Source organism: Bradyrhizobium diazoefficiens, from assembly GCF_016612535.1.
Lineage (GTDB): Bacteria > Pseudomonadota > Alphaproteobacteria > Rhizobiales > Xanthobacteraceae > Bradyrhizobium > Bradyrhizobium diazoefficiens_C.
In genome coordinates this window covers 1,235,792-1,322,500 of sequence record NZ_JAENXS010000001.1, presented here as the reverse complement: position 1 = coordinate 1,322,500, position 86,709 = coordinate 1,235,792, and the positions used below count along the sequence as shown (strand labels likewise).

Sequence of the window (86,709 nt, the reverse complement as noted above, 5' to 3'; positions counted from 1 at the left end):
CGCCAAGGTGATTGCCCAGCTCGACGGCGTCGCCAAGAAGCATGGCTTCGCCAGCTATGACGACTACAACAACGTCGTCGACAATATCAGCCTGGTGCTCGGCGGCTTCGATCCCACGACCAAGAAATACGTCGGCAATGACGCCGTCATCAAGTCGCAGATCGCCCAGGTCGAAGCCGACAAGAAGATGCCGGCCAAGGACAAAAAAGAAGCGCTCGACGAGCTCAACCAGGCCCTCAAGACGCCAGCGCCCGCGGTCGAGAACAAGGGCAACATCGATCTCGTCGGCAAGTACTACGACAAGCTGGTCGCAGCGCTCGGTGACGACCAGAACTGACCGAGCGCGATTCCCGTAGCAACCATTAAGTATGGCGTCCCGATAGCCTTGAGGCTGACGCCGCGCGCCGCGGCCGTCAAGGCGTGGCCTGGCGGCAGTTGATGTGAGGTGAGACGCGCGCGACGGCCATCCTTGACGGCCGCGGTGCGCGGCGTCGTCTTGACGGCAGGTCGGGACGAAGAAACGGTCGCCTGGTCGAACCAAGAAACGCGATCAGGTGACGGACACACTCACGGTTTTGGGCGGTTCAGCGACCCACGGTGTTCCGCGGGCGACGACGGCGTTGATGATGACGATCAGCTTTCTGGCACAGGCGACGAGCGCGCGCTTGTGGCCCTTGCCGGCGGCGATCAGCCGGCTGTACAGGGCCATGAGCTGCGGGTTCCAGCGGAAGGAGGCCGGAAGAGCTGCGGTGTAGAGTGCCTGACGCAAGCGCTGGCGTCCGCCGTCAATTCGACGGGCGCCGATATGCTTGCCGCTGTCGTCATCGTAAGGCGCAAGTCCGGTGAGGGCTGCGGCTTGCTCGCGGGTGATCCGACCGATCTCGGGCATCCTGATCAAGATGGCAACCGCGGTCGGCAAGCCGCTGCCGCCAACGCTGTAGATCAGATCGAGACGTGCGGCGAGATCGCGATGCTTGCGGATCGCTGCCACCAAGGCCTTGAACTCGGCTCGTCTGTGCTTGGCCAACAGAGCAATCTGCTCCTTCCAGAACTTCTGGATACGCTCGTCACGGCAGCTCTCCAGCCGATTTTTGAGCTTTGCGATGTCCTCCTTGATCTGGTCGATCATCGTCAGATGCACGGCAAAGGGCTGCAGCCGGGGGTCTGGAGCGGGATGGATGTTCTTGACCGCGGCGGTGCAGGCCGCAATCAACGCAGCATCGATCTTGTCGTTCTTGGCCCGTTGCAAATGGAACGTGGCATAGGCACGGACCTGGATCGGCTGAAATACGATGACGACAAACCGCTTGCGTCGCAGTTCGGCAACCGCCGCCTGCTCATAACCACCGCTCGCCTCGATCCCAACCCTCTTGACCTTGTGGCGCTTCAGCCACTCCACCAACTCCTGGTGACCTTCCGCCGTGTTCTTGACCTGCAGCTCCTCCGAACTGCCATCGAGCGCCACGTCGAGCTTGTCTTTGCTAGTATCGATTCCGGCACAGATCGTGTTACGTTTGGCCATCTTCCTCGACCCTCCCTTGTGATGCGAACCTGAAGTTCGTTCAACCATGCGGGTCCCGATGAAGTGCCGACCGCGATCTTGCTACGAAACGCAGCTCTCAGGGGCTTCGGTGGGCATCGATCCGATCGATCGGCGGCCCAGCCCGGGTGGCCACCCGGGCTGGGCCATTCCTCACGGAACCAGCCCATCATAGCCCGGCCCGCCAATACAAGGGTGGGCAAAGGCGCAACGCGCCGTGCCCACCATCGCTCGGCGGATCGCGATGGACAATGGTGGGCACGCTGCGCTTTGCCCACCCTACGAGACCCGACAAAAAAGCCCCGGAGACATCTCCGGGGCTTTCGTCGTTTGATCGTGCGCGTAGCGCCGCAACTACGTCCTCGTGCGCATTCGCATCATGAAACCGCCGAAGCTCAGCTCCGCCACCTGCATCCATGCGAGCGATTCGTTGCGATAGGCGGCGAGGCTTGCATGCCTCTTGCCGAATGCGGGTAGGTCTTGGCGAGATCGGCGTAGACGATGCGGGGCGGAGTGTGCCCTGTTGCGGTGCAGAATCCGCTGCTGCCAGTGACGGCACGCGATGAGCGACACGCGATGAGCGAGGAGGCCGAGACCCAAATTGAAAAATTCCAACGCTCGGGGCATCTTGATCCCATGATTTCGATTTTCATTGTTGTCGCGGCGATCGCCGCCATTGCGCTGACGGAACGTAGCGTTGAACATCTTCCGCTTGCGGTCGCGGCCCTTCTCTTCAATGCTGCTTTGCTGCTGATGTTTCTGGCCGATGTCGAGCGAGCGATCCTGCTGTCCGGCATGCTGGCCGTAGCGATCGCCGGCATATCGTCAGTCAAATTCAACCATAGCGCGCTCAAACTGACCGTTTCCGATTTGCCTCTGGCGTTTGCGGGTACGGTGCCATTTCTTGTGCTGCAATATCCGCGCATGATGCTGGGTGTTCTGGCAGGAAGCACGCTCTTCGCCTTCGCTTCGATCGGGGTTCTGCTCTATGGGGCCGGATCTCCCATTCCGATCGCGTTCCGAATTCCCTTGTTCGTTCTGGCGCTGATCGGCTTTGCAAAGGCTTACGCGTCAGAGGGCGCCACGCCTTTGCGACACAGTCTGACGCAAGGGCGGTGTTTCTATTCGACCTTCGTGGCCTCGCTGCTTGACCCCGCTTCCTGGCGCCAGTTCGGCGGGCTGGCTCTGAGCGATATCGCAAATGAACCGTTGCCCCTGAGGGAGGCCACGCCTGCGCGTTCCTTCTGTTCTCCCGACATTATCGTCATCCAGCACGAGTCTGTCTTCGACCCGCGCATTTTCGGGCTGCCGGTCGAGCCGGCCGTCGAAGCCTTCCTGTCCCCGTCAGAGGGCGAATATGGGCGCCTGAACGTCGACATCTTCGGCGGAGGTTCGTGGCAATCCGAATTCAGCCTGCTGACCGGTCTTTCAAGTGCCAGCTTCGGTTCGAGCGCCTACTACCTCTTCAAGAAGGGCGCCGGCCGTTTTCACAGCAGCCTGCCACGTTCGTTGGCCTCGCTCCGTTACAAGACGACGCTCATATCCAGCTGCCGCCGCGGGTTTCTCAGTTACGATAAATTCTACAGTTCAATCGGCATCGACGAGCGCATCTTCGTCGACGAACTTCCGCCGCCGTTCGATGTCCGGCGTTTCGAGGCGACGAATTCTGACGCGATGTTCCTCGATGCGGTTATCGACGCGCATATCAGGAGGATCGCTGACGACCCGACACCGAGATTTCTTTATGCGCTGACCAACTTCAATCACGGTCCGCATCATCGGCGGCTCGTGCCATCAGGTCAGTTCGAGAGGGAGCGCGCCTTTGCCATGGCCAGCTTCCCCGATGCCGGATACGTCGAGTACTACACGCGACTGGCAGAGACCGCCTCTGCCTGGCGGAAGCTCAGGGCCAAGCTGGCAAACAGCTTCCCTGGACGGCCAGTTCTCATCGTGCACTACGGAGATCATCAACCCGTGTTGACGAAACAGATCGATCGACAGTTAAAAGCGCCGGGAGATGGGCGGCGCCCGTTTGGTACGTTCTATGCGATCGAAGCTTTGAATATCCCCCACTTCACCCCGGGAAAGGCCGCCGACCTCGACATCGCCTTTCTCGGAACTGTTGCCCTGCAACGGGCGGGCATTGCGCTTGACCCGGTATTTGCCACGCGCGCGAGCTTGCTTGATGATTGCGGAGAAGCCTACTTCGCGTCAGCTTCCGAACGGAAGCGTCGTTTCCATCGCACGCTCGTGGATCTGGGCTTGATAGACCTGATGCCCAACGTCAGGCCGGCTCGCTAGCTCGGCGCGCTCTGCCGCGACACGGACTCCTTTCAATCCATGCCGCTTGCATATGCGCATTCAAGGCAAGACGGATTCGTTTTGCTCAATGGGAGTCGTTCCGAGTATGACCCATTTCTGACGTTCCCGAGAAAGCAGCGATAGTCCTCCGGCCAGAGAAAGTTAGCGGCGGGTTGGAGTCATCAAGGTCAGGCTAGGCCAACAATGCGTTCAACTCCCTCAACCACGAGCTTTGCCTCGTTGCGTGTTACCGGTCGACCCGTATGCACCGCATCGTTCCTCAGTTTTGTCCATTCGGACGGGTCATCATCGACTAAATCAACCAAGCCCTGCTCTTTTGCGAGGCCCAAAAGCTGGCGCATCGACATCGGTCTACGCACCGTATCGCGCGGGGCCTTGTTTAACCGCTGGCGCAGGTCTGTTTCGAGCAGCGTCATCGCCGATATAACCGCCGCGCGATATTCTTTAGCGACAAGAAGTCGGCGCGGCTCCAAGCGTTGAGCAAACCCCATTTCGTCTCCCAGGCGCTGAAGGTGCCGAGCGACTTCCCCAACAAAATTACTGTCTTCCGATAGGACCGCAGGGCGCTCGACAAAGTGCCATAGCTCGATCGGGACGATCGGAATTTGCGCAAATTCTGTCACCACTATAATTTCCAGTCGTCGGCGATTGGGGCGGATTTCTGTTTCCTGCGCGCGTGAGATCGCCAATCCCAGTTCAAGCTGCGTATTTCGCGAGGTGGCGTCTACGACTATCACGGCAGCACGATCGATAAGCGTATCAATCTTCGCGCTAGTGCTGTCGCCGAGGTTTACTACGTCGGCAGCAGTGACCGGAACGAAGCCGGCGGCCTCCGCGAGCGGAAAAATGTTCTCCCGATAGAAAGGCAGAACATCAAGCGGCGTAGTAAATAGACAAAGCCGTGTCATGGCATCACGAGGGAGCAAGAACTGCTCCAGCGGTTTTTCTTCCGTTGCCTTTAGCGTCGGGCCTGCATGCTCTCGGCGGTATTCGCGCAGTTCGGCGAAAGCTTCGGCAAGCACGGCTCCATAACGCTCGCGCGTGCCCGGCAAGTTGACGACCTTGACGCCGCGGCGTTCAAAGCGAGCAATGTCGCCTAGTTTGGCGCCCACCATGATGGCGTAAGCCATGCGGCGGGCTTTACCTAGGCGGCTGGTAACCACATGCCAGATTTGACGAAAATCGGGATCATCGAGGCTGTACCCGATGAACACCGCCGTTTTGGTGATGAGCAGGTTGGAGAGATAGGTTGCAATCAGCGGGTAGTTAGTAAGAAAGCCATCGTAATCGGCCTCAGTCACCACGAGCCGCTTAGGATGCCGGACATCCCCGTGCAATTTGAGCAGCAGCGTGCCCGTTGCTCCGACGTTGATGGATAGCTGATCTTCATCCACTACGGGATGAACAGTGCGGTTGTCTTGCCGTTCCAGGTCGTATTGCTTTTCGAGCAGGAAATCGAAGTTAGTCGTGCAGACAATGTCGAACGGAAGGCTACAGAACTCCTTGTGCGCCGGGCCTGGCTCAACTCGATCAAGATGCAATAATTCGGCGAGCCGTTCGATAAGCCGGGCTCTGCCGAACTCGTGTTCATAGGCGGAGATACCGTCAAGGACGCTCGTTGGCGAATAGTCCTGAAGTTCGTCAGCGAAGGTCTTGCCCAAGTCGTGCCACAGCGGCATTTTGGCAGGCGGCGGCAGCTTGGCGTTCAGCGACATGCCGGCTCCAACGACGGGCAGCCAACGGCCGTTCACCAAGTCTTCCAGGAGAGGCTTAGGGAAATGCGAGAGATATTTGGGCGCCACTTATAGCTCAGGGTTTATTTCTTTAAGAAGGTATCCCATAAAGCGATAAAGTCAGGTTCCAATCAAGGGCATCGAAGGCTCCTTTCTTGCCGCAGCTGTGCATTCGCAGTGGCGACGTCCGCAAATGGCCCGGTGCGGAGATCCAACGAGGTTCGCTTTGGCCTCGCTTTTGTGGATATAACCGACCTCAAACTTGGCCGATCCGCAGCGCCCCGAATAGTGGTGCCCGATCGCTCTTACGCGAACGCCGCTTCCATCGCCTTCCTTGTGCTGATCGTCTCGTTGCCCGCGTCGAACTCCACATCGCTCCAGCGCACAATCTCGCCATGGGCCACGTCGTGCTTCAGCTTGAGGCGATGCGCCAGCCCGATCGGCAGGGCGCCGGCCTTCAGGCTCGCGGCCGCCGGCACCAGCTTGCCCCACACCGTGTAGCCGCCTTCGCCGTCCAGCATCTCGCCGGCGCGCAAATTGCGCTTGGCCACGGCGGCGACGTCACCGCGGAAGCCGTACGGTTGTCCTGTCGGCTCACCCCGCAGCGCGGCCGACAGCACCGAGATGTTCAGCTCGAGCCCGATCAGATGATAGGGCTTGTACATCGCCGCATATCGGCCGCTGGAATCGGTCTTGAGGCCATATTGCTTGAAGCAGTCGGCGGCATAATCGTTCGGCGCTTCCAGCACAACATAGACGCCCCAGCGCAGATCGCGAAACACCGGCCGGCCGTCGCGCTCGAGCGAGGAAACGACCTCGACCACGCCGGAGCGCTCCAGCACGCCGCCGTGCGAGCGCGGCCGCATGATGTGCGGGAGATCATCGACGCCGCAGGGCGGAAACAGTAGTCCCTCCGTCGGCACGTCGAGCCCGCAGGCGTTCGCGATCGCCGCCATTTCGATTGCCGATTTCGTACCGTCGAGGAAGGAGTTGAACATCTGCGGATTCATGCCGGCGGACTGCGCTTCACCGGCGGTGAGACCATAATGCTGCCAGACACCGTCAGGCGTCACGTCGTGATAGGCCGGCAGATATTTTGTCCCCTTGCCGGCGGCGACGACGCGAAAGCCGGTGGCGCGGGCCCAGTCGACCATCTCCGCCGTCAGCGCCGGCTGGTCGCCATAGGCGAGCGAGTAGACGACGCCCGCTTTGCGCGCTTCCTCGGCGAGCAGGGGGCCGGCGAGCACGTCGGCCTCGACATTGACCATCACGATATGCTTGCCCGCCGCGATCGCGGCGCCCGCGTGCCTGATGCCGACGGCCGGATTGCCGGTCGCCTCCACCACCACGTCCATCGCGCCGCCCGCGATGGCGCGTGCGCCATCATCGGTGAACACGGTCGCGGCGATCCGCTCGGCGCTCCAGCCGACGGTGCGGCAGGCCTCGCGCGCCCGGTCGCGATCGATGTCGATGATGACAGGCACCTCCAGCCCCGGCGTATGCGGCACCTGCGCCAGAAACATCGAGCCGAATTTGCCGGCGCCGATCAGGGCAACGCGTACGGGTTTGCCGGCGGAGGCACGGGCCTGGAGGAGGCGGAAGAGGTTCATGGGAAATTCCTGCGAAATTATCGTGTCCCGGACGAGGTGCAGCGTGCAACGCTGCTCCGCAGAGCCGGGACCCAGAGAGAGAAATGCGTGTGGCGTGGGCCCCGGCTCTGCAGCGCATCGTCGAAGAGACGCTGCGCTGCGTCCGGGGCACGAGGGTTTCCTACTCCGCCGCCTGCCGCGGCGCACGGGCGAGCCGCACCAGCGCGTCGTCGTCCACCGTCTTGATCGGCGCAAAATCGCGATGCGCGATGTATTCGGGGCGCGTCGGCGTGCGGATGTAGTTCGAAACCGCGTTCAACGTCAGGTACACGATCTTGCGCGGATAGGGCGTGATGTTGCCGCTCGAGCCGTGCACGAGATTGCCGTGGAACATCAGCATGCCGCCGGGTTTGCCGGTCGGCGCCACGATGCCGCCCTGCTTGACGAGGCGCGTGACGGTCTCCTCGTCCAGCGTCCACAGCGGATAGGACGTGGTGGCGAGGTCATGCGAGGCTTTGAGATCGCCGGCAGTCTGGCTCTGCGGTACCAGCATCAGCGGGCCGTTGATCGGCATCACCTCGTCGAGGAAGATCGCGATGTTCATCGCGCGCGGCTCCGGCATGCCGTCGTCGCGCTTCCAGGTGCCGTAATCCTGGTGCCACTGCCAGACATCGCCGGTGAAGGCCGATTTCGCGTTGATCTTGAACTGGTGCATGTAAACGGGTTCGCCGAACAATTGCTCGACAGGGTCGATCATGCGCGGATGCGCGCCCAAAATGCCGAAGGCCTCGTTGTAAAGATGCGCGGCAAAGGCCGTGCGCGGCGCGCCGCTCTTCTCGCGCCAGACCTCGGGCCGGTCGGTGTCGTAAATGCCGACCGCCTCGCGCGCGAGCAAATCGACCTCCTCCTGGCTGAACAGCTCGGGCAGGAACAGCCAGCCCTCGCGGTGGAAGAACTCCAATTGCTCTTGCGACAGTTTCATGGGTCGTCCTCCTTGGTTCGTTTTGTTTTTCTCGTCGTGGCCGCCGCGCGTGTCGCTACGCCGCCACCTCGTCCGTCGCCCTCAATCTCTCCTCGGTCATCCGTCCGGCCGTCTGCGCATGCGCCAGCGCCGCGAGCTCGGCCGCATTCGCGTCGCCTGCGAGAATGTGTTTGGCGATATCGGCATGCTCGGCCCAGGCGCTGCCACGATAATCGAGCTCGGACAGCACCGTCGCCATCGAGCGGCGCATATGCGGCCATTGCGGCGCGATCGTCTCCTCGATCACGGGATTGCCGGCGAGCTGATAGATGCCACGATGAAATTCGACGTCGAGCGCGATCAGCTCCGCGAGCGCCGTCTTGCGATCGATGCGGCGTCCCGCGGCAAGTGCTGCGTCGAGCCGCGCACGTGCGGCCGCATCGGTTGCGGCACGCTGAGCTGCAAGTCGTGCGGCGAGCGCGTCGATCGCGCCGCGCACCTCGTAGAGCTGGCGAATGCGCGCGGGATCGAGCTGGGTCACTTCAAAGCCGCGTCGGCCGCTCTCTGCGACGAGGCCCTGCCGGTGCAACAGATGCAGCGCATGTGACACCGGCTGGCGCGACACGCCGAGCTTGTCGGCAAGCTCGTTCTGCCGGATGCGTTGACCGGGCTGCAGCGTGCGATCGGAAATCGCCTCCAGGATCCGGGCATAGACCTGGTCGATCAGGTTCGGCAGCGGGTCGAGAGGGATCACGCCGGCAGCTCCGAAAAGGGAATACGGAATTCCGTATTCGAAGGTATCGTGGGAGGGGGAGGCCGTCAAGCGGCCCTGCGCGCCGTCATGTTTGAGCCGGATAAGCCCTTGGTTTTATTGAGGCGTTCTACTGTGCATGGGGTTGTTTTCGCGGGGTGAGGCTGGCGCCTACTCCGCCAGGAACCTGTCCACGGCTTCGCCGAACTCCAGCGGCGCCTGCTCGAACATCCAGTGACCGGCGTTCGCAATCACCGCCGTCTGCGCGCCCGCGATGTGGGCGGCCAGCACCCGCCACATCACCGACAGGCTGCCGGTCGTCGCGCCGCCGCCGATCAGCAGCGTCGGGGTCCTGATCGCCTGCGCGTCCGCAAGCGTGTAGGCCCGGCGCTGCTCGTTGATCTGGCCGAGGAAGGTGAGCGCGTTGTCGCGCAGCTGCTGCTTTGCGGCCGCCGGCACGCGCCGCCACGAGCCTTCGCCCTCGATGCCTTCGTAGAAATTCTGCAGCGCGCCCTCGATGTCGCCGGCGCGGATCATCTCGACCGAGCGCGCCGTCTTTGCCGCCAGCGGCGGATGCGCCGGCGTGCCTTCCGGCACCGGCAGGCTGGCGTCGAGATCGCCGCCCGGTTCCGCCAGCACCAGCTTTCGCAACAGATCAGGCCGCGCCTGCGCGACCCGAAACGCGATGTGGCCGCCGCGCGAATGCCCCATCAGGTCGACCGGCGCAGGTGTGATCTGCTCGATGAAGGCGATCATGTCGGCGACATGCTGGGCCATCTTGTAGTCGTCGCCGACGGCGTCCCAGTGCTCGGGAAGGAAATGCCGCAGGCTGACCGAGATCACCCGATGGTTCTTCGACAGCGGGCCGAGCACCGAATACCAGGTGCGGAAGTCGCCGAGCGTGCCGTGCACGCAGACCAGCGGATGGCCTCGTCCCACTTCGAGATAGGCCATGTCGTAGCCGTTGACGCGAAAGCTCTGCATGATCAGCTCGCCAGAAAATCCAGCACCACTTCGGAATATTTTTGTGGCGCCTGCTCGAACATCGGATGCGTCGCGTTCGGGATGATCGCCGTCTTGGAATAGGGCACATGCGCGGCCAGCGCATGCAGCACGTTCAGCAGCAGCCCCTTGGTCCGCGCGCCCAGGATGAACAGCGTCGGCATCTTAATCGCCTCCGCATCCGCCTTCGAGAACGGCGGCCGGTTGTCGCGGACCTGGCCGATCAGGGTGAAGGCGTTGTCGCGTAAATTCTGCTTCACCATCGCCGGCAGCCGCGGCCAGGTGCCGGGTCCTTCCAGCGTGTCGACGAACACGGCGAGCCCGCCATCGACATCGCCGGCCGCGATCTTCTCGGCCGAGGCCGTGAACCGCGCCAGCAGCGGCGAGGGACCGCCGGCATAATCGGGATCGAGGCTCGCATCGAGCTCGCCGCCGGGCTCGGCCAGGATCAGCCGCCGCAGGAGAGCGGGGCGCGCCTGCGCGACGCGAAAACAGATGTGGCCGCCGCGGGAGTGGCCCATCAGATCGACCGGGCCGAGGTCGAGCGTCTCGATGAAGGCGATGACATCGCTGACATGCTGGGCGATCGAATAGGTATTGCCGACACCGTCCCAGCGGTCGGGGAAGAAGTGCCGAAGGCTGACGGCGATCAGCCGGTGCCGCTGTGTCAGTGGGCCGAGCACGCAGCCCCAGACGCGAAAGTCGTTGAGCGATCCATGCACGCAGACCAGCGGCGGTCGGTCCCTGTCCTCGCCCACGTCGAGATAGGGCATGTCGTATCCGTTGACGTGCAGGCTCTGCATTCGGGGCTCGCGGACAGGTGTGCGGAACTCCTGTGCAAGATTCCCGGAAACCGGGTGGATCGCAACTATTTCCAAGCCTAGATTTAGCCGGAGATCACGATGGGGCATGCGACAAGGACGCAAGCCAGGAACCACGCCATGACTGACCAGCATTTTGCCCTGTTCGACACCAGGATCGGCCTTTGCGCCATCGCCTGGGGCCCGCGCGGCATCAACGGCACCCAGCTGCCGATGGGCGGCGAGCAGAAGATCCGCACCCGCATCAGCCAGCGCCATGCCGACGCCACCGAAGCCGAGCCCACGGCCGAGGTGCAGCAGGTGATCGACCGTATCGTCAAGCTGCTTGCGGGCGAGCCCGACGACCTCACCGACGTCCCGCTCGATCTCGACGGCGTGCCCGACTTCAACCGTGGCGTCTACGCGATCGCCCGCGCCATCCCGCCTGGCAAGACCATCACCTATGGCGACATTGCCAAGCGCCTTGGCGGCGTCCAGCTGTCGCGCGACGTCGGCCAGGCGCTCGGGCACAACCCGTGCCCGATCGTCGTGCCCTGCCACCGCGTGCTCGCGGCCGGCAACAAGCCCGGCGGCTTTTCCGCGAATGGCGGGGTGGTGACCAAGCTGAAGATGCTCGAGATCGAAGGCGCGCTGGTGAACCACACGCCGAGCTTGTTTGATTGAGGCGGCGCGAGCACCGAATGGTAGGGTGGGTTAGCCGAAGGCGTAACCCACCATTTTGGTGCTGCACGAGAAGAGGTGGATTACGCTTCGCTATTCCATCCTACGAAACCATCTAGATCTTTGCCACCGTCTTCGGCCAGTATTTATCCCGCAAATGGCGCTTCACCAGTTTGCCGGTGGGCGTCCGCGGCAGCTCGGCTTCGAAATCGATCGAGCGCGGGCACTTGATGGCGGAGAGGCGCGTCTTGCAGTAGGCGATCAGGTCGGCTTCCAGCTCCTTGCCTGCACGCTTCATGTCGTGCGGCTGCACCACGGCCTTCACCTCCTCACCCATCTCCTCGTTCGGCACGCCGAACACGGCGACGTCGGCGATTTCCGGGTGCGTGATCAGCACGTCCTCGGTCTCCTGCGGGTAGATGTTCACCCCGCCCGAAATGATCATGTAGGACTTGCGGTCGGTAAGGAACAGGAAGCCGTCCTCGTCGAGATAGCCGACGTCGCCGAGCGTCGACCAGCCCTTGGCATTGTAGGCCTTCTTCGTCTTCTCGGGATCGTTATGATAGGTGAAAACAGGCGCATCGGCGAAATAGACCGTGCCGGATTCGCCCACCGGCTGCTCTTCGTCGTTCTCGTCAAGAATTTTGATCTTGCCGACCACGGCGCGGCCGACGCTGCCGCGATGCTCCAGCCATTGCTGCGAGTTGCAGACGGTGACGCCGTTGCCTTCCGAGCCTGCGTAATATTCCATCAGGATCGGTCCCCACCATTCGATCATCTTTGCCTTGACGTCGACCGGGCAGGGCGCGGCGGCGTGGATCGCGCCTTTGAGCGTCGAGACGTTGTAACGGTTGCGGACCTCGTCGGGAAGTTTCAGCATGCGCACGAACATGGTCGGCACCAGCTGGGATTGCGTGACTTTGTATTTCTCGACCAGCTTCAGGAATTCTTCTGCGTCGAAATGCTCCATGATGATGGAGGTGCCGCCAAGCACGATCGCCATCATGTTGAAGCGCAGCGGCGCCGCGTGATAGAGCGGCGCCGGCGAGAGATAAGTGCTCTCCGCGTTCATGCCGCACATGTCGGCGCAGAGTACGCGCAGGAAGGCGTTCGGCACGTCGATCTTGTTGCCTTCGAAGGCTTTCTTGATGCCCTTCGGGCGACCGGTGGTGCCCGACGAATACAGCATGTCATAGCCGGCCACCTCGTCCGCGATCGGCGTGACCGGTTGCGCGGCGGCTTCCGTGTCGTAAGAACGGAAGCCAGATTGCGGTTCGTCGACCATGTAGAAGATCGGTTCGTCCGCCGTGCCCTTGATCAGGCCTTTGATCTGGTCGACGCATGTCGGCGAGGTGATCACGACCTTGGCGCCGCAATCGGCGATGATGTAGTCGATCTCGTCCTGCTTCAGATAGCGGCTGATCGCCGTGTAATAGAGCCCGCTGCGTTGCGCCGCCCAGCAGATCTCCATGAAGGCGAGGCGGTTTTCCATCACCAGCGCGATGTGGTCGCCGGCCTTCAGGCCGAGCGCGCGGAACAGGTTTGCGCCCTGGTTCGAGAGCTCGTCGAGCTCGCGATAGGTGATGGCCTTGCCGGTCCCTGCCATCTGGTAGGCGATCTTGTTCGGCGTGGTGTGAGCGTGGATGGAGGGATGGGTCATGAGTGAAGGTCTCGCGGCAAGCTAAGCTGTCGTCCCGACCTAGTGCGCAATTGCGCACGGGGGCCGGGACCCATAACCACAAATCATAGTTGTTGAAATAAGCTGCCGCCCCAGCCCGGCACAACCACGCACAACTGTGGTTATGGATCCCGGCCTTCGCCGGGACGACACCTTCAATGTGGCAACGCTCTACCGACGTCTCGGCCTACAGCCGCTCGACGATCGTCACGTTGGCCATGCCGCCGCCTTCGCACATGGTCTGGAGGCCGTAGCGCTTGCCGCGCTGGTGCAGGGCGTGGACCAGCGTGGTCATCAGCTTGGTGCCGGAGCCGCCGAGGGGATGGCCGAGCGCGATGGCGCCGCCGTTGACGTTGAGACGCTCCGGATCGGCGCCGGTGGTTTTCAGCCACGCGGTCGGCACCGAGGCGAAGGCTTCGTTGACCTCGAACAGGTCGATGTCGTCGATCGTCATGCCGGCTTTCTCCAGCGCGCGCTTGGTGGCGTGCAGCGGAGCGTCCAGCATGATCACGGGATCGCCGCCCATCATGGTCATGTGATGAATGCGCGCCAAAGGCTTCACACCAAGCTGCTTCAAGCCGCGCTCGTTGACCACCATGGCGCCGGAGGCGCCGTCGCAGATCTGGCTGGCGCTGGCCGCGGAGAGCTTGCCGTTCTCGACGATCAGCTTGACACCCTTGATGCCGTCCAACGTGGCGTCGAAGCGAATGCCTTCGTCGATGTGGTGAGTGTCCTTGGAGCCGTCGGCGCGGGTAATCTCGAGCGGCACGATCTCTGTCTTGAAGTGACCGGCCTGCGTCGCTGCGATCGCGCGCTGATGACTGTTGTAGGAGTACTCGTCGAGGTCATTCTTCGACAGGCCGTACTTCTCCGCCATCATCTCGGCGCCGGTGAACTGGCTGAACACGATGTTGGGATAGCGGTGCTCGATGCCGGGGCTCTTGTAATTGCCAAAGCCGTTCTTGGCCGGAAGCTGCGAGGACAGGCCCATCGGCACGCGCGTCATCGATTCCACGCCGGCGGCGATCACCACGTCCATCGCGCCCGACATCACGGCTTGAGCGGCGAAATGCAGCGCCTGCTGCGAGGAGCCGCACTGGCGGTCGATCGAGGTGCCCGGCACGCTGTCCGGCAGTTTCGAGGCCATGATCGCGTTGCGCGCAACGTTGTTGGACTGCTCGCCGACCTGCATGACGCAGCCCATGATCACGTCCTCGACGAGCGCGGGATCGACCTTGGTGCGGTCGACCAGTTCGTCCAGCACTTTTGCGGCGAGATCGGCCGGATGCCAGCCGGCGAGGCGGCCCCCCTTGCGCCCGCCGGCGGTACGCGCAGCGGCGACGATGTAAGCCTCGGCCATTTCGGTCTCTCCCTGGATTGTTCTGTATCGCGTTGGGTTGTCGGGGCGGATTTAAGGGACGAGACATCGTTTAGTCAATCGATCAATTAACTCTTGTGGGGAGGCGCTGCTTCGGCTTATCTGCGACCGCTCATGCGATGAGGACAGGGATCTCCGTGACTACCAGCGTACCGAACAGGCTCCCCAGCGGAAAGAATTCCACGGCAGAGAAATTGCTCGTGGCCGCCAGCGAGCTGATGATCGAACGCTCCTCGATCGAGATATCGCTCTCAGACATCGCCCAGAAATCCGGCGCCAACGCCGCGCTGGTCAAATACCATTTCGGCAACAAGGATGGCCTGCTGCTGGCGCTGCTCGAGCGCGACGCGGGGACGGAGCTCTCCAATCTCGGATATCTGCTGGCCCAGCCGATCACGCCGACCGCGAAGCTGAAGCTGCATATCGGCGGCATCATTCGCGCCTACTATCGGTTCCCCTATATGAACCGGCTGATCCATTACCTTTTACATGAAACCAACGCAGGCTCCGCCGACGAAGTCTCGAAATTCTTCGTCGCGCCGCTGCTCGATTTTCACCGGCGCCTGCTCACTGAGGGCGTCAGCCGCGGTGAGTTTCGCCAGACCGATCCGGTGCTGTTCTACACCAGCCTGATCGGTGCGTGCGATCACCTGTTCTTCGGCCGGCACGCGATGTCTCGCGCGACCGGCGTCGGCCCGGTCACCGACGAAGTCTGCCGGCAATACATCAAGCACATGGAAACGCTGATCTGCGGCGGCATCCTCACGCAAGTCGAGGAAGCTGCCGCGGCCGGATAATCCGGCCGAAGCTCTCAAGTCTAGAGAAGAAACGCCCAAGGAAAAGGTAGAGGAAAGGTACAAACGATGCAGTTGAAAGACGTAGCCGTTCTCATCACCGGTGGCGGTTCGGGCCTCGGTGCCGCGACCGCCCGCGCCATGGCTGCCAAGGGCGCCAAGATCGGCGTGATCGACCAGAGCAAGGACAACGCCGAGAAGGTCGCCGCCGAAGTGAAGGGGATCGCGCTTCACGCTGACGTCACCGACGAGGACGGCATCAAGGCTGCGATTGCCAAGGCGGAAGCCGCTCACGGCATCGCGCGGGTGCTGATGAACTGTGCCGGCATCGGCGGCTCGCAGCGCATCGTCGGCCGCGACGGCGTCTATCCGCTGGCGAAGTTCGCGCGCATCATCAACGTCAACCTGATCGGCACCTTCAACTGCCTGCGGCTGTTCGCGGAGCGCCTCGTTACCGCAGAGCCGATCGGCGAAGAGCGCGGCGTTATCATCAACACGGCCTCCGTTGCCGCCTATGAAGGCCAGATCGGCCAGATCGCCTATGCCGCTTCGAAGGGCGGTGTCGTCGGTCTAACGCTGCCGGCGGCGCGCGACCTCGCGAGCCAAAAAATCCGCGTCAACACCATCGCGCCTGGCCTGTTCATGACGCCGCTGCTGATGGGCCTGAACGAAGAGGCCCGCAAGAGCCTGGGCGCCCAGGTGCCGCATCCCTCGCGCCTTGGCGACGCCAACGAATACGGCGCGCTTGCCGTGCACATGGTCGAGAACGCGATGCTCAACGGCGAGACCATCCGCCTCGACGGCGCCATCCGGATGGCGCCCAGGTAGTCCCCTCTTCCCTTCTCCCTTTGTGGGAGAAGGTGGCGCGAAGCGCCGGATGGGGGTTCTCTCCGCGGAGACAGACCCCTCACCCAAGCGGATTCCTGGCGAACGACGTACAAGCCCTCTCCCACAAGGGGAGAGGGCGCAGCAATCGGCTCGCAATCTGCGGCGAGCAGGAGTGCTTACTCTCAACCGCTGCTGATCGAGCAGAACGACGCGTCGGCCTTCCTTGAGAAGCGAAAGCCTGTCTATATCAGGCGCTGAACGAGAATGATCCGCAAAGGACAACAATTCCGGGAGACGCAAAATGAGTGGGCATGCGGCGGCGGTGATGGCGAAGCCCGCCTTTCGCAAGGTCGAGTGGCTGGCGCGCGACATCCACGTCGAGCGCCGCGCCGACGGCACGGTGGTGCTGAAGTCGCGCATTCCCTTGCAGGCTTACGAGAAGCACCTTCCGGCTTCGCTGGCGAAATGGGCAAAGCAAGCGCCCGAGCGCATCTGGCTCGCGCAGCGCGGCGGTCCGAACCGCGAATGGCGAAAAGTCTCCTACGGCGAAGCCAAGCGCACCGTGGATGCGCTGACGCAGGCGCTGCTCAATCTCAAGCTCGAGGGACGTCCGGTCGCGATCCTCTCCGGCAATTCGATCGAGCACGCGCTGATGACGCAGGCCGCGATGCAGGCTCGGCTGCCGGCCGCTCCGGTGTCGCCGGCCTATTCGTTGATGAGCCACGATCACGTCAAGCTGAAGTACCTGTTCGACCTGATCAAGCCGGCCGTGGTGATGGTGCAGGACGGCCCGATCTTCGAGAAAGCGCTCAGGGCGATCGACCTTACCGGCGTCACTGTCGTTCACGTGGCGCGGCCTTGCGAAGGCATCAAGAGTGTCGGTTTTGCCGAGCTCGCGGCAACGCCAGTGACCGCCGATGTCGAAGCGTCGATTGCAAAAATCACGCCCGACACTGTCGGCAAGCTGCTGTTCACCTCCGGTTCGACCGGCATGCCAAAAGCCGTCATCAACACGCAAGAGATGATGTGCGCCAATGCGGCGATGATGATGCAGGTGCGGCCGCGCACCGCCGGTGGACCGCTGGCCACGGTGCTCGACTGGATGCCGTGGAATCATACCATGGGCGGCAATGCCGCGTTTCATCCGGTTCTGGTCGATGGCGGTACGCTCTACATCGACGATGGCCGGCCGATGCCGGGGCAGCTCGAAGAAACCATCAGGAACCTGCGCGAGATCTCGCCGACCTATTACGCCAATGTGCCGGCCGGCTACGCTGCGCTCGCGGCTGCGATGGAGAAGGACGACGCGCTCTGCCGCTCGTTCTTCAAGAATCTGTCGATCATGGCCTATGGCGGCGCGCGGCTGCCCGACGATCTCTACGACCGCATGCAGGCGCTCGCCGTGAAGACCACCGGCGAGCGCATCGTGTTCTACACCGGCTGGGGCTCGACCGAGACCGCGCCGACCTCGACCGGCACCTATTGGGACACCGAGCGCGTCGGTCTGATCGGCCTGCCATTCCCCGGCGTCGAATTGAAGATGGTGCCGTGCGGCTCGAAATACGAGCTGCGCCTGCGCGGCGTCAACGTCACACCCGGCTATTTCGGCCAGCCGGATCTGACGAAGAAGATGTTCGATGAGGAAGGTTTTTACTGTATCGGCGACGCCGGTGTCTTCGTCGACGATGCCGATCCGGTGAAGGGCATCATCTTCGCCGGCCGCGTGGTGGAGGACTTCAAGCTCACCACGGGCACCTTCGTGCATGTCGGTTCGCTCCGCACCGACGCGATCGCGGCGGCGACGCCCGTCGTGCATGACGCACTGGTCGCGGGACAGGATCGCGCCTTCATCGGCCTGCTCGCATGGCCGAACCTGCACGCTTGCCGTCAGCTCGTCGGCAATCCCGATTTGAGTTTTGAGGATGCGGTGAAGCATCCTGAGGTGATCGCCTGCTTCCGGCGCGGGCTGGAAGCCCACAACAGGGAGTGCGAAGGCGCGAGCAGCCGCATCATCGTCCGCGCCATGCTGATGGCCGAACCTCCCTCGATCGATGGCAACGAGCTCACCGACAAGGGCTACATCAACCAGCGCGCCAGCCTGGAACGCCGCGCTACGCTGGTGGAGCGGCTTTATGCCGATCAGCCGGACCAGGACGTCATCGTTCTCAAGTAATCGACATCATCAACACGGACACGCGCCATGAACTTCGATTTCTCTGACGATCAGAAGCAACTCCGCGATCAAGCGCGCAAATTCCTCGCCGAGAAATGCTCGCCGAAAGCGGTGCGCGTCGTGCTCGACGGCAAGGCGCCTTATGACAAGGAGCTCTGGAAGGGTCTTGCCGAGATGGGCTTCCTCGGTGTCGCGATCCCGGAAGAATTCGGCGGTGCGGGCGCCGGCCATCTCGAGCTGTGTGTGATCGCGGAAGAGATGGGCCGGACCAATGCGCCGGTGCCGTTCTCTTCGACCGTCTATCTCGCGGCCGAAGCGCTGCTGATCGCGGGCAGTGACGCACAAAAGAAGAAGTGGCTGCCTGCCATCGCCTCGGGCGAGGCGATCGGCACGCTGGCGCTGTTTGAGGGCAAGGGCAATCCGTCGCCGAAGAACGTCAAGCTGACGGCCGCCAATGGCGTGCTCAACGGTGTCAAGAAGCCGGTCGCTGATGGCGCGATCGCCAATTTTGCGGTGGTCGCCGCACGCACGGGATCGGGCGGACGCGACGGCGATATCTCGTTGTTCCTGGTCGACCTCAAGGCCGGCGGCGTTGAGGTGAAAAGCCTCACCAATCTCGATCCGACCCGTGGGCAGGCCGAGATCACTTTTAAGGATTGCAGGGCCGAGCCGCTGGGACCTGCCGGCGAAGGCTGGAGCATCCTCACCCAGGTGCTCGACCGTGCCGCCGTGCTCTGCGCCTTCGAGCAGGTCGGCGGTTCCGATCGGGCGCTTGAGATGGGCCGCGACTACGCGCTCGACCGTATCGCCTTCGGCCGGCAGATCGGTTCGTTCCAGGCGGTCAAGCATATGTTGGCCGACATGTATGTGTCGGCGACGCTGGCGCGGTCCAACAGCTATTACGGCGCCTGGGCACTCTCCACCAATGCGGGCGAGCTGCCTGAAGCGGCAGCCGCTGCGCGCATTAGCGCGACGCAGGCGTTCCAGCACTGCGCCAAGAACAACATCCAGGTTCACGGCGGCATGGGCTTCACCTGGGAGTTCGACTGCCACATGTACTACCGCCGTGCCAATGCGATGGCGCTCGGGCTCGGCAGCCTGTCCTATTGGGAAGACCAGCTGATCGACCGCATGCGCAAGAAGAACGCGGCGTAATCCGTAGGGTGGGTTAGCGCAGCGTAACCCACCATCGCCAGTCACGAGCATGAACAGAATTGGTGGGTTACGCCTTCGGCTAACCCACCCTACGGAAGACGAGAGAGCCTGATGAACTTCGACGACACTCCGCAGGAAGCCGAATTCCGCGCAACCGCCCGCGCCTGGATCGCGGCGAATGCGCCCAAGCAGTATGAGGAGGAGCTGCGCAAATCCTCGCTCGGCCGCACCCAGCTCAAGAATGCCAACATTCTGGACGTGGCAAAGGCCTGGCAGAAGAAGAAGGCGGATGCCGGCTGGGCCTGCCTGCACTGGCCGATGGAGTACGGCGGCCGCGGCGCCTCGCCGATCGAGCGCGTGATCTGGCAGCAGGAGGAGGGCGCGTTCGGCAAGCTCTCGCACATGTTCATCATCGGCCACGGCATGTGCGGGCCGACCATGATGGCGTTCGCACGCGAGGAGCATAAGCGCAGCTATCTGCCGCCGCTCGCGTCGGGCGAAAAGGTCTGGTGTCAGCTGTTCTCCGAACCGGCCGGCGGCTCCGACGTCGCGGGCCTGCGCACGCGCGCGGAGAAGGACGGCAACGACTGGGTGATCAACGGCCAGAAGATCTGGACCTCGGGCGCGCATTATTCCGACTACGGCATTTTGCTCACCCGCACCGATCCGTCCGTGCCCAAGCACAAGGGCCTCACCATGTTCTTCCTGGACATGAAGAGCCCGGGCGTCGAGGTGCGGCCGATCAAGCAGGCGAGCGGTGCCTCCGACTTCAACGAGGTCTATTTCACCAATGTCCGTATCCCCGACCACCAGCGCCTTGGCGAGGTCAATGACGGCTGGAACGTCTCGCTGACGACGCTGATGAACGAGCGCAGCGCGATAGGTGCGGGCGTCTCGACCGGTTTCCCGGAGCTGTTCGACTATTGCTCGAACTTGATGCTCGAGGATGGCCCGGCGATCGAGAATCGCGCGGTGCGCTCGAAACTGGCGAACTGGGCGGTGAAGGCGAGCGGGCTGCGCTACACCAGCATGCGCGCGATCTCCGCGCTGTCGAAGGGCGATCGCCCGGGGCCGGAAAATTCAATCGGCAAGCTGGTCGCGGGCTCCATGATCCAGGACATCGCAAGCTACGCGCTGGATCTGCAAGGCGGCGCCGGCGTGGTCAGCGGCGCTGAAGATGCCGAGCTCGCCGGCCGTTTCCAGGCGATGTTGCTGCGCGCGCCCGGTACGCGCGTCGAAGGCGGTACCGACGAGATCATGCGCAACATCATCGCCGAGCGGGTGCTGGGCCTGCCCGGCGATATCCGTGTCGACAAGGACGTGCCGTTCAACAAGATCCCGACCAAGGGAAGAGGTTAGAGGTCCGCCATGAATTTCGATGACACCCCGCAGGAAGCCGCATTCCGCGAGACCGCGCGCAAATGGGTCGCCGCCAACGCGCCGAAGGAGTTCGAGCAGGAGCTGTCGAAATCCTCGCTCGGTCGCATCAGGCTTGCCAAGCATGACATGGTCGAGGTCGGCAAGGCCTGGCAGAAGAAGAAGGCGGAGGGCGGTTGGGCCTGCCTGCACTGGCCCAAGGAATATGGTGGCCGCGGCGCTACGCCGATCGAGCGCGTGATCTGGCAGCAGGAAGAAGGCGTCTACGGCAAGCTGACGCAGCCGTTCCAGATCGGCGAGGGAATGTGCGGCCCGACCGTGATGGCCTGGGGCAGCGAGGATGCCAAGCGCCGCTATTTGCCGAAGCTCGCTTCTGGCGAGGAGATTTGGTGCCAGCTGTTCTCCGAGCCGTCGGCCGGCTCCGACGTGGCGGGCCTGCGCACGCGCGCGGAGAAGAAGGACGACAACTGGATCATCAACGGCCAGAAGATCTGGACTTCGGGCGCGCATTATTCCGATTTCGGCCTGCTGATCGCGCGCACCGATCCCAACGTGCCCAAGCACAAGGGCCTCACCATGTTCTTCCTGGACATGAAGAGCCTCGGCGTCGAGGTCCGCCCGATCAAGCAGGCCAACGGCATGCAGGAATTCAATGAGGTCTATTTCACCGACGTCGTGATCCCGGACAGCCAGCGTCTCGGCGCCGTCGGCGAAGGCTGGAGCGTCTCCCTGACCACGCTGATGAATGAGCGTATGTCGATCGGCTCGCGGCTTGCGACCGGCGTCCCTGAACTGTTCGAATTCTGCTCGAACCTGATGCTGGAGGACGGTCTCGCTATCGACGATCCCGCCGTGCGCTCCAAACTCGCGAGTTGGGCCGTGAAGTCGAGCGGGCTGAAATACACCAGCTACCGCGCGATCTCGGCGCTGTCGAAAGGCGAGCGGCCGGGGCCGGAGAATTCGATCGGCAAGCTGGTGTCGGGCATGATGCTCCAGGACATCGCGACTTACGCCATGGACCTCCAGGGCGCGGCCGGCGTTCTCACCGGGGCGGACGAGGAGACCGTGCACGGCCAGTTCCAGCAGATGCTGCTGTCCTCGCCCTCAATGCGCATCGCCGGCGGCACCGACGAAATTTTGCGCAACATCATCGCCGAGCGCGTGCTGGGATTGCCGGGCGACATCCGCGTCGACAAGGACGTGCCGTATAACAAGATTCCGACCAAGGGGCGGTGATCTCGAAGCGTAGGACCGTAGGTGGGTTAGCGAAGCGTAACCCACCGCTGTTCGTCAAACCCGTTGGCAGAAGAGGTGGGTTACGCCGTCGGCTAACCCACCCTAGGAAGAAAAGAAGCGCGAGCTAATTCATGGATGCAAAAGTGAGCCAGAACCAAGACCGCATCGGTGTGCTCGAAGAGCTCCTCAACGAGCGCTACTCCGTGCGCGCTTTCCTGCCCAAGGACGTCGACCGCGCGACCATCGAGCATGTGTTGACGACGGCGCAACGCACTGCGTCCTGGTGCAACAGCCAGCCCTGGCAGGTCGTCATCGCCAGCGGCGGGGCCAAGGAGCGCTTCCGCCAGCTGATCTACAAGGAGGCCTCTGGCGGCCTCGGCGACGATTACGATTTTATGCCGCCACGTGAATATGCCGGCGTCTATCTCGAACGCCGCCGCGAGAGCGGTTTCCAGCTCTACAACACGCTCGGCATCGCGCGCGGCGACAGAAGCGCCTACGCAAAACAGGCGCTGGAGAATTATAATTTCTTCGGCGCGCCGCATGTGGCGATCATTCACACCAATGAGCCGCTCGGCATCTACGGTGCGATCGATTGCGGGGCTTATGTCAGCAATTTCATGCTCGCGGCCCAAGCGCTCGGGCTCGGCACGATTCCGCAGGCCGCGCTGGCGCGCCATTCCGGCCTGATCCGCCGCCACTTCAACCTGCCGGACGATCGCCGCGTCGTCTGCGGCATCTCGTTCGGCTATGCCGACAATGCGCACAAGATTAACAGCTACCGCACCTCGCGTGCGACTGTCGCCGACACGGTGACGTTCGTCGAGAAGTAATCGAGCGAAAATCAGCGGCCCACGCGCGCGCAAAGACGGCCGCGCAAACGGCCGCCTTCACAGCTGTCGCCTTAAGTCGATTGACGCGCTATCCGCCGCTGCCGCCGATCACGGCGCGCACGGTCTCGTCGGGTCCGAAGTCTTCGGCACCGTCGACATAGAGCAGCGCGGCGAGCTTCGAGCGCGCGCGGTTGACGCGGCTCTTGATGGTGCCGACCGCACAGCCGCAGATCGAGGCCGCATCCTCATAGGAGAAGCCGGAGGCGCCGACCAGGATCAAGGCTTCGCGCTGGTCCTGCGGAAGCTTTTCGAGCGCGCCGCGAAACTCCTCGAATTCGAGATGGGCGTTCTGCGAGGGCTGAGTCTTCAGGGTCTTGGCGTAGTTGCCCTCGGCATCCTCGACCTCCCGCCGCCGCTTGCGATAGTCGGAGCGGAACAGGTTGCGCAGGATCGTGAACAGCCAGGCCGGCAGGTTGGAGCCGGGCTGGAACGAGTCGATGTTGGCGAGCGCCCGCAACAGCGTCTCTTGCACCAGATCGTCGGCGCGGTCCGCATTGCCGCTGAGTGAGATCGCGAACGCGCGAAGGCTCGGCACGGCCGCGAGGATGTCGTCACGCAGGGAGTTCGTGAGAGGCATTAGTCCCTCCCATTGTTGTCGTTGGAGCCCCCAGCCCCATTCTCGCTCTGAGACCCGCCTCCCGGCGAATCAAGCTTCTTGATCAGTTCCGCGAACCGGTCCGGAACCCCCTGTCGCACGACGTCGTCGTACATCGCGCGCAGTTGATGCCCAATCCGGGATTGTATCTCCGGAGTAAGGCCTCCTTTGCCGGGGGTCGTGCTTTTGCTGGCTTGAGACTTGAGATCTTTCATGACCTGTTCCACGTTTCCCCGAGTTAAGTAACTGCAAAATCGAGAAGTTTTCTCAACCGGGAGCCGTTCCCTGGACGAGTTCAATTCCAGGTAAGACAAAAAGTTCCGCCGTCCTGGGAACTTTTTGTATCCTGAGGCGTCATTAGCCGAGCAGGGGAACCCGGGCCTCCCCTCGTGACGCCTGGTTCTTCAAGTTTGGCCCAAAGACGAATGGAGTGGGGATGTCCCGTTCACAGCTTGTTGCTGAGCACTTGCCGTTGTTGCGCCGGTATGCGCGCGCCCTGACGGGCAACCAGGCCTCCGGCGACGCCTATGTCGCCGCCATGTTGGAAGCCATGCTCGGAGATCCGTCGGTCCTCGACGAGAGCCACGGGCCGCGTGCCGGCCTGTTCCGGCTGTTCACGCAGATCTGGAATTCGGTGTCCGTCAATGACGATGCCGAGGTGGCGACGCTGCCGATGCCGCCGGAGAGGCGGCTGTCCAACATCACGCCGCTGCCGCGGCAGGCCTTCCTGCTGCTCTCGCTCGAAGGATTTTCGGAGGAGGAAGTCGCCTTCGTGCTCGGCACCGACGTCGCCGAGACGCGCCGGCTGGCCGACAGCGCCGGCCGCGAGATGGCGGCCGAGATCGCGACCGATGTGCTGATCATCGAAGACGAGACCTTCATCGCCATGGACCTCGAGAGCCTGGTGAAGAATCTCGGCCACAACGTCGTCGGCGTCGCGCGCACCCATGCCGATGCGGTGGCGCTGGCCAAGAACAGGCGGCCGGGCCTGATCCTCGCCGACATCCAGCTCGCCGACGGCTCGTCGGGCCTGGATGCCGTCAACGAATTGCTCCGCACCTTCGAGGTGCCGGTGGTGTTCATCACCGCCTATCCGGAGCGCTTCCTCACCGGCGAGCGGCCTGAGCCGGCGTTCCTGATCTCAAAGCCGTTCCAGCCCGCGATGGTGTCGGCGGTGGCGAGCCAGGCGCTGTTCTTCCAGCGCAACTCGCGCAACCGCGCGCCCAAGGCGCCCGCGGCTTGAGGAAGCCACCGCCGGCTTAACTTAAAGGGGCCGCGCCGTCTGGCACGATGACGATCCAATCCGGCGTGCTGCAAGGCACGCCGGATTTTTCGTGCCTGTTTGAGCCGCTTGACGGGCGTCGCGTTCGCCGCTCATACCTCGCGCATCGCCCCAATTGGAGACGCGTCCATGGACCAGCAACTGCTCGATCGCCTCGCTATCCGCGACCTCGTCGAGAACTGGGCGATCTGGCGCGACGCCGGCGATTGGGAGCGCTTTGCCACCGTCTGGCACGAAGAGGGCTGGATGTCCGCGACCTGGTTTCAGGGGCCGGCGCGGGATTTCATGCGGGTCAGCCAGGAGGGCTTCGCCAAGGGCGTGCGCATCCTGCATTTCCTCGGTGGCACCAGCGTCGACCTCGCCGCTGACCGGGCCATTGCACAGACCAAGATGACCATCTCGCAGCGTGCCTTGGTGCACGACGTGATCTGCGACGTCGTCTGCACCGGGCGCTTCTACGATTTCCTGGAGAAGCGGAAAGGCCGATGGGGCATCGTCCGCCGCCAGCCGATCTACGAGAAGGACCGGATCGACCCGGTCGATCCCGCAGCGACCCTCCGCCTCGACCAGCAGGCGCTGGCCGCGCTGCCCGAAGGCTACCGCCACCTCGCCTACATGCAGGAATTGATCGGCTACAAGGTCAAACGCGACATGCCGGGCCTGGACGGTGGCGAGGTCGAGAAGCTTTATGGCGAGGGGCGGGATTGGCTGGCGGGGAAGGCCAAATAATTCGAAGCAAAGGTGAGCTGCAGACAAAAGTAAGGCGCGACTGGCATCACCACAGTCGCGCCCTACATCGCCGGCTTATGGGGCAGGGGGGAATAGCCGGCTGTTGAGAGGACTCCTTGGCGCGAGAGTCGTTCCAGGCGGTTGCAAATTTTTCGCGGGACACCCCAGCCTTTTCACACACGGTTAAGTGATCTTAACCTCTGGGAAACTCCGGTCCTCTCCTCGCGTTGTTCCCGCGATCGCCATGGGGCGAGGGACCGACAGACATGTCACAGATTCACAAAGCATTTTTGGGTGCGGCCGCGATCACATTCGCGCTCGGCGCTGCGCAGCTGGCTTCCGGCCATGACCTTTCCGACCGCTGGGAGGCGGTCGCCGACCAGCCGGGTCCCAGTGTCGCAAGCCACAATGTCAATCGCACCAGCAAGTCTGACCGGCTCGCCGACCTGAAGCCGACGGCGGTTCCGACCCGCACCGTCTCGATGCGACTGAACGATCTTGCCGATACGTCCGTGCTGCTCCGGGTCCCCGCGGTCGAGACCGGTAACGCCAAGCCGGCCCCCTTCCTGCTGAAGCCGGACCGCAAGCCGACGATCGCCTGCGAGTCCATGGTCAGCTCCCTGACCGAGGTCGCAAAACTGCTGCAGCCCGGCCGCTGCGTGACCTGATCCGCGTCGGCGATCCCGGAAAATCGCCCTCTCGCCACGAGGGCGATTTCGTATGTGCACTTGATCCCCTGTCCCATCGCGTTATATCCCGGCTTTCTCCATCTCCGATTGACCGGGTAAATGCATGACGATGTCCGATACGGCTACGCATACGCAGCCTTTCCAGGCCGAAGTTTCCGAGCTTCTGCATCTGATGGTGCATTCGGTCTATTCGGAGACCGACATCTTTCTGCGTGAGCTCATCTCCAACGCCTCGGATGCCTGCGACAAGTTGCGCTATGAGGCGATCGCCAACCCGGCGCTGCTGGGCGAGGGCGACGCGCTCAAGATCCGCATCAGCCCGAACAAGGCGGCCGGAACGCTGACGATCGCCGACAACGGCATCGGTATGGAGCGGCAGGAGCTGATCGACCATCTCGGCACCATCGCCCGTTCCGGCACCAAGGCCTTCGTGTCGAAGCTGAAGGAGGCCAAGGACGGCCTCGGCCTGATCGGCCAGTTCGGGGTCGGCTTCTATTCCGCCTTCATGGTCGCCGACAAGATCGTGGTCGTCAGCCGCCGTGCCGGCGAGAGCGACGTCTGGACCTGGACGTCCTCCGGAGGCTCCGGCTTCGAGATCGCGCGCGCGAGCGAGGACGATGCTGCCCGCGTGGCGCGCGGCACCGAGATCGTTCTGCACCTCAAGGATGACGCCAAGAAATATCTCGAAACTTACGAGATCGAGCGCGTTGTCGGCGCTTATTCGGACAACATCCTGTTCCCGATCGAGCTCGCGCCGGAAGAGGGCGAGCCGCGCCAGATCAATTCGGCGAGCGCGCTGTGGCAGCGATCGAAATCCGAGCTCTCGGCGGAAGACTACAAGAAGGCTTATCATCAGATCGCGTCCGCGTTCGACGATCCCGCCATGACGCTGCACTACCGCGCCGAGGGCCGCTACTCCTACGCCGTGCTGCTGTTCGCGCCGTCGACAAAGCCGTTCGACCTCTTTGAACCCTCCCGAAAAGGCCGCGTAAAACTCTATGTCCGTCGCGTCTTCATCACTGATGATGCCGATCTGTTGCCGGGCTATCTGCGCTTCATCCGCGGCGTTGTCGACAGCGAGGATCTTCCGCTCAACATCTCGCGCGAGATGCTCCAGAACAACCCGCAGCTGGCGCAGATCCGCAAAGCCGTGGCGACCCGCGTCATTAACGAGCTCGAAAGCCTCGCCGACAAGGACGCCGAAAACTTCGCAAAAATCTGGGATGCCTTCGGTGCGGTGCTGAAAGAGGGCATCTACGAGGATTTCGAGCGGCGTGAAAAGCTGCTGGCGCTGGCGCGCTTCACCACCACGACGGGTGAGAAGCGTGCGCTCAAGGACGTCGTCGCCGCTTTCAAGCCGAACCAGACCGAGATCTACTATCTCGTCGGCGACAGCATCGAGCGGCTGAAGTCCAGTCCGCGGCTCGAAGCTGCGACCGCGCGCGGCATCGAGGTGCTGCTGCTGTCCGATCCGGTCGACGCCTTCTGGACCTCGATGCCGACGGAGTTCGAGGGCAAACCGCTGAAGTCGCTGAGCCAGGGCGACCTCAACCTCGATTTGATCCCGCGGGTCGACGACAAGAACGAGGCGAAGCAGGACGAACCCGAGGCGGATGAAGCCGCCACCATCGCGGTGATCAAGGCCGCACTCGGCGAGCGCGTCAGCGACGTCAAGGCTTCGACGCGCCTCACCAGCTCGGCGTCGTGCCTCGTCGCCGACAGCCAGGGCCCCAGCCGGGAGCTCGAACGCATCCTGGCACAGCAGAACCGCGGCATGCGCACCAAGCCGATTCTCGAAATCAACTTGCGCCACGCGATGGTCACGGCGATCACCAGGGCGCAGGCCGGCTCGACGACGGTCGACGACCTCAGCCTGCTCCTGCTCGAACAGGCGCAGATCCTGGACGGCGAGCTGCCGGAAGATCCGGCCGCGTTTGCCGCACGGCTGAACCGGTTGGTGTTGCAGGGACTCGGCGGGTAGTCCGAGCATGGGCCCCACGCTTCGCGGCGCTCACTCCGCCGCGTGATCCTTGTGCTCGTCGCGCGCTGCGGCGGCCGGCGGCTTCTTCTCCATCCAGCGTGAGAGCAGGTCGGAGAAGCGGTCGAGGTAGAGATAGACGACCGGGGTCGTGAACAGCGTCAGTGCCTGGCTCACAAGAAGGCCGCCGACCATGGCATAGCCGAGCGGCTGGCGGATTTCGGCGCCGGTGCCGTTTCCGAGCATCAGCGGCACGCCGCCGAGCAGGGCGGCCATCGTCGTCATCATGATCGGGCGAAAGCGCAGCAACGCCGCTTGGCGGATCGACTGCTCCGGGGTGAGATGCTGCTCGCGTTCGGCCGCGATGGCGAAATCGACCATCATGATGCCGTTCTTCTTGACGATGCCGATCAGGAGAATGACACCGATCAACGCAATGAGGCTGAAGTCGAAGCCGAAGATCATCAGGATCGCGACGGCGCCAACGCCGGCCGAGGGCAGTGTGGACAGAATGGTCAGGGGGTGGATGTAGCTCTCGTAGAGCACGCCCAGGATCAGGTAGACCACGACCAGTGCGGCGAGGATCAGTAACGGCACGGTGCCGAGCGATTGCTGGAATGCCTGCGCGGTGCCCTGAAAACTCGTCGCCAGCGCCGGCGGCGCGCGCATCTCGCCGACCGCGTGCAGTACCGCGTCGGTCGCCTGTCCCAGCGCCACGCCCTCGGCGAGATTGAAGCTGATCGTCACCGACGGGAATTGGCCCTGATGCGAGATCGCAAGCGGTCGCACAGGCACATTGGTCCAGCTGCAGAACACCGAGAGCGGCACCTCGTCGCCGGTCAGCGGCGACTTGAGATAGAGCTTGTCGAGCGTGCCGAGCTGGCCTTGCAGGTCCGGCGTGATCTCCAGGACGACGTGATAGCTGTTGGTCTGGGTGAAGTATTGCGCGACCTGGCGCTGCCCGAACGCGTCATAGAGCGTATCGTCGATCAGCTGCGGCTGGATGCCGTAGCGTGCGGCGGTGTCGCGATTGATCTTGAGCTGAACCGTCGTGCCGTCGGTCTGCTGGTCGGTCGCGACGTCGCGCAGTTGCGGTAGTGTTTTCATCGCGTCGAGGATTTTCGGCGCCCATTCGTTCAGTTCGGCGAGATTGGCGTCCTGGAGCGTGAATTCGAACTGGGTGCGGGTGGCGCGGCCGCCGAGGCGAACGTCCTGCGAGGCCTGCATGTAGAGCTTGGCGCCCTCGACCTTGGCGATCTTGGGCCGCAGCCGCGCGATGATCTGCTGCGCGCCAGCGTCACGCTGCTCCAGCGGTTTCAAGGTGATGTACATGCGTCCCGAGTTCAGTGCGGTGCCGCCGCCGCCGATGAACATCGCTATCGAATCGACGGCGGGGTCGGCCTGCACGATGGTGTTGAGCTCCACCTGGCGCCGCTTCATCTCCGTGAAGGAGATGTCCTGGGGCATCTCGGACACGGCCGTGAGGAAGCCATTGTCCTGCTGCGGAAAGAAACCCTTCGGGATCAGGATGAAGAGGTAGACCGAGAGCGCGACGGTTGCGAAGAAGATGCAAAGCGTCACGAAACTGTGGCGCAGCGCGACGTCGAGCCCGCGCTCATAGGCGCCGAGCAGCCTTTCGAACATCCGCTCGCTCCATTGATAGAAGCGACCGTGCCGGGCCTCGTGATTGGCGCGCAGGAAGCGCGAGGCCATCATCGGCGTCAGCGTCAGCGAAACAACGAGAGAGACGAGGATCGCCATCGCCAGCGTGACTGCGAATTCGCGGAACAGCCGGCCGATGATGCCGCCCATCAGCAATAACGGGATCAGCACCGCAATCAGCGAGATGCTGATCGAGACGATGGTGAAGCCGATTTCGGCCGCGCCCTTGTAGGCCGCAGCTAGCGGCTTCTCGCCATGCTCGACGTAGCGGGTGATGTTCTCCAGCATCACGATGGCATCGTCCACCACGAATCCGACCGCGATCGTCAGCGCCATCAGGGAGAGATTGTCCAGCGAATAGCCGAATGCCCAGATCAGCGAGCAGGCTCCCAGCAGCGCCAGCGGCACGGTGATGCTCGGGATGATCGTGGCCCAGAAGCTGCGCAGGAAGATGAAGATTACCATCACCACGAGTGCGATGGTGGTCATCAGCGTGATTTGCACGTCCTCGACCGCGGCGCGGATGGTGATGGTGCGGTCGCTGATGATCTTGATTGCGATCGCGGGCGGGATCGCCGCGATCAGCCGCGGCAATTGCGCCTTGATGCGGTCGACGGTCTCGATGACGTTGGCGCCGGGCTGCTTGAAAATGACAAGGAACACGCCGCGCTTGCCGTCGGCCCATGCCGCCGTCTTCATGTCCTCCGGCCCTGCCACGGCCTGGCCGATGTCACGGATCCGCAGCGGTGCGCCGTTGCGATAGGCGACGATGACGTCCTGCCAGTGCTGAGCCTGGGTGAGCTGGTCGTTGGCGTAGATCGTGTAGGCGCGCCTGGCACCGTCGATATTGCCCTTCGGGCTGTCGGTGGTCGCGGCCGCGACCTGGCTTCGCACGTCCTCCAGCGACAGGCCCTTGGCCACGAGCTTGGCCGGATCGACCTGTATGCGCACCGAGGGTTTCTGCTGCCCGCCGACGAACACTTGCGCGACACCGGATATCTGGCTGATCTGCTGCGCGAGTTGGGCATCGGTGCGGTCGCTGACCACGGTCAGCGGCAGCGTGTCCGACGTCGCAGACAGGATCATGACCGGCGAATCTGCCGGGTTGACCTTGCGATAGGTGGGTGGCGAGGGCAGGTTTTTCGGCAACTGGCCGCTTGCCGCATTGATTGCGGCCTGCACGTCGTTCGCAGCGGCGTCGATCTTGCGGTTGAGGTCGAACTGGATGGTGATCGACGCCGAGCCCAGCGAACTGGTCGATGTCATCTGCGCGATGCCAGGGATCTGCGCGAGCTGGCGTTCAAGCGGCTGAGCCACCGAAGAGGCCATCGTTTCCGGGCTGCCGCCGGGGAGCGACGCCGAGAGCTGAATGGTCGGAAAGTCGACCTGCGGCAGTGGCGCGACCGGCAGCAGCGGATAGGCCACGAGGCCCACGAACAGGATGCCCGCCATCAGCAGCGAGGTGCCGATCGGATAGCGGATGAACGGAGACGAGAAGCTCTCTTGCATGCCCTGACACCATCGACTGGCCAGCGCATCTACTCGCGCAAAGCGGAGCTGCGCCCGAGAGAGCTCGAGCGCGAATCTGCGTTTCCTTCAGCCATTCGCTTGTTGATGCTCCAGAACTTCGAGGGTCCTGGGCCAGCGTTATCGGACTGAAGACTAGTCCCTTCGACGAGGCTTGCGAGAGGAATCCTGCGCCGAACGCTTGCGACCTTTGTCGAAGGATGCACGCAGCGAGATATGCGTTCTATGCAGGCCGTAAGGGGCGCTCTTTTTCCTTTGCCGCGAACCGGGCGCCGTTTCTCGCCTTTTTCGAGCGCGCGTCACAAGCAGGAGAGGTATGGTGAGGAACGATCGCTACTTTCGCGCTGTTGTGCCATATCGAAATGTCATAACAGCCTGCTGTGCCACCGATTCGAGGAAATGTTCGATGCGCCTCCCTCTCCTGACCCTCACCGCGATTGTCACGCTGTTCGTCGCGGCAGATGCCAGCGCCCAGACCTATGATCCGCGCTATCCTGTGTGCATGCACGTGTTTACCACCGGCGGTTTTGGCGGTGGCGGCGACTTTTTCGATTGCTCCTTCACCTCGCTGCCGCAGTGCCGGGTCTCGGCCTCGGGCCGCTCCGCGAGCTGCGACCTCAATCCCTATTACGCCTTCGACGAACCGCCGCCGCCACCGCCGCGCAAGCGTCACAAGAAGGTTTACTGAAGGTCTGCGATGCGGTTTGGGCCGGATATCTTGATTCGTGGCGCGTTCCGCCCGATCGTGACGGTCGGCGCATTGCTCGCGGCGGCGCCGTCGCAGGCCCAGACCTTCGACCCGCGCTATCCCGTCTGCATGCACGTCTATTCCGGCTCAAGCGGTGGTGGCGGAGAGTGGTATGATTGCTCCTTCACCTCGCTGCCGCAGTGCCGTGCCACGACCGCAGGCCGCGCCGCGACCTGTGATCTCAATCCGTATTATCCGCTGAGCGCGCCGCCGCGCCCGCGCCACAGGAGAACTGGCTAGCGCCGGCCGCTATTCCTTCTTGATTCCCGATAGCTCCACCACCTTGCGCCAGCGGTCGGTTTCGGCCGTCAGCATGCCGCCGAACTCACCGGCGCTGCCGTGTAGCGGGATCGCGCCGAGCTCGGCAATGCGGGCCTTGATCTCTGCGTTAGAGAGCACCGTGTCGATTTCGCGATTGAGCAGGTCGACGATCTCGCGCGGCGTGTCATGGGGCGCGCCGACCCCGTAGAACGAGGACGTCTCGTAGCCAGGAAGCGTGTCCGCGATCGGCGGCACATCGGGCAGGATCTCTGAGCGCTCGCGCGTGGTGACGCCGAGCGCGCGCAGCTTGCCGGCGCACACCAGCTCGAAGGACGAGGTGACGTTGTCGAACATGCCCTGGATCTGACCGCTCATCACGTCGGTCAGGCCCGGCGCCGAGCCGCGATACGGGACGTGAGTGAACTGCACCCCGGCGGTCGACTTGAACAGCTCGCCGGAGAGATGCAGCGAGGTGCCGATCCCGGAGGAGGCGATCGACATCTTGCCGGGATTGGCCTTGGCGTAGGCGATGAAATCGGCGACGTTCCTCACCGGCAGATCGTTGTTGACGACCAGCACCAGCGGAATGCGCGCGACGCCGGCAATCGGCGCGATGCTCTTGGCGAAATTGTATGGCAGCGCAGGATCGAACGAGGCGTTGATCGCGTTCGCGGTCGAGGTCAGCAGCAGCGTGTATCCGTCCGGCGCGGAGGTGATCACAGCCTGCGTGCCGATATTGCTGCCGGCGCCGGGCTTGTTCTCGACGACGAAGGTCTGCCCGAACCGCTCGGACAGACGCTGGCAGATCAGCCGCGACAGCACGTCGGTCGCCCCGCCCGGAGCATACGGCACCACCCATTTCACGCTACGCGAGGGGTAGGGCGGGTTGCCGACCGCAAAGGCACGAGGCGCCGCGAGCGTAGCCGCGGCACAAGCGGCGGTCTGCAGGAACTGTCGCTTGGTGATCATCCTGGCCTCCAGTTCATCTCGATCGGTGCGATGGGATCCGCGCAGCACGCCCCAATGACTGGATTTGCTATCGCAAGAATCGCGCCAGGCCGCACGCCGTTCCCGTCGGCTTGGTAAAGGATGATCGCAGTTAATCGAGAGCTAACCGAGGTTTACCTTGTCTCTTAACACCTGGGCAGGGCGCGCGGGCTAAGCTTGAGGGAACAAGCAGATACTGCCCGAAAGAATGAACGGCATGACCACCGGCGTCATCGAGCAAGCCAAAGCCGCGCGCGCACCTTCGGCCTCAAAGATCTGGCTGAAGGCGATCGAGCTGACGGCGCGGATCGAGACGCTGCCGGGGCGGTTGTTCGCCGACGTCGTTGACGATTGGGCGCGGCGCCAGCCCGATCGTGTTGCGCTGGCCACGGACCAGGCAAGCCTCGACTACGACGGCCTGTCGCGGCGCATCAATCGCTATGCGCGTTGGGCGCGCTCGGTTGGCGTCGCCAAGGGAGACACGATCGGCCTGATCATGCCGAACGGCGTCGATTATGTCGCGGCCTGGCTCGGCATCAGCCGCGTCGGCGGCGTGGTAGCGTTGATCAACACAAAGCTCGTTGGGCAGTCGCTCGCGCATTGCGTCGACGTGGCAAAGCCCTCGCACATCATCGTCGCGCATGAGCTTACGGAGATCCTGGGAAGCGCCGCGCCGCATCTGAAGACCGAAGCCAAAATCTGGACCCATGGCGATGCCCGCAGCGAGCGTGCGATCGATGTCGCGCTCGCCGCACTCGACGACGGCCCACTCTCGCCGGAAGAACATGGCAACGTCACCATCGATGACCGCGCGCTGCTGATCTACACCTCCGGAACGACAGGCCTGCCGAAGGCCGCCAGCATCAGCCACCGCCGCATCCTCAACTGGGGCTTCTGGTTCGCCGGCCTCACCGGCGCCACCCCGCAAGATCGGCTCTATGACTGTCTGCCGCTGTTCCACTCGGTCGGCGGCATCGTCGCGCCCTGCAGCATGCTCGCCGCTGGCGGCTCGGTGGTGATCGCCGAGAAATTTTCGACCTCGAACTTCTGGCCCGACATTGTCCGGCACGACTGCACGATGTTCCAGTATATCGGCGAGCTCTGCCGCTATCTGCTCAAAGCGCCGCCGTCGGAATACGAAAACCGGCACCGCCTGCGGCTCGTCTGCGGCAATGGCCTGCGCGGAGATATCTGGGAGGATTTCCGGAACCGCTTCGCCATTCCGCGCATTCTCGAATTTTATGCCGCGACGGAAGGTAATTTCTCACTGTTCAACGTCGAGGGACAGCCAGGCGCGATCGGCCGCATCCCGCCGCTGCTTGCACATCGCTTTCCGGCAAGCCTCGTCAGGCTCGATCCCGACAGCGGTGCGCCGTTGCGCAATGACGATGGCTTTTGCATCGCCTGTGCCCGTGGTGAGGCCGGCGAGGCCATCGGTCGCATCGGCAAGGCCGACGAGGGCGGGGGTCGTTTCGAGGGCTACACCGACGCCGGCGAGACCGAGAGGAAGATTCTTCGCGACGTCTTTGCCAAGGGCGATGCCTGGTTCCGGACCGGCGATCTCATGCGGCTCGACGACAGGGGTTTCTTCCATTTCGTCGACCGCATCGGCGACACCTTCCGCTGGAAGGGCGAGAACGTCGCGACCTCCGAGGTCAACGACGCCGTGCGCGATTTCACCGGCGTGGTCGATGCCACCACCTATGGCGTCAGCATTCCAGGCGCCGACGGCCGGGCCGGCATGAGCGCGATTGTCGTGAACGAGGGCTTTGATATTGCGGCTTTGCCTGTCCACCTCGCGCAGCGCCTGCCGGCCTATGCCCGCCCGGTCTTCGTCCGCATCTCGCGCGAGCTCGATGCGACCGAGACGTTCAAGCAGAAGAAGGGCGAACTCGCCCGCGAGGGCTTTGATCCGACCGCGACGGCCGATCCATTGTTCATGTTCGAGCTGAAATCCGGCGCCTATGTCGCGCTCGATTCCGAGACATTTGCGCACATTGCGGACGGCACGATCCGACTGTAGCGGAGCCAAAATCGGGAGATAGGTCCAATTTTATCTGAATTGTCCAAGAGCCCATTTACTTCTGTCCGGTAAACACACGGACATGGGAGGCGGTCGTCAAGAGCCGCCGCAACAAACACGATCAATTAACTAAGTATGAGGCGAGCAAGCCATGTCGGTGAGATCCAAGGTTATCGAAGCGATCCAGCAGATCGCCAAAGAGCAGCACGTCGCGCTCCCCGCCCTCTCGGACGATTTGTCTCTGCACGAGACGGGCTTCGACTCGCTCGCCTTTGCAATCCTGGTCGCGCGTCTCGAGGACGAGACCGGCGTCGACCCCTTCACCATTTCCGAGGACGCAGCGTTCCCCGCCACCGTGGGCGATTTCGTGCGGGCCTACGAAAATGTCCCTGCGTAAGACCTTTGCGCTCCGCGACCACCTCGGCGCGGAGCTGACGGGCCGTACCCTGTCGGACGCGCATGATGTCGTGTCGCTGACCGACATCCTGCCGCAGACCGTCCTCGGCGGCCGCCTGCGCGAGCTGTCCGGCCGCGCCGTCTTGCTGAAATTGTCGGACCAGCTTCGGTCGGGCCTTGCCATGATCGAGCTCGACGGAGTTGCCCGTCGCATGCTGCTGTGCCCACCGGACCTCAACCCCGCGCGTCTCGACGCACTGATCGCGGATGCCGGGATCGACGCCGTCGTCACCGATGAGCCCGATCGCTGGGCTGCGACCGGCGTGTTGCTGGTTGTCACCGCACAATTGCCGCTTCAAGTCACGGCGCCTGCGCGGACCGAACGCGCCACCGAATGGCTGATGCTCACCTCGGGCACATCAGGTGTACCGAAGATCGTCGGCCATACGCTGGAAGCTCTCACCGGCGCCATCGTCGCCGAAGGCCCTGCGAAGGGGCCCGCGCCGGTCTGGGCCACGTTCTACGACATCCGCCGTTATGGCGGCCTGCAGATCTTCCTCCGCGCTATCCTCTCCGGCGGCTCGATGGTGCTGTCGGACCCGTACGAGGCGCTCGCCGATCACGTCGCGCGCCTGAACGCGCGCGCCGTCTCGCATATTTCCGGCACGCCCTCGCACTGGCGCAAGCTCCTGATGAGCGGCTCGGCCGTGCAGTTCGCGCCCGGCTATGTCCGCCTTTCCGGCGAGATCGCCGACCAGGCCGTGCTCGATGGCCTCAAGGCGGCATTCCCAAACTCTTCTGTCGGCCATGCCTATGCCTCGACCGAGGCCGGCGTCGGCTTCGCCGTCAATGACGGGCTCGAAGGTTTTCCGGCCGATTATCTCGGCAATCGTAATGGCGTCGAGATGAAGGTCGTCGACGGCTCGCTGCGCATCCGCTCGACGCGCACGGCCCACGCCTATATCGGCCGCAATGCTGCGGCGCTCGCAGATGGCGATGGTTTTGTCGACAGCGGCGACATCGTCGAATTGCGCGGCGACCGTTACTATTTCGTCGGCCGCCGTGGCGGCATCATCAATATCGGCGGGCTGAAAGTTCACCCCGAGGAGATCGAAGCCGCCATCAACCGTCATCCCGACGTGCGGATGTCGCGGGCGAAGTCGCGGCGCAGTCCGATCACCGGCGGCATCGTCGTCGCCGACGTGATCCTGGCCGACGGTACCGATCAGGCCCGGGTGAAGGAAATTCGCGACCAGATCCTGGGTCAGTGCCGGGCGCAGCTTGCCTCGCACAAGGTGCCTGCCGTGATTCGCTTCGTCGAAGCGCTCGACGTTACCCCTGCCGGAAAACTGGCGCGCACCGATGCATAATGTCCTCGTCACCGGCGGCAGCCGCGGCATTGGCCTTGCGATCGGCAAGCGCCTGGCTGGCGCCGGCTACAACGTCATTGCGGCCGCACGGCGCGAGGGCGACGAACTCAAGGCCGCGATCGCTGCCTCCGAGGGCCGCCTGCATTTCCGCGCCTGCGATCTCTCCGTAATCGATGCGATCCCGGCTTTCGCCAAGCTCGTGCGTGACGAGTTCGGCCCGACCTACGGCCTCGTCAACAATGCCGGCCTCGGCACCGAGGGCCTGCTCGCGACCATGCACAATTCGGAGATCGAGGCGCTGGTGCAACTCAACGTGCTGTCGCCGATCATCCTCACCAAATATGTCGCACGGCAGATGATGGCGGATGGTGCCGGCCGCATCATCAACATCTCATCGATCATCGCAACCACGGGCTACAACGGCCTCTCGGTCTATGGCGCGACCAAGGCCGCCGCCACCGGCTTTACCCGTTCACTCGCGCGCGAGGTCGGCAAGCTCGGCATCACCGTGAATGCAATCGCGCCTGGCTTCATCGATACCGAGCTCACGCATAATCTCTCCGACGAAAGCCGCAAGCGCATCGCCGGCCGCAGCGCGCTGCGCCGCCTGCCGCAGACAGGCGACGTCGCGCATATGGTGGAATATCTGCTCGGCGAGGGCGGTCGCAACGTCACCGGCACCGTGTTCACGATTGACGCGGGGAACACGGCCTAAGGCGGAACTCTGCCGTCACAATCTGGTTGATCCCGCGCAATGACATCAAGCCGGATTTGGTCGTAAGATGCCTTGTGATCGATTGGGTTACGTCAATCGAACTGCCCTAAACAAGAAGGAGCAGTCCATGGCCACGCCAAACATGAGCACTGCGAGTGACGGCCGGACTCCTGCGGAACCATCGATCGCTAAATTGGACGATGCCCGCTGCTCGCCGATGTCGCATCAAAATTCCGGCAGCCACGGCCACGAAATGCATCCGCAGCAATTCGTGCGGCTGATCGGCTGTCACGATAAGCCGGCGCCCGCGCTGCGCAAGCGTCAGGACGAGAAGCTGCATTAGCGCATGTCCTGGGATATTGCAGACGAATGCTGAGCGAGGCTGGGCCTCGCGGGTATCTTGTTGTCATCCCCATTTCGGTCAATGATACGCCGTCGTTCGTGTGAGCCGGCAGGTGAACCCGGATCGATCCCGCCTCGTATCTGTCCTCGTGCAAGATCTGACCGGCCCTGCGATGGCAGCCTCATCCTTTTACGGCAGCATCCCCGTTTTCCGCGGCTTCACCAGCCTGATGGAGCCCAAGCTCTATTCGCCGCTCCCCGAGGACTGGAGCATCGGCGTTGCCGACATCGTCGATTCCACCAAGGCGATCGCGGCGCAGCGTTATAAGGCGGTCAACATGGCCGGGGCCGCGGTGATCGCAGCCGTGACGAATGCGCTGGAGGGACGCGAATTTCCCTTCGTGTTCGGTGGCGACGGGGCAAGTTTTGCGGTCGCGCCGTCCGATCTCGACGCTGCTCGTGAAGCTTTGGCCGCGACCGCGACCTGGGTGCGGGAGGATCTCGAACTGAAAATGCGCGTCGCGCTGGTGCCGGTGAGCGCCATCCGCGCGCAGGGACTGGACGTGCGCGTCGCACGCTTCGGTCCGTCGGCCAATCTGTCCTATGCGATGTTCTCCGGCGGCGGGCTCGCCTGGGCCGACGCCGCGATGAAGCGTGGTGAGTTCGCGGTCACGGAAGCGCCCGCGGGCACGCAGCCCGATCTCTCCGGCCTGTCCTGCCGTTTCGAGGTGATTCCAGCTTCGCGCGGACTGATCCTATCGGTGCTGGTGATGCCGGCGGGCGGCGCCGACCCGCTGGCCTTCCGCAAGGTGATCGAGGACATCATCCATCTCGTCGAGCGCAGTCCGGATGCCGGCCGTCCCGTGCCGCCGCAGGGACCGCCGTTGAAATGGCCGCCGCAGGGCCTGGACTACGAGGCGCGGGCGATCCGCGGAGGATCGTTGTTCAAGCGCCGCGCCAGCCTGCTCGCCTATACGTTTTTCGCATACGTCCTGATGCGCTTCGACATCAAGATCGGCGGCTTCCTGCCAAAAGTCTATAAGCGCCAGGTGGTCGAGAATTCCGACTTCCGCAAATACGACGACGGCCTGCGCATGATCCTCGACTGCACGCCGGAACTTGAGCGCGCTCTGAGCGATCGTCTCGCGGCGGCTGCGCGCGACGGCGTCGTTCGCTACGGCCTCTATCAGCAGGATGCCGCGATGATGACCTGCTTCACGCCCTCGGCGCTGCGCAGCGACCACGTGCATTTCATCGATGGTGCCCGCGGCGGCTACGCCTCTGCAGCAACGGCGCTCAAGGCGATGATGGCGGCCGCGACTTAGCGGCCCGCGCGCGTCCAGGTCTCGCCGCCGCAGAGCGCGCCGACGCAGCCTTCGACGCGCAACGTCTCTGCGCCCATCACGGTGACGCTACTGGCATAATTGCTGCCGTCGTCGGCATTGTAAATCTGGCCCGACCATTTGTTCGGCCCCGACGGTTGCATGCCGGAGAACAGCGGCAGTCCGATCATCGGACGCCTGGCAAGCGCGGGATTGGGGTTCTTGCTGTCGGTGGCGGGCTGGCCGGTCGCGGTGTCGTAAGGTTCGCGCAGCCAGGCGATGATTCCGCAAATGCCGCCACCGCATTTGCTGATTTTGACGCGGGCATCACCCGCCTGGGTCAGCCAGATCCCGCTTGCGTCAGCACTCTGCGCATTGGCGGCGGTCGCGCCGGACAGAGCGGCCAGGAGGACGGTGAGAGCGGCAAATCTGCGGGACATGGAAGGGCCTCGGAATGGAGGCGCCTCCAATAGCAGCATATTCGGATAGTGCAACGCCTGATGGAATCACATCCCTGCGCTCATTTGCCCCAGTGAAATTCTCACCAGGGCAGGCCGCAGAGATCGATGGTGCCGAGCGTTGGCGCGCGGACGATGTCGAACACGTAAGGCGCCATGTGGTCGAAGCGGATTCGCCCCTCCGGCTGCTCGCAATAGACCTCGCCCTTGAAGGCTTGCCATTTGCGGGCCTCGTAGAACGCGACATTGTGCGGCTCGCAGAACAGCAACGCGAAGCGGACCGCCTCGTTGGCGCGCATGGTATGCACCGCCGCGTCGATCGCCATGGTCGCATAGCCGCGGTTGCGGCGATCCTCGCGCGTGCAGACCCCGCCGATGCCGCCGATATGCACTTTCTGTCCATTCCAGGTGGCTGTGCGGAAATAGATGCCGACATGACAGACGAGGCCGTCCTCGGGCGTCTCGATCAGCACGCGCAAATCGGCATTGGCCCATTTGACGTGCCCCCAGGGCAGCTTCTCGACGATCTGTGGTCCCCACACCGCCTGATGCAGCGGCTTCGCGATCGCCCACGAGGCGTCGCCGTTCAGGATGTCGATTTCGATGCTCATGGCTCTGCCTTGTGCGTCCCGGGCTGCGTGATGCATTCGTTCTGTCATAAGCGCTTCAAAGGCAATGATATTTTGCAGGGCGCGTACCCAACACTCGGGTGAACATCCAACTGCCGGCGGCGAAGTTGTGCAATCGGTCCACGCGATCGCATCATGGCTTTTCGCAAATTGGCGGTATTTAACGGCGCAGGAACCTTCTATAAGGGGTGACCGTTAGAACGTTCCCCACCAGTTGCGGACAAGAACCCATGACATTCACGCTGCCCCCACTCCCTTACGCCTATGACGCCCTCGGCCAGTTCATGTCGAAGGAGACGCTGGAATTCCACCACGACAAGCATCATCAGGCCTACGTCACCAACGGCAACAACGCGCTCAAGGGCACCGAATGGGAAGGCAAGTCCCTTGAGGAGATCGTCAAGGGCTCGTTCGGCAAGAACCCCGCGGTGTTCAACAATGCCGGACAGCACTACAACCACATCCACTTCTGGAGCTGGATGAAGCCCAATGGCGGCGGCACCAAGCTGCCGGGCAAGCTCGAGACGAAGATCAAAGAAGATCTCGGCGGCTTCGAGAAGTTCAAGACCGACTTCCAGGCGGCCGGCGTTGGCCAGTTCGGCTCCGGCTGGTGCTGGCTCCAGGTCAAGAACGGCAAGCTCGAAATTGCCAAGACCCCGAACGGCGAGAATCCGCTGGTGCACGGCGCCACCCCGATCCTCGGCTGCGACGTCTGGGAGCACTCCTACTACATCGATTATCGCAACCGCCGCCCCGACTATCTCAAGGCGTTCGTCGAGAACCTCGTGAACTGGGAATACGTCGAGTCCCTGTTCGAAAAGGCATAAGTCGCCGCCCTCGGACTGACGAAATCGGGAAAGGCGGCCGCATGCGCGGCCGCCTTTTTGCTGTGCGGAATTCGCCGAACCAGCCCTGCGCGGCGCGCGCACGGGTCTGTCATTGTTCCGTTTGCACCACCTCGGCGGCGCCCTTAATCAGAAGGGCATCCCCTCCGGTCGACCCAGGCCGTTGGCAGAAACCTTCCGTGTCCGCCGCCCTCGCGATGGTGATCGGGCAAGCCCTGAGCCCGGCGTGGACAGGGGCAATGTTATATTATAACATCCTTGGCATGGTTCCCGCCGCGTCCAAGCCCTATCACCACGACCAAGCGCATGGCCATTCCCATGAGCATTCCCACGCCCACGGGCATTCGCACGGCCACGACCACAGCCACGCCCATGTCCACGATGCGGCCTCGCCGCATCCGGCCCAAGACGCGCCCTGGTCGATCCTGCGCATGACCCTGGCTGGCCGCCTCGCGGCTGCACTGGCCGTCTGCGTCGTGCTCTGGGGCGTGGTCTTCCTGGCGATGAGGTGACAATGGCGGCCGTGCACTTCCACAACGTCACGCTCGGCTATGACCGCCATCCGGCCGTGCACCACCTCGACGGCGAGGTCGCTTCCGGTGCGCTCGTCGCCGTGATCGGTCCGAATGGCGCCGGCAAGTCGACGCTGCTGCGCGGCATCGTCGGCATCCTCAAGCCGCTGGACGGCAGCATCCATCTCGGCGGGCTTGATGCCAGGGACATCGCCTATCTGCCGCAGAGCGCGGAGATCGATCGCACCTTCCCGATTTCGGTGTTCGATTTTGTCAGCACCGGGCTGTGGCGCGGGACCGGCCTGTTCGGCGGCATTGGCAGGGTCGCGCGCGAAAAAATCCTGCGCGCGATTGCGTCCGTGGGCCTCAATGGCTTCGAGAACCGTCCGATCGGCACGCTCTCCGGCGGACAGATGCAGCGCGTGCTGTTCGCGCGCGTGCTGCTCCAGGACGCGCGGCTGATCGTGCTCGACGAGCCCTTCAACGCCATCGACAGCAAGACCACGGTCGATCTGCTGGCGCTGGTGAAACACTGGCACGGCGAGGGCCGTACCGTGCTCGCCGCGCTGCACGACATGGAGATGGTGCGCGCCCACTTCGCCGAGACCTTGGTGCTGGCGCGCGGCCCCGTGGCCTGGGGACCGACGGCGGAGGTGCTGACACCGGAAAACCTGCTGGTCGCGATGCGTATGTGCGAGGCGTTCGACGACAGCGCGGCTGCCTGTGCAGCCGACGATGCTCGCTCGCGGGCGGCGTAATAACAGATGGTCTATGACGCGCTGATCGGTCCGTTCACCGAATTCGAGTTCATGCGACGCGCGCTCGCCGCCGTGATCGCGCTGTCGCTGGCCGGTGCGCCGATCGGCGTGTTCCTGATGTTGCGGCGAATGAGTCTCGTCGGCGACGCCATGGCGCATGCGATCCTGCCGGGGGCGGCGGTCGGCTTCCTGCTCTCCGGCCTCAATTTGTTCGCGATGGCCGCAGGCGGTCTGATCGCAGGTTTTGCGGTCGCGATCCTCGCCGGCGTCGTCGCGCGCTCGACCGGGCTGAAGGAGGACGCTTCACTCGCGACCTTCTATCTGGCCTCGCTGGCGCTGGGCGTCACTATCGTCTCGATTAAGGGCACCAATATCGACCTGCTGCACGTGCTGTTCGGCAACATCCTCGCGATGGATGATCAGACGCTGCTGGTGGTGGCCTTCAACGCCACGGTCACGCTGCTGGTGCTTGCGGTGATCTATCGCCCCCTGGTGATCGAGAGTGTCGATCCCCTGTTCCTGCGCACCGTCAGCCGCGCCGGCGGGCCTGCGCATCTCGCCTTCCTCGCGTTGGTCGTGATCAATCTGGTCAACGGCTTTCAGGCGCTCGGCACGTTGCTGGCCGTAGGCCTGATGATCCTGCCAGCGGGCATTGCGCGGTTCTGGTCGCGCGATCTCACCGCCATGATCTGCATTGCGGTCGTTGCCGCCGCCGTCTCGGGCTATGCCGGGCTGGTGCTGTCGTTCCAGACCCGCGTGCCGTCGGGGCCTGCGATCATTCTGGTGGCGACGATGCTCTACATCGTTTCCGTCCTGTTCGGTCGTGTCGGCGGGATCGTCCGGCAGCTTTTTCCCGGCCGGCATCTGGAAGCGTGACGATGCAGCGTCTCCTGCTTTGCGTGCTCCTGCTGATTGGCTCGCCGCTGCACGCCGCCGAGCGGCTGAACGTCGTCGCGAGCTTCACGATCCTCGGCGATTTCGTCCGCACCATCGGCGGCGACCGGGTCAAGGTCACGACGCTGGTCGGCCCCGACAGCGACGTCCACGTCTACACGCCGGCCCCATCAGATGCGAAGCGGATCGCGGACGCAAAACTCGTCATCGTCAACGGGCTCGGGCTGGAGGGCTGGCTGCCGCGTCTCGTACAGTCCTCCGGCAGCAAGGCAACGGTCGTGACCGCGAGCACCGAGATCGCGCCGCTCAAGCTCGGCTCGGCCGCCGATCCCCACGCCTGGCAGTCCGTCCCTAACGCGAAAATCTATGTGACTGATATCGCCAACGCGCTGGCCGCGGCTGACCCCGACGATGCCGAGCTCTTCCGCGCCCAGGCCAAGGCCTATCTGGAAAAGCTCGAGGCGCTCGACCGCGAGGTCCGCGAGGCCGTGGCCAAGATCCCGCCCGAACGGCGCAAGGTGATCTCCACCCATGATGCCTTCGGCTATTTCGCCGCCGAATACGGAATCCAGTTCATCGCTCCCCTGGGCGTCTCCACCGAAACCGAGCCCAGCGCGCGGGACATCGCTGGTATCATCGGCCAGATCAAGGCCCAGAAAATCCCGGCCGTTTTCCTGGAAAATATCAGCGATGACCGCCTGATCCGGCGGATCGCGGCCGAGACCGGCGCCAAGGTCGGCGGGACCCTGATTTCGGACGGTTTGACCGGCGAAAAGGGGCCTGCACCCACTTACATTGATATGGTCAGGCACAATATAAAGGCCCTGACCAGTGCGCTTGACCATTAGGGCAGGGGCCACCCCGCCTTGCGTCGCGCGACCAGCCGACCCCGGAGTTCCTATGTCTGAAGCGACCGCCTCCAAAATTCCCGTGACCGTCCTGACCGGCTATCTCGGTGCCGGCAAGACCACGCTGTTGAACCGCATCCTGTCGGAGAACCACGGCAAGAAATACGCTGTCATCGTCAACGAATTCGGCGAGATCGGCATCGACAACGACCTCATCATCGGCGCCGATGAGGAAGTGTTCGAGATGAACAACGGCTGCATCTGCTGCACCGTGCGTGGCGACCTCGTCCGCATCCTGGACGGGTTGATGAAGCGCAAGGGCAAGTTCGACGCCATCATCGTCGAAACCACCGGCCTTGCGGATCCGGCGCCGGTCGCCCAGACCTTCTTCGTCGACGAGGACGTGCAAAAGAATGCGCGGCTCGATGCGGTGGTCACGGTCGCTGACGCCAAATGGCTGTCTGACCGGCTCAAGGACGCGCCCGAAGCCAAGAACCAGATCGCGTTTGCCGACGTCATCGTGCTGAACAAGACCGATCTCGTCACCAAGCCGGAGCTTGCCGAGGTCGAGGCCCGTATCCGCGGCATCAACCCCTATGCGAAACTGCACCGCACCGAGCGCTGCTCGGTCGCGCTGGCCGACGTGCTCGACCGCGGTGCGTTCGATCTCGACCGCATCCTCGACATCGAGCCGGACTTTCTGGAGGTCGACGATCATGACCACGACCATGATCATCACCACAATCACGGGCACGATCATGATCACGGCCACGGCCTGAAGCACTATCACGACGAGGACATGCAGTCGCTGTCGCTCAAGACCGACAAGCCGCTCGATCCGAACGTGTTCATGCCCTGGCTGCAGAACCTGGTTCAGGTTGAGGGCGGCAAGATCCTGCGCTCCAAGGGCATTCTTGCCTTCCACGACGACGACGACCGCTACGTTTTCCAGGGCGTCCACATGATGCTGGAGGGCAACCATCAGCGGAAATGGAAGGACGACGAGCCGCGCGAGAGCCGTCTGGTCTTCATCGGCCGCGAGTTGCCGGAAGAGCTCATTCGCACGGGCTTCGAGAGCTGCATCGTCTCGCGATGAAAGAGTTTACGCCCGCTCCCGATTCCGCCTCGATCGTCTCCGTCACCGACCGCGTCAAGCCGCTCACGCTTGGCATGGGCGTGACCTCGGTGCATTTCCTTGGGCCCCGCGCCGCCTTCGTCGGCGGTGAGGAGAATGTCGCGTTCGTCGACGCCAACTCTGCCGACAACAAGGGTGAGATCAGCACTGTCGCCGTGCACAGCGGTGGCATTCTCTCCACCGCCTCCGACGGCAAGCGCCTCATCATGGGCGGCGACGACGGCAAGGTCGTGTCGCTCGACGCCAAGGGCGAGGTGACGCTGCTCGCCACCGACCCGAAGCGCCGCTGGATCGACGCGGTGGCGCTGCATCCGGACGGCGCCTTCGCCTGGTCGGCCGGCAAGACGGCGACCGTCAGGAGCGGCAAGACCGAGGAGAAATCGCTTGAGGTGCCCTCGACCGTCGGCGGACTTGCGTTTGCGCCAAAGGGCCTGCGGCTCGCGATCGCCCACTACAACGGCGCCACGCTGTGGTTTCCGAACATGGAGGGATCGGCCGAATTCCTGCCCTGGGCCGGATCGCATCTCGGCGTCACCTTCAGCCCGGACAATAAATTCCTTGTCACCACCATGCACGAATCGGCCCTGCACGGCTGGCGGCTCGCCGACAACCGGCACATGCGCATGACCGGCTATCCCGGCCGCGTCCGTTCGATGTCCTGGAGCGCGGGCGGCAAGGGGCTGGCGACCTCGGGCGCCGACACCGTCATCATATGGCCGTTCGCCAGCAAAGACGGTCCGATGGGCAAGGAGCCCGCGATGCTCGCGCCGCTGCAGGCACGCGTGGCGGTCGTCGCCTGCCACCCCAAGAACGACATCTTCGCCGCCGGCTACAGCGACGGCACCGTGCTGATGGTGCGGCTGGAGGACGGCGCGGAGATTTTGGTCCGCCGCAACGGCACGCCGCCGGTGGCTGCGCTCGCCTGGAACGCCAAGGGCACGCTGCTGGCATTCGCCGACGAAAATGGGGACGGCGGGCTGCTGGAGCTTTGATCTGTCATCGTTCTGGCCCTAGATGGGGCCATGCGGTTTCTGACGACCTTCCAACTCGCTGATTTCGCCGACACGCTGGTCAGCCTGTTCACGGCCTTCGTGCTGGGCACGCTGATCGGCGCCGAGCGGCAGTATCGCCAACGCACTGCGGGCCTGCGCACCAACGTGCTGGTCGCAGTCGGGGCTGCCGCCTTCGTCGATCTGGCCATGCACCTGACCGGCGCCGACGGCGCGGTGCGGGTGATCTCCTACGTCGTCTCCGGCATCGGCTTTCTCGGCGCCGGCGTCATCATGAAGCAGGGCATGGACGTGCGCGGACTCAACACCGCCGCGACGCTGTGGGCCTCGGCCGCGGTCGGCTCCTGCGCCGGGGCCGACATGGTTGCCCAGGCAGCTGCCCTCACCGTGTTCGTCATCGCCGGCAACACGCTGCTGCGCCCGCTGGTGAACGCCATCAACCGCATCCCCCTGAATGAGAAGACGTCCGAGGCGACCTACTATTTCAAGCTGGCGGTCGCAATGGATGCCTTGCCGGACATGCGCGATCGTCTGGTCGACAAGCTTGAGGCCGCCAAATATCCGGTGGCTGACGTCGACGTGGTCGAGACCGGCGACGACCTCATCGAGATTGTCGCAGAACTGGTTGCGACCGCGGTCGACCCGAACGAGCTGAACGCCGTGGCGACCGACCTCCAGCACCTGCCGGGCGTGCGCCACGCGACCTGGGAAGTCAGCACCACCGACTGATCGCTTGCGGTTCCAGCCTTATAGGGCACGGAACCGCGGTCGCACGAGTTCGTTGATTCCGCGGACAAAGGCGGTGATCGACATGCCCGGCCAAGGTGACAAGCGCAGACTGAAATTCGACCTGATAATCGCCTGCTCGCTGTTCGCGGCGGGTGCGGTGGTGTCAGTGATGTCACTCGCGCAAATCCGCGCCGAAAGCCGGACGGAGCTGGCCCAAGCGACACAGCCGCTCCAGGGCACGCCGTCCGACGGTCAGACCAGGACGCCCGCGGAAGCCAAGCCCGGCGGCGAGCGTCCGACCACGCCAGCGCCCGAGCCCGCGCGCCCCGATCCGCGGACCCAAGGCGCGGCCACCAAGCCCGCATTGCCGCCAGCTCCCGCCGAGAAGGTCGCGCCGCCGATCAAGGAGAAGTAGCTGCGACGGCATTGTATTGTGACGCGCATTTGACGACGAATGCCAATTCTACAATCTCGCCTTGGCGTACGGCCCGCTCCATAATCTGTCGCACAACCGACAGATGGGGCCTTCCATGAAAATCGAAGACGTCCGCCGTACCGCCTATTCGATGCCGCTCACCAACCCGTCATTCCCGCCGGGGCCATATCACTTTTTCAATCGCGAGTATTTCATCATTACCTACAGGACCGATCTCGAAGCCCTTGCCGCCATCGTGCCCGAGCCGCTCGAGGTGGCGGAGCCGGTCGTGAAATACGAATTCATCCGCATGCCCGACTCGACCGGCTTTGGCGACTACACCGAGACCGGACAAGTGATCCCGGTCCGCTTCAAGGGTGAGCTCGGCGCCTACACCCACGCGATGTATCTCGACGATGAAGGCCCGATCGCCGGCGGCCGCGAGTTGTGGGGCTTTCCGAAGAAGCTGGGGCGGCCGAAGATCGAGGTCGAGAGCGACGTGCTGGTCGGCTCGCTGCATTATGGTTCGGTGCTCTGTGCCTCCGCGACCATGGGCTACAAGCACCGCAAGGTCGACCTTGACGAGGTGCTGCAGCCGATGAAGGCACCGAACTTCATCCTGAAGATTATTCCGCATGTCGATGGCAACCCTCGGATCTGCGAGCTGGTGCGCTTCCATCTAGAGGACATCACGCTGAAGGAAGCCTGGACCGGCCCAGCCGCGCTCGGCCTGTTTCCTCACGCGCTCTGCGACGTCGCCCGGCTGCCGGTGCGCGAGGTGGTCTCGGCGTTGCACTTCAAAGCGGATTTGACGCTCGGGCTCGGCAGCGTGGCGTTCGATTACATGGCGAAGTAACGTGAGCGGGCGGGGTGCGGGATGACGCACCCCGGTTCGCCGCTAATGCGCTGCGTCGTTCGGCAACAGCGCCGCAAACGCCTGATCGAGCGCGGCATCGGCCTTCGCGAGCTTGTCGCGCTGCGCGGCAAGCCAGAGCTTGTCGGTATCGAGGCGCTGCCGGGCCGCCTTCAGCATGCGTGCAGTCTCCTCTGGCTGCGGACCGCCGACGCCCTGGGTGTGCGCCACGATCCATTCCGGGGACATCACCTCCCTGAATTCGGCCTCGCTCATCGGGAACGGCCTCGCCTGCATGTTGAATTTGGCAAGCGTCTTGGTGAAGAGGTCAGTCACTTCGCTGAAGGGTATGGTCTTGGGCGTGAGATCCAGCGGCCGTGCATAGCTGACCATCTGCGATGCAAAGCCGTGTCCGACGCGGAACGGGATCTGGTGCGCCTGCAACAGAAGCTCGGCGAGATTCATGGTCGAGGTCCAGTCGCTCTCCAGTTCTTCCTTGGCGCGGGCCTTGTTGACCACGATCGCATCGAACACCCGGTCGGTGGCGGTCACCATGTTGACGGCACGCGGGAACAGGCCGATGTCCTCGGACTGGGACTTGGAATCGACCATGCCCGACATGACGTTGTGAGCGCGGATCGATGCCGCCGCCGACAGCCCCACCACATCTGAAGCGGCGATCCTCGCCTGCATGATCAGACCCGGATTGCGCTTCTGCGGCATCGAGCTGCTGGTGTAGGTCGAGCCCTCCTGCAGCAACAGCCACGGTCGCACCTCGGCGTATTGCGTATGCAGGTCCTGCATCATCACGCCGATCCGGATGGCGGCCGAATTGGCGATGGCGGTGGCCTCGAGCTGGTTGTCGAATGGGATCACCTGGTTGGCATCCATCGAATTCTCGACGATGCCGTCAAAGCCGAGCAGCTGGGCGAGGCGCGTGCGATTCAGCGGCCAGACCGAGTCGGACATGACGCCGACGCCCATCGGGCTGAGGTTGAGCCGGCGATAGGCTTCGCTGACGCGCTGCTGGTCGCGCTCGAAGGATTCCTCATAAGCCAGCAGGTAATGACCATAGGTGATCGGCACCGCCTGCACACCGTTGGTGTAGCCGGGCATCAAGGTATCCAGATTGTCGGCCGCCTTGGCCAGCATTTTGGCGCGCAGGCCGAGCAGCGCCTCGGCAAAATCCAGCGTCTGGTTGCGCAGCTTGGCAGCACGGAAGGTCGCGTACATGTCCTGGCGGCTGCGCCCGGCGTGGATGACGGAGGCCTCCTCGCCGACCTTGTCGGTCATGATCTTCTCGATCTGGAGGACGTCGCTCGGGCGCTTGCCATCGGGCTCACGCGCCTGGCGGATCGTGTAGTCCACGCCTCCGGCGATCAGCTGGCCGGTGCTTTTCGGGAAGATGCCTTCCTCCACCAGCATTACTGTGGAAGCCTTGTTGATCTTGTTGAGCCAGTAGAATTGGTCCTCGGCTGCGTCCGACTTGCTGGTTGAGGGTTGCGCGTCCCTGGCGGCGTTGGCGCCGATCTTGGCGGCGTTTTCGTTGCATTCCTGCGTGGTCTTGCAGGGCAACTGACCGGTGTCCGCGGCGAATACTTGGGACGCGATCAGGAGGCTGACGCCTCCCGCGATGCAGGCGATATGTTTCATGCGGACCTCCCGGTTGCCGTGCGACCGGGCGGTTGGTTAGCATCCGCTCTGGCGGAAGGCTATTAGCCTCCCGTTCATTGCAGCTCCGATTGGTGCGCCTGTCAGCGCACCAGAATGTTCCTGAACTGCCAGGGATCGCTGGTGTCGATGTCTTCCGGGAACAGGCCCGGACGATCCGTCAGCGGCGTCCAGTCGGTATAGAAGCCCTTGACCGGGCCGAGATAGGGCAGCTGGATTTCCAGCAGGCGATCGAAATCCATCTCGTCGGCTTCGACGATGCCTTCCTTCGGGTTCTCAAGCGCCCACACCATGCCGCCGAGCACGGCGGAGGTCACTTGCAGACCGGTGGCGTTCTGATAGGGCGCGAGCTTGCGGGTCTCTTCGATCGAGAGCTGCGAGCCGTACCAATAGGCATTATTGTCATGGCCGAACAGCAGCACACCGAGCTCGTCGATGCCGTCGACGATCTCGTTCTCGTCGAGGATGTGGTGCTTTTCCTGCATCTTCGCCGCGCGGCCGAACATTTCGTGCAGCGACAGCACGGCATCGTCAGCCGGATGATAGGCATAGTGGCAGGTCGGCCGATAGATCGCCGTGCCCGACGCGTCACGCACCGTGAAGTAATCGGAGATCGAGATCGACTCGTTGTGGGTGACGAGGAAGCCATACTGCGCGCCGCGGGTCGGGCACCAGGTGCGCACGCGCGTGTTGGCGCCGGGCTGCATCAGATAGATGGCAGCGCCGCAGCCGGCTTCGTGGGTCCGCGCATTCTCGGGCATCCATTTCTCATGAGTGCCCCAGCCGAGCTCGGACGGCTGCACGCCTTCCGACAGGAAACCTTCCACCGACCAGGTGTTGACGAACACATCGGGCTCTTTCGGCGACTTCGAGCGCTGAGTGTCGCGTTCGGCGATATGGATGCCCTTGATACCAGCCTGCCGCATCAGATCCGCCCATTCGGCTTTGGCTTTCGGCTTGGGGGCATTGAGCTTCAGGTCAGCGGCGACATTGAGTAGCGCCTGCTTGACGAAAAAGGACACCATGCCCGGATTGGCGCCGCAGCAGGAGACCGCCGTCGTCGAGCCCTTAGGCCGTGCCTTCTTGGCGGCCAGCGTTGCTTCGCGAAGGGCATAGTTGGAGCGCGCTTCCGGGCCCTTCGTCTTGTCGAAGTAGAAGCCGAGCCAGGGCTCGTTGACGGTATCGATATAGAGAGCGCCGAGCTCATTGCAGAGCTCCATGATGTCGGTCGACCCGGTGTCGACCGAGAGATTGACGCAAAAACCCTGGCCGCCGCCTTCGGTGAGCAGCGGCGTCAGCAATTCGCGATAATTGTCCCTGGTCACGGCCTTCTGCATGAATCGCACATTCTGCTTCTCGCAATGCGCCTTGCGGCCCTCGTCCTTGGGATCGATCACGGTGACGCGCGACCTGTCGTAATCGAGATGCCGCTCGATCATCGGCAACGTGCCTTTGCCGATGGAGCCGAAGCCGACCATGACGATGGGACCGGTGATCTTCGCGTAGATCTGCGAGGGAGGGCTCATGGGATGGATTCTCCGGAACGTGCTGGCGGGCAAGGGGGTGAGGGGGCTCAGGCGCTGCGGCGCTTGGCGGTCGCTTCGATCTCGACCTTCATCTCGGGCTTATAGAGCGCCGAGACGCCGACGAGCGTTGCTGCCGGCCGGATGTCGCCGAGGACTTCGCCGCAGACGGCGAAATGGGCATCGGCATCCCCGATGTCGGTGAGGTAGTAGGTGACGCGGACGATGTCGGCCATCTCGAAACCACCTTCCTTCAGGGCGGCTTCGATGGTCTTGAAGCAGTTGCGTGACTGGCTCGTGACATCTGCCGGCATCGTCATCGACGTGTAATCGTAACCGGTGGTTCCCGCGACGAAGGCGAACTCGCCGTCGATCACGGCGCGGCTGTAGCCGGCGGTCTTCTCGAAGGGAGAGCCGGTGGAGATCAGGCGTCGGGACATGGGTTTCGGTCTCGGCTGAAAGGGGATTTTCGTGGGTTAAAGGGCGTTTCCGGGACCCGTGCAACCCCAAAGGCTCGGGCGCGCGCTGACACCGCCGCGGGACGCGGCTTCGGTCGTCGCCATCATGACAATCACTTAGGCCGCGTGCGCTTGGAGGGCGCGATCTACCCTCCGTTTGGAAAGGGCCGCGCCGGTCGAGACGATCATCCCCTCAGCGCCATCCAGCGCACCGGCCTGGAATTCGATCGCCAGCAGGCGGTCGCGCTCGAACGGGCCGGGCAGCGACAGCTCACCGGTCTTCTCGCCCGTGAAGCCGAAGCGGGCGTAATAGGGGGCATCGCCGAGCAGGATCACGGCGGCGTGCCCGCGCGCCCGGGCGGCGGCCAGCGCTTGTTGCATCAGCGCGGCGCCGATCCCGAGCTCGCGGCAGGCAGGGTCGACCGCCAGGGGTCCGAGGACCAGAGCGGGCCTGCCTCCGGCGCTGACGTGCCACAGCCGCACGGTTCCCACGAGTGCCCCCTCGCGCACAGCCGAGAGCGCGAGGCCGGCGGCAGGTGCGCGTCCGTCGCGCAGGCGCTGGCAGGTGCGGCCATGGCGGTTCTCGCCAAAGCAGGCATCGAGCAGCGCTTCACGCGTCGCGACGTCGGCAGCACGTTCCGCACGGATCGCGAACGGAGCGGCCTTCGAAGTGAGGGCAATTTGTGGCGTCCGAAAAGCAGTCATGGCGCGTCAGTCCCCGCTTGAGACCTGTGTGCGCGCGGCACGCCGGTCCAAGGCGTCGTCAGAAATCAAGATGTCAGGGAGGAGCCGGCAAGCCGGCCCCCGGGGTTCGTCAGGCCTCAGAAAGAGAGGCGGATCAGATGTGATAGGTCTTCAGCGGCGGGATGCCGTTGAACGCCACCGCCGAGTAGGTCGAGGTATAGGCCCCGGTGCCTTCGATCAGCAGCTTGTCGCCGATCTCGAGCGTCACCGGAAGCGGATACGGGCTCTTCTCGTACAGTACGTCGGCGCTGTCGCAGGTCGGGCCTGCGAGCACGCACGGCGTCATGTCCGCCCCGTCATGCGGGGTACGGATGGCGTAGCGGATCGACTCGTCCATGGTCTCGGCGAGACCGCCGAACTTGCCGATGTCGAGATAGACCCAGCGCACCTCGTCCTCGTCGCTCTTCTTCGAGATCAGCACGACCTCGGATTCGATGATGCCGGCGTTGCCCACCATGCCGCGGCCCGGCTCGATGATGGTCTCCGGAATCTGGTTGCCGAAGTGCTTGCGCAGCGCGCGGAAGATCGAGCGGCCGTAGGTCACGACCGGCGGCACGTCCTTCAGATACTTGGTTGGGAAGCCGCCGCCCATGTTGACCATGGTCAGGTTAATGCCGCGCTCGGCACAGTCGCGGAACACCTGCGAGGCCATCGCCAGCGCACGGTCCCACGCCTTCACCTTGCGCTGCTGCGAGCCGACATGGAAGGAGATGCCGCACGGCTCCAGGCCGAGGCCCTTGGCGACGTCGAGCACGTCGACCGCCATCTCCGGGTCGCAGCCGAACTTGCGCGACAGCGGCCATTCGGCGCCGGCGCAGTCATAGAGGATGCGGCAGAACACCTTCGCGCCGGGCGCGGCACGGGCGACCTTCTCGACTTCGGCGGTGCAATCCACCGCGAACAGCCGGATGCCGAGCGCGAAAGCGCGTGCGATATCGCGCTCCTTCTTGATCGTGTTGCCGAAGGAGATGCGGTCGGGCGTCGCTCCAGCAGCCAGCGCCATCTCGATCTCGGCGACGGTCGCGGTGTCGAAGCAGGAGCCCATGGATGCCAGCAGCGCCAGCACTTCCGGCGCCGGGTTCGCCTTGACGGCATAGAACACGCGGCTGTCGGGCAGCGCCTTGGCAAAAGTCTGGTAATTGTCGCGCACGACTTCGAGGTCGACCACGAGGCAGGGCTCGGTGTCCCGGCCCTCGCTGCGGCGGTTGCGCAGGAATTCCTGAATACGTTCGGTCATAGCACTCTCCCAAACGGCCCAGCGACGGGGATCCGTTCAAAAAATTGCGTCGGATATGAGCACTCCGGCCAGATCGCGCGATGGAGGCGCGACGAAGCCACGAGACTCAAACCAGACTGTGCTGCCGTGGATTGGTTGGGAATTTCCCGCCCGCACACCTGGCAATGAAGGACAAGCCTTTTCAGTAGCCCGCGCCGGCGTTGGACTGCCGGTAGAGACCAAAAAAGCCCGATCCGTCGTTGCTTTAAGTCGCGTCCCCCGTTGAGAGCGGGGTGCGCCGGTTCGCCTCCGGCTGCCAGTCACGGTTGCAAAGAGTGAAGTCACCTTCGACAAGGCATCTCTTGAGAGAGATGCTGGACGCTCCGGGTTTGCTTTCCGTCGTCAGACCTTTCGGTCTTTTGACTTCTGCACTTCCGAAGAGCCCCTCGGCTTCTTCACCCCTTGGCGGCTGTCCGGCCTCTTGTCCGGATACCTACCGACTGACACACGACCACAGGCACGTGCGAAATTGGGCAAGACGCACATAAGGGTTTTGAATCGGCTTCGCAAGAATTTTTTTAGGCTGCGGACAGAATTGCCTAACATCTGCTTGCGCAGTGTTGCGCGAGCGACGCTGAAGATGAACGCGCGTTAAGTTTTATGTGTCGTGCGCGTGACTCTGTCGCGCGCGACGCGTCAGCCGCGCTTGAAGAACGGCTCGACGCGCTGAGCCGCGCGGACGAAGGCGGTCATCACCAGCACGCCGAGTGCGAACAGCACGGCCTGGAGGATGTGCGCGCCCTGGTCGCCGAGCCCGAACAGGATCGCGAGCGCCCAGCCGCCGGCAAACGCTGCGCCGAACACCTCGGCGCCGATCAGGATGGCGGCGCTGATGACGGTGATGACGCTCGGCCAGACGATCTGACGGGAAGACGAGGAAGGCGCGTTCATGGCGTTGAGGTCCGTAGTTTCGAGGGCCGCAATCTCCCCGAAAACACCGGCGGGAGCAAGGCCAAATGGCCCAAAAAAGCCCCATCGCGTGCTATAGCTGGACCCAACAAACCAGCGAAAAAACGGGACCAGCGATGTCAGACCCCCGCCAAACTACGGACTCCGAGACCAACCCGCTGCTGAGGGCCTGGCTGACGCCGTTTGCGACCCCGCCCTTCGACGAGATCGCGCCGGAGCACTTCCTGCCCGCCTTCGAACAGGCCTTCGCCGATCACTCCGCCGAGATTGCCGCGATCACCAACGATCCGGCCGCGCCCGACTTTGCCAACACCGTCATGGCGCTGGAGCGCTCCGGCAAGCTTCTGAACAAGGTCGCTTCGGTCTTCTACGACCTGGTCTCGGCGCATTCCAACCCCGCCATCCTGGACATCGACAAGGAGGTCTCCTTGCGGATGGCGCGACACTGGAATCCCATCATGATGAACGCCGTGCTGTTTGGTCGCATCGCCCAGCTGCACGAGAACCGTGCCAATCTCGCCCTCGACCCGGAGCAGCTCCGTCTCCTGGAGCGCACCTACACCCGCTTCCACCGCGCCGGCGCCGGCCTCTCCGACGAGGCCAAGACGCGCATGGCCGAGATCAACGAGAAGCTGGCCCAGCTCGCGACCGGTTTCAGCCATCATCTGCTCGGCGACGAGCAGGACTGGTTCATGGAGTTGGGGGAGGCCGACCGCCAGGGCCTGCCGGAGAGTTTTGTGGCCGCCGCTAAGGCTGCGGCAGAAGACCGCGGCATGTCCGGCAAGGCCATCGTGACGCTGTCGCGCTCCTCGACCGAGCCGTTCCTGAAGAGCTCGGCGAGGCGTGACCTGCGCGAGAAAGTCTACAAGGCCTTCACGGCGCGGGGCGACAACGGCAATGCCAACGACAACAACACGACCATCGGCGAGATTCTGCAGCTGCGCGAGGAGAGCGCCAAGCTCTTGGGCTATCCGACCTTCGCCGCCTACCGGCTCGAGGACTCCATGGCCAAGACCCCCGACGCGGTTCGCGGCCTGCTGGAGCGGGTCTGGAAACCAGCCCGGGCCCGTGCGCTCGCCGACCGCGACGAGATGCAGGCGCTGATCACGGAAGAGGGTGGCAATTTCAAGCTCGCGCCGTGGGACTGGCGCTTCTACGCCGAAAAGCTTCGGCTTCAGCGCGCCAATTTCGACGATGCCGCGATCAAGCCGTATCTGACGCTCGACCACATGATCGCCGCCGCCTTCGATTGCGCCACGCGCCTGTTCGGTATCACCTTCGCGGAGCGCAAGGATGTGCCGGTCTGGCACCCCGACGTCCGGGTCTGGGAGGTGAAGGGCCCCGACGGCAAGCACAAGGCGCTGTTCTACGGCGATTACTATGCCCGGCCGTCGAAGCGCTCCGGTGCCTGGATGACCTCGCTGCGCGACCAGCAGAAGCTCGACGGCGAGATCGCGCCGCTCGTCATCAATGTCTGCAACTTTGCCAAGGGCACCGGCGGCGAGCCGTCGCTGTTGTCGCCCGACGATGCCCGCACTTTGTTCCACGAGTTCGGCCACGGCCTGCACGGCATGCTGTCCAACGTGACCTATCCATCGCTGTCGGGCACCTCGGTCTTCACCGACTTCGTCGAGCTGCCGTCGCAGCTCTATGAGCACTGGCAGGAGCGGCCCGAGGTGCTCCAGCAGTTCGCCCGCCACTACCAGACCGGCGAGCCGCTGCCGGACGACCTGCTCAAGCGCTTCCTCGCCGCGCGAAAGTTCAACCAGGGCTTTGCCACCGTGGAGTTCGTCTCCTCGGCGCTGGTCGACCTCGAATTCCACTCCCAGCCGGCCTCAGTCGCGCAGGATGTCCGCGCCTTCGAGAGACGCGAGCTGGAGAAAATCGGCATGCCCGAGGAAATCTCGATGCGGCACCGGCCCACCCAGTTTGGCCATATCTTCTCCGGCGACCATTATGCGGCCGGCTATTACAGCTACATGTGGTCGGAGGTGATGGACGCCGATGCCTTCGGCGCTTTCGAGGAGGCCGGCAACATCTTCGACCCGGCGGTAGCGAAACGTCTCCACGACGACATCTATTCGAGCGGTGGCTCCGTCGATCCGGAAGCCGCCTATGAGGCGTTCCGCGGCCGCCCGCCCGAGCCCGATGCGCTGCTCCGTCGCCGCGGCCTGCTCGACGACGCCAAGGCGGCCTGAGCGGCATGCGCGCGCTGCTGGGATGGCTGCTCGCCGCCACCGTGATGCTCGGGGCCGGCGCGGCGTGCGCGCATCCGCATGTCTGGATCACCGCGACCAGCGAATTGCTTTACGCCGAGGACGGCAGCATCACCGGCGTTCGCCATGTCTGGACGTTCGACGACATGTTCTCGGCCTATGCGGTGCAGGGGCTCGAAACGAAGAAGAAGGGCGCCTATACGCGCGAGGAGCTGGGGCCGCTGGCACAGACCAACGTCGAGTCGCTGAAGGAATATGCCTTCTTCACCTTTGCGCGAGCCGACGGCAAGAAAGAGCGTTTCAACGAGCCGGTCGACTACTTCCTCGACTACAAGGATACCGAGCTGACCCTGCACTTCACGCTGCCGCTTAAGACTCCCATCAAGCCCAAGCAACTGGTGCTCGAAGTGTTCGACCGCTCCTTCTTCATCGACTTCCAGATGGCCAAGGATAATCCGGTCAAGCTGGTCGGCGCGCCCGCAGGCTGCCGGATGAAGCTCGATCGTCCCAGCGACGGCACCGCGAGCGCGCAGAAGCTCAACGAGCAGAACTTCATGGATGGCCCGAACGTCAATTTCGGCATGATGTTCGCCAACAAGATCACGGTGGATTGCCCTTGAAGCCGCAACTCTCGCCTCTTGGGCGCGGGCTCATCGTCTGCGCCGCCGTTCTCCTGGTTGTCGGCCTAGCCGATGCCGCACGCCACGATCTCCTCGCGCAAAACCCGTTTGGCGCGCCGCGGCCTACGCAAGCGGCCGAGCCCGAGGCCAGCGGCCTCATCGGCTGGCTGCTGGCGAAGCAGTCGGAATTCTATCGCCAGATGTCGTCGACCATCCGCGCCGCCAAATCCGACGGCTCGGCGGTGTGGACGCTGCTGTTCATCTCGTTCGCCTACGGCATCTTTCATGCTGCCGGTCCCGGCCACGGCAAGGCGGTGATCGCTTCCTATCTCGTCGCCAACCGCGAGACCGCGCGGCGCGGCATCGCGCTGTCGTTTGCCTCGGCGCTGATGCAGTCACTGGTAGCGATCCTGATCGTCGGCATCTCAGCCTGGATCCTGAACGCCACCGCGAAAACCATGTGCAAGGCGGAAGGGGCGATCGAGATCGCGAGCTACGGCCTGATCGCGCTGTTCGGCCTGCGGCTGGTCTGGGTCAAGGGCGGCACCTTCATCCGCGCGCTGCAGGCGGCGCAGCCGGTGCCGGCGATCGCGGGCGTGCCACACCATCACGATCACGGCCATCACCATCATCATGATGCGCATGATCACCATGACCACGATCACAGTCACGCACACGCTCATCATGATCATGTCCACGACGAGCATTGCGGCCATTCCCACGGCCCCACGCCGAGCGAGCTCGCCGGCCCCGGCGGCTGGCGGCGCGGATTCGGCGCGATCCTGACCGTGGGCATCCGCCCCTGTTCGGGGGCGATCCTGGTGCTGGTGTTCGCGCTGGCCCAGGGCCTGCTTTGGGCTGGCATCGCCGCGACCGTCCTGATGGGGCTCGGCACGGCGATCACGGTCGCCGCCATCGCGATCGTCGCGGTCTCCGCCAAGGACATCGCTGGCCGCCTGAGCGCGGGCCGCGACGGCGGCGGCGCGCTGTTCATGCGCGGCATCGAATTCGCCGCCGCCGCCCTCGTGCTGCTGTTCGGCGCAGGGCTGTTGTTCGGCTATATCGCCGCCGAACGGACGACGTGTTTTTGAGCAAGAAGCCTGGTAGCCCGGATGGAGCGCAGCGTAATCCGGGACAGCATCGGCGCTGATAGGCCACGGATTTCGCTTCGCTCCATCCGGGCTACGATTCGAGAAGCCTCACACCGGCAAGAACTTCTTCAACGCCGGCATAAAGAAAATCCCGAGATTGATCGCAAAGCCGATGTTCCAGAGGATCGAACGCAGCGTCGGGCGATTGCCGAGATAGGTCAGTACGTAGGCGATCCGGACGATCAGGAACAGCACTGCGAGCTCGTCGACCAGGCGCTGCGGTGAATCGCGGAATTCCGCGAGCAACACCGCAAAGGCGAAGAACGGAAGGGTCTCGATGCCGTTCTGATGGGCCCCTAGCGCGCGGGCCCGGATCGGATCCTGGAAGAAGGCGGGATCGCGCGGATTGGCATTGTCGAACCGGCGAATTGCCGTCAATTTGCCGCCCGCAAGCGTCAACAGATAGAGCAGCACCGCTCCGAACACGCACCATTCGGCGAGCATCATGGTTTCGTCTCCCCCGCGCGATGAAGCCTAGCGAAACCGGCCCAAACTTGACAAGCTCGGTGCAACGCGCGACGCAACGGATACCATGACCGCCATTGCCTCCATCCAGACCGCAAAGCCGGTCGCGCAGCCGGCCCAGCCGCGCGTCGGCGTGCTGCTGGTCAATCTCGGCACGCCCGACACCGCCGACGCCCCGGGTGTGCGGGTCTACCTCAAGGAATTCCTGTCGGACGCCCGCGTCATCGAGGATCAGGGCCTGATATGGCAGTTGGTTCTCAACGGCATCATCCTGCGCAGTCGCCCTCGGACCAAGGCGCTCGACTACCGGAAGATCTGGAATAACGAGCGCAACGAATCGCCGCTGAAGACCATCACGCGGTCGCAAGCCGACAAGCTCGCGGCCGCGCTGTCGGACCGCGCGCATGTCGTGGTGGACTGGGCGATGCGCTACGGCAATCCGTCGATCAAGGCGGGGATCGATGCACTGATCGCGAAGGGGTGCGACCGCATCCTCGCCGTTCCCCTTTATCCGCAATATTCCGCCCCGACCTCGGCAACCGTCTGCGACGAGGTATTCCGCGTGTTTGCTCGCCTGCGCAACCAGCCGACGCTGCGGGTGACGCCGCCTTATTACGAGGACGAGGCCTATATCGAGGCACTGGCGACCTCGATCGAGACGCATCTCGCCACGCTGCCGTTCAAGCCGGAGCTGATCGTTGCCTCCTTCCACGGCATGCCGAAATCCTATGTCGATAAGGGCGATCCCTATCAGGGCCATTGCGTCGCCACGACGGAGGCGCTGCGCCGCCGCCTTGGGATGGACGAGACAAAGCTGCTGCTGACCTTTCAGTCACGCTTCGGCAATGATGAATGGCTGCAGCCCTACACCGACAAGACCATGGAGCGCCTCGCCAAGGAAGGCGTGCGCCGCATTGCGGTGGTGATGCCGGGCTTTTCCGCCGACTGTCTGGAGACGCTCGAGGAGATCGCGCAGGAGAATGCCGAGATCTTCAGGCATAATGGCGGCGAGCAGTTTTCCGCGATTCCGTGCCTCAATGACAGCGATCCCGGCATGGAGGTGATCCGCACGCTGGTGCTGCGCGAGCTTCAGGGCTGGATCTGAGGAGCGCCCATGAACCGCCGCGAATGTCTGGCGCTTCTTGGGATGATCATGGCGCTGCCGGCCCCAGTGCTGGCGCAGCAGCCGAATGCGACGCGCCGGCTCGGGGTGCTCTCGGTGATCGCCGGCGATGACGTGATTGGCCAGACCCGTCTGGCTGAGGCGCTCGCCGCTCATGGCTGGAAGGAGCAGGACAATCTCAAGGTCGACTGGCGCAGCGGCGCCGGCGATCGCGCGCGCATCGCGCGGCTTGCCGACGATCTGATTGCGCTCAAGCCCGACATCCTGCTCGCGCTCGGCACGCCATCGGTTGAGGAGCTGCGCCAGCGCACCACGACAATCCCGATCGTGTTTGCCGTGGTCACCGATCCCGTCAGCCAAGGTTTTGTCCAAAACCTCGCCCACCCCGGCGGCAACATCACCGGCTTCACCGATTACGATGGTCCATTGGCGGGCAAATGGCTGGAGATGCTGGCACAAGTCACGCCAAAAGTGTCTCGCGTCTTCGTGGTCTACAATCCCGCCACCGCCCCATTCGCGCCGCTGATGCTGCGCACCATCGAAGACGCCGCGCGGACGCTCGGTGTGACGGTCGAGCCCGCGCCGGTCCACGACGCGGCCTCGCTCGCCGCGCTGGCCTCGCACAGGGATGGCGGCTTTCTGGTGCTGCCCGACTTCTTCACCATGGCCAATCGCGCGCATCTGCTGGCGGCGATTGCCGAAGCGCGAGCGCCGGCGATGTTCTGGAGCCGCACCTTCGTCGACGAGGGCGGGCTGATGTCCTACAGCACCGACAGCGCCGAGCAGCTGCGGCGTGCCGCCAGCTATATTGATCGCATCCTCAGGGGCGCGCAGGCGGCCGACCTGCCGGTCCAGAATCCGACCAAGCTCGAGCTCGCGATCAACCTGAAGACGGCCAGGGCGATCGGCATCACGCTCCCCCCAAGCCTGCTCGCAACCGCGAACGATGTCATCGAGTAGCGGCGCAATTCTTAACGTTTGCCGGTAGGTCTGCGCTGCGTGCTTTCAAGAGCGCTCCGCAAATACATAAACGTGACCATTCCCTCTCCCTGCGTCTTGTGCAGAATGGTGTGGATGCCGACGTGAAAAGCGACCGCTGAACCGGTAGGGTCATGATCCCGACCAATGACGGCGCGGGGAGGATCTTTTTCCCGCCTTGGAGGACATATGAGCGGCTTCGATGTTTTCGCGATTGTTCTGGTCTTGCTCGTCATCGTCACGCTGATTGCCGGCGTGAAGACGGTGCCGCAGGGCTATGACTGGACCATCGAGCGGTTCGGCAAATACACCCAGACGCTGAGCCCCGGGCTCAATCTGATCGTGCCCTATTTCGATCGCGTCGGGCGCAAGATCAACATGATGGAGCAGGTGATCAACATTCCCGAGCAGGAGGTGATCACCAAGGACAACGCCACCGTGACGGTGGACGGCGTCGCCTTCTTCCAGGTGTTCGATGCCGCCAAGGCAAGCTACGAGGTCTCCAATCTCGAGCAGGCGATCATCGTCTTGACCATGACCAACATCCGCTCGGTGATGGGGTCGATGGATCTGGACCAGGTGCTGTCGCACCGTGACGTGATCAACGAGCGCCTGCTACGTGTGGTCGATGCCGCGGTCTCGCCCTGGGGCCTCAAGGTCAATCGCATCGAGATCAAGGACATCGTGCCGCCCGCCGATCTCGTCGAGGCGATGGGCCGCCAGATGAAGGCGGAGCGCGTCAAGCGCGCCGACATCCTTCAGGCGGAAGGCGCGCGCCAGTCTGAGATCCTCCGTGCTGAAGGTGCAAAACAGGGCCAGATCCTCCAGGCCGAAGGCCGCCGCGAGGCCGCCTTTCGTGACGCCGAAGCGCGCGAGCGGTCGGCGGAAGCCGAGGCCAAGGCCACGCAAATGGTCAGCGAGGCCATCGCCAAGGGTGACGTCGCCGCGCTGAACTACTTCATCGCCGACAAATATATCAAGGCATTCGGCCAGTTCGCGGATGCGCCGAACCAGAAGATCATCATGCTGCCGATGGAGGCCGTGAGCTTGCTGGGCTCGCTCGCCGGCATCGGCGAGATCGCGAAGGCGACCTTCGGCGAAAGCGCCGCATCCGCTTCAGCCGCCGCCCGCCGCGGCTCGGTGCCGGCGACGAGTCCGACGCCGCCCGTGGCGCCGCCGCGGTAAAAGAGTTATGCGCATGCCCCGGAAAAGTGGGGACAGGTTTTCCCTCGCGACAAACGCGGAACGCGTTTGCGCGGCGGGCATGCGCCAATATCAAGAGGTCGTGTCATGACCGACATGTTCGTATCGCTCGGCACCTGGAATTGGCTGATCTTTGGCTTCATCCTGATGGCGCTGGAGGTGATCGCGCCGGGGGTGTTCTTGTTGTGGCTCGGGTTGGCAGCACTGCTGGTCGGCCTGATCTCGTTCGCCGTTGTCATGTCCTGGCAGATTCAGCTCGTGATGTTTGCGGTGTTCGCAGCAGCTGCGGTGCCGGTGTGGCGCCGGCTCGCCCGGCCGAAGCTGGATGCGAGCTCCAGCTCGTTCCTCAACAAGCGCAGCGAGGCGTTGCTCGGCCGCGAGTTCACGCTGGAGAAGCCGATCGTCGACGGCAACGGGACCATGCGCATCGGCGACACGGTGTGGCGCGTGGCTGGACCGGATACGCCGGCCGGGACGCGGGTGAAGGTGGTGCAGGTGGATGGCGCGAATCTGACGGTCGCGGCGGCGTAGCTCGTCTCGGACCCCTCCAGGAGAGGGTAACGCGGCCCTACTTCTTCCACCTCTCCGCAAACCGGTGCAGCGGCATGAACGTCTCGCACAAGTCCCGTCCGAGCGGCGTCAAGCCATAGCCTCCGCCTTCGCCCAGCTCCACAAACCCCGCCTCGCGCAATTCGGTCAGTCGCGCCTGCAGCACCGTCGGCGAGGCCTCGTCGCAGGCCGTGCGCAGGGCGCGCGAGGTGAGGGGGGCGTCGCGCAACTCCCACAAGATCCGCAAGCTCCAGCGCCGCCCGAGGAGATCGAGCAGCGCCATGATCGGCCGACCAGTGCGCGAGCCGCGCACGCGGCGTTCCCCTGATACTGCCTGTTTTGCCATCGCGACCCTCTTGCGTCTTGCTACGAATAATGTAGCGTCGTGCTACAGCAACTGTAGCAAGGAGGGTGGTCATGTCATCCCCGACGCCGCGTATGGTACCGCTCGCGCCGCCTTATCCCCCGGAGATCCAGGACCAGTTCGACCGCATCATGCGCGGCGCGCCGCCGCTGGTGCTGTTCCGGGTGATGGCGGGCCACACCCGCGCCTGGGACAAGTTCCGCGCCGGCGGCCTGCTCGATCCCGGGCCGTTGTCGTTGCGTGCGCGGGAGATTGTCATCGATCGCACCTGCGCGCTGAACCGATGCGAATATGAATGGAGCGTCCATGTCGCGATCTTCGCTGCGCCGGCGGCCCTCACGGAGGAGGAAGTGCGCGCGACGGTGCAGGGCGATGCGACCTCATCCTGCTGGTCGCCGGCCGAGCAGGCTCTGATCGCGGCGGTGGACGCACTGCATCATCGCGCGACCTTCACCGACGAAGAGTTCGCAGCGCTCTCGGCGCATTACGACGAGGCGCAGATCCTGGAGATCATGCTGCTGTGCGGCTTCTACCGCACGGTGTCGTATCTGGCGAACGGGCTGAAGCTGCCGCTGGAGGAGAAGGCGGCGCGGTTTCCGGTGTATGTCTAACCACGCGTCATTGCGAGGAGCCCTTGCGACGAAGCAATCCAGACCGCCTCCGCGGAGAGATTCCGGATTGCTTCGCTTCGCTCGCAATGACGGGGAGGGACCTACGCCACGCCCGCCCGCAGCAGATCGTGCAGATGCACGATGCCGACCACCTTGTCCGCCTCGGTCACGACCAGCGTCGTGATTTTTCGCGCATTGAGCACCTCGATCATCTCGGTCGCGAGCATCGACGGCGGCACCGTCTTGGGCTGCCTGGTCATGATCTCGTCAACCGACGCCGTTAGCAGATCCGGCCGCATGTGGCGGCGCAGGTCGCCGTCGGTGATAATGCCGACGGCCTCGTTCGCATCATTGACGATGCAGACGCAGCCGAGCCCCTTGGCGGACATCTCCATCACCGCGTCCGACATCTTGGTCCCGAGCGGTTTGACCGGGATTTCAGCGCCGGTGCGCATGTAGTCGCGGACGAATTTCAGCATCGCGCCCAGCTTGCCGCCCGGGTGGAAATGGGCGAATTCCAGCGCGGTGAAGCCGCGGCCTTCGAGCAGCGCAATCGCAATGGCATCGCCGATCGCGACCTGCATCATGGTCGACGTGGTCGGCGCCAGATTGTGCGGGCAGGCCTCGCGTGCCTTCGGCAGCTCGATCACGATGTCGGCGGCCTGGCCCAGCGAGGACGCCGCGTTCGACGTCACCGCGATCATCGGGATCGCGAACCGCGCCGAGTAGTTGACGAGAGTCTTCATCTCCGGCTGCTCGCCGGACCAGGACAGCGCCATGATGACGTCGTCCGTGGTGATCATGCCGAGGTCGCCATGGGCGGCTTCGGCGGTGTGAACGAAGAAGGCCGGCGTGCCGGTCGAGGCCAGGGTCGCCGCGATCTTGCGCGCCATGTGGCCGGATTTGCCGAGGCCGGTGACGATGACACGGCCCTTGGCGTTGCGGATCAGGTCGACCGCCTTGGCGAACGCCTCGCCCAGTGGGCCGCGCAAGGCGGCTGCGAGCGCGTTGATGCCGCCACCCTCCGTCTCCAGCGTGCGGAGCGCGGATTCGACGCTTGTCGGGGTGGGGCCGGATGATTGGGTCATCAGCGGTTTCGAACTCGGCATGCTTCTGTCCAGACAAGGAAAGCGGTTGGCGCCTCCTTAGCACGCCCCGGCTTTCGAGGCGACGCGACCTCCAAACCCTCAACCGGTCATTAACCATAATTGTTTTAACTCCATTAACGATGGTTCCCGCGCGTTCGCGGCGGGCCATCGACGAAGTAATTGATTTCGTTGGAGTTATCACATCGTGGGGTCGCCTCCAGGCAGAGGCCGGAGCAGCTGCGCGCATCTCCTTCGCGCCGCTTTGCCATGCCTGCTGCTCACTGCGCTGGAAAGCGCGCCAGCGGCCGCCCAGAGCCTCGCGCCCGACCTGTTCAATCCCAACCGTGGCGGCTTTGCCGCGCTGGATACGCTGCCGACGCGCCGCACCGCGGGCGTGCCGCAGGCGCCATCGGACGCGATTCCGATGCCGCCAGATCCTAACGAGGACCCGCGCAAGAGGCGCGAGACACCTGCACCTTCGCGGATCGGTCAGGTCCCGACCTACGGCCTGCCCGCCGCCAATGGTGCAAGCAGCTCCGGCTATGACTCTCTGAACCGCAAGCGGCAGCAGCCAAAGCTCTATCCGGGCCAGCCGAAGCCAAAGCGCCCCGCCGGTCCCGGCTCGCCGGTGCCGCCGGCAACCCCGCTGGTCTCCCCGCTCGGCGCGCCGCGCATTGCGCCGCCGCCATCGGAGACCGCGAACAAGACGCCGGTGCCGCCGGCGATGGCGGGAACGGTGCCCGGCCAACCCTTGCGCCGTCGCCTCAGGGCCGATGACGATGCGTTTGGCGCGGTCGGCGACTACGCCGGCAGTTTTCTGATTAAGGGCGGCCTCGAACTGTCCACCGGCTACGACACCAATCCCGCGCGTCTGCAGAAGCCGATCGGCTCACCGGTCTATGTGGTCGCGCCCGACCTCCTCGTCCAATCCGACTGGGAACGCCACGCTCTGGTCGCGGATCTGCGCGGCTCGTTCTCCGGCTACACCAACAACATGCCGGCGACGATCGACGGTTTCGCCTCGCCGTCGCCGGTCGAGATCGACCGCCCCGATTTCACCGGCCATGTCGATGGCCGTATCGACGTCGATCGCGATCTCAAGCTGACCTCGCAGCTGCGCCTGCGGCTCGCCACCGACAATCCCGGTAGCCCGAACGTGCAGGCGGGCCTGCAGAAATATCCAGTCTATGCCACCTACGGCACGACGGTTGGCTTTGACCAGACTTTCAATCGTTTCCAGGTCGCCGCTGGCGCCGCGGTCGATCGCACCGCCTACACGGATTCAAAACTCACCGACGGCTCGACCTTCAGCAATGACGACCGCGACTTCAACCAGTATGGCGGCGTCGGGCGCTTCTCCTACGAGCTGAAGCCGGGCCTGAAGCCGTTCGTCGAGATCGAGGGCGACAACCGCGTCCACGACCAGGCCGCCGACCGCAACGGCTATTTGCGCGATTCAAACGGCGGCTATGCCAAAATCGGCTCGTCCTTTGAGTTCTCGCGCATCCTCACCGGCGAAATCTCGGTCGGCTATTCCGCGCGCAACTATGTCGACCCGCGGCTGAGCCAGCTCTCGGGCTTCCTCACGTCGGGCTCGCTGATCTGGAATGCGAGCGGCCTGACGACCGTGAAATTCAACACCGATACGCAGATCGCGGAAACCACCATTCCCGGCTCATCCGGCGTGCTGGTGCACACCTATGCGGCCGAAGTCGATCACGACTTCCGCCGCTGGCTCACCGCAATCGGCAAGTTCACCTACGGCACCTACGACTATCAGGGCCAGAATCGCAACGACAAGACCTACTCGCTCGAAGGCAATCTGATCTACAAGCTCAACCGCAATGTCTGGATCAAGGGCACGCTCCGCCACGACATCCTGGATTCGAACCAGGCGGGGTCGAGCTCGCAGGGGACGGTGGTGATGGTGGGCGTGAGGTTGCAGAATTGAGGGGGAGGCCGCCATGGCAGCTCGAATTACTTTAGACATCAATTCGGCTGGTGAATTCGAGCTTTGGCTTAATCCCGAAGGCCGCGACCTTCTCGTCAAGGAACTGCTGGCCCTGAGTGAAACCAACGAGCATTTTCACTTGATGCCAATACCGTCGGACGTTGAAGTGTCGACACGTCCATATAGATCCGATGACAAGCTTCTCGAATACGGCAAGGTGCTGTTCCGCCTTGACGAGTGGGACGCAAGGCACTTTCCGCACGTCCTGGACTGACGCCCGCTCGCTATTCCTTCACTCCGCTGTCATGCCCCGCGAAGGCGGTGCATCCAGTACGCCGCGGCTTCTCCGCATCACTCAGACGTCTCTGGAATACTGGATCGCCCGCCTTCGCGGACGATGACGGCCTAAGTTGTGGCGAACAGCTTTCGCCAACTTACCGCGGCAGATCCGTCTTCCCCATCAAGAACGTGTCGATCGACCTTGCGCACAGCCGGCCCTCACGGATGGCCCAGACCACCAGCGATTGCCCACGCCGCATGTCGCCGGCCGTGAACACGTTGGGGCGCGAGGTCTGGTAGTCCAGCGCGTTGGCCTTGACGTTGCCGCGCGGGTCGAGGTCGACCGCGAGCTGCTTCAACAGGCCCTCGTGCACGGGATGCACGAAGCCCATCGCGAGCAGGACCAGCTCGGCGTCGAGCTCGAACTCGGTGCCGGCAATCGGCTTGAACTTGTCGTCGACGCGCACGCAGTGCAGCTTCCTCACCTGGCCGTTCTCGCCGGTGAACTTCTGCGTTAGCACGGCGAATTCGCGGATCGCGCCTTCGGCCTGGCTGGAGGACGTGCGCATCTTCAGCGGCCAGTTCGGCCAGGTCAGGCCCTTGTTCTCGTGCTCGGGCGGCGCCGGCATGATCTCAAGCTGCGTTACCGAGAGCGCGCCCTGGCGCAGCGAGGTGCCAATGCAGTCCGAACCGGTGTCGCCGCCGCCGATGACGACGACATGCTTGCCGCCGGCGAGGATCTCGGTGACGCCGTTCAGCGGCTCGCTGGAGACGCGGCGATTTTGTTGCGGCAGGAAATCCATCGCGTAGTGGATGCCGGCGAGATCGCGGCCGGGGATCGGCAGGTCGCGCGGGGCTTCCGCGCCGCCGGTCAGCGCCACCGCGTCGTATTCGTTGAGCATCTCGCGTGGATCGATGTTGCCCTCAGTGCCGACATGGCTGTTGTAGTGGAACGTGATGCCTTCGCCTTCCATCTGGCCGACGCGGCGGTCGATGACGCCCTTTTCCATCTTGAAATCAGGAATCCCGTAACGAAGCAGACCGCCGGCCTTGGCGTATTTCTCGAACACATGGACGTCGTGGCCGGCGCGCGCGAGCTGCTGCGCGCAGGCCATGCCGGCCGGCCCTGCGCCGATCACCGCGACCTTCTTGCCGGTCTTGACGGAGGCGACCTCAGGCTTGAGCCAGCCATTGTCCCAGGCCCTGTCGACGATCGCACATTCGATGGTCTTGATGGTGACGGGGTTGTCGTCGATGTTGAGCGTGCAGGAGGCTTCGCACGGCGCCGGGCAGATGCGGCCGGTGAACTCCGGGAAATTGTTGGTCGAGTGCAAATTGCGCGACGCCTCTTCCCAATTGCCCTGATAGACGAGGTCGTTGAAATCCGGGATCTGGTTGTTGACCGGGCAGCCGGGCGTGCCGGGCGCGACCGAGCCGGTGCCATGGCAATAGGGAATGCCGCAGTTCATGCAGCGCGCGGCCTGATCGCGCGTTTCCTTCTCGGTCAAGGGAACGACAAACTCGCCAAAATGCTTCACGCGCTCGGCGACCGGGGTGTACTTGCGGTCGTGCCGTTCGATTTCGAGAAAACCCGTGATCTTGCCCATTAAACCCGAAGTCCCTGCCGCTTAAATTCGTTTTGGTCTCTCACCCCTCATCCTGAGGAGCAGCGCGCTTTCCGCGCCGCGTCTCGAAGGATGAAAGGCCCGGATGGTGGTCTCATGGTTCGAGACGCAGCTCACGCGCTCCTTACCATGAGGCCTTTGTACTACGCCCCGATCGCGATTTTCGGCTCTGCGTCCGCGTTGGCGGCCATTTCGCGCAGCGCGCGCCGGTACTCGACCGGCATCACCTTGCGGAATTTGGGCAGCCAGTCCTTCCAATCGGCAAGGATGTCGGCAGCGCGCTTGGAGCCGGTCGCCTTGGCGTGGCGCGTGATCAGGACGTGCAGCCGCTCGACGTCGGACGAGAGCAAATTGCTGAACACGTCGACCCGGCCATGTGCCTCGAGGTCACCGCTGTGATGGTAGGTGCCGGCATTGATCAGCTCTTCCGACAGCACCGGCTCGAGCTCGACCATCGCCATGTTGCAGAGTTTTGCGAAGTCGCCGCTCTCGTCGAGCACGTAGGCGATGCCGCCGGACATGCCGGCCGCGAAGTTGCGCCCGGTCTTGCCGAGCACGACCACGATACCGCCGGTCATGTATTCGCAGCAATGATCGCCCGCGCCTTCGACGACGGCGACTGCGCCCGAGTTACGCACGGCGAAGCGTTCGCCGGCGACGCCGCGGAAGTAGCACTCGCCCTGGATGGCGCCGTACATCACGGTGTTGCCGACGATGATGCTCTCTTCCGGCACGATGCTGCTGTTCGCCGGCGGCTTGACGATGATCTTGCCGCCCGAGAGGCCCTTGCCGACATAGTCATTGGCTTCACCCTCGAGATCGAAGGTAACGCCATGGGCGAGCCACGCGCCGAACGCCTGGCCCGCGGTGCCCTTGAGACTGACATGGATGGTGTCGTGCGGAAGGCCGGCATGGCCGTAGATCTTGGCGACCGTGCCCGACAGCATCGCACCCGCGGAGCGGTTGGTGCTGTTGATCCCGGCCTCGATCTTCACCGGCGCGCCGCGGTCGAGCGAGGGCTGCGCCTTCTCGATCAGCGTGCGGTCGAGCACCGCCTCCAGATGATGGTTCTGGCGCTCGGAGTGATGGATCTTCTGACCCTTCTCTTCCTTCTGCTTGACGAACAGCTTTGAGAAGTCGAGCCCCTTGGCCTTCCAGTGCGCGACCAGCTTGGTTTGGTCGAGCAGCTGCACCTGGCCGATCATCTCGTTGAAGGTGCGGAAGCCGAGCGAGGCCATGATCTCGCGAACCTCTTCGGCGACGAAGAAGAAGTAGTTGATGACGTGCTCGGGCTGACCGGTGAAGCGCTTGCGCAGCACCGGGTCCTGCGTCGCGACGCCGACCGGGCAGGTGTTGAGATGGCACTTGCGCATCATGATGCAGCCGGCCGCGATCAGCGGCGCGGTGGCGAAGCCGAATTCGTCGGCGCCGAGCAGCGCACCGATCACGACGTCACGCCCGGTGCGGAAGCCACCGTCGACCTGAACCACGATGCGGCTGCGCAGCCGCTCGCGCACCAGCGTCTGGTGGGTTTCGGCAAGGCCGATCTCCCAGGGCGAGCCGGCATGCTTGATCGAGGTCAGCGGCGAAGCGCCGGTGCCGCCCTCGAAGCCCGCGATGGTGACGTGGTCGGCGCGCGCCTTGGCAACGCCCGCGGCCACCGTGCCGACGCCGATCTCGGAGACGAGCTTGACCGAAACGTCGCCCGTCGGGTTGACGTTCTTGAGGTCGTAGATCAGCTGCGCCAGGTCTTCGATCGAGTAGATGTCGTGATGCGGCGGCGGCGAGATCAAGCCGACGCCCGGCGTCGAGTGACGAACCTTGGCGATGGTCGCGTCGACCTTGTGGCCGGGCAATTGGCCGCCTTCGCCCGGCTTGGCGCCCTGCGCCATCTTGATCTGCATCATGTCGGAGTTGACGAGATATTCCGTGGTGACGCCGAAGCGACCCGAGGCGACCTGTTTGATCGCCGAGCGCATGCTGTCGCCGTTCGGCAGTGGCTTGAAGCGGTCGGATTCCTCGCCGCCTTCGCCGGTGTTCGACTTGCCGCCGATCCTGTTCATCGCGATTGCCAGCGTGGTGTGCGCCTCGCGCGAGATCGAGCCGAAGCTCATTGCGCCCGTGGCGAAACGCTTGACGATGTCCTTGGCCGGCTCGACCTGGTCGAGGGCGACAGGCTTGCGCTTCTCTTCCTCGGCGCTCTTGACCCGGAACAGGCCGCGCAACGTCAGCAGCCGCTCCGACTGTTCGTTGAGGATCTTTGCGAAGGCGCGATAGCGCTCCAGCGAATTGCCGCGCGCGGCGTGCTGCAGCAGCCCGACCGATTCAGCAGTCCAGGCATGGTCCTCGCCGCGGCTGCGATAGGCATATTCGCCGCCGACGTCGAGCGCGGTCTTGTAGACCAGCGATTCGCCGAACGCGTCGGCATGGCGGCGCACGGCCTCTTCCGCGATCTCGGCGAGACCCACGCCCTCGATGCGGGTGTGGGTGCCGGCGAAGAACTTGCCGACGAAGTCCGCCTTGAGGCCGACCGCGTCGAAGATCTGCGCGCCGCAATAGGATTGGTAGGTCGAGATGCCCATCTTGGACATCACCTTGAGCAGACCCTTGCCGATCGACTTGATGTAGCGCTTGACGATCTCGTAGTCGTCGAGCGAGCCGGGCAGGCGGTCCTTCATCGCGACGATGGTTTCGAACGCCAGATAGGGGTTGATCGCCTCCGCGCCGTAGCCGGCGAGGCAGGCGAAATGATGCACTTCGCGCGGCTCGCCGGATTCGACGACGAGACCGACCGAGGTGCGCAAGCCCGTGCGGATCAGGTGATGATGTACGGACGCGCAGGCCAGCAGCGACGGAATCGGCACGCGGTCGGTGCCGACCATGCGGTCGGACAGGATGATGATGTTGACGCCTTCGCGGACAGCTGCTTCCGCGCGTGCGCAGAGCTCGTCGAGCACCTGGTCCATGCCGGCCGCACCGAGGCCAGCGTGGAAGGTGGTGTCCAGCGTGCGCGACTTGAAGTGTGAATCGGCCACGTCCGAGATCGAGCGGATCTTTTCGAGATCCGCATCGGTCAGGATCGGTTGGCGCGCTTCGAGGCGCTTGGTGGTGGCGAGACCTTGCAGGTCGAACAGGTTCGGCCGCGGTCCGATGATCGAGACCAGGCTCATCACCAGCTCCTCGCGGATCGGATCGATCGGCGGGTTGGTGACCTGTGCGAAGTTCTGCTTGAAGTAGGTGAACAGCGGCTTGGCCTTGTCCGACAGCGCCGAGATCGGCGTGTCGTTGCCCATCGATCCTGCTGCTTCCTCGCCGATGGAGGCCATCGGCGTCATCAGGATCGAGATGTCTTCCTGGCTGTAGCCGAACGCCTGCTGGCGATCGAGCAGCGACAAATTGGAGCGCACGCCGGTGGTCGGTACCTTTGGCAGCTCTTCCAGCACGATCTGGGTTCGCTCCAGCCATTCCTTGTAGGGATGGCTCCTGGCGAGATCGGCCTTGATCTCGTCGTCCGGGATCAGGCGGCCCTGTTCGAGGTCGACCAGCAGCATCTTGCCGGGCTGAAGCCGCCACTTGGTGATGATCTGGTCTTCGGGGATCGTCAGCACGCCCATCTCGGACGCCATCACGATGCGGTCGTCCTTGGTGACGAGATAGCGCGCCGGCCGCAGACCGTTGCGGTCGAGCGTGGCGCCGATCTGGCGGCCGTCGGTGAAGGCGATCGCGGCGGGGCCGTCCCACGGCTCCATCAGGGCGGCATGATATTCGTAGAAGGCGCGGCGCGTCTCATCCATCAGGGGATTGCCGGCCCACGCCTCCGGAATCATCATCATGACGGCGTGCGGCAGCGAGTAGCCGCCCTGCACCAGGAATTCGAGCGCGTTGTCGAAGCATGCCGTGTCGGACTGGCCTTCGTACGAGATCGGCCAGAGCCGGTTGATGTCCTTGCCGTAGAGCTCCGAGCTCACCGAGGCTTGGCGCGCCGCCATCCAGTTGGTGTTGCCGCGCAGCGTGTTGATCTCGCCGTTATGCGCTATCATGCGGTAGGGATGCGCCAGCGACCACGCCGGGAAGGTGTTGGTCGAGAAGCGCTGGTGGACGAGTGCGAGCGCGCTCTCGAAATCCTTTTCGTGCAAATCGGGATAGTACTTGCCGAGCTGGTCGGCCAGGAACATGCCCTTGTAGATCACGGTGCGGCAGGACATCGAGCAGGGGTAATAGCCGGCAAGGCCGCGGTCGCGGCGCTGGTAGATCGCCTGCGAGATCGACTTGCGCAGGATGTACAGCCGGCGTTCGAAATCGTCCTCGGTCTTGGCGGTGCCATTGCGGCCGATGAACACCTGCATGCAAGCGGGCTCGGTCGGCTTCACGGTGACGCCGAGCGAGGCATTGTCGGTCGGCACGTCGCGCCAGCCGAGCAGGGTCAGGCCCTCTTCCTTGATCTGGTCGGCGATGATGCTCTTGATGACGTTGCGCCAGGCGGTGTCGCGCGGCATGAACAGCGCGCCGATGGCGTATTCGCCGGGATTGGGCAGCGCGAAGCCGAGCGCCTTGGCCTTGCGGCTGAAGAAGGCGTGCGGGATCTGCACCAGGATGCCGGCGCCGTCCCCGGCGCGCGGGTCGGCGCCGACGGCGCCGCGATGCTCGAGGTTGCACAGGATGCTGAGCGCGTCCGCGACGATCTCGTGGGACTTGTTGCCCTTGATGTTGGCGATGAAGCCGACGCCGCAGGAATCCTTTTCCAGGCTCGGATCGTACAGGCCTACGGCGGGCGGCCGCGAATTGTGTTCCTGAATCGGATCGGTCGGTTTCGAGGCGACCGTCGCCGACAGCTCTTCTGCCACGATGTTTGCGCGCTCGAATTGCGACCCGTTCATGTCCTCGTCCTCTCCATGCGGCAAGCTGCCTCACCGCCATCTTCGGCGCACCTTGGGCGTTCCGCGGCACCCGCTTCTGGGTCACCGCTCGTCCGCTGCGAGCCGCATTTTCTTAAATTCAGGCCAAGAATTCAGACAAGGCGTTCTTCGTCCCCGAGAACGGCTTTGCCTGTTGTCTCCTGGCGCTCGAAAGCACCGACTTTTCGTTGCAATCCCTATGCCGGAACCGCAAGCGAAATTGAGACAGTCTTCCTGTCCTAACCATCACCTTGCCAAATTTTTGTCTATCACACAAGCGCGCGAAAGTCCCGATTCCCGATCTGTCAATCAATCGCTTTCCGAAAGTTGCGCGGCCCTTGTTTTGAAGCAAACGCGCCCTGATCCGGCCCTGTGCACGCCGAAATCCCCAATGAAGCTTCGGATCAACCCTTCGAAAGTCGCGCCACGCCGCAAGAAGCGAAAGAGCGCGAGCCGTTCGGGGGCCTGACAGGAGCGTGTCGACCATGAAGTTTTTCACAGGATGTGTGGCCGCCGCCGCGCTGGCGCTGGTGGCAAATGCCGCGGAGGCGCAGGTGCTGGCGAACGGAGCGGCGCGCGGGCCCTATGTCGCGGTCTCCGATATCGACGGGCCATATGGGCCGCCGGAAGTTCCCCCGGGACCGCCGCCGCGTTACGGCTATGGATATGGCTATGAGCGCGGCCCTGCGCCGTCCCTGCTGCCGGCAACGGAGGTCTATTCGGTGCTGCGCGAAAACGGCTTCTCGCCGCTTGGCATCCCGCGTTTGCGCGGCGCCGTCTACACCATCGCTGTGATCGACCGCCGCGGTGACGACGGCCGGCTCGTGATCGACGCCCGCGACGGCCAGATCATCCGCTTCATGCCGGCCGCCGATGCCTATGGCATGGCGCCGGCCTATGAGGAGCGCGCGGTCGCACCTTACGGCCCGCAAAGCGCACTGCCGCCACCGACTGTGGTCCGCGGTGGCCCGCCGCGCCCGCCGGCCTCAATCCCGCATGTCGCCAGCCGCACCGTCCCTCTGCCCAAGGCCGCCCCGCCACGCGCCGAAACGCCAATGGCGGTCGCCAAGGCCGCCGAGCAAAGGACACAGCAGACCCAAGCACCGCAGGCTCAGCCCGCACAACAGACGGCCGCCGTGCAGGCCAAGCCCGCCGAGGCGCCGCAAGCCGCCGCTCCGGTCGTCGGCCAGGCGAAGCCTCCAGCGACGATCCTGCCGACGCAAGAGATGCCGGCGGCGCAGGGGCTGGACTAGGCCTGAGCAAACAAAAGCGCCCGAGGACCTCGGGCGCTTTTGGATCACGGTGACTGTGCTTCAGCTCCGCGGATACCCCGCCGCCTCCAGGATCAAATTCGCCACTTCTTTCGGATGCGACACCAACGAGAGGTGGCCGGCGTCGAGTTCGATCGTGGTCGCGTTCATGCGCTTGGCGAGGAAGCGTTCGAAATCGGGATTGATGGTGCCGTCGTTCTTCGACACCGCGTACCAGCTCGGCTTCGTGTGCCAGGCGGCCTCAGTGGTGCGACCGGCGAAGATCGAAGCGGCCGTGGGCCATTGCACGGCATAGAGCTCCTTTGCACGTTCCGGCGCGACGCCGTTGGCAAAGTATTTCAGGAACGAGCCTTCCGAGAGCTTGGTGATGCCGTCATGCTCAACGATGCCGGCGCGAACCGGGCCCGTCGGAAATTGCTTCGACAGCGCGACAAAATCCTCGTTTGCATCGGGCGCACGGGCGGCGACATAGACGAGACCGGTGACCTTCGGATCGGTGCCGACCTGGCTGATCACGGTGCCGCCCCAGGAATGCGCGACCAGAACGGTCGGACCATCCTGCTCGGCCAGTACACGCTTGGTCGCCTCGACCGACTCGGCGAGCGATCCCAACGGATTCTGCACGGCGGTGACGTTGAGCCCGGCGGCCTGGAGGATCGGGATCACCTCCGACCAGCTCGACCCGTCGGCCCAGGCGCCGTGCACCAGCACGATGTTCTTGGCCTTCACGGTATGCGGCGTCTGCGCATGAGCGAGGCCGATGGGGGCCGCCAGCACGCTCGCGGCGACGAAAAGGCTGCGCCAGAAAGTCATGATCGTTCTCCGTTTATTGTGGGTTCGATGCCTAAAGGACGGAGCAAAAGGTGGCGGCGTTACGCGGCTTCACTGCTCTGTGATGCGGTGCAACAAAAAACGCCCCGGGGGCACCGGGGCGTTCTCGTAACTTGGTGGCTGTCGATGTGCTTAGGCGGCGACCGAGCTCTCGATCACCTGCGCCTTCGACGCGCCTGTGCTGATCGCGATGTGGCGCGGCTTCTTGGCCTCGGGAATCTCGCGCACGAGGTCGACGTGAAGCAGCCCGTTCTCGATCGAAGCGTCCTTCACCTGCACGAAGTCGGCAAGCTGGAAGGCGCGCTCGAAGGCACGCGCCGCGATGCCGCGGTAGAGCACTTCGGCCTTCGAGTTCTCGTTGGCGACTTTCTCGCCCTTGATCGTCAGCGTGTTTTCCTTCGCGACGATGGAGAGTTCGTCCTTGGCAAAGCCCGAGACCGCAACGGTGATGCGGTAGGCGTTCTCGCCGGTGCGCTCGATGTTGTAGGGGGGATAACCGGGGCTGCCATCGGAGCCTGCCTGGTCAAGCAGGTTGAAGAGGCGGTCGAAGCCGACGGTGGAACGATAGAACGGGGTGAGGTCGTAGGTACGCATGGTCAAGTCCTCCATTGAGCGACTGTTTTCGGTAACCCGCCCGCCAACCGGGCCGGGCCTTAGTCTGTGTGCAGCCTGATGTTCCGGTTCCGAAACACTGGTAGCGGCCTGCACCATGGTGATATGGGTTCAAGGGAACGGCGTTCAAGAGGGCGGTAGCAGCGCCTTTTCGGCGCTCCCGCCCCTTGATTTGCAGCACTTGGCGCCCAAGCACGTCCCATCATGACGCTGGTCTCGATTCCGTCCAATCCCGTGCCCGAAGACGTCGTCAGCGGCACCATCAAGACGCCCGACGGCGTCGAGTTGCGCTTCGCGCGCTGGGCGCCGCCGGCGAACCGCAAGGGCACCGTCTGCGTCTTCACCGGGCGCAGCGAACAGATCGAGAAATATTTCGAGACTGTGCGCGACCTGCGCGACCGCGGCTTTGCCGTGGCGATGTTCGACTGGCGCGGGCAGGGCCATTCCTCGCGCCGCCTGCGCGATCCGCGCAAGGGCTACGTGCGCAACTTCGCCGACTACGAGATCGACGTCGAGACCTTCGTGCAGCAGGTGGTGCTGCCGGATTGCCCGCCGCCGTTCTTCGCGCTGGCTCATTCCATGGGCGGCGCGGTGCTGCTGCGGCTGGCGCATGCGCAAAAGCGCTGGTTCGACCGCATGGTGCTGTCCGCGCCGATGATCGACCTGCCCGGTCGCGCCACCTCGTTTCCGGTGCGGGCGCTGTTGAAGACGATGCGGATGCTGGGGCGGGGCGGCGGTTACGTTCCCGGCGGCAGCGACCGCCTCACCGGGCTGTCTCCCTTCATCAACAACCCCCTGACCAGCGATCCCGTGCGCTATGCGCGCAACGCCGCGATCCTGGAGGAAGACCCGACGCTCGGCCTGGCGTCACCCACAGTCGCCTGGGCCGATACCGCGTTCGCGGCGATGAAGACCTTCAAAGGCATGAACTACCCGTCCGAGATCCGCCAGCCGATCCTGATGCTGGCCGCCTCCAACGACACGGTCGTTTCCACTGCCGCGATCGAGGAATTCGCCTACCATTTGCGCGCCGGCTCCCATCTCGTGATCGCCGGCTCGAAGCACGAGATCCTGCAGGAGCAGGACCGCTACCGCTCCCAGTTCTGGGCGGCGTTTGACGCGTTCGTGCCGGGTACGCCGCTGTTCAAGTGAGGGAGCTGCGACGGTGCGCTCCGTCTCCCCGCAAGCGGGGCGAGGTAAGAAGACGAACTACAGCGTCTTCAGATACTCGATCAGATCGTAGCGCTCTTGCTCTTTGAGCACGCGGCCGATGGTGCCGTCCTTGCCGGGGCCTAGCGTGCCATCGAACGAATGGCCGGCATTGCTGTTGCCGACGATCTCGGTGCCGTCAGGGGCTCGCGTCGAAAAGCGCGACTGTCCGGTCTTGCAGCTCTCGCCGTCGGCGACCGCAAAGCCGACCTGCTTCGGATCGTAGTCGCGATCACCACCCATGCAGAACGATTTGGGGCGCTCGGCCGCGGGGCTCAGCATCCACCAGAGCGAGGGCACCGAGCCGTTGTGCAGGTAAGGCGCGGTGGCCCAGACGCCGTTGAGCGGGCGGGCGCGATACCAGGGTGGCGGCTCCTTCTTGTCGGCCGGCTGCGGACCGGGATTCGGGCAGTTCTGGCGGTCACCCCACCAGGCCTTCTGAACCTTCGGGTCGATCTTTGCATCGTCCATCGCTTTGCGGCTGACGATGTCGACGAGCACCATCAGGCCGACGGAGTACGGCATGTCGGTTGAAGCGATATCCGGCAGATTGCAGCTCCACCAGGCATTGAGTTTCTGCGTGGGATCGAGCTTGAGAAAGCCCGGCACCTGAACGGTCCGCGTCGCCAGCACGCTGGCCTGAGCGGGGTCGGTCCCCATGCCTTTGACGCTCTTCTGGACCTCGTTCAGGAATTCGTCGTTGCCGATGGTCTCCCAGCGCGACGAGGACCAGATGCTCTGGTCCGGAAACTCGGCGTCGAATACGGGATCGTTGACCGGCCCGAGATGGCATTCGACGCAGATCTCCGAATAGAGCTTGCGGCCGCGTTTGACGCGGTCACCATCGATCGTCCACGCACCGTCGCCGAAGATGTCCGACGGCCATTTCGGCGACGTCAGTCCGGAGAGCTGCTTTTTCGGATGGGGCGCCGACCCCGCCAGCAGTTCTTCGATCCAGTTCAGATTCTTGATGTCCATCGACGAGCGGAACAGCGCGTCCTTGCGGGTGCTGTCGGACAAATTGAGCAGCGCAGTCACGCCCAGCGCTTCGCCGGCGTTGCGGATCAGCGGTTGCTCGATCGATGCGTCATATTGCGCGAATTTGAGCCAGGGCACGGTCCAGATCGGCGGGAAGCTGACCGGCGCATCCCTCGCGTGCAGATTCTTCTCGAAGCCGCTGAGGCCGCTGAGCGTCATGTCTTGAGCGAAGACCTGATTGCCGATGCGGTTGAGTGCGTCGAGACGGCCGTATCCTTCCTCGGTGTCCTGCTGTGGCTCATTCTGTTTCGTTTTCTCGTTGAGCCTCGTCTTGCCTGCGATGGTCTTGTCGTAAGTCGTTTCCCAGTCTTTCAGGAATGTGCCGATCGCGCTCAGCTTCTGTTTCAGCGCATCGCGGTCCGCATCGCTGGCGGAGGCGCCAAGCACGCGGTCGGCGAAGCGGGTGAAGCGACCCGGCACGATGAGCGTGTAGGCGATCGACAGGCCGGTCGTGATCTCGAGCTTCCTGAGATCGGTCATCGCCGGGCCGCCATCGAAGCGGATGTCGATGCCCTTGTAGTGGATCTGGCCGGTGTGGCAGGCGGCGCAGGTCAGGCCGATCCGGTCCTCGCCGACCTTGCCGGTCGCGGGATCGGCCACGCCGGTCATGCGCGCAAAGCCGACGGGCAGGCCGTCGACGTTTTCAGCCTGGGCGCCCCAATTGACCGGTGGATCCCAAAGCCGCGCCGGCACCGGCTTCGTTTTGTCGTAGACGTTGGCATATCCGAACCGGCGCAGCGTGGCGTCGTCGGTCTTGATCGTCTGCGGGCTGGGGATGAAGCCGAAGCGCTGCAAATGGTCGCTGTCATGCAGCATCCCGGGCTTTGCAAAAAAATGTAGCCGCGGCTGCTCCAGCGCCATGAACCAGCTATAGGGCACCGGGAATGTCGCGGTGCCCTGGCTGGCGTGATGAAACCAGTGCCGGTCCTCCAGCGCCCAGTTTTGCTCGAGCCAGTACGCGGCCCGGGGTTCGGCAAGCTTCGGCAATGGCGGGGCCACGAACTGGCCGATGACATGGGGCAGCAGGGGCTGGAATTGATCCGGAAAGCGCAGCGCGACGATGACAATGATGAGGAGCGCGGCGACCAGTCCGCCGGCCGCGCGCAAGATCAGCGAGGGCGGGGTGACCGGCTGGCTGACCATCCGCTGGGTGATCCTGTCCGGGAATTTGCGCTCGTTGAACAATGTCCTCACCTCGGCCACGCTGAGATAGCGGTCATCACCCCGACCCTTGCCCATGATCTTGAGCAGCACCGGCCATTCGAACTTCATCAGGATCGGGTAATACCAGCGCGACTGATTGCCGGCGCGCTTGAGATTGTCGGCCATGAAGGTCTGGATTTGCGAGGCGTTGAGCCCGGTCTCGGTGCCGCCATCGGGATCGGCATGGGTGCCGCCGAAACCGGCGAGCCGCGCGATCTCGCCCTCGTTGACGCGCCCGTCGATGCCGAGGATGCGCGAGCCGGCACCGAGCTTGTCGAGCGGGCCGCCGCGAAGCGAATTGAGCTGCGCGCCCCAGAAGATGCTTTGCAGGATGTGACAGGCGCCATTGGCGATCAGCGCGACGCCGCGGACCTGGATGCGCGCCAGCGTCTTTTTTGCTCCAGTCTCGCCGCTTGCATTCGCGATGGTCTGCGACAGCGACCGGAGCGGCACCGTTCCGCCATCGACGAAGCCTTCGCCGACGAGGCCGCGGAGGAATGGGCAGGGATTGTTCGGCGAGACCGCGATTGAGGGATCGAATGGCTTCTTGCGGGAGTCATCCATCGGCAAATTCCTGAAACAAACGAATCGCGAAAAGCGGCCGCGCCGATACAGCGCGGAAAGTCCTAACAAACAGACAGCGGACGCAGTGTAGCTATACTACTTCTGAGTGTAACGAAGTGTGGCCGAATTCACCCTTGTGTCAATAACGCGGGGGATGAGGTCGCAGCGCGCGCACAAAGCGACCCTCAGGATCGGGCCGTCAGGATTCGGCGGCGCGTCTGACGTCGCTCTGGACCAAGGTGAGCTTGCTGGCCGGGACGCCCGCCTTCAGCAGCCCTTCGCGATAATGTGCGATGTCCTCGAGCCGCTTCCAGTGAAAATTCCGCAAGTGACGGTCGACATTCAGGGTCGGGTAGTTGCCCATCAGCACGCCGGTGGCTTCGCTCGCCTCGCCGGTCCGCCCCAACTGCGCGAGTGCCGCGGCGCGGATCGCGAGTGCCTGCATGTGGTTCGGGTTGACGTAGAGCTGCTCGCGGGCCCACGACAGCGTCGCGTCATACTGGCCGACGAGATAGTGGCTGAAGGCGTTCAGCGCCGCCCATTGATAACGCGGGTCGCTGTTGTCGCGCTGTGCGGCCATCGAGAACAGCTCGATCGCCTGACGGTGCTCGCCGATGACGAAATGGCAGATGCCGAGCACGCCGCGCGCACCCATGTCGTAGGGGTTGAGGGCAACGGCGCGCTTGGCGGCGTCCATCGCCGCCTCGTCGTGGCCTTCCATTGCGTGCGCCCAGGACAGGATCGAAAACGCAAAGGAGGAGCGCGGGTCGAGGCGGACGCTGGTTTCGGCAAGCCGCATCGCCTCGCTCCACATCTCGCGCGTGCCTTTGACCCAGCCGAACTGGATGCTCTGGATCTGGATCGTGGCGAGATAGGCATGCGCGATCGACAGTTTGGGATCGAGCGCGATCGCCTCCCGGAACAGGTCGACGGCCGTGCTCAGATCCTCCTTGGTCTGCCGGTAATAATGCGACAGGCCTTTCAGGAAGCGGTCCCACGCCGTGACGTCCGTGGTCGGGCGTGCGGGCGCGGATGCCTCGGCCCGGACGATCTCGGTGGCGATGGCCGCGGACAGATTGGTGGTGATCTCGTCCTGCATCGCGAACAGGTCGCCGATGTCGCGGTCGTAGCGGCCGGTCCAGAGCTGCTCGCCGGTCTCCGGCGCGATCAGCTCGGCGGTGACGCGGATCTTGGCGCCGGCGCGCCGCACCGAACCCTGGATCAGATAGCTGGCGTCGATCTCGCGCGCGATCACGCGGGTGCTCGCGTTCTTGCCCTTGTAGGTGAAAGTCGAGTTGCGGCTCAGCACGCGGTAGAAGGATTGCAGCGACAGCGCGTGGATCAGATCCTCGGTCAGGCCATCGGAGAAATATTCATCCTGGGCGTCGCTGAGATTGGCAAACGGCAGCACGCCGACGATCGCGGTGCGGTATTGCTGCGCCAGGGCCGGGACATCCATAACCTGCGCGGCCTGCGCACCCTCCGGCGACCAGGTGAAGACCCCGACCGGATCCTTGATGTTCTTGAAGCGGTGATTGCCGCCATCGACCAGCGGCACAGTGAGGTGCTTGCTCGCTTCCTTGTAGGCCTTGGTCGAGATCGCGAACCCGCCGGGGCTCGCCACCGATTCGAGGCGGACGGCGATGTTGACGTCGTCACCGAACACCTCGCCCTCGTCGGCGATGACGTCACCCATATGGATGCCGAGGCGGAACTGCATGGCGCGGTCGGCGGGCAGATGGTGATTGCGCTCCGCCATCAGCACCTGCATCGCGATCGCGGCCTCGGTGGCACCGACGATAGAGGGGAATTCGAGCAGGAAGCCGTCGCCGGTGTTTTTGACGACGCGGCCGCCATGATTGAGGATGATCGGGTTGATCGCGCTGCGATGGGCCTTGAAGGCGGCGTGGGTGCCGGCCTCGTCACTGCCCATCATCCGCGAATAGCCGGCGACATCGGCGCAGACAATGGCGGCCAGACGTCTTTCCATATCCTCGGAGCTCCAAGGGAAAGGGACAGCCACCGCATGGCAGCAGCCCGCGAATCCCGCATTTCAAGAACGAGGTCTTTATAGAGCAGATGATGCCGAGTGAAAGTATGATCCGCATTGCAAATTCGAGGCAAATCCCACGCAATTCCGGCGGTGGACGGCGGGGTACTGACCGATTAAGCCCTTGAGACCGCCCCGCTGGGCGGCGGGAGCCTCTCACATGTTGGGCATTCACGAAATCTGGCTCTTCATCCTCTCGGGCGTGCTGCTCAACATCACGCCGGGGCCGGATACGGTCTATGTCATCGGCCGCAGCATGCAGATGGGCTGGCGCGGCGGGGCGGCGGCCGCCTTCGGCATCAGTTGCGGCTGCTTTTTCCATGTCGCGGGCGCGGCGATCGGCCTTTCGGCGCTTTTGATGGCCTCGTCCACCGCCTTCTCGATCCTGAAGCTGGTTGGCGCCGCCTATCTCGTCCTGACCGGCCTTCAGATGCTGTGGTCGCGGCCGCGGCTTGCGGCGGTCAAGGACGAGGTCGAGCGGAGCTCGCTGCGGCGGGTCTTCCTCCAGGGTGTCTTCACCAACGCGCTCAATCCCAAGGTCGCGCTGTTCTTCCTGGCCTTCCTGCCGCAATTCGTCGCAGCCGATGCGGCTCACAAGCCGCTTGCCTTCCTGACGCTGGGCCTGATCTTCATCTGCACGGGAACGCTGTGGTGCCTGGTGCTGGCGGCGTTCGCGGCGAGGGCCGCCAACCGCTTGCGGACCTCGGAGGGCGTGGTCGCCTGGGTCAACCGTGCCCTGGGCGGCCTCTTCATTTATCTCGGCATCCGCGTCGCCATGCTGGAGACGCGCTAGGTGAGGGCTGCGTAGGTGGGTTAGCCCTGCGGCTGCGCGAAGCGCAGTCCGCTGGCGTAACCCACCATGCTTCGGCGATCGCGGAACGAAGTGGTGGGTTACGCCGAGCAGATGCGCTTTGCGCATCTGCAGGGCTAACCCACCCTACGATCCCACTGCTTTTAAACCAGCTCCTTCAGCAGCGCGCTGCCGGCGAGATAAACCCCGAGCAGGATCATCGCGACCAGGAACCAGCGGCGGAACGCTTCCGCTGGCATTTTTGCCCGCACCGACTGTCCCACGAACATGCCGGCAAAGGCCATCGCCATGGCGACGGCGCCCGGCACGGCATTGGCTGGCGTCAGCAGGCCGTCGGCGGTGAGATTGAAGGCAAGCGCCAGCGTTGCGGTGGTGAAGAACACGCCGAGCGCCTGCACCAGCTCGTCCTTCTCCATGCCGATCGCCTGCATGAACGGCATCGAGGGGATCACCTGCACGCCTGTCGAGGCCGAGATCACGCCAGTGATCACGCCGACCACGCCGCCAACCCATTTCTCGTTCCGCGGCGCGACGTGGAACTTGAACTTGCTGAGGCCGATGATGGCGTAGATCACCAAGAGGATGCCGAGCACCACGGTGCCGTAGCGGGCATAGGGGCCCGTCAACGCGCCGGCATTGAGCCAGCATCCGATCACGGTGCCGATCATCAGCGGCCACAACCGCTTGAGGATGTCGCGCAAATGGGGGCCAACAAAAGTCTGCCAGATGTTGGTGACGATGGCGGGCACGATCACGATCGCGATCGCGCGGCTGGGCGCCATGTTCACCGCGAGCAGGCCCATGGACACGGTCGGCAGGCCGAGCCCGACGACACCCTTGACGAAGCCGGCGACCAAAAAGACGGCGGCGACGAGGATGAGAAGCGGGTCAATCATGCGGGCCACATTGACCGAAGCCGCGCTCCGGCACAATCTGGAGGTTACGGAGACAGCCTTCGTCCATGACGAAGGCTAGAGCATGATGCGGAAAGTGCGCAGCGGTTTTCCGAAAAGATCATGCTCAAACAATAAGTTTGGAGGAAACCTGCGTGCGCTTCGACCTCGTCGATCTCCAGCTCTTCATCGCGGTCGCCGACCGCCGCAGCATCACCCGCGGCGCGGAACGGTCGCATTTGGCGCTGGCCTCCGCCAGCGCGCGGATCAAGGGCCTCGAGGATGCGCTCGGTGTCGCCCTGCTCAAGCGCGGGCGCCGTGGCGTCGAGCTGACTGCGGCGGGCGAAAGCCTGCTTGACCATGCACGGCTGGTGATCCATCAGGTTGACGCCATGCGCGGCGATCTCGCCGGCTTTGCCAGCGGCGTGCGCGCCAGCGTGCACTTCCTTGCCAACACCTCGGGCTTGTCTGAGCATCTGCCGAAAGCGCTCGCCGGGTTCCTGCGCGAGCATCGCGACGTCGCCATCGACATCGAGGAGCGCGAGAGCACCGACATCGCGGCGGCGATCACCGCCGGCGCGGCCGATCTCGGCTTCGCCGCCGAGCATGCGCTGCCCGACCATATCGAGCGCTTTGTGTTCAGCGAGGACCGCTTGACGCTGGTGACGTCCAGGCGAGGCCCGTTTGCCGGCCGCCGCCAGATCGACTTTCAGGAGGCGGGCGATTGCGAGTTCGTCGGGCTGACCAGCGCCACCGCGCTTCAAATGCATATTTCAAAGCACGCCGCCCGTCTCGGCATGCGCCCGCATTTCCGTGCGCGGTTGCGCGATTTCGATGCGATCTGCCAGTTGGTCTCAGCCGATGTCGGCGTTGCGCTGGTCCCCGAAGCCGCTGCCCGCCGCTGCGCCAAGCTGATGCCGCTCGCCATGGTGCGCCTGCGCGATGCCTGGGCCAACCGCCGCCTCGTGATCTGCGCGCGAAATTTCAAGACGCTGCCGCGGCCGGCCAAGATGCTGGTGGAGCATCTGCGGGCGGCGGCGGTGTGAGGGAAGGGGGAGAGCTACTTCGCCGTCTCCACGCCGGCGTCCTTGATCACCTTCGCCCACTTCTTGGTCTCGTCCTCAATGAATGCGCGAAAATGCTCCGGCTCGTCCCCGATCAGCGTCGCGCCTTGGGCCGCGAGCTTCTCCTTCACCGCGGGGTCCGCCATGGCCTTTGTCGCGAGATCATGCAGCGCAGTGACTATCTCCTTCGGCGTGCCCTTGGGCGCGATCATGCCGTACCAGTTCTCGATGCGCAGATCGGGAAAGCCCGCTTCCTTCGTGGTCGGCACGTCGGGGGCGGTCGGGGCGCGTTCCACCGAGCCGACCGCGATCGGCTTCAGGGCGCCGGCCTTCACCTGCGGCAGCAGCACCGGGAGATCGAGGAACGTCATCTGCACCTGCTGGCCCAGGAGGTCGTTCACCGCGGGCGCGGCGCCGCGATAGGGCACGTGCACGATGTCAATCTTGGCCGTCAGCTTGAGCAATTCGCCGGCGAGATGCGGCAGGCTGCCAGGGCCGGAGGAGGCGAAGTTGAGTTTTCCGGGCTGCGCTTTCGCAAGCGCAATCAGCTCGCCGATGTCCTTGGCCGGCACGTTGGCGGCCACGACCAGCATTTCCGGCACGGTCGCCACCAGCGTCACCGGCGTCAGATCATTCAGCGTGTCGTAGGCGACCCTCTCCATGCTCGGGCTGATCGCGAGCGCGCCGGCAGAGGAAATCGCGATGGTGTAGCCGTCGGGCGCACTCTTGGCGACGGCGTCGGTGCCGAGCACGCCGCCCTGGCCGCCGCGATTGTCGATCAGGACCGGCTGTCCTGCCAGTTCCGACATGCGCTGGCCGACGACGCGGGCGATGATGTCGTTGGGGCCGCCGGCCGGGAAC

At 63.9% G+C, this 86,709-nt stretch carries 78 protein-coding genes (2 of these 78 only partly in view); 46 read left to right on the top strand and 32 right to left on the bottom strand.

Going from position 1 to position 86,709, the window contains the following annotated elements:
• Positions 1-337: the 3' portion of a hypothetical protein gene (locus tag JJE66_RS06280; protein WP_200513219.1), read on the top strand. Its footprint begins 254 nt before the window's first position; 337 of the gene's 591 nt are visible here — the last part of the coding sequence; its start codon lies beyond the left edge, outside the window; it ends in the stop codon at positions 335-337.
• A gap of 213 nt (positions 338-550) precedes the next feature.
• Here the strand turns inward: JJE66_RS06280 and JJE66_RS06275 are convergent, their stop codons facing one another.
• Positions 551-1,522 carry an IS110 family transposase gene (locus tag JJE66_RS06275; protein WP_200513218.1) on the bottom strand — a complete coding sequence of 324 codons (972 nt, stop codon included), beginning with the start codon at positions 1,520-1,522 and terminating at the stop codon, positions 551-553.
• Positions 1,523-2,116: 594 nt separating this feature from the next.
• On the opposite strand from JJE66_RS06275, the gene JJE66_RS06270 reads away from it, so the two are divergent.
• Positions 2,117-3,841: a sulfatase-like hydrolase/transferase gene (locus JJE66_RS06270; protein ID WP_200513217.1), complete on the top strand. Its 1,725-nt coding sequence runs from the start codon at positions 2,117-2,119 to the stop codon at positions 3,839-3,841.
• Between the two features lie 188 nt (positions 3,842-4,029).
• Here the strand turns inward: JJE66_RS06270 and JJE66_RS06265 are convergent, their stop codons facing one another.
• The 6 genes from JJE66_RS06265 to JJE66_RS06240 form a co-directional block, all read right to left on the bottom strand.
• Positions 4,030-5,577, bottom strand: a complete 1,548-nt coding sequence (locus JJE66_RS06265) for an SIR2 family protein (protein WP_200513216.1) — start codon at positions 5,575-5,577, stop codon at positions 4,030-4,032.
• A 323-nt stretch (positions 5,578-5,900) separates the two neighbouring features.
• Positions 5,901-7,205 (bottom strand): NAD(P)H-dependent oxidoreductase, encoded by a 1,305-nt coding sequence (locus tag JJE66_RS06260; protein ID WP_200513215.1) that lies wholly within the window; start codon positions 7,203-7,205, stop codon positions 5,901-5,903.
• 160 nt (positions 7,206-7,365) lie between these two features.
• The gene (locus JJE66_RS06255; protein WP_200513214.1) at positions 7,366-8,166 is read right to left on the bottom strand and encodes a phytanoyl-CoA dioxygenase family protein; all 801 of its coding nucleotides are present in this window, start codon (positions 8,164-8,166) and stop codon (positions 7,366-7,368) included.
• A 55-nt stretch (positions 8,167-8,221) separates the two neighbouring features.
• Positions 8,222-8,899, bottom strand: a complete 678-nt coding sequence (locus tag JJE66_RS06250; protein ID WP_200513213.1) for a GntR family transcriptional regulator — start codon at positions 8,897-8,899, stop codon at positions 8,222-8,224.
• Between the two features lie 168 nt (positions 8,900-9,067).
• Positions 9,068-9,880 carry an alpha/beta fold hydrolase gene (locus JJE66_RS06245; protein WP_200513212.1) on the bottom strand — a complete coding sequence of 271 codons (813 nt, stop codon included), beginning with the start codon at positions 9,878-9,880 and terminating at the stop codon, positions 9,068-9,070.
• A 2-nt stretch (positions 9,881-9,882) separates the two neighbouring features.
• A complete protein-coding gene (locus tag JJE66_RS06240) occupies positions 9,883-10,701 on the bottom strand; it encodes an alpha/beta fold hydrolase (RefSeq protein ID WP_200513211.1) in 819 nt (272 codons plus the stop codon).
• A 138-nt stretch (positions 10,702-10,839) separates the two neighbouring features.
• Between JJE66_RS06240 and JJE66_RS06235 the strand changes: the two genes are divergently transcribed.
• Positions 10,840-11,382 (top strand): methylated-DNA--[protein]-cysteine S-methyltransferase, encoded by a 543-nt coding sequence (locus JJE66_RS06235; protein ID WP_200513210.1) that lies wholly within the window; start codon positions 10,840-10,842, stop codon positions 11,380-11,382.
• A 112-nt stretch (positions 11,383-11,494) separates the two neighbouring features.
• On the opposite strand, the gene JJE66_RS06230 is transcribed toward JJE66_RS06235, so the two are convergent.
• Both JJE66_RS06230 and JJE66_RS06225 read right to left on the bottom strand, forming a co-directional pair.
• A complete protein-coding gene (locus tag JJE66_RS06230; protein ID WP_200513209.1) occupies positions 11,495-13,039 on the bottom strand; it encodes an acyl-CoA synthetase in 1,545 nt (514 codons plus the stop codon).
• Between the two features lie 205 nt (positions 13,040-13,244).
• Positions 13,245-14,417: an acetyl-CoA C-acetyltransferase gene (locus JJE66_RS06225; RefSeq protein WP_200513208.1), complete on the bottom strand. Its 1,173-nt coding sequence runs from the start codon at positions 14,415-14,417 to the stop codon at positions 13,245-13,247.
• 137 nt (positions 14,418-14,554) lie between these two features.
• Between JJE66_RS06225 and JJE66_RS06220 the strand changes: the two genes are divergently transcribed.
• The 7 genes from JJE66_RS06220 (at position 14,555) to JJE66_RS06190 (ending at position 22,831) form a co-directional block, all read left to right on the top strand.
• Positions 14,555-15,232 carry a TetR family transcriptional regulator gene (locus JJE66_RS06220; RefSeq protein WP_200513207.1) on the top strand — a complete coding sequence of 226 codons (678 nt, stop codon included), beginning with the start codon at positions 14,555-14,557 and terminating at the stop codon, positions 15,230-15,232.
• 66 nt (positions 15,233-15,298) lie between these two features.
• Complete coding sequence (locus JJE66_RS06215) at positions 15,299-16,057, top strand: SDR family NAD(P)-dependent oxidoreductase (protein ID WP_200513206.1); 759 nt, start codon at positions 15,299-15,301, stop codon at positions 16,055-16,057.
• Between the two features lie 301 nt (positions 16,058-16,358).
• Positions 16,359-18,230: an AMP-binding protein gene (locus tag JJE66_RS06210; RefSeq protein ID WP_200513205.1), complete on the top strand. Its 1,872-nt coding sequence runs from the start codon at positions 16,359-16,361 to the stop codon at positions 18,228-18,230.
• Between the two features lie 27 nt (positions 18,231-18,257).
• Positions 18,258-19,385 carry an acyl-CoA dehydrogenase family protein gene (locus tag JJE66_RS06205; RefSeq protein WP_200513204.1) on the top strand — a complete coding sequence of 376 codons (1,128 nt, stop codon included), beginning with the start codon at positions 18,258-18,260 and terminating at the stop codon, positions 19,383-19,385.
• Between the two features lie 111 nt (positions 19,386-19,496).
• Positions 19,497-20,744 (top strand): acyl-CoA dehydrogenase, encoded by a 1,248-nt coding sequence (locus JJE66_RS06200; protein ID WP_200513203.1) that lies wholly within the window; start codon positions 19,497-19,499, stop codon positions 20,742-20,744.
• A gap of 9 nt (positions 20,745-20,753) precedes the next feature.
• Positions 20,754-21,998 (top strand): acyl-CoA dehydrogenase, encoded by a 1,245-nt coding sequence (locus tag JJE66_RS06195; protein WP_200513202.1) that lies wholly within the window; start codon positions 20,754-20,756, stop codon positions 21,996-21,998.
• Positions 21,999-22,129: 131 nt separating this feature from the next.
• Positions 22,130-22,831 carry a nitroreductase gene (locus tag JJE66_RS06190; protein ID WP_200513201.1) on the top strand — a complete coding sequence of 234 codons (702 nt, stop codon included), beginning with the start codon at positions 22,130-22,132 and terminating at the stop codon, positions 22,829-22,831.
• Between the two features lie 88 nt (positions 22,832-22,919).
• Here JJE66_RS06190 and JJE66_RS06185 read toward each other — a convergent pair whose 3' ends face one another.
• Entirely contained in the window at positions 22,920-23,468 is a 549-nt protein-coding gene (locus JJE66_RS06185) for a sigma-70 family RNA polymerase sigma factor (protein ID WP_084292346.1), read from the bottom strand.
• A complete protein-coding gene (locus tag JJE66_RS06180) occupies positions 23,468-23,701 on the bottom strand; it encodes a NepR family anti-sigma factor (protein WP_200513200.1) in 234 nt (77 codons plus the stop codon). Before JJE66_RS06180 ends, JJE66_RS06185 begins: the two co-directional genes overlap by 1 nt.
• Before the next feature lie 221 nt (positions 23,702-23,922).
• Between JJE66_RS06180 and JJE66_RS06175 the strand changes: the two genes are divergently transcribed.
• The 4 genes from JJE66_RS06175 (at position 23,923) to htpG (ending at position 28,167) form a co-directional block, all read left to right on the top strand.
• On the top strand, positions 23,923-24,729 hold the full coding sequence (locus JJE66_RS06175; RefSeq protein WP_200513199.1) for a response regulator: 807 nt from the start codon (positions 23,923-23,925) through the stop codon (positions 24,727-24,729).
• 168 nt (positions 24,730-24,897) lie between these two features.
• On the top strand, positions 24,898-25,497 hold the full coding sequence (locus JJE66_RS06170; protein ID WP_200513198.1) for a nuclear transport factor 2 family protein: 600 nt from the start codon (positions 24,898-24,900) through the stop codon (positions 25,495-25,497).
• A gap of 266 nt (positions 25,498-25,763) precedes the next feature.
• Positions 25,764-26,165, top strand: coding sequence for a hypothetical protein (locus tag JJE66_RS06165; protein WP_200513197.1), 402 nt, complete (start codon positions 25,764-25,766; stop codon positions 26,163-26,165).
• 124 nt (positions 26,166-26,289) lie between these two features.
• Positions 26,290-28,167 (top strand): molecular chaperone HtpG, encoded by a 1,878-nt coding sequence (htpG, locus tag JJE66_RS06160; protein WP_200513196.1) that lies wholly within the window; start codon positions 26,290-26,292, stop codon positions 28,165-28,167.
• 30 nt (positions 28,168-28,197) lie between these two features.
• Here the strand turns inward: htpG and JJE66_RS06155 are convergent, their stop codons facing one another.
• The gene (locus JJE66_RS06155) at positions 28,198-31,335 is read right to left on the bottom strand and encodes an efflux RND transporter permease subunit (protein WP_200513195.1); all 3,138 of its coding nucleotides are present in this window, start codon (positions 31,333-31,335) and stop codon (positions 28,198-28,200) included.
• Between the two features lie 424 nt (positions 31,336-31,759).
• Here JJE66_RS06155 and JJE66_RS06150 point away from each other — a divergent pair, with 424 nt between their 5' ends.
• Positions 31,760-32,041 (top strand): DUF3551 domain-containing protein, encoded by a 282-nt coding sequence (locus JJE66_RS06150; protein ID WP_200513194.1) that lies wholly within the window; start codon positions 31,760-31,762, stop codon positions 32,039-32,041.
• A 9-nt stretch (positions 32,042-32,050) separates the two neighbouring features.
• The gene (locus JJE66_RS06145) at positions 32,051-32,341 is read left to right on the top strand and encodes a DUF3551 domain-containing protein (protein WP_200513193.1); all 291 of its coding nucleotides are present in this window, start codon (positions 32,051-32,053) and stop codon (positions 32,339-32,341) included.
• A gap of 9 nt (positions 32,342-32,350) precedes the next feature.
• Here the strand turns inward: JJE66_RS06145 and JJE66_RS06140 are convergent, their stop codons facing one another.
• The gene (locus JJE66_RS06140) at positions 32,351-33,331 is read right to left on the bottom strand and encodes a tripartite tricarboxylate transporter substrate binding protein (protein ID WP_200513192.1); all 981 of its coding nucleotides are present in this window, start codon (positions 33,329-33,331) and stop codon (positions 32,351-32,353) included.
• A gap of 226 nt (positions 33,332-33,557) precedes the next feature.
• Between JJE66_RS06140 and JJE66_RS06135 the strand changes: the two genes are divergently transcribed.
• The 6 genes from JJE66_RS06135 (at position 33,558) to JJE66_RS06110 (ending at position 39,520) form a co-directional block, all read left to right on the top strand.
• Entirely contained in the window at positions 33,558-35,372 is a 1,815-nt protein-coding gene (locus JJE66_RS06135) for a long-chain-acyl-CoA synthetase (protein WP_200513191.1), read from the top strand.
• Between the two features lie 151 nt (positions 35,373-35,523).
• Positions 35,524-35,769, top strand: coding sequence for an acyl carrier protein (locus tag JJE66_RS06130; protein ID WP_007597226.1), 246 nt, complete (start codon positions 35,524-35,526; stop codon positions 35,767-35,769).
• Positions 35,756-37,138 (top strand): class I adenylate-forming enzyme family protein, encoded by a 1,383-nt coding sequence (locus JJE66_RS06125; protein ID WP_200513190.1) that lies wholly within the window; start codon positions 35,756-35,758, stop codon positions 37,136-37,138. Before JJE66_RS06130 ends, JJE66_RS06125 begins: the two co-directional genes overlap by 14 nt.
• A complete protein-coding gene (locus JJE66_RS06120; RefSeq protein WP_200513189.1) occupies positions 37,131-37,853 on the top strand; it encodes an SDR family NAD(P)-dependent oxidoreductase in 723 nt (240 codons plus the stop codon). The genes JJE66_RS06125 and JJE66_RS06120 overlap by 8 nt, the downstream gene beginning before the upstream one ends.
• Before the next feature lie 127 nt (positions 37,854-37,980).
• Entirely contained in the window at positions 37,981-38,196 is a 216-nt protein-coding gene (locus JJE66_RS06115; RefSeq protein WP_200513188.1) for a hypothetical protein, read from the top strand.
• A 172-nt stretch (positions 38,197-38,368) separates the two neighbouring features.
• Positions 38,369-39,520 (top strand): DUF3095 domain-containing protein, encoded by a 1,152-nt coding sequence (locus JJE66_RS06110; protein WP_200513187.1) that lies wholly within the window; start codon positions 38,369-38,371, stop codon positions 39,518-39,520.
• Here JJE66_RS06110 and JJE66_RS06105 read toward each other — a convergent pair.
• Positions 39,517-39,957: a DUF2147 domain-containing protein gene (locus JJE66_RS06105; RefSeq protein WP_200513186.1), complete on the bottom strand. Its 441-nt coding sequence runs from the start codon at positions 39,955-39,957 to the stop codon at positions 39,517-39,519. The two genes, JJE66_RS06110 and JJE66_RS06105, sit on opposite strands and share 4 nt — an antisense overlap.
• Positions 39,958-40,058: 101 nt before the next feature.
• Positions 40,059-40,586 carry a GNAT family N-acetyltransferase gene (locus JJE66_RS06100; RefSeq protein ID WP_200513185.1) on the bottom strand — a complete coding sequence of 176 codons (528 nt, stop codon included), beginning with the start codon at positions 40,584-40,586 and terminating at the stop codon, positions 40,059-40,061.
• A 248-nt stretch (positions 40,587-40,834) separates the two neighbouring features.
• On the opposite strand from JJE66_RS06100, the gene JJE66_RS06095 reads away from it, so the two are divergent.
• The 10 genes from JJE66_RS06095 to JJE66_RS06050 all read left to right on the top strand — a co-directional run bounded on the left by JJE66_RS06095 (position 40,835) and on the right by JJE66_RS06050 (position 48,606).
• Positions 40,835-41,431 (top strand): superoxide dismutase, encoded by a 597-nt coding sequence (locus tag JJE66_RS06095; protein WP_200513184.1) that lies wholly within the window; start codon positions 40,835-40,837, stop codon positions 41,429-41,431.
• Positions 41,432-41,712: 281 nt separating this feature from the next.
• Positions 41,713-41,961, top strand: a complete 249-nt coding sequence (locus tag JJE66_RS06090) for a hypothetical protein (protein WP_200515280.1) — start codon at positions 41,713-41,715, stop codon at positions 41,959-41,961.
• Positions 41,962-41,963: 2 nt separating this feature from the next.
• Entirely contained in the window at positions 41,964-42,719 is a 756-nt protein-coding gene (locus JJE66_RS06085) for a metal ABC transporter ATP-binding protein (protein ID WP_200513183.1), read from the top strand.
• 6 nt (positions 42,720-42,725) lie between these two features.
• Positions 42,726-43,595: a metal ABC transporter permease gene (locus JJE66_RS06080; RefSeq protein WP_200513182.1), complete on the top strand. Its 870-nt coding sequence runs from the start codon at positions 42,726-42,728 to the stop codon at positions 43,593-43,595.
• A gap of 2 nt (positions 43,596-43,597) precedes the next feature.
• A complete protein-coding gene (locus tag JJE66_RS06075) occupies positions 43,598-44,461 on the top strand; it encodes a metal ABC transporter solute-binding protein, Zn/Mn family (RefSeq protein ID WP_200513181.1) in 864 nt (287 codons plus the stop codon).
• Positions 44,462-44,513: 52 nt separating this feature from the next.
• Positions 44,514-45,557: a GTP-binding protein gene (locus tag JJE66_RS06070; protein WP_200513180.1), complete on the top strand. Its 1,044-nt coding sequence runs from the start codon at positions 44,514-44,516 to the stop codon at positions 45,555-45,557.
• Positions 45,554-46,588 carry a WD40 repeat domain-containing protein gene (locus JJE66_RS06065; RefSeq protein WP_200513179.1) on the top strand — a complete coding sequence of 345 codons (1,035 nt, stop codon included), beginning with the start codon at positions 45,554-45,556 and terminating at the stop codon, positions 46,586-46,588. Before JJE66_RS06070 ends, JJE66_RS06065 begins: the two co-directional genes overlap by 4 nt.
• A 30-nt stretch (positions 46,589-46,618) precedes the next feature.
• A complete protein-coding gene (locus JJE66_RS06060) occupies positions 46,619-47,335 on the top strand; it encodes an MgtC/SapB family protein (protein WP_200513178.1) in 717 nt (238 codons plus the stop codon).
• A gap of 82 nt (positions 47,336-47,417) precedes the next feature.
• Positions 47,418-47,750, top strand: coding sequence for a hypothetical protein (locus JJE66_RS06055; protein ID WP_200513177.1), 333 nt, complete (start codon positions 47,418-47,420; stop codon positions 47,748-47,750).
• A 115-nt stretch (positions 47,751-47,865) separates the two neighbouring features.
• Positions 47,866-48,606, top strand: coding sequence for an acetoacetate decarboxylase (locus JJE66_RS06050; RefSeq protein ID WP_200513176.1), 741 nt, complete (start codon positions 47,866-47,868; stop codon positions 48,604-48,606).
• Positions 48,607-48,648: 42 nt separating this feature from the next.
• On the opposite strand, the gene JJE66_RS06045 is transcribed toward JJE66_RS06050, so the two are convergent.
• From JJE66_RS06045 to JJE66_RS06020, 6 genes are all read right to left on the bottom strand, one after another.
• A complete protein-coding gene (locus JJE66_RS06045; RefSeq protein ID WP_200513175.1) occupies positions 48,649-50,256 on the bottom strand; it encodes a lyase family protein in 1,608 nt (535 codons plus the stop codon).
• Between the two features lie 101 nt (positions 50,257-50,357).
• Positions 50,358-51,800: a homospermidine synthase gene (locus JJE66_RS06040; RefSeq protein ID WP_200513174.1), complete on the bottom strand. Its 1,443-nt coding sequence runs from the start codon at positions 51,798-51,800 to the stop codon at positions 50,358-50,360.
• Between the two features lie 47 nt (positions 51,801-51,847).
• Positions 51,848-52,237 (bottom strand): RidA family protein, encoded by a 390-nt coding sequence (locus JJE66_RS06035; RefSeq protein WP_200513173.1) that lies wholly within the window; start codon positions 52,235-52,237, stop codon positions 51,848-51,850.
• A gap of 135 nt (positions 52,238-52,372) precedes the next feature.
• Entirely contained in the window at positions 52,373-52,960 is a 588-nt protein-coding gene (locus JJE66_RS06030) for a GNAT family N-acetyltransferase (protein WP_200513172.1), read from the bottom strand.
• A 133-nt stretch (positions 52,961-53,093) separates the two neighbouring features.
• Complete coding sequence (locus JJE66_RS06025) at positions 53,094-54,236, bottom strand: type III PLP-dependent enzyme (RefSeq protein WP_200513171.1); 1,143 nt, start codon at positions 54,234-54,236, stop codon at positions 53,094-53,096.
• A 675-nt stretch (positions 54,237-54,911) separates the two neighbouring features.
• Positions 54,912-55,166, bottom strand: a complete 255-nt coding sequence (locus tag JJE66_RS06020; protein ID WP_200513170.1) for a hypothetical protein — start codon at positions 55,164-55,166, stop codon at positions 54,912-54,914.
• 134 nt (positions 55,167-55,300) lie between these two features.
• Between JJE66_RS06020 and JJE66_RS06015 the strand changes: the two genes are divergently transcribed.
• The 3 genes from JJE66_RS06015 to JJE66_RS06005 are packed head-to-tail and all read left to right on the top strand — an operon-like array spanning position 55,301 to position 59,111.
• Positions 55,301-57,382, top strand: a complete 2,082-nt coding sequence (locus JJE66_RS06015; RefSeq protein WP_200513169.1) for a M3 family metallopeptidase — start codon at positions 55,301-55,303, stop codon at positions 57,380-57,382.
• A 5-nt stretch (positions 57,383-57,387) separates the two neighbouring features.
• Positions 57,388-58,020 carry a DUF1007 family protein gene (locus JJE66_RS06010; protein WP_200513168.1) on the top strand — a complete coding sequence of 211 codons (633 nt, stop codon included), beginning with the start codon at positions 57,388-57,390 and terminating at the stop codon, positions 58,018-58,020.
• Positions 58,017-59,111, top strand: coding sequence for a nickel/cobalt transporter (locus JJE66_RS06005; protein WP_200513167.1), 1,095 nt, complete (start codon positions 58,017-58,019; stop codon positions 59,109-59,111). The genes JJE66_RS06010 and JJE66_RS06005 overlap by 4 nt, the downstream gene beginning before the upstream one ends.
• Positions 59,112-59,219: 108 nt before the next feature.
• Here the strand turns inward: JJE66_RS06005 and JJE66_RS06000 are convergent, their stop codons facing one another.
• Complete coding sequence (locus JJE66_RS06000; protein WP_200513166.1) at positions 59,220-59,618, bottom strand: MAPEG family protein; 399 nt, start codon at positions 59,616-59,618, stop codon at positions 59,220-59,222.
• 85 nt (positions 59,619-59,703) lie between these two features.
• On the opposite strand from JJE66_RS06000, the gene hemH reads away from it, so the two are divergent.
• From hemH to JJE66_RS05980, 4 genes are all read left to right on the top strand, one after another.
• The gene (gene hemH / locus JJE66_RS05995) at positions 59,704-60,741 is read left to right on the top strand and encodes a ferrochelatase (RefSeq protein WP_200513165.1); all 1,038 of its coding nucleotides are present in this window, start codon (positions 59,704-59,706) and stop codon (positions 60,739-60,741) included.
• A 9-nt stretch (positions 60,742-60,750) separates the two neighbouring features.
• Complete coding sequence (locus JJE66_RS05990; RefSeq protein WP_200513164.1) at positions 60,751-61,719, top strand: ABC transporter substrate-binding protein; 969 nt, start codon at positions 60,751-60,753, stop codon at positions 61,717-61,719.
• A 207-nt stretch (positions 61,720-61,926) separates the two neighbouring features.
• On the top strand, positions 61,927-62,922 hold the full coding sequence (locus JJE66_RS05985; RefSeq protein WP_200513163.1) for an SPFH domain-containing protein: 996 nt from the start codon (positions 61,927-61,929) through the stop codon (positions 62,920-62,922).
• 105 nt (positions 62,923-63,027) lie between these two features.
• A complete protein-coding gene (locus JJE66_RS05980; protein ID WP_200513162.1) occupies positions 63,028-63,471 on the top strand; it encodes an NfeD family protein in 444 nt (147 codons plus the stop codon).
• 37 nt (positions 63,472-63,508) lie between these two features.
• On the opposite strand, the gene JJE66_RS05975 is transcribed toward JJE66_RS05980, so the two are convergent.
• Positions 63,509-63,835 carry a helix-turn-helix domain-containing protein gene (locus JJE66_RS05975; protein ID WP_200513161.1) on the bottom strand — a complete coding sequence of 109 codons (327 nt, stop codon included), beginning with the start codon at positions 63,833-63,835 and terminating at the stop codon, positions 63,509-63,511.
• A 71-nt stretch (positions 63,836-63,906) separates the two neighbouring features.
• Here JJE66_RS05975 and JJE66_RS05970 point away from each other — a divergent pair, with 71 nt between their 5' ends.
• Positions 63,907-64,464 (top strand): carboxymuconolactone decarboxylase family protein, encoded by a 558-nt coding sequence (locus JJE66_RS05970; protein WP_200513160.1) that lies wholly within the window; start codon positions 63,907-63,909, stop codon positions 64,462-64,464.
• Between the two features lie 101 nt (positions 64,465-64,565).
• Here JJE66_RS05970 and JJE66_RS05965 read toward each other — a convergent pair whose 3' ends face one another.
• On the bottom strand, positions 64,566-65,573 hold the full coding sequence (locus JJE66_RS05965; RefSeq protein WP_200513159.1) for an SIS domain-containing protein: 1,008 nt from the start codon (positions 65,571-65,573) through the stop codon (positions 64,566-64,568).
• A 184-nt stretch (positions 65,574-65,757) separates the two neighbouring features.
• Here JJE66_RS05965 and JJE66_RS05960 point away from each other — a divergent pair, with 184 nt between their 5' ends.
• Both JJE66_RS05960 and JJE66_RS05955 read left to right on the top strand, forming a co-directional pair.
• On the top strand, positions 65,758-67,503 hold the full coding sequence (locus JJE66_RS05960; RefSeq protein ID WP_200513158.1) for an outer membrane beta-barrel protein: 1,746 nt from the start codon (positions 65,758-65,760) through the stop codon (positions 67,501-67,503).
• Between the two features lie 13 nt (positions 67,504-67,516).
• Positions 67,517-67,777 (top strand): hypothetical protein, encoded by a 261-nt coding sequence (locus JJE66_RS05955; protein ID WP_200513157.1) that lies wholly within the window; start codon positions 67,517-67,519, stop codon positions 67,775-67,777.
• A gap of 160 nt (positions 67,778-67,937) precedes the next feature.
• Here the strand turns inward: JJE66_RS05955 and JJE66_RS05950 are convergent, their stop codons facing one another.
• Together JJE66_RS05950 and gltB are read right to left on the bottom strand one after the other, a co-directional pair.
• The gene (locus JJE66_RS05950; RefSeq protein WP_200513156.1) at positions 67,938-69,389 is read right to left on the bottom strand and encodes a glutamate synthase subunit beta; all 1,452 of its coding nucleotides are present in this window, start codon (positions 69,387-69,389) and stop codon (positions 67,938-67,940) included.
• Positions 69,390-69,550: 161 nt separating this feature from the next.
• Positions 69,551-74,284, bottom strand: coding sequence for a glutamate synthase large subunit (gene gltB, locus JJE66_RS05945; RefSeq protein ID WP_200513155.1), 4,734 nt, complete (start codon positions 74,282-74,284; stop codon positions 69,551-69,553).
• 503 nt (positions 74,285-74,787) lie between these two features.
• Here gltB and JJE66_RS05940 point away from each other — a divergent pair.
• Positions 74,788-75,555, top strand: coding sequence for a hypothetical protein (locus tag JJE66_RS05940; protein WP_200513154.1), 768 nt, complete (start codon positions 74,788-74,790; stop codon positions 75,553-75,555).
• A gap of 60 nt (positions 75,556-75,615) precedes the next feature.
• On the opposite strand, the gene JJE66_RS05935 is transcribed toward JJE66_RS05940, so the two are convergent.
• Positions 75,616-76,386: an alpha/beta fold hydrolase gene (locus JJE66_RS05935; RefSeq protein WP_200513153.1), complete on the bottom strand. Its 771-nt coding sequence runs from the start codon at positions 76,384-76,386 to the stop codon at positions 75,616-75,618.
• 150 nt (positions 76,387-76,536) lie between these two features.
• Complete coding sequence (locus JJE66_RS05930; protein ID WP_200513152.1) at positions 76,537-76,998, bottom strand: Hsp20 family protein; 462 nt, start codon at positions 76,996-76,998, stop codon at positions 76,537-76,539.
• Positions 76,999-77,220: 222 nt separating this feature from the next.
• Between JJE66_RS05930 and JJE66_RS05925 the strand changes: the two genes are divergently transcribed.
• Positions 77,221-78,168 carry an alpha/beta fold hydrolase gene (locus tag JJE66_RS05925; protein ID WP_200513151.1) on the top strand — a complete coding sequence of 316 codons (948 nt, stop codon included), beginning with the start codon at positions 77,221-77,223 and terminating at the stop codon, positions 78,166-78,168.
• A 57-nt stretch (positions 78,169-78,225) separates the two neighbouring features.
• Here the strand turns inward: JJE66_RS05925 and JJE66_RS05920 are convergent, their stop codons facing one another.
• Together JJE66_RS05920 and JJE66_RS05915 are read right to left on the bottom strand one after the other, a co-directional pair.
• Entirely contained in the window at positions 78,226-81,030 is a 2,805-nt protein-coding gene (locus JJE66_RS05920) for a di-heme-cytochrome C peroxidase (RefSeq protein WP_200513150.1), read from the bottom strand.
• Positions 81,031-81,229: 199 nt separating this feature from the next.
• On the bottom strand, positions 81,230-83,020 hold the full coding sequence (locus tag JJE66_RS05915) for an adenylate/guanylate cyclase domain-containing protein (RefSeq protein WP_200513149.1): 1,791 nt from the start codon (positions 83,018-83,020) through the stop codon (positions 81,230-81,232).
• A 220-nt stretch (positions 83,021-83,240) separates the two neighbouring features.
• On the opposite strand from JJE66_RS05915, the gene JJE66_RS05910 reads away from it, so the two are divergent.
• Complete coding sequence (locus tag JJE66_RS05910) at positions 83,241-83,873, top strand: LysE family translocator (protein WP_200513148.1); 633 nt, start codon at positions 83,241-83,243, stop codon at positions 83,871-83,873.
• Positions 83,874-84,034: 161 nt separating this feature from the next.
• Here JJE66_RS05910 and JJE66_RS05905 read toward each other — a convergent pair whose 3' ends face one another.
• Positions 84,035-84,787: a sulfite exporter TauE/SafE family protein gene (locus JJE66_RS05905; RefSeq protein ID WP_200513147.1), complete on the bottom strand. Its 753-nt coding sequence runs from the start codon at positions 84,785-84,787 to the stop codon at positions 84,035-84,037.
• Between the two features lie 152 nt (positions 84,788-84,939).
• Between JJE66_RS05905 and JJE66_RS05900 the strand changes: the two genes are divergently transcribed.
• Positions 84,940-85,830 carry a LysR substrate-binding domain-containing protein gene (locus JJE66_RS05900; protein WP_200513146.1) on the top strand — a complete coding sequence of 297 codons (891 nt, stop codon included), beginning with the start codon at positions 84,940-84,942 and terminating at the stop codon, positions 85,828-85,830.
• Positions 85,831-85,844: 14 nt separating this feature from the next.
• Here the strand turns inward: JJE66_RS05900 and JJE66_RS05895 are convergent, their stop codons facing one another.
• Positions 85,845-86,709, bottom strand: partial view of a tripartite tricarboxylate transporter substrate binding protein gene (locus JJE66_RS05895; protein ID WP_200513145.1) — the 3' portion only. 101 nt of this gene lie beyond the right edge of the window; the window shows 865 of its 966 coding nt (coding positions 102-966); its start codon lies off the right edge, out of view — the gene reads right to left on this strand; its stop codon occupies positions 85,845-85,847.

Bases quoted from the DNA above. Each gene is read 5' to 3' on its own strand.
- JJE66_RS06275 (WP_200513218.1), bottom strand. From the start codon at position 1,522: ATGGCCAAACGTAACACGATCTGTGCCGGAATCGATACTAGCAAAGAC.
- JJE66_RS06270 (WP_200513217.1), top strand. From the start codon at position 2,117: ATGAGCGAGGAGGCCGAGACCCAAATTGAAAAATTCCAACGCTCGGGG.
- JJE66_RS06265 (WP_200513216.1), bottom strand. From the start codon at position 5,577: ATGTCGCTGAACGCCAAGCTGCCGCCGCCTGCCAAAATGCCGCTGTGG.
- JJE66_RS06260 (WP_200513215.1), bottom strand. From the start codon at position 7,205: ATGAACCTCTTCCGCCTCCTCCAGGCCCGTGCCTCCGCCGGCAAACCC.
- JJE66_RS06255 (WP_200513214.1), bottom strand. From the start codon at position 8,166: ATGAAACTGTCGCAAGAGCAATTGGAGTTCTTCCACCGCGAGGGCTGG.
- JJE66_RS06245 (WP_200513212.1), bottom strand. From the start codon at position 9,880: ATGCAGAGCTTTCGCGTCAACGGCTACGACATGGCCTATCTCGAAGTG.
- JJE66_RS06240 (WP_200513211.1), bottom strand. From the start codon at position 10,701: ATGCAGAGCCTGCACGTCAACGGATACGACATGCCCTATCTCGACGTG.
- JJE66_RS06235 (WP_200513210.1), top strand. From the start codon at position 10,840: ATGACTGACCAGCATTTTGCCCTGTTCGACACCAGGATCGGCCTTTGC.
- JJE66_RS06230 (WP_200513209.1), bottom strand. From the start codon at position 13,039: ATGACCCATCCCTCCATCCACGCTCACACCACGCCGAACAAGATCGCC.
- JJE66_RS06225 (WP_200513208.1), bottom strand. From the start codon at position 14,417: ATGGCCGAGGCTTACATCGTCGCCGCTGCGCGTACCGCCGGCGGGCGC.
- JJE66_RS06220 (WP_200513207.1), top strand. From the start codon at position 14,555: ATGAGGACAGGGATCTCCGTGACTACCAGCGTACCGAACAGGCTCCCC.
- JJE66_RS06215 (WP_200513206.1), top strand. From the start codon at position 15,299: ATGCAGTTGAAAGACGTAGCCGTTCTCATCACCGGTGGCGGTTCGGGC.
- JJE66_RS06210 (WP_200513205.1), top strand. From the start codon at position 16,359: ATGAGTGGGCATGCGGCGGCGGTGATGGCGAAGCCCGCCTTTCGCAAG.
- JJE66_RS06205 (WP_200513204.1), top strand. From the start codon at position 18,258: ATGAACTTCGATTTCTCTGACGATCAGAAGCAACTCCGCGATCAAGCG.
- JJE66_RS06200 (WP_200513203.1), top strand. From the start codon at position 19,497: ATGAACTTCGACGACACTCCGCAGGAAGCCGAATTCCGCGCAACCGCC.
- JJE66_RS06195 (WP_200513202.1), top strand. From the start codon at position 20,754: ATGAATTTCGATGACACCCCGCAGGAAGCCGCATTCCGCGAGACCGCG.
- JJE66_RS06190 (WP_200513201.1), top strand. From the start codon at position 22,130: ATGGATGCAAAAGTGAGCCAGAACCAAGACCGCATCGGTGTGCTCGAA.
- JJE66_RS06185 (WP_084292346.1), bottom strand. From the start codon at position 23,468: ATGCCTCTCACGAACTCCCTGCGTGACGACATCCTCGCGGCCGTGCCG.
- JJE66_RS06180 (WP_200513200.1), bottom strand. From the start codon at position 23,701: ATGAAAGATCTCAAGTCTCAAGCCAGCAAAAGCACGACCCCCGGCAAA.
- JJE66_RS06175 (WP_200513199.1), top strand. From the start codon at position 23,923: ATGTCCCGTTCACAGCTTGTTGCTGAGCACTTGCCGTTGTTGCGCCGG.
- JJE66_RS06170 (WP_200513198.1), top strand. From the start codon at position 24,898: ATGGACCAGCAACTGCTCGATCGCCTCGCTATCCGCGACCTCGTCGAG.
- JJE66_RS06165 (WP_200513197.1), top strand. From the start codon at position 25,764: ATGTCACAGATTCACAAAGCATTTTTGGGTGCGGCCGCGATCACATTC.
- htpG (WP_200513196.1), top strand. From the start codon at position 26,290: ATGACGATGTCCGATACGGCTACGCATACGCAGCCTTTCCAGGCCGAA.
- JJE66_RS06155 (WP_200513195.1), bottom strand. From the start codon at position 31,335: ATGCAAGAGAGCTTCTCGTCTCCGTTCATCCGCTATCCGATCGGCACC.
- JJE66_RS06150 (WP_200513194.1), top strand. From the start codon at position 31,760: ATGCGCCTCCCTCTCCTGACCCTCACCGCGATTGTCACGCTGTTCGTC.
- JJE66_RS06145 (WP_200513193.1), top strand. From the start codon at position 32,051: ATGCGGTTTGGGCCGGATATCTTGATTCGTGGCGCGTTCCGCCCGATC.
- JJE66_RS06140 (WP_200513192.1), bottom strand. From the start codon at position 33,331: ATGATCACCAAGCGACAGTTCCTGCAGACCGCCGCTTGTGCCGCGGCT.
- JJE66_RS06135 (WP_200513191.1), top strand. From the start codon at position 33,558: ATGAACGGCATGACCACCGGCGTCATCGAGCAAGCCAAAGCCGCGCGC.
- JJE66_RS06130 (WP_007597226.1), top strand. From the start codon at position 35,524: ATGTCGGTGAGATCCAAGGTTATCGAAGCGATCCAGCAGATCGCCAAA.
- JJE66_RS06125 (WP_200513190.1), top strand. From the start codon at position 35,756: ATGTCCCTGCGTAAGACCTTTGCGCTCCGCGACCACCTCGGCGCGGAG.
- JJE66_RS06120 (WP_200513189.1), top strand. From the start codon at position 37,131: ATGCATAATGTCCTCGTCACCGGCGGCAGCCGCGGCATTGGCCTTGCG.
- JJE66_RS06115 (WP_200513188.1), top strand. From the start codon at position 37,981: ATGGCCACGCCAAACATGAGCACTGCGAGTGACGGCCGGACTCCTGCG.
- JJE66_RS06110 (WP_200513187.1), top strand. From the start codon at position 38,369: ATGGCAGCCTCATCCTTTTACGGCAGCATCCCCGTTTTCCGCGGCTTC.
- JJE66_RS06105 (WP_200513186.1), bottom strand. From the start codon at position 39,957: ATGTCCCGCAGATTTGCCGCTCTCACCGTCCTCCTGGCCGCTCTGTCC.
- JJE66_RS06100 (WP_200513185.1), bottom strand. From the start codon at position 40,586: ATGAGCATCGAAATCGACATCCTGAACGGCGACGCCTCGTGGGCGATC.
- JJE66_RS06095 (WP_200513184.1), top strand. From the start codon at position 40,835: ATGACATTCACGCTGCCCCCACTCCCTTACGCCTATGACGCCCTCGGC.
- JJE66_RS06090 (WP_200515280.1), top strand. From the start codon at position 41,713: ATGGTTCCCGCCGCGTCCAAGCCCTATCACCACGACCAAGCGCATGGC.
- JJE66_RS06085 (WP_200513183.1), top strand. From the start codon at position 41,964: ATGGCGGCCGTGCACTTCCACAACGTCACGCTCGGCTATGACCGCCAT.
- JJE66_RS06080 (WP_200513182.1), top strand. From the start codon at position 42,726: ATGGTCTATGACGCGCTGATCGGTCCGTTCACCGAATTCGAGTTCATG.
- JJE66_RS06075 (WP_200513181.1), top strand. From the start codon at position 43,598: ATGCAGCGTCTCCTGCTTTGCGTGCTCCTGCTGATTGGCTCGCCGCTG.
- JJE66_RS06070 (WP_200513180.1), top strand. From the start codon at position 44,514: ATGTCTGAAGCGACCGCCTCCAAAATTCCCGTGACCGTCCTGACCGGC.
- JJE66_RS06065 (WP_200513179.1), top strand. From the start codon at position 45,554: ATGAAAGAGTTTACGCCCGCTCCCGATTCCGCCTCGATCGTCTCCGTC.
- JJE66_RS06060 (WP_200513178.1), top strand. From the start codon at position 46,619: ATGCGGTTTCTGACGACCTTCCAACTCGCTGATTTCGCCGACACGCTG.
- JJE66_RS06055 (WP_200513177.1), top strand. From the start codon at position 47,418: ATGCCCGGCCAAGGTGACAAGCGCAGACTGAAATTCGACCTGATAATC.
- JJE66_RS06050 (WP_200513176.1), top strand. From the start codon at position 47,866: ATGAAAATCGAAGACGTCCGCCGTACCGCCTATTCGATGCCGCTCACC.
- JJE66_RS06045 (WP_200513175.1), bottom strand. From the start codon at position 50,256: ATGAAACATATCGCCTGCATCGCGGGAGGCGTCAGCCTCCTGATCGCG.
- JJE66_RS06040 (WP_200513174.1), bottom strand. From the start codon at position 51,800: ATGAGCCCTCCCTCGCAGATCTACGCGAAGATCACCGGTCCCATCGTC.
- JJE66_RS06035 (WP_200513173.1), bottom strand. From the start codon at position 52,237: ATGTCCCGACGCCTGATCTCCACCGGCTCTCCCTTCGAGAAGACCGCC.
- JJE66_RS06030 (WP_200513172.1), bottom strand. From the start codon at position 52,960: ATGACTGCTTTTCGGACGCCACAAATTGCCCTCACTTCGAAGGCCGCT.
- JJE66_RS06025 (WP_200513171.1), bottom strand. From the start codon at position 54,236: ATGACCGAACGTATTCAGGAATTCCTGCGCAACCGCCGCAGCGAGGGC.
- JJE66_RS06020 (WP_200513170.1), bottom strand. From the start codon at position 55,166: ATGAACGCGCCTTCCTCGTCTTCCCGTCAGATCGTCTGGCCGAGCGTC.
- JJE66_RS06015 (WP_200513169.1), top strand. From the start codon at position 55,301: ATGTCAGACCCCCGCCAAACTACGGACTCCGAGACCAACCCGCTGCTG.
- JJE66_RS06010 (WP_200513168.1), top strand. From the start codon at position 57,388: ATGCGCGCGCTGCTGGGATGGCTGCTCGCCGCCACCGTGATGCTCGGG.
- JJE66_RS06000 (WP_200513166.1), bottom strand. From the start codon at position 59,618: ATGATGCTCGCCGAATGGTGCGTGTTCGGAGCGGTGCTGCTCTATCTG.
- hemH (WP_200513165.1), top strand. From the start codon at position 59,704: ATGACCGCCATTGCCTCCATCCAGACCGCAAAGCCGGTCGCGCAGCCG.
- JJE66_RS05990 (WP_200513164.1), top strand. From the start codon at position 60,751: ATGAACCGCCGCGAATGTCTGGCGCTTCTTGGGATGATCATGGCGCTG.
- JJE66_RS05985 (WP_200513163.1), top strand. From the start codon at position 61,927: ATGAGCGGCTTCGATGTTTTCGCGATTGTTCTGGTCTTGCTCGTCATC.
- JJE66_RS05980 (WP_200513162.1), top strand. From the start codon at position 63,028: ATGACCGACATGTTCGTATCGCTCGGCACCTGGAATTGGCTGATCTTT.
- JJE66_RS05975 (WP_200513161.1), bottom strand. From the start codon at position 63,835: ATGGCAAAACAGGCAGTATCAGGGGAACGCCGCGTGCGCGGCTCGCGC.
- JJE66_RS05970 (WP_200513160.1), top strand. From the start codon at position 63,907: ATGTCATCCCCGACGCCGCGTATGGTACCGCTCGCGCCGCCTTATCCC.
- JJE66_RS05965 (WP_200513159.1), bottom strand. From the start codon at position 65,573: ATGCCGAGTTCGAAACCGCTGATGACCCAATCATCCGGCCCCACCCCG.
- JJE66_RS05955 (WP_200513157.1), top strand. From the start codon at position 67,517: ATGGCAGCTCGAATTACTTTAGACATCAATTCGGCTGGTGAATTCGAG.
- JJE66_RS05950 (WP_200513156.1), bottom strand. From the start codon at position 69,389: ATGGGCAAGATCACGGGTTTTCTCGAAATCGAACGGCACGACCGCAAG.
- gltB (WP_200513155.1), bottom strand. From the start codon at position 74,284: ATGAACGGGTCGCAATTCGAGCGCGCAAACATCGTGGCAGAAGAGCTG.
- JJE66_RS05940 (WP_200513154.1), top strand. From the start codon at position 74,788: ATGAAGTTTTTCACAGGATGTGTGGCCGCCGCCGCGCTGGCGCTGGTG.
- JJE66_RS05935 (WP_200513153.1), bottom strand. From the start codon at position 76,386: ATGACTTTCTGGCGCAGCCTTTTCGTCGCCGCGAGCGTGCTGGCGGCC.
- JJE66_RS05930 (WP_200513152.1), bottom strand. From the start codon at position 76,998: ATGCGTACCTACGACCTCACCCCGTTCTATCGTTCCACCGTCGGCTTC.
- JJE66_RS05925 (WP_200513151.1), top strand. From the start codon at position 77,221: ATGACGCTGGTCTCGATTCCGTCCAATCCCGTGCCCGAAGACGTCGTC.
- JJE66_RS05920 (WP_200513150.1), bottom strand. From the start codon at position 81,030: ATGGATGACTCCCGCAAGAAGCCATTCGATCCCTCAATCGCGGTCTCG.
- JJE66_RS05915 (WP_200513149.1), bottom strand. From the start codon at position 83,020: ATGGAAAGACGTCTGGCCGCCATTGTCTGCGCCGATGTCGCCGGCTAT.
- JJE66_RS05910 (WP_200513148.1), top strand. From the start codon at position 83,241: ATGTTGGGCATTCACGAAATCTGGCTCTTCATCCTCTCGGGCGTGCTG.
- JJE66_RS05905 (WP_200513147.1), bottom strand. From the start codon at position 84,787: ATGATTGACCCGCTTCTCATCCTCGTCGCCGCCGTCTTTTTGGTCGCC.